Annotated in this window: 128 protein-coding genes and 12 pseudogenes (2 of these 140 cut by a window edge); 31 read left to right on the top strand and 109 right to left on the bottom strand. The window is 43.6% G+C overall.

What is annotated here, in order from left to right; translation table 11 throughout:
• The 3 genes from ACW5MY_RS07145 to ACW5MY_RS07135 form a co-directional block, all read left to right on the top strand.
• On the top strand, positions 1–320 hold the 3' end of the coding sequence (locus ACW5MY_RS07145) for a type II toxin-antitoxin system SpoIISA family toxin (protein WP_013351967.1). It extends 427 nt beyond the left edge of the window; 320 of the gene's 747 nt are visible here — the last part of the coding sequence; its start codon lies beyond the left edge, outside the window; the stop codon is at positions 318–320.
• Positions 320–490 (top strand): type II toxin-antitoxin system SpoIISB family antitoxin, encoded by a 171-nt coding sequence (locus ACW5MY_RS07140; protein WP_003154807.1) that lies wholly within the window; start codon positions 320–322, stop codon positions 488–490. The genes ACW5MY_RS07145 and ACW5MY_RS07140 overlap by 1 nt, the downstream gene beginning before the upstream one ends.
• Before the next feature lie 96 nt (positions 491–586).
• Entirely contained in the window at positions 587–712 is a 126-nt protein-coding gene (locus tag ACW5MY_RS07135) for a hypothetical protein (RefSeq protein WP_003154809.1), read from the top strand.
• Positions 713–745: 33 nt separating this feature from the next.
• Here the strand turns inward: ACW5MY_RS07135 and ACW5MY_RS07130 are convergent, their stop codons facing one another.
• From ACW5MY_RS07130 to ACW5MY_RS06955, 36 genes are all read right to left on the bottom strand, one after another.
• A complete protein-coding gene (locus ACW5MY_RS07130; RefSeq protein WP_014470491.1) occupies positions 746–1,624 on the bottom strand; it encodes an N-acetylmuramoyl-L-alanine amidase in 879 nt (292 codons plus the stop codon).
• Positions 1,625–1,637: 13 nt separating this feature from the next.
• Entirely contained in the window at positions 1,638–1,901 is a 264-nt protein-coding gene (locus ACW5MY_RS07125; protein ID WP_014470492.1) for a phage holin, read from the bottom strand.
• A 13-nt stretch (positions 1,902–1,914) separates the two neighbouring features.
• Positions 1,915–2,178, bottom strand: coding sequence for a hemolysin XhlA family protein (locus tag ACW5MY_RS07120; protein WP_013351964.1), 264 nt, complete (start codon positions 2,176–2,178; stop codon positions 1,915–1,917).
• A 53-nt stretch (positions 2,179–2,231) separates the two neighbouring features.
• The gene (gene xepA / locus ACW5MY_RS07115; RefSeq protein WP_289394458.1) at positions 2,232–3,032 is read right to left on the bottom strand and encodes a phage-like element PBSX protein XepA; all 801 of its coding nucleotides are present in this window, start codon (positions 3,030–3,032) and stop codon (positions 2,232–2,234) included.
• A 51-nt stretch (positions 3,033–3,083) separates the two neighbouring features.
• A complete protein-coding gene (locus tag ACW5MY_RS07110; protein ID WP_014470494.1) occupies positions 3,084–3,248 on the bottom strand; it encodes an XkdX family protein in 165 nt (54 codons plus the stop codon).
• On the bottom strand, positions 3,248–3,574 hold the full coding sequence (locus tag ACW5MY_RS07105) for an XkdW family protein (protein ID WP_014470495.1): 327 nt from the start codon (positions 3,572–3,574) through the stop codon (positions 3,248–3,250). Before ACW5MY_RS07105 ends, ACW5MY_RS07110 begins: the two co-directional genes overlap by 1 nt.
• Positions 3,575–3,585: 11 nt before the next feature.
• A complete protein-coding gene (locus ACW5MY_RS07100; protein ID WP_014470496.1) occupies positions 3,586–5,349 on the bottom strand; it encodes a hypothetical protein in 1,764 nt (587 codons plus the stop codon).
• 2 nt (positions 5,350–5,351) lie between these two features.
• Positions 5,352–5,624, bottom strand: a complete 273-nt coding sequence (locus tag ACW5MY_RS07095; RefSeq protein ID WP_013351959.1) for a hypothetical protein — start codon at positions 5,622–5,624, stop codon at positions 5,352–5,354.
• Positions 5,621–6,199 carry a YmfQ family protein gene (locus ACW5MY_RS07090; protein ID WP_014470497.1) on the bottom strand — a complete coding sequence of 193 codons (579 nt, stop codon included), beginning with the start codon at positions 6,197–6,199 and terminating at the stop codon, positions 5,621–5,623. The genes ACW5MY_RS07095 and ACW5MY_RS07090 overlap by 4 nt, the downstream gene beginning before the upstream one ends.
• Complete coding sequence (locus ACW5MY_RS07085) at positions 6,183–7,229, bottom strand: baseplate J/gp47 family protein (protein WP_014471720.1); 1,047 nt, start codon at positions 7,227–7,229, stop codon at positions 6,183–6,185. Before ACW5MY_RS07085 ends, ACW5MY_RS07090 begins: the two co-directional genes overlap by 17 nt.
• On the bottom strand, positions 7,222–7,647 hold the full coding sequence (locus ACW5MY_RS07080) for a DUF2634 domain-containing protein (protein WP_014470499.1): 426 nt from the start codon (positions 7,645–7,647) through the stop codon (positions 7,222–7,224). Before ACW5MY_RS07080 ends, ACW5MY_RS07085 begins: the two co-directional genes overlap by 8 nt.
• Positions 7,648–7,796: 149 nt before the next feature.
• Positions 7,797–8,063 (bottom strand): DUF2577 family protein, encoded by a 267-nt coding sequence (locus ACW5MY_RS07075; RefSeq protein ID WP_013351955.1) that lies wholly within the window; start codon positions 8,061–8,063, stop codon positions 7,797–7,799.
• On the bottom strand, positions 8,063–9,040 hold the full coding sequence (locus ACW5MY_RS07070) for an XkdQ/YqbQ family protein (RefSeq protein ID WP_013351954.1): 978 nt from the start codon (positions 9,038–9,040) through the stop codon (positions 8,063–8,065). Before ACW5MY_RS07070 ends, ACW5MY_RS07075 begins: the two co-directional genes overlap by 1 nt.
• A 13-nt stretch (positions 9,041–9,053) precedes the next feature.
• The gene (locus ACW5MY_RS07065; RefSeq protein WP_013351953.1) at positions 9,054–9,713 is read right to left on the bottom strand and encodes a LysM peptidoglycan-binding domain-containing protein; all 660 of its coding nucleotides are present in this window, start codon (positions 9,711–9,713) and stop codon (positions 9,054–9,056) included.
• Positions 9,706–14,910, bottom strand: coding sequence for a transglycosylase SLT domain-containing protein (locus ACW5MY_RS07060; protein WP_088030498.1), 5,205 nt, complete (start codon positions 14,908–14,910; stop codon positions 9,706–9,708). The genes ACW5MY_RS07065 and ACW5MY_RS07060 overlap by 8 nt, the downstream gene beginning before the upstream one ends.
• Complete coding sequence (locus ACW5MY_RS07055) at positions 14,898–15,050, bottom strand: hypothetical protein (protein ID WP_015239684.1); 153 nt, start codon at positions 15,048–15,050, stop codon at positions 14,898–14,900. Before ACW5MY_RS07055 ends, ACW5MY_RS07060 begins: the two co-directional genes overlap by 13 nt.
• A gap of 41 nt (positions 15,051–15,091) precedes the next feature.
• A complete protein-coding gene (locus ACW5MY_RS07050) occupies positions 15,092–15,538 on the bottom strand; it encodes a phage tail assembly chaperone (protein ID WP_003154836.1) in 447 nt (148 codons plus the stop codon).
• Between the two features lie 74 nt (positions 15,539–15,612).
• A complete protein-coding gene (locus tag ACW5MY_RS07045; RefSeq protein ID WP_003154837.1) occupies positions 15,613–16,056 on the bottom strand; it encodes a phage tail tube protein in 444 nt (147 codons plus the stop codon).
• 1 nt (position 16,057) lies between these two features.
• Complete coding sequence (locus tag ACW5MY_RS07040) at positions 16,058–17,455, bottom strand: phage tail sheath family protein (protein ID WP_013351950.1); 1,398 nt, start codon at positions 17,453–17,455, stop codon at positions 16,058–16,060.
• Entirely contained in the window at positions 17,455–17,664 is a 210-nt protein-coding gene (locus tag ACW5MY_RS07035; protein WP_013351949.1) for a hypothetical protein, read from the bottom strand. The genes ACW5MY_RS07040 and ACW5MY_RS07035 overlap by 1 nt, the downstream gene beginning before the upstream one ends.
• Positions 17,661–18,107, bottom strand: a complete 447-nt coding sequence (locus tag ACW5MY_RS07030; protein ID WP_462061786.1) for a phage portal protein — start codon at positions 18,105–18,107, stop codon at positions 17,661–17,663. The genes ACW5MY_RS07035 and ACW5MY_RS07030 overlap by 4 nt, the downstream gene beginning before the upstream one ends.
• Positions 18,104–18,607 carry an HK97 gp10 family phage protein gene (locus ACW5MY_RS07025; protein ID WP_013351947.1) on the bottom strand — a complete coding sequence of 168 codons (504 nt, stop codon included), beginning with the start codon at positions 18,605–18,607 and terminating at the stop codon, positions 18,104–18,106. Before ACW5MY_RS07025 ends, ACW5MY_RS07030 begins: the two co-directional genes overlap by 4 nt.
• Positions 18,604–18,960, bottom strand: a complete 357-nt coding sequence (locus ACW5MY_RS07020) for a DUF3599 family protein (protein WP_289394298.1) — start codon at positions 18,958–18,960, stop codon at positions 18,604–18,606. Before ACW5MY_RS07020 ends, ACW5MY_RS07025 begins: the two co-directional genes overlap by 4 nt.
• Positions 18,957–19,340, bottom strand: coding sequence for a protein YqbG (gene yqbG / locus ACW5MY_RS07015; RefSeq protein ID WP_014470501.1), 384 nt, complete (start codon positions 19,338–19,340; stop codon positions 18,957–18,959). The genes ACW5MY_RS07020 and yqbG overlap by 4 nt, the downstream gene beginning before the upstream one ends.
• Positions 19,341–19,356: 16 nt before the next feature.
• Positions 19,357–20,292 carry a phage major capsid protein gene (locus ACW5MY_RS07010; RefSeq protein ID WP_013351945.1) on the bottom strand — a complete coding sequence of 312 codons (936 nt, stop codon included), beginning with the start codon at positions 20,290–20,292 and terminating at the stop codon, positions 19,357–19,359.
• 26 nt (positions 20,293–20,318) lie between these two features.
• Entirely contained in the window at positions 20,319–21,161 is an 843-nt protein-coding gene (locus tag ACW5MY_RS07005) for an XkdF-like putative serine protease domain-containing protein (RefSeq protein WP_013351944.1), read from the bottom strand.
• Positions 21,162–21,180: 19 nt separating this feature from the next.
• Positions 21,181–22,572, bottom strand: a complete 1,392-nt coding sequence (locus tag ACW5MY_RS07000; RefSeq protein ID WP_044051899.1) for a phage portal protein — start codon at positions 22,570–22,572, stop codon at positions 21,181–21,183.
• Between the two features lie 48 nt (positions 22,573–22,620).
• A complete protein-coding gene (locus tag ACW5MY_RS06995) occupies positions 22,621–23,919 on the bottom strand; it encodes a PBSX family phage terminase large subunit (protein ID WP_013351942.1) in 1,299 nt (432 codons plus the stop codon).
• Entirely contained in the window at positions 23,916–24,713 is a 798-nt protein-coding gene (locus ACW5MY_RS06990) for a terminase small subunit (RefSeq protein ID WP_013351941.1), read from the bottom strand. Before ACW5MY_RS06990 ends, ACW5MY_RS06995 begins: the two co-directional genes overlap by 4 nt.
• 114 nt (positions 24,714–24,827) lie before the next feature.
• Positions 24,828–25,337 (bottom strand): sigma-70 family RNA polymerase sigma factor, encoded by a 510-nt coding sequence (locus ACW5MY_RS06985; protein ID WP_013351940.1) that lies wholly within the window; start codon positions 25,335–25,337, stop codon positions 24,828–24,830.
• A gap of 112 nt (positions 25,338–25,449) precedes the next feature.
• Positions 25,450–25,653 carry an XtrA/YqaO family protein gene (locus tag ACW5MY_RS06980; RefSeq protein WP_013351939.1) on the bottom strand — a complete coding sequence of 68 codons (204 nt, stop codon included), beginning with the start codon at positions 25,651–25,653 and terminating at the stop codon, positions 25,450–25,452.
• Complete coding sequence (locus ACW5MY_RS06975; RefSeq protein ID WP_013351938.1) at positions 25,643–25,984, bottom strand: hypothetical protein; 342 nt, start codon at positions 25,982–25,984, stop codon at positions 25,643–25,645. Before ACW5MY_RS06975 ends, ACW5MY_RS06980 begins: the two co-directional genes overlap by 11 nt.
• A gap of 97 nt (positions 25,985–26,081) precedes the next feature.
• Complete coding sequence (locus tag ACW5MY_RS06970; protein WP_003154863.1) at positions 26,082–26,249, bottom strand: hypothetical protein; 168 nt, start codon at positions 26,247–26,249, stop codon at positions 26,082–26,084.
• The gene (locus ACW5MY_RS06965; protein ID WP_013351937.1) at positions 26,249–27,049 is read right to left on the bottom strand and encodes an ATP-binding protein; all 801 of its coding nucleotides are present in this window, start codon (positions 27,047–27,049) and stop codon (positions 26,249–26,251) included. The genes ACW5MY_RS06970 and ACW5MY_RS06965 overlap by 1 nt, the downstream gene beginning before the upstream one ends.
• A complete protein-coding gene (locus tag ACW5MY_RS06960; RefSeq protein WP_014470504.1) occupies positions 26,949–27,776 on the bottom strand; it encodes a hypothetical protein in 828 nt (275 codons plus the stop codon). Before ACW5MY_RS06960 ends, ACW5MY_RS06965 begins: the two co-directional genes overlap by 101 nt.
• The gene (locus tag ACW5MY_RS06955; RefSeq protein ID WP_013351935.1) at positions 27,766–27,945 is read right to left on the bottom strand and encodes a hypothetical protein; all 180 of its coding nucleotides are present in this window, start codon (positions 27,943–27,945) and stop codon (positions 27,766–27,768) included. Before ACW5MY_RS06955 ends, ACW5MY_RS06960 begins: the two co-directional genes overlap by 11 nt.
• 190 nt (positions 27,946–28,135) lie before the next feature.
• Here ACW5MY_RS06955 and xre point away from each other — a divergent pair, with 190 nt between their 5' ends.
• Both xre and ACW5MY_RS06945 read left to right on the top strand, forming a co-directional pair.
• On the top strand, positions 28,136–28,474 hold the full coding sequence (gene xre, locus ACW5MY_RS06950) for an HTH-type transcriptional regulator Xre (RefSeq protein ID WP_013351934.1): 339 nt from the start codon (positions 28,136–28,138) through the stop codon (positions 28,472–28,474).
• Positions 28,475–28,621: 147 nt separating this feature from the next.
• Complete coding sequence (locus ACW5MY_RS06945; RefSeq protein WP_013351933.1) at positions 28,622–29,212, top strand: ImmA/IrrE family metallo-endopeptidase; 591 nt, start codon at positions 28,622–28,624, stop codon at positions 29,210–29,212.
• A 142-nt stretch (positions 29,213–29,354) separates the two neighbouring features.
• Here the strand turns inward: ACW5MY_RS06945 and ACW5MY_RS06940 are convergent, their stop codons facing one another.
• On the bottom strand, positions 29,355–29,957 hold the full coding sequence (locus ACW5MY_RS06940) for a poly-gamma-glutamate hydrolase family protein (RefSeq protein WP_013351932.1): 603 nt from the start codon (positions 29,955–29,957) through the stop codon (positions 29,355–29,357).
• Positions 29,958–30,066: 109 nt separating this feature from the next.
• Here ACW5MY_RS06940 and ACW5MY_RS06935 point away from each other — a divergent pair, with 109 nt between their 5' ends.
• The gene (locus ACW5MY_RS06935; protein ID WP_013351931.1) at positions 30,067–30,444 is read left to right on the top strand and encodes a PH domain-containing protein; all 378 of its coding nucleotides are present in this window, start codon (positions 30,067–30,069) and stop codon (positions 30,442–30,444) included.
• Between the two features lie 37 nt (positions 30,445–30,481).
• Here ACW5MY_RS06935 and ACW5MY_RS06930 read toward each other — a convergent pair whose 3' ends face one another.
• The 3 genes from ACW5MY_RS06930 to ACW5MY_RS06920 all read right to left on the bottom strand — a co-directional run bounded on the left by ACW5MY_RS06930 (position 30,482) and on the right by ACW5MY_RS06920 (position 32,839).
• Positions 30,482–31,435 carry an N-acetylmuramoyl-L-alanine amidase gene (locus ACW5MY_RS06930; RefSeq protein WP_013351930.1) on the bottom strand — a complete coding sequence of 318 codons (954 nt, stop codon included), beginning with the start codon at positions 31,433–31,435 and terminating at the stop codon, positions 30,482–30,484.
• Between the two features lie 143 nt (positions 31,436–31,578).
• Entirely contained in the window at positions 31,579–31,713 is a 135-nt protein-coding gene (locus ACW5MY_RS06925) for a PhrA family phosphatase inhibitor (protein WP_003154881.1), read from the bottom strand.
• Positions 31,703–32,839, bottom strand: a complete 1,137-nt coding sequence (locus ACW5MY_RS06920) for a response regulator aspartate phosphatase (protein ID WP_088030497.1) — start codon at positions 32,837–32,839, stop codon at positions 31,703–31,705. Before ACW5MY_RS06920 ends, ACW5MY_RS06925 begins: the two co-directional genes overlap by 11 nt.
• A gap of 204 nt (positions 32,840–33,043) precedes the next feature.
• Between ACW5MY_RS06920 and ACW5MY_RS06915 the strand changes: the two genes are divergently transcribed.
• Positions 33,044–33,511: a DinB family protein gene (locus tag ACW5MY_RS06915; protein WP_013351928.1), complete on the top strand. Its 468-nt coding sequence runs from the start codon at positions 33,044–33,046 to the stop codon at positions 33,509–33,511.
• 143 nt (positions 33,512–33,654) lie between these two features.
• A complete protein-coding gene (locus ACW5MY_RS06910) occupies positions 33,655–34,419 on the top strand; it encodes a sulfite exporter TauE/SafE family protein (protein ID WP_013351927.1) in 765 nt (254 codons plus the stop codon).
• A gap of 167 nt (positions 34,420–34,586) precedes the next feature.
• Here ACW5MY_RS06910 and ACW5MY_RS06905 read toward each other — a convergent pair whose 3' ends face one another.
• From ACW5MY_RS06905 to ACW5MY_RS06855, 11 genes and pseudogenes are all read right to left on the bottom strand, one after another.
• The gene (locus ACW5MY_RS06905; protein ID WP_014470507.1) at positions 34,587–34,778 is read right to left on the bottom strand and encodes a hypothetical protein; all 192 of its coding nucleotides are present in this window, start codon (positions 34,776–34,778) and stop codon (positions 34,587–34,589) included.
• Between the two features lie 138 nt (positions 34,779–34,916).
• On the bottom strand, positions 34,917–34,976 hold the full coding sequence (locus tag ACW5MY_RS06900; protein WP_232469732.1) for a hypothetical protein: 60 nt from the start codon (positions 34,974–34,976) through the stop codon (positions 34,917–34,919).
• 228 nt (positions 34,977–35,204) lie between these two features.
• Entirely contained in the window at positions 35,205–36,557 is a 1,353-nt protein-coding gene (locus tag ACW5MY_RS06895) for a sensor histidine kinase (RefSeq protein WP_061573665.1), read from the bottom strand.
• Positions 36,554–37,225, bottom strand: a complete 672-nt coding sequence (locus tag ACW5MY_RS06890; protein ID WP_013351925.1) for a response regulator transcription factor — start codon at positions 37,223–37,225, stop codon at positions 36,554–36,556. Before ACW5MY_RS06890 ends, ACW5MY_RS06895 begins: the two co-directional genes overlap by 4 nt.
• A 150-nt stretch (positions 37,226–37,375) precedes the next feature.
• Positions 37,376–38,386, bottom strand: a pseudogene (locus ACW5MY_RS06885) (UxaA family hydrolase); the annotation flags it as partial.
• Positions 38,326–38,460 carry a hypothetical protein gene (locus tag ACW5MY_RS06880; protein WP_264372521.1) on the bottom strand — a complete coding sequence of 45 codons (135 nt, stop codon included), beginning with the start codon at positions 38,458–38,460 and terminating at the stop codon, positions 38,326–38,328. The gene ACW5MY_RS06880 and the pseudogene ACW5MY_RS06885, both read right to left, overlap by 61 nt.
• A gap of 74 nt (positions 38,461–38,534) precedes the next feature.
• The gene (locus ACW5MY_RS06875; protein ID WP_289394297.1) at positions 38,535–39,533 is read right to left on the bottom strand and encodes a LacI family DNA-binding transcriptional regulator; all 999 of its coding nucleotides are present in this window, start codon (positions 39,531–39,533) and stop codon (positions 38,535–38,537) included.
• A 125-nt stretch (positions 39,534–39,658) separates the two neighbouring features.
• A pseudogene (locus ACW5MY_RS06870) lies at positions 39,659–40,087 on the bottom strand (glucuronate isomerase); the annotation flags it as partial.
• Between the two features lie 180 nt (positions 40,088–40,267).
• On the bottom strand, positions 40,268–41,446 hold the full coding sequence (locus ACW5MY_RS06865; protein WP_013351920.1) for an NAD(P)/FAD-dependent oxidoreductase: 1,179 nt from the start codon (positions 41,444–41,446) through the stop codon (positions 40,268–40,270).
• A 39-nt stretch (positions 41,447–41,485) separates the two neighbouring features.
• Positions 41,486–41,902 carry a DUF1641 domain-containing protein gene (locus ACW5MY_RS06860; protein WP_003154908.1) on the bottom strand — a complete coding sequence of 139 codons (417 nt, stop codon included), beginning with the start codon at positions 41,900–41,902 and terminating at the stop codon, positions 41,486–41,488.
• A 387-nt stretch (positions 41,903–42,289) separates the two neighbouring features.
• A complete protein-coding gene (locus tag ACW5MY_RS06855; protein ID WP_013351919.1) occupies positions 42,290–42,787 on the bottom strand; it encodes a cupin domain-containing protein in 498 nt (165 codons plus the stop codon).
• A 129-nt stretch (positions 42,788–42,916) separates the two neighbouring features.
• Here ACW5MY_RS06855 and ACW5MY_RS06850 point away from each other — a divergent pair, with 129 nt between their 5' ends.
• Genes ACW5MY_RS06850 through ACW5MY_RS06840 form a run of 3 tightly spaced genes read left to right on the top strand, consistent with a single transcriptional unit; the run spans position 42,917 to position 45,427 of the window.
• Entirely contained in the window at positions 42,917–43,900 is a 984-nt protein-coding gene (locus ACW5MY_RS06850) for a DMT family transporter (protein WP_013351918.1), read from the top strand.
• A 26-nt stretch (positions 43,901–43,926) separates the two neighbouring features.
• On the top strand, positions 43,927–44,664 hold the full coding sequence (locus tag ACW5MY_RS06845) for an ABC transporter ATP-binding protein (RefSeq protein WP_014470512.1): 738 nt from the start codon (positions 43,927–43,929) through the stop codon (positions 44,662–44,664).
• A gap of 1 nt (position 44,665) precedes the next feature.
• Positions 44,666–45,427 carry an ABC transporter permease gene (locus ACW5MY_RS06840; RefSeq protein WP_013351910.1) on the top strand — a complete coding sequence of 254 codons (762 nt, stop codon included), beginning with the start codon at positions 44,666–44,668 and terminating at the stop codon, positions 45,425–45,427.
• Between the two features lie 24 nt (positions 45,428–45,451).
• Here ACW5MY_RS06840 and ACW5MY_RS06835 read toward each other — a convergent pair whose 3' ends face one another.
• Positions 45,452–46,270 carry a uroporphyrinogen-III synthase gene (locus tag ACW5MY_RS06835; RefSeq protein ID WP_038463212.1) on the bottom strand — a complete coding sequence of 273 codons (819 nt, stop codon included), beginning with the start codon at positions 46,268–46,270 and terminating at the stop codon, positions 45,452–45,454.
• Positions 46,271–46,444: 174 nt separating this feature from the next.
• Here ACW5MY_RS06835 and ACW5MY_RS06830 point away from each other — a divergent pair, with 174 nt between their 5' ends.
• Positions 46,445–46,630: a hypothetical protein gene (locus ACW5MY_RS06830; RefSeq protein WP_003154919.1), complete on the top strand. Its 186-nt coding sequence runs from the start codon at positions 46,445–46,447 to the stop codon at positions 46,628–46,630.
• Between the two features lie 39 nt (positions 46,631–46,669).
• On the opposite strand, the gene ACW5MY_RS06825 is transcribed toward ACW5MY_RS06830, so the two are convergent.
• The 4 genes from ACW5MY_RS06825 to fdhF all read right to left on the bottom strand — a co-directional run bounded on the left by ACW5MY_RS06825 (position 46,670) and on the right by fdhF (position 52,771).
• The gene (locus tag ACW5MY_RS06825; protein ID WP_013351912.1) at positions 46,670–47,854 is read right to left on the bottom strand and encodes a macrolide family glycosyltransferase; all 1,185 of its coding nucleotides are present in this window, start codon (positions 47,852–47,854) and stop codon (positions 46,670–46,672) included.
• Positions 47,851–49,071, bottom strand: a complete 1,221-nt coding sequence (locus ACW5MY_RS06820; RefSeq protein ID WP_013351913.1) for a cytochrome P450 — start codon at positions 49,069–49,071, stop codon at positions 47,851–47,853. The genes ACW5MY_RS06825 and ACW5MY_RS06820 overlap by 4 nt, the downstream gene beginning before the upstream one ends.
• 207 nt (positions 49,072–49,278) lie before the next feature.
• Positions 49,279–49,821 (bottom strand): helical membrane plugin domain-containing protein, encoded by a 543-nt coding sequence (locus ACW5MY_RS06815; protein WP_013351914.1) that lies wholly within the window; start codon positions 49,819–49,821, stop codon positions 49,279–49,281.
• Positions 49,814–52,771 carry a formate dehydrogenase subunit alpha gene (gene fdhF, locus ACW5MY_RS06810; RefSeq protein WP_462061777.1) on the bottom strand — a complete coding sequence of 986 codons (2,958 nt, stop codon included), beginning with the start codon at positions 52,769–52,771 and terminating at the stop codon, positions 49,814–49,816. The genes ACW5MY_RS06815 and fdhF overlap by 8 nt, the downstream gene beginning before the upstream one ends.
• Before the next feature lie 124 nt (positions 52,772–52,895).
• On the opposite strand from fdhF, the gene ACW5MY_RS06805 reads away from it, so the two are divergent.
• The 3 genes from ACW5MY_RS06805 (at position 52,896) to ACW5MY_RS06795 (ending at position 54,185) form a co-directional block, all read left to right on the top strand.
• A complete protein-coding gene (locus ACW5MY_RS06805; protein WP_013351908.1) occupies positions 52,896–53,465 on the top strand; it encodes a YjgB family protein in 570 nt (189 codons plus the stop codon).
• Positions 53,466–53,562: 97 nt separating this feature from the next.
• Positions 53,563–53,964 (top strand): ribosomal maturation YjgA family protein, encoded by a 402-nt coding sequence (locus ACW5MY_RS06800; RefSeq protein ID WP_013351907.1) that lies wholly within the window; start codon positions 53,563–53,565, stop codon positions 53,962–53,964.
• A 47-nt stretch (positions 53,965–54,011) separates the two neighbouring features.
• Positions 54,012–54,185, top strand: coding sequence for a YjfB family protein (locus tag ACW5MY_RS06795; protein ID WP_013351906.1), 174 nt, complete (start codon positions 54,012–54,014; stop codon positions 54,183–54,185).
• Between the two features lie 566 nt (positions 54,186–54,751).
• On the opposite strand, the pseudogene ACW5MY_RS06790 reads toward ACW5MY_RS06795, so the two are convergent.
• Positions 54,752–55,148 (bottom strand): annotated as a pseudogene (locus ACW5MY_RS06790) (MgtC/SapB family protein); the annotation flags it as partial.
• A 292-nt stretch (positions 55,149–55,440) separates the two neighbouring features.
• Between ACW5MY_RS06790 and ACW5MY_RS06785 the strand changes: the two are divergent.
• Positions 55,441–55,866 carry a MarR family winged helix-turn-helix transcriptional regulator gene (locus ACW5MY_RS06785; protein ID WP_013351904.1) on the top strand — a complete coding sequence of 142 codons (426 nt, stop codon included), beginning with the start codon at positions 55,441–55,443 and terminating at the stop codon, positions 55,864–55,866.
• Entirely contained in the window at positions 55,850–56,194 is a 345-nt protein-coding gene (locus ACW5MY_RS06780; RefSeq protein WP_013351903.1) for a DUF3147 family protein, read from the top strand. Before ACW5MY_RS06785 ends, ACW5MY_RS06780 begins: the two co-directional genes overlap by 17 nt.
• 197 nt (positions 56,195–56,391) lie before the next feature.
• Here ACW5MY_RS06780 and ACW5MY_RS06775 read toward each other — a convergent pair.
• Together ACW5MY_RS06775 and ACW5MY_RS06770 are read right to left on the bottom strand one after the other, a co-directional pair.
• Positions 56,392–57,065: pseudogene (locus ACW5MY_RS06775) on the bottom strand (HAD family hydrolase).
• A 15-nt stretch (positions 57,066–57,080) separates the two neighbouring features.
• Positions 57,081–57,842, bottom strand: a complete 762-nt coding sequence (locus ACW5MY_RS06770) for a DeoR/GlpR family DNA-binding transcription regulator (RefSeq protein ID WP_013351901.1) — start codon at positions 57,840–57,842, stop codon at positions 57,081–57,083.
• Between the two features lie 252 nt (positions 57,843–58,094).
• Between ACW5MY_RS06770 and lacG the strand changes: the two genes are divergently transcribed.
• The 6 genes and pseudogenes from lacG to ACW5MY_RS06740 all read left to right on the top strand — a co-directional run bounded on the left by lacG (position 58,095) and on the right by ACW5MY_RS06740 (position 65,501).
• Positions 58,095–59,495 carry a 6-phospho-beta-galactosidase gene (gene lacG, locus ACW5MY_RS06765; RefSeq protein WP_013351900.1) on the top strand — a complete coding sequence of 467 codons (1,401 nt, stop codon included), beginning with the start codon at positions 58,095–58,097 and terminating at the stop codon, positions 59,493–59,495.
• A gap of 57 nt (positions 59,496–59,552) precedes the next feature.
• Positions 59,553–59,867: a PTS lactose/cellobiose transporter subunit IIA gene (locus tag ACW5MY_RS06760; protein WP_013351899.1), complete on the top strand. Its 315-nt coding sequence runs from the start codon at positions 59,553–59,555 to the stop codon at positions 59,865–59,867.
• 11 nt (positions 59,868–59,878) lie between these two features.
• Positions 59,879–61,585: pseudogene (locus tag ACW5MY_RS06755) on the top strand (PTS lactose transporter subunit IIBC).
• A 394-nt stretch (positions 61,586–61,979) separates the two neighbouring features.
• A pseudogene (locus tag ACW5MY_RS06750) lies at positions 61,980–63,099 on the top strand (glycoside hydrolase family 53 protein).
• A gap of 375 nt (positions 63,100–63,474) precedes the next feature.
• Positions 63,475–63,948: a MarR family transcriptional regulator gene (locus ACW5MY_RS06745; protein ID WP_013351895.1), complete on the top strand. Its 474-nt coding sequence runs from the start codon at positions 63,475–63,477 to the stop codon at positions 63,946–63,948.
• 140 nt (positions 63,949–64,088) lie between these two features.
• Positions 64,089–65,501 carry an MDR family MFS transporter gene (locus ACW5MY_RS06740; protein WP_013351894.1) on the top strand — a complete coding sequence of 471 codons (1,413 nt, stop codon included), beginning with the start codon at positions 64,089–64,091 and terminating at the stop codon, positions 65,499–65,501.
• Between the two features lie 133 nt (positions 65,502–65,634).
• Here ACW5MY_RS06740 and ACW5MY_RS06735 read toward each other — a convergent pair whose 3' ends face one another.
• From ACW5MY_RS06735 to ACW5MY_RS06720, 4 genes and pseudogenes are all read right to left on the bottom strand, one after another.
• Positions 65,635–65,955 carry a putative quinol monooxygenase gene (locus ACW5MY_RS06735; protein WP_088030677.1) on the bottom strand — a complete coding sequence of 107 codons (321 nt, stop codon included), beginning with the start codon at positions 65,953–65,955 and terminating at the stop codon, positions 65,635–65,637.
• A gap of 80 nt (positions 65,956–66,035) precedes the next feature.
• A complete protein-coding gene (gene bla, locus ACW5MY_RS06730; protein ID WP_064504604.1) occupies positions 66,036–66,956 on the bottom strand; it encodes a class A beta-lactamase in 921 nt (306 codons plus the stop codon).
• A 693-nt stretch (positions 66,957–67,649) separates the two neighbouring features.
• Positions 67,650–68,012 carry a hypothetical protein gene (locus ACW5MY_RS06725; protein WP_013351891.1) on the bottom strand — a complete coding sequence of 121 codons (363 nt, stop codon included), beginning with the start codon at positions 68,010–68,012 and terminating at the stop codon, positions 67,650–67,652.
• Positions 68,013–68,209: 197 nt separating this feature from the next.
• Positions 68,210–68,457, bottom strand: a pseudogene (locus ACW5MY_RS06720) (hypothetical protein); the annotation flags it as partial.
• A 183-nt stretch (positions 68,458–68,640) separates the two neighbouring features.
• Between ACW5MY_RS06720 and ACW5MY_RS06715 the strand changes: the two are divergent.
• Complete coding sequence (locus ACW5MY_RS06715) at positions 68,641–68,931, top strand: contact-dependent growth inhibition system immunity protein (protein ID WP_038462758.1); 291 nt, start codon at positions 68,641–68,643, stop codon at positions 68,929–68,931.
• Between the two features lie 79 nt (positions 68,932–69,010).
• On the opposite strand, the gene ACW5MY_RS06710 is transcribed toward ACW5MY_RS06715, so the two are convergent.
• Positions 69,011–70,339: a Kelch repeat-containing protein gene (locus ACW5MY_RS06710; protein ID WP_250539902.1), complete on the bottom strand. Its 1,329-nt coding sequence runs from the start codon at positions 70,337–70,339 to the stop codon at positions 69,011–69,013.
• Positions 70,340–71,333: 994 nt separating this feature from the next.
• Here ACW5MY_RS06710 and ACW5MY_RS06705 point away from each other — a divergent pair.
• Both ACW5MY_RS06705 and ACW5MY_RS06700 read left to right on the top strand, forming a co-directional pair.
• Positions 71,334–71,570, top strand: a complete 237-nt coding sequence (locus ACW5MY_RS06705; protein WP_014470520.1) for a hypothetical protein — start codon at positions 71,334–71,336, stop codon at positions 71,568–71,570.
• A gap of 326 nt (positions 71,571–71,896) precedes the next feature.
• Positions 71,897–72,271, top strand: coding sequence for a YoqO family protein (locus ACW5MY_RS06700; protein WP_013351886.1), 375 nt, complete (start codon positions 71,897–71,899; stop codon positions 72,269–72,271).
• Between the two features lie 13 nt (positions 72,272–72,284).
• Here ACW5MY_RS06700 and ACW5MY_RS06695 read toward each other — a convergent pair whose 3' ends face one another.
• Positions 72,285–72,494, bottom strand: a complete 210-nt coding sequence (locus ACW5MY_RS06695) for a hypothetical protein (RefSeq protein ID WP_014470521.1) — start codon at positions 72,492–72,494, stop codon at positions 72,285–72,287.
• A 450-nt stretch (positions 72,495–72,944) separates the two neighbouring features.
• On the opposite strand from ACW5MY_RS06695, the gene ACW5MY_RS06690 reads away from it, so the two are divergent.
• A complete protein-coding gene (locus tag ACW5MY_RS06690) occupies positions 72,945–73,220 on the top strand; it encodes an LCI fold-containing protein (RefSeq protein ID WP_013351885.1) in 276 nt (91 codons plus the stop codon).
• Between the two features lie 754 nt (positions 73,221–73,974).
• Here ACW5MY_RS06690 and ACW5MY_RS06685 read toward each other — a convergent pair.
• Positions 73,975–74,262, bottom strand: a pseudogene (locus ACW5MY_RS06685) (Y-family DNA polymerase); the annotation flags it as partial.
• A complete protein-coding gene (locus ACW5MY_RS06680; protein ID WP_013351883.1) occupies positions 74,255–74,584 on the bottom strand; it encodes a YolD-like family protein in 330 nt (109 codons plus the stop codon). The gene ACW5MY_RS06680 and the pseudogene ACW5MY_RS06685, both read right to left, overlap by 8 nt.
• Before the next feature lie 168 nt (positions 74,585–74,752).
• On the opposite strand from ACW5MY_RS06680, the pseudogene ACW5MY_RS06675 reads away from it, so the two are divergent.
• A pseudogene (locus ACW5MY_RS06675) lies at positions 74,753–74,902 on the top strand (phage coat protein); the annotation flags it as partial.
• A 135-nt stretch (positions 74,903–75,037) separates the two neighbouring features.
• Here ACW5MY_RS06675 and ACW5MY_RS06670 read toward each other — a convergent pair.
• Positions 75,038–78,635: pseudogene (locus tag ACW5MY_RS06670) on the bottom strand (YobI family P-loop NTPase).
• A gap of 433 nt (positions 78,636–79,068) precedes the next feature.
• Between ACW5MY_RS06670 and ACW5MY_RS06665 the strand changes: the two are divergent.
• Positions 79,069–79,149, top strand: a complete 81-nt coding sequence (locus ACW5MY_RS06665; protein WP_127721184.1) for a putative holin-like toxin — start codon at positions 79,069–79,071, stop codon at positions 79,147–79,149.
• A 283-nt stretch (positions 79,150–79,432) separates the two neighbouring features.
• Here the strand turns inward: ACW5MY_RS06665 and ACW5MY_RS06660 are convergent, their stop codons facing one another.
• From ACW5MY_RS06660 to ACW5MY_RS06630, 7 genes and pseudogenes are all read right to left on the bottom strand, one after another.
• On the bottom strand, positions 79,433–79,768 hold the full coding sequence (locus tag ACW5MY_RS06660) for a hypothetical protein (RefSeq protein ID WP_013351878.1): 336 nt from the start codon (positions 79,766–79,768) through the stop codon (positions 79,433–79,435).
• Positions 79,769–79,971: 203 nt separating this feature from the next.
• Positions 79,972–80,433, bottom strand: coding sequence for a GNAT family N-acetyltransferase (locus ACW5MY_RS06655; RefSeq protein ID WP_013351877.1), 462 nt, complete (start codon positions 80,431–80,433; stop codon positions 79,972–79,974).
• A 124-nt stretch (positions 80,434–80,557) separates the two neighbouring features.
• Entirely contained in the window at positions 80,558–80,779 is a 222-nt protein-coding gene (locus ACW5MY_RS06650) for an SMI1/KNR4 family protein (protein ID WP_014470524.1), read from the bottom strand.
• Positions 80,780–81,088: 309 nt separating this feature from the next.
• Positions 81,089–82,033 (bottom strand): ketopantoate reductase family protein, encoded by a 945-nt coding sequence (locus ACW5MY_RS06645; protein ID WP_014470525.1) that lies wholly within the window; start codon positions 82,031–82,033, stop codon positions 81,089–81,091.
• A 72-nt stretch (positions 82,034–82,105) separates the two neighbouring features.
• Positions 82,106–82,663: an SMI1/KNR4 family protein gene (locus ACW5MY_RS06640; RefSeq protein ID WP_014470526.1), complete on the bottom strand. Its 558-nt coding sequence runs from the start codon at positions 82,661–82,663 to the stop codon at positions 82,106–82,108.
• Between the two features lie 49 nt (positions 82,664–82,712).
• The gene (locus ACW5MY_RS06635) at positions 82,713–82,967 is read right to left on the bottom strand and encodes a SunI/YnzG family protein (protein WP_014470527.1); all 255 of its coding nucleotides are present in this window, start codon (positions 82,965–82,967) and stop codon (positions 82,713–82,715) included.
• A 215-nt stretch (positions 82,968–83,182) separates the two neighbouring features.
• Positions 83,183–83,301 (bottom strand): annotated as a pseudogene (locus ACW5MY_RS06630) (lipase family protein); the annotation flags it as partial.
• 97 nt (positions 83,302–83,398) lie between these two features.
• Here ACW5MY_RS06630 and ACW5MY_RS06625 point away from each other — a divergent pair.
• Positions 83,399–83,929: pseudogene (locus tag ACW5MY_RS06625) on the top strand (EndoU domain-containing protein); the annotation flags it as partial.
• A gap of 21 nt (positions 83,930–83,950) precedes the next feature.
• Positions 83,951–84,286 carry a hypothetical protein gene (locus tag ACW5MY_RS06620; RefSeq protein ID WP_013351872.1) on the top strand — a complete coding sequence of 112 codons (336 nt, stop codon included), beginning with the start codon at positions 83,951–83,953 and terminating at the stop codon, positions 84,284–84,286.
• Between the two features lie 564 nt (positions 84,287–84,850).
• Here the strand turns inward: ACW5MY_RS06620 and ACW5MY_RS06615 are convergent.
• From ACW5MY_RS06615 to ACW5MY_RS06450, 34 genes are all read right to left on the bottom strand, one after another.
• On the bottom strand, positions 84,851–85,408 hold the full coding sequence (locus tag ACW5MY_RS06615; protein ID WP_326070219.1) for a hypothetical protein: 558 nt from the start codon (positions 85,406–85,408) through the stop codon (positions 84,851–84,853).
• A gap of 118 nt (positions 85,409–85,526) precedes the next feature.
• Positions 85,527–85,784: a holin gene (locus tag ACW5MY_RS06610; protein WP_017695214.1), complete on the bottom strand. Its 258-nt coding sequence runs from the start codon at positions 85,782–85,784 to the stop codon at positions 85,527–85,529.
• Between the two features lie 18 nt (positions 85,785–85,802).
• Positions 85,803–86,744: an N-acetylmuramoyl-L-alanine amidase gene (locus tag ACW5MY_RS06605; protein WP_462061774.1), complete on the bottom strand. Its 942-nt coding sequence runs from the start codon at positions 86,742–86,744 to the stop codon at positions 85,803–85,805.
• 72 nt (positions 86,745–86,816) lie between these two features.
• The gene (locus ACW5MY_RS06600; RefSeq protein WP_017695216.1) at positions 86,817–87,080 is read right to left on the bottom strand and encodes a hemolysin XhlA family protein; all 264 of its coding nucleotides are present in this window, start codon (positions 87,078–87,080) and stop codon (positions 86,817–86,819) included.
• Between the two features lie 18 nt (positions 87,081–87,098).
• Positions 87,099–87,242 carry an XkdX family protein gene (locus tag ACW5MY_RS06595; RefSeq protein WP_326285096.1) on the bottom strand — a complete coding sequence of 48 codons (144 nt, stop codon included), beginning with the start codon at positions 87,240–87,242 and terminating at the stop codon, positions 87,099–87,101.
• Entirely contained in the window at positions 87,243–87,398 is a 156-nt protein-coding gene (locus tag ACW5MY_RS06590) for a hypothetical protein (protein ID WP_326285097.1), read from the bottom strand.
• A 13-nt stretch (positions 87,399–87,411) separates the two neighbouring features.
• The gene (locus ACW5MY_RS06585) at positions 87,412–88,680 is read right to left on the bottom strand and encodes a phage baseplate upper protein (RefSeq protein ID WP_462061771.1); all 1,269 of its coding nucleotides are present in this window, start codon (positions 88,678–88,680) and stop codon (positions 87,412–87,414) included.
• Between the two features lie 11 nt (positions 88,681–88,691).
• Positions 88,692–91,253 carry a peptidase G2 autoproteolytic cleavage domain-containing protein gene (locus ACW5MY_RS06580; protein ID WP_462061769.1) on the bottom strand — a complete coding sequence of 854 codons (2,562 nt, stop codon included), beginning with the start codon at positions 91,251–91,253 and terminating at the stop codon, positions 88,692–88,694.
• A gap of 17 nt (positions 91,254–91,270) precedes the next feature.
• Entirely contained in the window at positions 91,271–93,145 is a 1,875-nt protein-coding gene (locus tag ACW5MY_RS06575) for a prophage endopeptidase tail family protein (protein ID WP_326969704.1), read from the bottom strand.
• 23 nt (positions 93,146–93,168) lie between these two features.
• On the bottom strand, positions 93,169–93,996 hold the full coding sequence (locus ACW5MY_RS06570) for a phage tail domain-containing protein (protein ID WP_326969654.1): 828 nt from the start codon (positions 93,994–93,996) through the stop codon (positions 93,169–93,171).
• On the bottom strand, positions 93,996–98,267 hold the full coding sequence (locus tag ACW5MY_RS06565; RefSeq protein ID WP_326969655.1) for a phage tail tape measure protein: 4,272 nt from the start codon (positions 98,265–98,267) through the stop codon (positions 93,996–93,998). Before ACW5MY_RS06565 ends, ACW5MY_RS06570 begins: the two co-directional genes overlap by 1 nt.
• Before the next feature lie 200 nt (positions 98,268–98,467).
• A complete protein-coding gene (gene gpG / locus ACW5MY_RS06560) occupies positions 98,468–98,830 on the bottom strand; it encodes a phage tail assembly chaperone G (protein WP_161621219.1) in 363 nt (120 codons plus the stop codon).
• Entirely contained in the window at positions 98,830–99,435 is a 606-nt protein-coding gene (locus ACW5MY_RS06555) for a major tail protein (RefSeq protein ID WP_166848030.1), read from the bottom strand. The genes gpG and ACW5MY_RS06555 overlap by 1 nt, the downstream gene beginning before the upstream one ends.
• The gene (gp17, locus tag ACW5MY_RS06550) at positions 99,436–99,816 is read right to left on the bottom strand and encodes a tail completion protein gp17 (protein WP_161621217.1); all 381 of its coding nucleotides are present in this window, start codon (positions 99,814–99,816) and stop codon (positions 99,436–99,438) included.
• Entirely contained in the window at positions 99,813–100,226 is a 414-nt protein-coding gene (locus ACW5MY_RS06545; protein ID WP_166848027.1) for an HK97-gp10 family putative phage morphogenesis protein, read from the bottom strand. Before ACW5MY_RS06545 ends, gp17 begins: the two co-directional genes overlap by 4 nt.
• On the bottom strand, positions 100,210–100,563 hold the full coding sequence (locus tag ACW5MY_RS06540) for a phage head closure protein (RefSeq protein WP_462061903.1): 354 nt from the start codon (positions 100,561–100,563) through the stop codon (positions 100,210–100,212). The genes ACW5MY_RS06545 and ACW5MY_RS06540 overlap by 17 nt, the downstream gene beginning before the upstream one ends.
• Positions 100,517–100,804: a head-tail connector protein gene (locus ACW5MY_RS06535; protein ID WP_161621214.1), complete on the bottom strand. Its 288-nt coding sequence runs from the start codon at positions 100,802–100,804 to the stop codon at positions 100,517–100,519. The genes ACW5MY_RS06540 and ACW5MY_RS06535 overlap by 47 nt, the downstream gene beginning before the upstream one ends.
• Positions 100,788–102,059 carry a phage major capsid protein gene (locus ACW5MY_RS06530; protein ID WP_166848021.1) on the bottom strand — a complete coding sequence of 424 codons (1,272 nt, stop codon included), beginning with the start codon at positions 102,057–102,059 and terminating at the stop codon, positions 100,788–100,790. Before ACW5MY_RS06530 ends, ACW5MY_RS06535 begins: the two co-directional genes overlap by 17 nt.
• Positions 102,056–102,640, bottom strand: a complete 585-nt coding sequence (locus ACW5MY_RS06525) for an HK97 family phage prohead protease (protein WP_326969705.1) — start codon at positions 102,638–102,640, stop codon at positions 102,056–102,058. The genes ACW5MY_RS06530 and ACW5MY_RS06525 overlap by 4 nt, the downstream gene beginning before the upstream one ends.
• Entirely contained in the window at positions 102,621–103,808 is a 1,188-nt protein-coding gene (locus ACW5MY_RS06520) for a phage portal protein (RefSeq protein ID WP_161621212.1), read from the bottom strand. The genes ACW5MY_RS06525 and ACW5MY_RS06520 overlap by 20 nt, the downstream gene beginning before the upstream one ends.
• A 4-nt stretch (positions 103,809–103,812) precedes the next feature.
• Positions 103,813–105,549 carry a terminase large subunit gene (locus ACW5MY_RS06515; protein WP_462061766.1) on the bottom strand — a complete coding sequence of 579 codons (1,737 nt, stop codon included), beginning with the start codon at positions 105,547–105,549 and terminating at the stop codon, positions 103,813–103,815.
• Complete coding sequence (locus tag ACW5MY_RS06510) at positions 105,546–105,959, bottom strand: P27 family phage terminase small subunit (RefSeq protein ID WP_326969658.1); 414 nt, start codon at positions 105,957–105,959, stop codon at positions 105,546–105,548. Before ACW5MY_RS06510 ends, ACW5MY_RS06515 begins: the two co-directional genes overlap by 4 nt.
• A 27-nt stretch (positions 105,960–105,986) precedes the next feature.
• A complete protein-coding gene (locus tag ACW5MY_RS06505) occupies positions 105,987–106,403 on the bottom strand; it encodes an HNH endonuclease (protein ID WP_326969659.1) in 417 nt (138 codons plus the stop codon).
• Positions 106,400–106,543, bottom strand: coding sequence for a hypothetical protein (locus ACW5MY_RS06500; protein WP_161621208.1), 144 nt, complete (start codon positions 106,541–106,543; stop codon positions 106,400–106,402). Before ACW5MY_RS06500 ends, ACW5MY_RS06505 begins: the two co-directional genes overlap by 4 nt.
• 20 nt (positions 106,544–106,563) lie before the next feature.
• Complete coding sequence (locus ACW5MY_RS06495; protein ID WP_326969660.1) at positions 106,564–107,160, bottom strand: hypothetical protein; 597 nt, start codon at positions 107,158–107,160, stop codon at positions 106,564–106,566.
• Positions 107,161–107,929: 769 nt separating this feature from the next.
• Complete coding sequence (locus tag ACW5MY_RS06490; protein WP_462061762.1) at positions 107,930–108,721, bottom strand: hypothetical protein; 792 nt, start codon at positions 108,719–108,721, stop codon at positions 107,930–107,932.
• 207 nt (positions 108,722–108,928) lie between these two features.
• The gene (locus ACW5MY_RS06485) at positions 108,929–109,426 is read right to left on the bottom strand and encodes a hypothetical protein (protein WP_146260870.1); all 498 of its coding nucleotides are present in this window, start codon (positions 109,424–109,426) and stop codon (positions 108,929–108,931) included.
• Between the two features lie 13 nt (positions 109,427–109,439).
• A complete protein-coding gene (locus ACW5MY_RS06480; RefSeq protein ID WP_462061760.1) occupies positions 109,440–110,216 on the bottom strand; it encodes a hypothetical protein in 777 nt (258 codons plus the stop codon).
• A 142-nt stretch (positions 110,217–110,358) separates the two neighbouring features.
• Positions 110,359–110,583, bottom strand: a complete 225-nt coding sequence (locus ACW5MY_RS06475; RefSeq protein WP_418921855.1) for a helix-turn-helix domain-containing protein — start codon at positions 110,581–110,583, stop codon at positions 110,359–110,361.
• 455 nt (positions 110,584–111,038) lie between these two features.
• Positions 111,039–111,251, bottom strand: a complete 213-nt coding sequence (locus ACW5MY_RS06470) for a hypothetical protein (RefSeq protein ID WP_462061758.1) — start codon at positions 111,249–111,251, stop codon at positions 111,039–111,041.
• Positions 111,244–111,570, bottom strand: a complete 327-nt coding sequence (locus ACW5MY_RS06465; RefSeq protein ID WP_462061757.1) for a hypothetical protein — start codon at positions 111,568–111,570, stop codon at positions 111,244–111,246. Before ACW5MY_RS06465 ends, ACW5MY_RS06470 begins: the two co-directional genes overlap by 8 nt.
• A gap of 37 nt (positions 111,571–111,607) precedes the next feature.
• Positions 111,608–112,150: a hypothetical protein gene (locus tag ACW5MY_RS06460; protein ID WP_462061755.1), complete on the bottom strand. Its 543-nt coding sequence runs from the start codon at positions 112,148–112,150 to the stop codon at positions 111,608–111,610.
• Complete coding sequence (locus tag ACW5MY_RS06455; protein ID WP_210216013.1) at positions 112,143–112,283, bottom strand: hypothetical protein; 141 nt, start codon at positions 112,281–112,283, stop codon at positions 112,143–112,145. The genes ACW5MY_RS06460 and ACW5MY_RS06455 overlap by 8 nt, the downstream gene beginning before the upstream one ends.
• A gap of 402 nt (positions 112,284–112,685) precedes the next feature.
• Positions 112,686–112,984, bottom strand: partial view of an AimR family lysis-lysogeny pheromone receptor gene (locus tag ACW5MY_RS06450; protein ID WP_462061753.1) — the 3' portion only. Its footprint extends 877 nt past the window's final position; 299 of the gene's 1,176 nt are visible here — the last part of the coding sequence; its start codon lies beyond the right edge, outside the window; its stop codon occupies positions 112,686–112,688.

Raw genomic sequence — 112,984 nt, 5'->3', positions numbered from 1 at the left:
TCAGCAGACTGCTGGCCGCTTATGCAGAAAAAATGAATGTCACGGCTTCATTGTGCGACTATTCCGCACAATCGGATAAGGACCGCTTGACAGAGCATATGCCTGATGCGGCAGACGTTCAGTCCCGCCTTAACCGGAAAGACGTCTACTATGATCAAAAAGGAAGGCTTGTGCTTATTCCGTTTACAGTCCAGAACCGCCAGTATGTGATCAAACTCACGTCAGAAAACCTGTTGACGGAATTCGATTATTTGCTTTTCACATCGCTAACGAGCATTTATGATTTAATGCTGCCAATAGAAGAGGAAGGTGACGGATAATGGAGCAGGCGTTTCAAAACGGGCAGCCGGAACAAAGAGCGAAACCGTTCAAAATGTTTAAAAAACGCTCAATGACAAGTATCGCAAGTTACCAGGTCAGCCCTCACACCGCCAGAATTTTCAAAGAAAATGAGCGGCTGATTGACAAGTATAAACAAAAAAAAGCTTGATTACACTAAGGACAGGAGACACGGCTCTTGTCCTTATTCCTTTTTCCCTTATATTTCATATAATAATACCAACAAAGAGATGCGACAGGTGATGATGTGAAGAAAATTGTAAGGCGCGTAAAGTTTGTGGATTACGGACGGTTCGGGCTTTCCGCTTATTCGCTGAGGATGCGGGCGAGGAATCTCGGGCTATTAAACCGATTAAAAAAGAAGAAAGGCTGAATCCCGGGATGTTCGGGACTCAGCCTTTTTTTCTTAAAGCTGCTGCAAAATTTTCGCTTTTACTGCGGGGCCGTAGATGCCGTCTGACGGCAGTCCGTTTACAGATTGAAAGCGGGCAACGGCATTTGCGGTTTTCGGTCCGTAGATGCCGTCAATGCCGTTATTGGCAGCTCCTTTTTCAGGATAAAAATAAAGCGCGGCGAGCGCGTTTTGCACCTGGTATACCTTTTCACCGGATGTGTACGGCTCTGTCAGCTGAATCACCTCATCCGGAAGAGGATACAATCCCTCAACAGGCGGGCTGACAATCAGCACTTGTCCGACTTTAATCAAGTTCGGATCAGCGATGTTATTCCATTTTTGCAGATCGGCCACACTGACGCCGAATTTTCGTGCGATTGCCGACAGCGTATCTCCTTTTTGGACAGTATACGTCTGTCTATTTTCAGAACCGATTCCCGCTTTAAACTCATCCCATGTATCCAACAGTCTTCTCGGGCAAAGCTTTCCTGACCAATGCTTGTGCTCGACGACATTCGCAAGCGGGATGCCGTGCGACGTCATTAATGTGCGGATGAGCCATTGGGCGTTTGCCACAGCCTGTGAAAAGTTTCCGTCTGAATTTTCACAAATTTCAATACCGATGGATTTACGGTTGCCGTCCCCGTTTCCGTCTCCGGCATGCCAGCCGTTTTCGTTCAGCGGAAGATGCTGATAAATTTCCGTATCATCGACTGTGAAATGCCAGCTTGTCGGCGTATCGGGATTTTTCACATAGCTCGCGTGACTTTTGGCGTTTGCGCCGGCTGCGGTATTGGCCGTATTATGCACCGTAATGTAAATCGGTGTCATTGCATAGCCTGGGCGGTTATTGTTTCCCTCTGGAATGAAATCCTGTGTGATTTTCACCATGTTTTCATCTCTCCTATTTCGATAAATTGTTTATTTTTAATAAAGCCTGCTGTTTCTTCCCTTTTGCTGTAACGTAATTGTTTTTAAACCAGGCGGCCGCAGTCGTTGCGATCGTAAAAATAGCCGACCCGGCGGCATACAGTGTATCCGCAAGCTGATTGACCTGATCCTCCTGAATATCCAGCGGCGATTTGCCGAACATCAGCAGTGTTTGGTTCAATAAAGCAAGCAAAAGAAGCACCGTCCTGACGACCGTGCCTTTGTCCGCGAATTTCATATTTGTTTCCCCCTTACTTTTGCAGCAGATTGTACATGATGGCGATGGCTCCGCCAATGACGCCCGTGCAGATTGCTGTCACGATGGCTCCTGTAATGGTCCGCTTAATCCATGTTGTATTCTCTTCAATTTTGTTCAGCTTTTCATTCAGCGTCATGATTTGCTGATCCTGCCGGTCTGATACCCGCTCTAAAGCGGCTACCCGCTGTTCAAGCACCTTTTGTTCACCTTTGATGCCTGCGAATTCTTTTTGCACCGTTTGTTCATCCAGAAGCACTTCAGCTCCCTCCTCTTACATTGTTCTCACCTCCCTTCGGAAGCTTGATTCTTTTAAGAAAATGCCGTGCCTTTGACAGAAAGGCTTCCGCCGGAAATGCTCTTGATTTCCATGACGATTTCTTTAAAGCCAGCAATATCAAAAGTCCACACTTCTTCTGTGCCTGACGTGCCGGCTGCTGATGTCCCGTCGTCAGATCTGATTCCTCTGATCGGCACATTTTTCCCCGAGATGGATCTCCCCCAAAACGCGACTTCGCTTGACTCGGCGGTGCCGGTGATTTCGACGAGAAGTTTTTTCTCTTTAGTTACAGAAAAAACAGATCCTTCGGCGGCGCTTTCGGTCTGATGATGAAAAACAAAGTCGCTCTGACTTTGAATAAAGTCTACCGGTAAAGGGTTCGTCTTTTGCAGGTGAATATCGATTTCTCCCGCCCCAAGTGATTGATAAAGGACAAATTCAGATTGCTGCAAATTCCCATTCACATATCGGAAACGATAATACCTTTTAGTAAGATACACCCATTCAGACGCAGAAAACTCACCAGGGGCAACATTAACTGCGACAGTGGTTGACCATGAAAAATTATTGTCACTTTCTTCAATAAACAGCGTGCCTCCCCGGTCAGCATAGGCAAATCCTTTCACTTTGGAAATAAGCACTGCACCAAGACGGTCCTGTCCGTACTGATTGTAGACCTCTGTCGCTTTCAAAGCCGAGTTGGTTAAGAGCTCAGCCACTCCCGATAAATGGGATACAGGTGTTACAAAATCTGTTTTTTCTCCTCTGTACGGCTTTACCGCACCTGCTTTTCCGCTCCGATCTGCGGGAAACTCATATTGATATTTCACGATAATCCTCCTCCTTTTTCTGCTTATTTCAAAAAAGACCAAAATAAAAAAGCCTTACATGGCTTTACCTGTAATCTCCTCGTATTGATCGGACGATATGAGCGACTGACGAACCCCTTCTTGCAGATCTTCTATCGAACAGTCTTTATAATGCAGAGCTTGTTTCACCATATCTGCCGTCGCCCACTGATAATGAAGGGCAATCACCCAAAAATTCATTATGCATTTTCTCCTTTCAATGACAAAAGTGTAAGCTTAACGTCTGACAGCTCATTTCCGAGCATAGCGTTCAGCTCTTCCAGCTGCTTGCGCGCAAGTTTTTCTCTTGACAGCTCCTGTGCAAGCAATTCTATGTGATCAGGCGGATCATATGGCGGATTTTTTTGCAGCTCCTCCCACCACGCCTCAAGCTGTTCCTTTGTAGGTATGGGAGCGTTGAGGTTCCATTTTTCAATATAAGATTCATTCCCGTCATTTCTTAAAACAAAGTCTTTTAACGGAACTGCATCAGGATACTTATACAAGATTACATCAAATAAAACCATATAAATTCCCCCTATACTGTCGGGTAATTCTTCCCGCCAATTTCCAAAATATCAAAATAATTTTTCCGTCCATCGGCATCTTTTACATAACGTGTGACGGTGCCGTTATAACCGATATAAGCATATATTTCAGCATAATCACCAGCATCAAGCGGCACTGTCACTGTTCCGGTCAGTGTAGCATTGAATTCATTTGAATCTGTACTGTCTTTCGGAGGAGGCATTCTAAAATGATCCATTAATTTGTATTGTTCTCCATTCACATATACGTATAATTCAAAGTTAGAATATTGCTGTGTGTTTTCTATATAAATACTGCCGCCGACCAGGTACATACCGGAATGCTTTGCGATAAATCTACTATTTTTCACGTCAAATAAGTTATCACTATCTTTTATTTTACGGTTGAAAAGGATCTTATTAACCTCACCTTTTTTCAACTCTTGCCGACCTGTTGTACCGATATTAGCGTGAGCAAATCCCGATATTTTTTCCCATGTTGTCCAGCCGGTAGTATCCCACCATTGACGAATCCAAGTACCTGTTTGATTATTCTTTCCGTTTCTCTCATCACCATTGCCGTAAAAGTATTGAACGAAACGCCATTTATTCAGATTTTCATTTTTCACAAAGCCATATCCAAGAGGGTATCCTGTGCTGTTTCCCTCATAAATCCCCATAAAAGTGATTCCCTCTGGATAATCAGTCCCAGGTGTTCTGGCATCAACAATTGTTTTTTCGTCCCCATCACGGTAACAAGTCAATCTTTCAATTGAAAAATTAGTATCCGCGTAAGTTTTGGCATTTTGCAGGGCCTGATCAGCTTTATTTTGAGCATCACTTTCTGTTCCGAGCTTTTGCCAGCCAAGCCAATTATTATTTAAATAATTAGTATAGATATTATTCTCGTAGTCAGTTGCGTAAATCCAGCCAAAAACAGCTTTACCGGATGAATCTTGGTTAGTCATTTGCCATAATCCGCGTATAGATTTTCCTCCATCAGGTGCTCCCGAATTCGTGCCATGAGCATAAAAAGTTCCAATGGAAGTGCCTTTACTTTGAATGGCATCCAGCAAATTTATATCGCTTTCGCTGCCCAAAGAAATAGTTGGTGCTCCATTATCAGCCGTCAATTTCATCAACTGCCCTGCATTCCATTTGTCTTTGTCAGACTTGGTTACATGAATGTCTGTTTTTTTGGCATGCTCGTTTACTTTTGCTTGTGCTCCGGCAGCTGTTTCATACGGTATCCATTCAGTCCAAATGCCGTTTTCCAGTGTTTTTCTCCAAAATCCTCCATCGTTTGAAAAAGCGGCCGCCTCCCCGTTATTCTTTGAAGAATATAGGTAAATACCGTCTGTCTGCTGAGGCGGAGTATTTATTCCCGTTGTTGCTGTCGAGAAAGTAAAGGTTTTATTTTGGCTGGCAGCAATCTGATGAAAATCCTGTCCCTCAGAGATATTAATAAAAGCGGAGCCATTATCGTTTGTCATTTTAGACAGCTGCCCGTTATCCCACTTCTGGCGCTCTTCTTTCGTCAAGTGCCGGTCCTGATCTTGATTGTGCTGATCGAAATCTTTTTTTGCTGCCTGCTGGACGTTGTCCACGTTTCCGAGGCCGATTTGCGCCTTTGTCGTTTTGTGCGGGTTGTTCATGTCGTTTTTATGGGCCGCCAGATCCTTGTGGGCGTCTTTTATGCCTTTTTCCCAGCGGTTGACGTCGTCTTCATTGATCGGATCGTCCGGAAGCCAGTCTGTTTTTTCTTCGTAAGCCATCGTTACACCACCTCAAAGGTAAATCTTAAATCCAGCGTTCTGTTATTGCTGAGATCCAAATTTGTTTTTCGTTCTGTGATGACGCTTCCTGTTTCGTCAAGCATCTGCACGGTTTCAATATGTTTGATGCCTTCTTCCCTGCGTGTGAGAACAGTGACTGCGGCTTCTTTTACAGAAATGTCCGCAATCGGTGTTTCTTTGCCGTTTAACAGCACTTTTGTGATCCTGTTTTTCAGATCGGCTGCGGCACGCTGTCTGTATGCGGCTGATATCATGGTAAGACCACCTCGTTATTATTGAGTGTGACGGAATAACCGACCTTCAGTTCACTGACTTTTCGGTATCTCCGATCGTTGAGAATGACCCGGTCTTTGATTTCCAGTGTTTCGTTTAATGCGGCTCTCAGTATATACGCCAAATGAGCGGGTTTAATCTTTTCAAGTGTTTCAATCAGCTCGTTCATGTGCTGCAGGTCGTCAAGCTCTATATCGGCATAAAAACGATATTCCCCCGGGAACATCCGAACGTAAGCCGACGGATGTTTTAAAAAACGGTTTAACGCCTGTTCGATCGCTTGATGCGTGATGGGCGGAATATTCGACATCTTCGAGATCAGCCTGAGCCGTCTCATGTCCTCCGTATCACCTGATTCACGCGGTATTTTCAATATTTTTTCCCAGCGGTCAAGCCCCCACGTCGCCGTCGTAATAAAGAGCTGATCTGTCAAATCGAAAATATCGTGATTCTGCCGCTCAAACTCAGGAGCTTCCGCCTGAAGCACTTCCGCCATCTCTTTTAGCCGGGTTAAAAAAGGCGGGAGGTACGCCGTCATCTCATCGAGTCTGCTCAAGAATGATCACCTCTTTGAGGGTAGGAATTTCCACGTCACTGAGCACAAGATTTTCCGCCGCACCGTTCATTTTGATATCGGCGTAGTCACTGACGGATGCCGAGTTATAAACAATATTGTTAATTTGTGATAAACGGACGGTGTTTTCTTCGAAGGCTATTTTCTTAAATAAATTCAGGACGCCTTTTTCAATCTCCGCTTTTACATCATCGATCGAGCTGTTCAGCTCAGGCAGCACGGAAGCGGAAATTTCGATCTCTTTCCATACCGCGCTTTCCACCGTTACTGCGGCTCCGATCGGCGCCTGGCCTTCTCCCTGTCCTTCATCCGGATCAATATAATCCTTTACTTTCTTGATCAGAATATCTGATGCCGGTTCCAAATTCGCGTTTGTGATAACGACCTTCACCGTTCCGTCTCCGTTCCATAGCGGGAAGATTTTCGCCCTGCCGACACCGTCAACTTCTTCGGCCCACTGTTTATAATGCAGTTTATTCGCGCTGACTGCCTCCCGGCGGACACGGGTAAAATAACGCGCTCTTAAACTGTTGTCGTCTTCTTCCTCACGGCCGGGAATTAAAATATCGCGCATGACAGCCTTCTCAAGCCCGGGAATCGTATCAAGCGGCAGCAGGTTTTGACCTGTAATGCCGGCATTGCCCGCATCACCGGCCGTTTCACATTCAAGCGTTCCATCCTCCGTATATTGAAAATACAGGTTATCGACGAAGAATCGGGAGCCTGGCGGAATGGTGATTCCCGGTGTGAATTCTCCGGCTCTGACCGCTTTTGTGGCAGCCGTTCGTTCAATTCCTGCTTCAGCAGCCCGCCTGTCCAGAAATTCGCCCTGAGCCGTATCGGAAAAAACAAGCTCCAGCACGGTATCAAGCCAAATATAAGACTTTGCGAGCTCAGCGGCCGCAGGCGCGAGCGCATTGTAAATGACGCTGCCTTCTCTCGTATCAACATCTGCCGTGATTTTCTCCAGCATTCTGTCCATAATGTTGTCAAATGTCTGAGCTTCAAACATCCTCACCCAGCACCTCCTCAATCTCAAGCATGCCCTCATCGGCTTCAACGGTAAAAGAGACGATGAAGGCATCATCTTTTTTCTCAATCTCAAAATTGGTTACGGCCAAAATACGGTCATCATACAGCAAGGCTTCTTCTATCAATCTTGGAATCTCCATTTTTTTGTAAGCATCCGTCGTGTTCTGATCTGAAAGCACTTCCTGCAGTTCATTTCCGATATCATGACTGAAAACCGAGTATGAATACCGTTCTGTGTGAAGAGCGATATAGACAAATTGTCTGATTGCGTCCAGTCCGTTTATCAGTTCATTGGTAATCCTGTTGTTTTCAAAATCAATTCGGTAGGTTTGTGACGTTTCAATGGCATCACTCGCATCCTCCAAATCTTCAAATTCGATTTCCGGTGTCAGGGCCATTGCACCCGCTCCTTTTTGATTGTTCATTAAAAAAAGCCCTCTTCAGCGACTGAAGCGGCTTCCTCTCTCTCTATTCCATTTCCATCCGGATCTCTCATGCGGAACGGATAACATTTCACGTTCCCGACATTCATCATACAGGAATGCGGTTAAATTTTGTCCAGCACAAAGAAGGACTGTCCGCCTGTTAATGCAGCGGTCATCACCCGGTCTCCTGCCTGGAGCTGATCATCTCCCCCGGACTTCAGCCGCTTCGGCACAATGAGGGCATCAGACGGAATCAACAATTTATCGTGATCTTTCAGCTTCAGCTCAAGCGGCGAAACGGAGGTCACTTCAGCCGGCATCAGCTCCACCGGCGCTTCGGCGTCAACCGCCCCGACGGCTAAATGTTTAATGGCATCGCTTAATCTCATCAGGATGTTCCCTCCGGAAGTGAGTTTTTCTCTGTGACATCAATCGTCATGGTATGTTTTGTTCCTTGGAATTCATGGCGGTCCGTATCCACGTAATAGGTTTTCTTCAATCCGATTTCCGGAATTGAGATATACACCGGCAATCCGCTTTCCAACCCCGGAATACCGATCGCCTGTATATTTTTCAGCTCTTTCTTAACGCCTTTTTTCTCAGCCTGCTTCACTTTTGCGCGCTGTTTCAGCTGGGCTTCGTTAATATCATCAGAAACCGTTTCCGTATACTGCAAAACGCCGAATGTTTTCATGCCTGCGCTGTCTGCGGCGGTAGCCTTCACCGTTTTATTGTCTTTTTGCAGCCGCATGACGACGCGGGTTGCGGTATCATCGATCGAGGTGCTGTACTGATACCCCGTAATATTAACGCCTGTTTCCAGCACCCATATGTCAGACGGCTCCGGCCATTCACGCAAGCCGAGCCTGCCTTTTTCTGAATAGAGCTGATAATTGCGGCCCGTCTGGCTTTTTGTCTGCTTTAACGCTTTTAACATCATATCGTAAAGGCTTGTATCATTTTTAAAAACGAGTGATTTAATGGTATGGCCTGTATTGGCAATGGATGTGACGGGAATTTGAAAATCGCTGGCAATCCTTTTTAATATTTGATCGGCGCGCTGGTTGGAAAACACGTATACATCCTGGTTTTTCACAAGATATTGGAGCATATCATATGCGGTGAAGGCGACGGTATGTTCATCCGGCGTTCTTGCAAAGACAATGCCGCGGAACAGTTCTTTTCCATCCCATTTGAACAAAACCGTATCCCCCTCTGACACGCTGTAATACGTCTGGCTGCCCTGCTTTACGACAATCGTCGCTTCGATGGAGCGGGGCGCCTGATATCTGTGGCCTTCCAGCGATACGCTTTCTGTTACAAGCTCGAGCCACTCCGTTTCTTTTATGACAAATAGTTCAATCATCTTTTCACCCGTTTCATTGCGGTATCTTCAGCTTCTGCCCCGGGAAGATCCAATGTCCCGGCTGCCGGATATTCCGTTTGCTGCGCTTTATCATGGCCGTTTTATTCGCATTCCAGATTTTCCGCCACTCTGTATGGTTTCCGTAAAACCTGCCGGCGATGTCCCAAAGCGTGTCCCCCTTTTTCACGGTATACGTTTTGGGCGAGGCTTTGGACGGGCGCTTCGCTTTCGTTTTTTTCTTTTGTTTGATTTTTCTTGGCGAAGCGGTTTTATATTCTTTCAGTACGATGTCAAAATTCCGGTCGCCGATTTCATTGTCACCTTCGCTGTAATTGAAGCTTTCAATGCTGCATGTGACATTGATTGTTGTTCCTGTAATCAAAAACTGAACGGGTTTTTTCGCTTTCATCCATGTTTCAATTTCTGAAATGGCTTTTTCCGGCGAAGGAATACTTTGATATTCGGCAATCGGGCTGTATCGCTTCGGAAAAAAAGAAGAGAACGAAATTTCTTTCGCCCCCGGTTCTTCGATAAACGTCACCTCTCCAAGTCCGGTGACTTTCACGGAATCATTCTGCACGCTGTTTGCGATATCAATCGCTTCAGGGAGAACGGGAAGCCGGAGCTTGTCCTTCCCCTGAGACAGCCAAAATTCATAAACAGATTTAGTCAAAAGCAACGGCCCCCTTTGCTCCGGTATAAATATCTTTTTGCAGTTCATCAATCAGCGCCTGCTTGATTTTGGCGGTGAGAGTGTCAGCGTCCTGTCCGTTATGAAAATGCTGATCACCGCTGAATTCGATTTTGATTTCTTTTGTTCCCGTTTTTTGAATGGTTTGGCCGCCGCCTTTAACGGCTGCGGAAACCGTGCCGGCTGAAAGTGCCGCGGGTTCCGTCTGTGTCGGGTCGGACACTTCCATGCCGAGCGCTTGAGCCGCTTGTTGAAGCAGGTAACGGCCGCGGATGCCCCGCTCTTCAGGGATGATCCATTCCCGTTTGTTCCCTTCGCCGACACGGGCGATCTGCTCTTTGGTAATGAGACCGCCATTGGCATAACCGACGTAAGGGCCGCCGCGGGCCATACTCTTTATCCCGGGCACATTGTTGATCGAGCCGTATCTGCTTTTAATATAGCCGATAGCGGCAGCGGCGTTGTGGATTGGGTTTTTGATATTATTCATTCCCGGCGCTTTAAATGATTCAAAGGTGCTCGGGATCGTCTGCATGAGCCCCTGTGACGGGTGGCCGGCTTTTGCATTGCTGTCCCATAAGTTAATGGCGTTCGGATTGCCGCCGGATTCATTTTGAGCGATGGTCATTAATCCCGGAAGCCAGCTTAATGGCGTATGTGTAGCGCTCATTGCAGCCAAAAGCCACTCCTTGACGTTTCCACCGGCAGCGCCCATGCCTGAAAAAGCGGCCGCAAGCGAGCCTGCTTGTTTTTCGGCGTATTTTTTCACATCAACAGAACCAAGTCCCTTTACGACACCGACTGAAGCAAAGCGGCCGAGACTCATCATGACGCGGGAAGGAGAATGGATATCAAGTTCTTCCCGGAAAGCCTCCTCAACCTTTTTGGCCATATCTTTCGCTGCCTGTTTGACTTCGCTTCCTTTAGAATTCATGCCGGATACGAAGCTGCCGACTAAGCCTGACCCCCATCCGTTTGCAGAATCTCTCGATTGCAGAAACGGCTTATCTACATGTGTGCTCACATATTGCGCCGTTCCTGTATCTTTCGCATTTTGTCCGGCCGAAAATCCTTTGACCGTTCCGATGCCCCAAGAGGATGATTGATTGACCGCAGATTGATAAGGCGTTTTGACTTTCGATTGTAAAAACGCATCGGTTCCCGTCTGCGCCGCATTTTGTCCTTTAGCATATCCTGTAACGACTTGCTTTCCGTAATCGGGTGAAGAAGAAATCAGAGCATTGAACGGCGTTCCGATATTCTTCTCTTTCCAGCCGTCCATATCCACCGCATTTTTGCTGATCCCGCTGTCAAAGCCTGCTGTAAACTGTTTTCCGAGTGATGAAGCCGTCCCGCCAAGTCCGGAAGCATCCACAGACGCGGCGGCCGATACAGACGCCGAAGATGAAACTCCGCCAGCTCCTGCGGGCGCAGCGGAAGACTGAGCCGAAGCCGCGCCCATATCATCGACAACACGCATGCCGAGCTTAGACGCAGCCTGTGAAAGCAGCATCTTCCCGCGGCCTCGGTTGTTGTCAACGGGAATGACAAATTCTTTACCGGCTTCACCGATCCAGGAAATGGTCGGTTTTGTAATGTAGCCGCCTGTAGCGTGTTTGTCCGGTTTTTTCTTTTTATCTCCGCCGCCTGTGATAAAGTTCATTACGCCTGAGATCATGCCGCCGCCGGTTTTATCCCAAATCTTTTTCACCCAGTCAAATGCTGCGGAAAAAGCATCTGATATGGCTGTACCTACCTTTACGAGAGGTTCCTTTATGTTTTTCTCAAACCAGCCGCTTAACCCTTTCCATATATCCTTTACCGTATCTAAAGCAGTCTGGAAAGCGTCTGATATTCCTTTGCCGACATTTTTCACCATGTCCTTCACCGGGTTCCAGACAGTATCTATGAACCAGCCGGAAACCGTACTGAAAACAGACTTAATTTTATCCCAGGCTCCCGTGATATTTCCCCAGATAGAAGAGGCCACGCCGACTACAGCCGATTTTACAGGCTCCCAGACGGTGCTCATAAACCAGGATGAAACTGTGCTGAAGACACCTTGAATCGTTGTCCACGCATTCACGATATTTGACCAGATGCTTGTCGCCACGCCGACTACAGCCGTCGAAACCGGAGTCCATACATTTTCCATAAACCAGGATGAAACTATGCTGAAGACACCTTGAATCGTCGTCCACGCATTCACGATATTTGACCAGATGCTTGTCGCCGCTCCGACTACAGCCGTTGATACCGGAGTCCATACATTTTCCATAAACCAGGATGAAACGCTTCCCCAAGTATCTTGTATCGTTGTCCAAGCACTTTGTGCTGCTTTGGATATATCATTCCACGTGTCTTTCAAAGCCCCTGAATCAAAGGCCTCTCCTAAGCTGGAACCGCCTAAACTTCCGGCGATGCCGCCTACCGCGCCGCCAATCAATGTCCCCACTCCGGGAACAACACTGCCGATTGCCGCTCCGGCCGCGGCCCCGGCAAGACCGCCTCCGGCTGAGCCGACCTTCTCTCCTGCATTATCTTTATTAATGCCGACTAAATCAGTAAGTGATAACAATTCACCTATGCCGGGAATTCCTTTAGCTGCACCTTTTAACCCTTTCATACCGCCTTTAAGCGCCTTAGAACCTCCTAAGTCTTTCAAAAGGGCGCCGATTCCTTTACCTGCCCCTTTTGCTTTCGGCGTGTTTACAGATGCGTGTTTGCTTTCATTTACGGATGAGCCTTTTTTTGAAGATTTATTCCGCTCTTCGACTTTACTGCTTTTGCCCCTCGTCACTCCAGTACAACAGCAGCATCCCCCAAAAGCCCCGCCGGTTTTTTTGGCTGACTTTCCTGAAGATCTAGGTGCTGTTGCCGTGCGCTGGGAACCCTTTGTCAGATCAGGACGCTTCGGGCCGTTGGAGCCGCCGGCAGAAATGCTTCCCTTACTCTTTTCTTTTTTCGTGCCGCCTCCTAATAATCCGCCGATATTGAGTTTTCCTAATTTTTCAGCAATACCTGATATTATTTTTTCGATCAATTCGCCGGCTTTTTCGATGATTTTATCCGGGCTGAATTTTTCAAATTTCTTTGCAATTTTCCCGACTATTTTATCAACAAATGCCTCAGCTTTTTCGATGATCGCATCAGGACTGAACTTGCCGAACTTTTTATCAATGCCTCCAAACAGTGAGGATGTAAACTGATCTACTTTTTCCAGAATCTTATCCGGATTGAGAAAATCGAATTTCTCAGAAATTCGGTCGATCGTGTCATTTACAAATTGTTCGGCGCGGTCGATTAGCTTATCAGGACTGAATTTACCGACAACGTCGTCGACTTTCTTCATAAACGAATCAGTAAAATGATCAAGCTCTTTCAATATCGCTTCAGGACTGAATTTGCTGACAAGGTCATCTACCTTTTTCATAAACGAATCAGTGAATTTGTCCAGTTCTTTCAATATTGTTTCGGGACTGAATTTACTCACGATCCCGTCTATCTTTTTCATAAATGAATCAGCGAATTTATCCAGCTCTTTCAATATCGCTTCGGGACTGAATTTACTAACAATCCCGTCTATCTTTTTCATAAATGAATCAGCGAATTTGTCCAACTCTGTTAATATCGTTTCCGGACTGAACTTGCTTGCGATTTCATCCACTTTCCCCATGAATGAGGTTGTGAACTTGTCCAGTTCGCCTAATATCGCTTCGGGACTGAATTTACTTGCGATTTCATCTACTTTTCCCATGAATGAGGTTGTGAACTTGTCCAGTTCGGTTAATATCGTTTCTGGGCTGAATTTGCTTGCGATTTCGTCCACTTTCCCCATGAATGAGGTTGTGAACTTATCCAGTTCTGCTAATATCGTTTCCGGGCTGAATTTGCTTGCGATTTCGTCCACTTTCCCCATGAATGAGGTTGTGAACTTATCCAGTTCTGCTAATATCGTTTCCGGGCTGAATTTGCTCGCGATCTCATCCACTTTCCCCATGAAAGAGGTCGTGAATTTATCCAGTTCTGTTAATATCGTTTCTGGGCTGAATTTGCTTGCGATCTCGTCCACTTTCCCCATGAATGAGGTTGTGAACTTATCGAGTTCTGTTAATATCGTTTCCGGGCTGAATTTGCTTGCGATCTCGTCCACTTTCCCCATGAATGAGGTTGTAAACTTATCCAGTTCTGCTAATATCGTTTCCGGGCTGAATTTGCTCGCGATTTCATCCACTTTCCCCATGAATGAGGTCGTGAATTTATCCAGCTCTGTTAATATCGTTTCCGGGCTGAATTTGCTTGCGATCTCGTCCACTTTCCCCATGAATGAGGTCGTGAATTTATCCAGCTCTGTTAAAATTGTTTCCGGACTGAATTTGCTTGCGATTTCGTCCGCTTTTTTCATAAAGTTTGCGGCGAATTTGTCCAATTCCGCTATAATCGTTTCCGGATAGAACTTGGATGCGATGTCATTGACTTTTTTCATGAAGGTGTCTGCAATGGAATCAAGCATTGAAAAATCGTTTTTCGGCGAAGCAGGAGCAGCAGATGCAGGTGCTTTTCCGAAGTCCGGCATATTCTTTTGCAATGCAGCCAGCTGTGCTGCCACCTTTTCATTTAACGATAATTGAATGACATTGTTTTTTCCCGTCAGTGAATCAATGCCCGCTGAGATTCGGCCGACTGTTTTCATGACGTGATCTATGACGCGTATAGTGACAGAGTACCCGTTCTTTAACGCAGACTGCATATAGCGTTTGATACGTTCCATGGCAGGTGTTACTTCGTCTGACGCATACAGTGAAACGGAAAATCCTTTGAAACCGGCGGCCAGATTCCGCAATCTCTCAAATGCCGCTGTCGCGCTATCTTTTGCTTCTATTTTAATGGTTAAAGACGCAGGCAGACCCGCTGATCGGACTTGCACTTTTTTAATGACGGCACTGGCTCCGTCTTCAGCTGAAATAGAGATCATTTGTGCGCCCAGCTTTCTTTTCATAGAGCGCTGAATGCGGTCAATTGTTCTTAAAACAGATTTACTCTCTTTGCGTATATCAATTTCACTTTGGCGTTTTGTCATTTTCCTGTATTTCTCAAGCGCTCTGAAGCCATTTTGGATTTTCCTTATTTTCTTCGACACCCGGTCTTCCAATTCAAAACGGGCGGTCAGCTTTGCCATGATGTCGCTCCCCCTTTCTTCGCTTGTTTTTCAAGAATGTCCAGCTTGTAACCGATTAAACCGTACAGCAGCGCCTTAAAATGTCTCGGTGCTTCATATAACTCTTTCAGTTCTGATGGAGAATAATGAAGCTCGTGCATCGCGTAATAAAGATACACGGCTTCCTTATTCCCATCTTTTATCAGTTTTTTGCTTCTTGCTCCAGGTCTTCTAATTCATCTTCAAATCCGTTGATCTCAATCGCTTTATTCAGCCAATTTGCATATTCACCGCCGACTGAAAGAACGCGTTTTGCCACCTCGACCGGATCTGCCGTTTTGTAGGCATCGCGGAGCTCCTTAGACCGGAAATCAGGGTAAATTGTAGATTCAACTGCGATCCGTGCATAGAAGCGCTGGCTGTCTAAGTCTTTGACCCGGCCTCTGCCTTTCACATTTTTATAGGTCGTGCTTTCCTTCTCCAGTTCATCAATGCGCTCCGTCGTAATTGCTTTAAAAATAAAAGGCACGATGTTTCCTTTTTTATCGACAAAACGCTTTGAAAGCGGAACCCGAATCTCCTCAGCCTCGACTGTTTTTCCCGGCATAAAGAATGACAGATCATATACTTGTTCGTTTTTTTCGCTCATGATGAAAACTCCCTTACTCTTTTTTTATTAAAAACAGGCCTGTAAAAGGCCTGTGTCACTCATAACGATCTTGATTAAAACGTTTCAGAAAGCTTTTCCGGCACATCGAAATCTTCAAAGGTAAACGGCACTTCTTCTTCGAGCGCCTCTGAGTCTACGTCCAGTCCGGCGATTTTAGCGGAATCAAAGTTGACGTCATACAGGGTGACGCGTTCTGTTCCGCGGCCTGATGATTTGTCGTCAAGAACGGCTTGAAGCGTAAAATACGGGTCGCTGCCTTTTTTGACGTAATCCATCATAAGCACGGCAAATTTGGATGTGACTTTATAGAACGTTGCCGTGCCCGTTCCGTTGGCGCCTGTCGTTTTATGTCCCGTCATGCGGCGGCCCATGATGTTTACTTCCGATTTGTTTTTTTCCACGTTTGCTTCAAAGGTTTTAATATGCGCCATCTCTTCCCCATCGAGAAATAAACGGCCTTCTTTTCCTGAAATGGTGTTTTGCGCTTTTAATGCCATCTTAGTTTACCTCCACGTTAAAGTAGAATTTTTCCGCTGCATCCACAGGCTGTACGGCGAGATCAATTAAAAAACCGTCGCGGTCTTCATTCAGGCCGATTGTGATATCAGTATCTGAATCAAAGTTTGCAATGCCGCCCGCATCCTGAAGTGTTGTCAAATATTGAATGATCATCGTTTTGACGAATTGAAGGCCATCGTTTGTCGCAGGCAGATCGCTGCCCGTGCCTTTTTTCGATTTAATTAAGGCTTTCAGTTCACGTGTCAAATCGTTATTCACCGCATCAAGCACGCGGACGATTTTGTTTTTCGCGAACTTTTTGTTTTTCTCTGCCGTAAATGTCACCAATGAGTTGATATCTTTTTCAACGCTGACTGATTTATCACGGGCGTCATAGGAGAAAAGGAATTCACCTTTGGCAAGACGTTCGATCACTTCATCATGAGTCAGGCGATGCAGCACGTCGACTGCGCCTTCGTATTCAACAAATGTGAGGGACTGATTAAATGCAGCGGCGGCACTAGCACCTGCCACCCAAGCGGTCGCTTCTTCAGCTTTAATCTCGGTTCCGTCTTCCAGCAGGACGCCCTCAGTAACATTGATAATGCCTTCATAATCCCCGCTGTAATGGGCGGTCACCCCTTGCACTTTTTGTCCCTGCGCATCGCGAAGGCGTTTAATGAATGCGGCAAATGTCGCTTTCAGCTGCTCGTTATCCGCGACAGGAAGAGCGATCACATCGAAATTCTCCGTTTCAGCCGCAGCTAAAAAATCAATATAGTCTGAGTTGGCTGGCGCTTTATCGGTTCCGCCTGCAAGTCGGATGCCCGCCTGCGGGTTTAATGTTACCCCGGACTCTTCCTCAGTGCCTGTCAGCGGGATGGAAACCGACAGCTCGCCTGTTCCCGTGAATGTGACATAGCCGTTTGCTTTTAATTCTTCGGCTTTTTTCACCGTTTGTTTGTCAACTTCCGCTTCATCCATGTATGTGGTCACATCGAAAGCGGTCTGATCAAGGACGTTTTCACTGATGCGGATGATGATGTCATTTCCTTTTGAACCGCCGTACAGAGCGGTTGCTTTTACACCTTGCGAAAGATCGGCGCTCGCTCTGAGTCCCTCTGTCAGACGGTACATCAAAACGGTTTTTGCTTTCTTCTTCGCCTCGCGCAGCAGAATCAGTGACGGGTCTTCAATACTGAGCCCCACTTTTTTATTCAAATCTTCAATGCTTGAAATGGAGACGAATGTTTTCGCTTCACCCCAGTTGGATGCGACGGGAAGGGCGACAATCCCCCGCTCACCGATCGATACCCGCTCCTGAGCGGTTGTTTTAAAGTTAAAATAGATCCCGGCACGTTCTTTTTCTTTTCCTTGCGTAAATGTTCCGCCGTTCATTATTGCATGACCTCCTTGGTTAAAAATGCTTGAATGTATGTCTGGGCTTGCGCTTTTGTCATTTGTTTCTGCTTCACGCCGAATAAAGCACCCTGGAGAATTTCAGGTTTTACGCCGAAAAGCTCCTTTGCGTGCTTTGTTAAATCCGCCGTGTCATAAAGAACCGCTCTTTCTGCCGTGGCGGCGTTCTTCTTTTTATGTTGTTTCACTTTTGTTTCACCCCGCTGTTAATGTCCACACCCCGAAGTGCGGGAAATGTTTGTTTCTTATAATAGTAGCGGCTCGTCCAGCGGATTGTAATCACTGCCTCGCCTTTGTCTCCGACTCTCGTTTCGATACGGCTGATGCGGATGAGATCACCGGTATCCTCCCCTGATTCAGTAAGCAGCGGAATCATCTGTCTAGATTCTCTCACCGCATCAGCAATCCGGTCTGCTTCATCGAGCGCCTGCACCGAGTCGGCATGGAACAGCTTCACATTCAGACTGTATGTTTTCTTAAAGGTAGTGACTGTGTCATTCTCGTCAAAAACAAAAGGGGGCGGGATGTAAAGTGACGGCACCTGAAATTGTTCAGGCAGTTCATTTTCATATACGGGCACGCCGCACTGATGATATAAAAATGCGGCGATTGAACCGGTTTCGCGATTCATCCGATATCTCCCCCCAACGTGTTAAGCCACTTGCTGAAGCGCTTGTCCAGCGACCTTGCGAAGATTGTTTCATATAAAAGAAGGGCTTTGTCCCAAAACCCATTCCCGCTGATCCACTGTTTTTTGAGCGCCATTCCGGTTGAAGCTGACGGATCATATATGAACCGGGAGCCTTGAAAATACCCCGGCACCCATCTGACATTTTCTTCTGAGACGGTCCAATGTCCGTCATTTATGAATGAGGCATACTCTACATTGGTGCCGATTTCAAGAGTCAGTCCCCCGTTTTCAATGATCCACACATGATCCCGCGCTCCTTTTCGGAAAGAAGACAGCAGGTTTTCTGTATCGATCCCTCCCGAATGAATAAGCTCCTCCCGTACCAGATCGAGAAAATCCTCTCCTGATTGTTCCAGCCATCCGCTGGCCTGACGGGTAAACTCGCCGGATGATGCCTTCAGCAGCGACCGATTCCATTTTTCAAGGCTTTTTATGCTCATAGTCTGTCATCTCTCACAGCGATGGCCTCCCAATGGTGCTGTCTTGCTTTCTTCGGCATTTCCAGAATATACGCCTGATCTTCCCAAACGATTTTGGCATTGACGCGCAAAACTGTCTCTTTCGGAAAATGAACGAGATACCGCTGATATACCTTATGATCAGGCTCAAGCTGAATAAGCTGCTGCTGTTTTTCAACAAACAGGCACGGCACTCTTTCAGCATCGGGAACTTCCGGATAAGAAAAGTCAGGCCGGAGCTTTTCAGCGGGAATGCCGAAACGTCCGGCCTTCGGAGCTGACACCCTCTCATGATAAATATCGCATCTGTCAGTAAGCAGCCGTTCGTAGCTCATAACGGCCTCACCTTTGCGCTTGCAGAAGCCGGGGTACAGCCCGGCGCGATATATTCACAAAGCAGGTGGTACACCGCCGGTTTTCGGATTCCGCCTTCACCGGCCACCGTATAGGAGTAGTCGCCTATCTTTTCAGATTGATAGGCTGAAGCGGCTGCTTCGTTCTGGTTGATCAGCGCAAAATATTGAGAAAGCTTTAATAACGCAAGCTTAATCTTTTCGGGAAGCGGTGAGTATACAGGATCAGTGAACGGATGCCCCGCCAGCCTGGCCGCTTCCGCCTCCGCCTCCAGAATGTCTTGGATAAGAAGCTGCTCCGGCCTGTTTTTGACTTGATCATAAACTGAATATGAAACAACGTCAGACGGCTGAATTAACATAACTGCCACCCCCGTCTTATTCTTTAACGTTTACGATTTTGGCGCTTGCATCTTCTTCTTCAAATTTGCTGTCAAGCTTAGCCGTCAGTACGATAATAAATTTGCGGCTGCGAATATCTTTATCTACTTCGATTCTGATATTCCGTGAAAAACCGAGAATGATATTTTTCGGGTGAGTCAAAATAATGTCTGATGCCTCGTACTGAGAATCACCTTCTCCGACTGAGTACGGCTGCAGGTTGGAAACCCCTTTAACCGGAACGCCGAATGCTGAAGACAAACCGCCCTGCACCGCAAGATCCCCCAGATTGGTCTGACGGTCAGCCACACGGTCCTTCCATTCAATCTCCATGCCTTGAGATGTGTAAAATCTGAATTCTTGAGGCAGACGCAAATATTTTGCCGGAATTGCTTTTAAGCCTTTTTTAAATGTGGCTCTGGACAGCTCTTCCCCGTTTCCGTCAATGACGTGAGAGACGGTCTGCTTACGTATTCCGTCAAGCTGCGCCAAATACGGATCAGATGAAGATGTATCGCCGTTTACGACAAGCTCTTCAATATCGACTGCCGCCCGCTCCGCTAAAATCTGCATGATCGTCTGCTGCAGACCGTCTTTTTCAATGTTGTTTTCAAGCGTGTCATAGGTAATGTTAATTTCCGCAATGACTTCTTTCGTATTCAGCTGCACCGTGCTTGTTGCCGGGACGGTCAGCTGATCGTCCGTTAAGGCTTTTCCTTCCTCAGCGGCACGCAGAATACGCTGGCCGAAACCGATTTTTTCAAATTTCTGCGAGTCGTTTTCCATTTGAATCACTCGCGATTCGCTGAAAATAGTCGGCGTGTTCTGCACCATGCGGATAAATGCTGAAGCTTGTGCGGGATTCATTAAACCGCCGCTTTTTAAAGCGGAAAGTGACATTTCCGCCTTTCTGATGATATCTTGATTTCTCACTCTACAGTTCCTCCTTCTGACTGGGCTTAAAGCAGTCCGCTCCAAATGGATTTTTTAACAGGCTCTTGGCCGCTCGTCTCTTCTTCCGGCTGCTTTGATGCGCCTCTTACTTTTTCAAGCGCTTCGATGCGTTTAATAATCGGCGCGAGCATGTCCTCGACAAGCGTTTTCAGCTTTTCTTCATCGGACGGCGCAGCCGCCCCGTCTTTGTCATCCGTATTTTGGTCCAAACTGTCAAGCCGCTTTAAGAGCGGGTGCAGCGCGTGTTCAATCGATTCTCTTACGTCTTCTTTTCTCATCTTGTTCAAGTCCTCTCCCTTGCGGTATCTTGATTTGCGGTCACGGTCGAGAAATTGCTTGACCGCGCCGAATAAGCCTGCTTGCTTTTCCTCCGGCTCTTCGTAAACGTCAGCGGTTCCCGCCATGCTGTAGCCAGTAATGACACCGGCTTTAATCTGATCCCATACTTCATCGGAGGCTTTGGTGACAAGCACCCAAGAGCCTTTCCGGATCACAGCATTCCCGATTTCAAAGTCATCCGGGGCGACGTACGACTCCACCACCTCGCCGGTTCCGCCTTCAAAATTATGATTTGTATCAATGTTGCGGGCGTCCGCCAAAAAACCGTGAGCGGCCTTTTCAATCTCTTCGGCCGTCATATAATCGCCATGGGCATCCGGGACATCCGGCTCGTATACAATGCCGTAAACAAGCTTCTGCTCATCCGGTTCGCTTTTTGTAAACACCTGCACCTTTTTTTCAAATGACGGAATGCCGGCCGCTTTTGTGAAAAAGAATTCCGTTTGGTTCGCCGCCTTATCGACATAGCTTACAAAACTGATGACGGCATTTCTTAATTCTCTCGGCACGAGATGTTTTCACCCCCTTTCAGGATTGCTCCTTTTTCCGTTGCAGCACCGGCCGGCTGTAGTACTCTTCAGGCCATTCTTCAAGCGTTTTGCCGAGCACTCTTCCGGCCAGATCACGGAGATCATTAGGAGAGACGGCGCCGGCGGAGATAAATGGCGTAAGCACCTTCGCAATTTCAAGCGGATCGCGAAAATCAGGCCCTTTTAGTGCGAGCTGTACATCGTGAAGCCCCAGTTCAGGCAAAAATAACGTATTGAGCTTATTAATCAGCGTTTTCCGCTCCGGCTGGAACACCTGCTCCTCCGTTATTTTCCGTGCCGTATCGGCTGTAGCTTTGTTGTATTCCTGCGCCTCGCCCGTATAAAGCGGCGGGAGACGAAAAGCGGAGCGGAGTTTATTTCTGCTTTTGTCGTCATATTCAAGAAACAGCGCATCATCCTGCAGAATTTCCGCAAGTGATTTAATTTCCACAGACACAGGCGTAATGTCTTCGCCTCCGTGAAGGTCCTTTTCCTTCGCAATGCCTTCCGCCTCAATCAGCAGAAATTTGTGGGCGTTTTCCACCCCTTCCAGGTCATTCATATAATCCTGGAGCTCTTTGTACGAGGTTTCTGACAGCATGCCGTTTTCAACCGTAATGGCGGCCGGCACGTGACGGCCCTGCTTGAAATACATAAAATTCAGTTCTTCCGCTTTCCGGGCGCCGTACAGATTGACGATATTGCCGACCCAGCGCGGGATACCGTAAGTGCCGCTGCCGATTTTTAAGTGAATGGCTTCATTTGCCCGGTATTCTTCAGGCAAGGTCTTTACGTATTCGCCGGTTCTCATGTCCATCATCCGGGGGTCGCCGTATTCCTTGAAAAATACTTTATGCCCGTTCAGCATCTGAACATATTTACGGAACCGTTTTTGCCTTTTAATCGTTTTGGATGAGCCGTTTTCTTCATATGAAAACGTGACTTCAACGGGATCAGTCACACCGCACACCCGCATATGTTTCACATCCAGATATTCAATCCCAGCCGGTTTTCCCGCTCCGTCACGAAGCACCTCGAGAAAACCGTTGCCCGTTTTTTCGCGGTCTTCTATCGCATAACCGAGGATCGTCTCAGCCGATTCATCAAAATGAAGGCATTTGTAAAAGCTCTCCAGCTTCATCCAGTTCTTTTCAGCCCGCGCTTTTTTATCCGGGGAGCAGTCTGAGCTATTTACGTCAAAGGTATATTCGACATCGAAACCGAAGCCCGTAATATTGACCCGATACGCGTCAATGCACTGCTGAAGAATGGTCGAATATTCGGCGATCGTTTTCAGCTCAATGAGATTATAGGGCGGAGAGATGATGTCTTCGCCGTACAAATCGGCAAATTGATCTTCTTGCATCTGTCTTGCCTGCGGCGCGGCCATCTTTGATTTAATGACGGTGGCTCTGACGTTTTGGTTTTTCGCCAACGGTTACCTCCCCCTTTCCCGATTTGGACGTGTCCGTTTTTGTGATGAATCTTTCAGATCCGCCGCGTCATAATCATCCAGCGCGTACCAAATCGCTGAAAGTGTGTGGGGATCAATTGAAAACTCATCTTCCGACAGAACGCCGTTTTTGTTTTTCGCGTATGTTAAGTTTTGCAATTCGCGGATTGTATTTTGACAGCTGTCTGAGCAATAGATGTGTTTGAACCGTTTCAGTTTTTTCGTATACTGAAGCCTTGAGCCGGGAAACTTTTTGGCCGCGACCATGCAAAAGCCCTGCCTGCGGAAATATTGGATGCTTTTCGGCTCGGCTGAATCCGCCTTGATCAGCTCTTTTTTATCCGCCAATTCCTGAAGCTCCTCAGCTGTCTGATCATCGGTCATTTTGTTTTTGTAATACTCCCAGAAAATATAAAGCTCTTTTTTATCCGGATCGACGGCAAGCCGGATGACCGCATTATATGACTCTTCAAAACCGAAATCCATGCCCGTCCGAAACAGCGGGCGTCTGATAGCGGCAATCCGCTCTGTTACTTCGGTGTGCTCCATGACCTGAAACTGCGGAAATACGCGGATGCCGTTGACGCCGAACTGTCCTTTGCGGGCGATCCGGTACAAATCGGGATCGTATTGCCGTAAGCTGTCAAGCTGCTTAATATAGCTTTTTAGCAAAAACAGATTGTCGCACGCGGTGGAATGGTGGTAATACGTATCCCCCTTAACGACGGTGCCTTTTTCATACAGCGTATGATCATCCAATACGAACCGTTTTTTTTGCTCATCACGAAAAAAATGCCGGTACGTCCAATTGGAGGTGCCGACGGGATTTGTGGTGCATATCATGTGAAGCGAAAGCTCGGGATGGCGCAGACGGCCGATCAGCTCCTTAAAGCCTTCATACTTCACTTCTGAGCATTCCTCAATCCAAATCAAAGAAATATGGTGAATGGATTTCAATTTGGCCGGGTTGTCCATTCCTTTAAACATAATCCGGCTTCCGTTTGCGAATCTCAGCTGCATCGGTGAAGAAACGGCCTTTACAGCATGTCCCAGCTCAAGCTCCTCGATAATGTCCTCAAACAGTGCAAAGGTAGAATCCCTGTGCGTATCGAATACTTCCCGAACGACAAGCGCCGTCCGTTTTTCACAAAGCAGCTTCAGGATGATTTTCAGCGCGGTATGATAGCTTTTTGACGAGCCGTAGCCTCCGACGAGAAATTGGTACGTTTCATTCCAATTGAACAAATAATCTTCAAAGCGCGGGTTGACCGCTTTTTCAATCATGGCCGTTCCTCTTTCCGCGTAATGACTATGTCAATCGGCTTTTGGCTCTCTTCTGTTTTTTCCAGCTTCTGCTGCGCCAGCTTTAATTTTTCTCGTTCAATTTTTTTCTTAAATTGATCAGGGAAAAGGTCAAAGTACAAGGACAGCTTTTCCAGTGCTTTCATCTTATCGGCAAGCTTTATTGCAATGCCTTCTTTCCCGAGTTTCGCTTCGGTGACGATGGTTCCGTCCAGAAGATTCGAATCTTTAACATCAACGTAGCTGATCTCCTGCATAATCGGATTATCATTTTCGTCAAAGAGCGGTCCTGATTTTCCGAAGGCCTGAACCTCCCTTTTTCCGAAGGTTACATAATCGGTAATGTCGGCGAAAGCGATTTTCACATAGACTTGCAGAACGTCCATTGCTTCGACAAACACTTTATTGACCATTTCCTTTTTCATGCGGCTGATTTCTTTTGCGACTTTTTCATTTTTTAACAGCCTGCTTCCCGTCACATGCGCGCTTTCCGGTGAATACCCGGCTTTTATCGCGGATTGGGTGGCGTTAAAGCTTTTCACATAATAAAGACAAAACAGCCGCTGTCGTTCGTTTAATTCATCATTTTCGGCCGGGGCGTTTTTTCCGCCGCTTTTTACATTTTGATTGAGCGCTTCGTCCCAGCGCCCTTCTTTTTTCCATCTGCCGATCGTTCTTGCGGATACGCCTGATTTTCCGGCAAGGGCGCGGTTTGTGATGCGGCCCTGATGAGACTGATAGATTGTAAATGCCTGTTCTTTTTTGGCGTTTTTCATGCTACGGCATCACCGCCACCTCCGACATGGATGTCTATAATAAAAAGCGGCTTCTTTCGGGCCGCTTTTTGGGATCGTCTGTTCACTTCTAGGTGGCAAACGTATGACAACTTATTAAGCAGGCGATTGATTTCTTTGTTCCTGCTGTTTTTGAATTTTTAGAAGCGCCCGTTTGACCGTCGTCTGTACGGTTGATTTCTTTACGTTCAGCAATGCGGCGATCCGTTCATACGAAAAGCATTCCGCTTTGTGGAGGAGAAGCATTTCTTTTTCTCTATCCGTTAAGACGGCTAATGCGTCCCGCAGTCTGATTCTGTCTTCTTCAGTCACATTTCCGGAAGGTACGAACATCAGCGCCTGTGAATAGGTTTCTATGATTCTCGGATCTTTAATCAGCATTCTCTGATAAGCGTCTCTGCGGTCTATCGCTCTTCTTATGCCGGGCTGCCGGCCTTTTTCAAGCCATTCAGTGACATATTCCAAATCTGTAATGATCGTTCTGATGATTTTTTTATCTTTCAGTTCTTCTGAAGTCAGCGCCGTTTCATCAGCTTCCTCAAGATGCTTGTACCATTTTTTCGTCTGTTTCAGCGTGCGTTTATATTCAAATAGTAAGTCTTCCATAATAAATCCTCCTCTTTTTCGGAACAAAAAAAGACACCAACCAATGCGCAAAATGTGCGCGATTGATCAGTGTCCGCAGGCTTTCCGTCTTGGACGTATTCTTTTTTAAAAATCAATTCAATTTAAAGCCGATTTCGTATTCAACCCGGGCGAGATCCCCTTTTCTCGTTTCGATAAGCGTTTTGCCGTGCTCCGGCGCTTCGGCGAGCCATACTTCCTTCTTCAGCCCGTCTACAATGATGACCCGCACCTTTCCTTCTTCCAGCTGGCTTTTTAATGTTGTATGTTCAATGTCTGACAGTTTTTTAGGATTCATGTTTTATGTCCTCCGTCTTTTTCAGGATGTTTACTTCATGTATGAGGCTTCCGAGTTCATTAATGAACGCTTCTTTATCTTCAGCGCTTTCTCCCCGAAGCAGGCGGAGAGCCGTTTCGGCCGCTTCAAAAAGTTCCGGGGCTTTAGCCATCAATGCCGCGTTGACTTGCTGCGAGTATGAACTTAAGTTGAAAACGGCTGCGATGAGCCTTCCGTTTGAATAAGGAAATTTCTCTTTATCCGATTCGCTGTATGCTGAATAAATGTAAATGGGTTTTTCTTCGCCGCTGTGTACGGCCCGCCACGGGGCGGGGCTGTTTTTTACTTGCAATGTTTATCCTCACTTTCCATCAGCCTCATGCCATGCTTCAATTTGCTTTTCTATCCGTTTCGCCCTGAACAGCAGGCAAAAAAGCCATTTGATATATTTATACACGTGCATCAAGCCTCGCTTTTGCGTCTTGAACCATTCGCTCAAGACGTTTAATGACCGGCGTTAAATCGGTCCCTGTTTTGCAGTTCGGGCAAGGGTGAAAGACAGCGCCGAAACCTGTTTCCGTCACAATAACCTTCTTCGGCCCGCACAGTTTACACATTATCTCGCCCCCTCTAATCTGTGGTTGACTTCATATGGGTTTCCATGAATGATGACTAAATAATCGCTGCACATCTCATATAATCTTGTGCCCAAGGCTTCATCAACCTGAACCAGTTCGTCACAGGCCAGCTCGCTCGACAGAAGAACCGGCTTATGATTTAAATAGCGGTAATTCACGACGGCGTACATTTGTTCAATCTGCCAGTCGGTCGCCCGGGGTTTTCCGTTCAGCGGTTTAAACAAATCGTCAATAAAGAGCACATCCGCCTGCTTCATACGGGCAAGCTTTGCGTCGAGCAGATCAAAATCATTTTTTAAATCCGTAAAGCCCTCCACAAAAGGAAAATACAGCACCGGTGTCTGCTTCTGCCTCATGACATAATTGCTGAGAGCGGTCAAAAGATGGGTTTTTCCCGATCCCGGACGCCCTAAAAGGGCAATGCTGTTTTTCCGGCAGTTTTTAATCGTGTCGAAGTTTTCAACAAATTCAAGGGCGCACTCATATGCGTCGATGACTGCCTGAGGCTTGCCCCGCGTAATAAATCCTTTGAAATCCAGCTTCCGAAAGGCGCCTGTAATCTCACTTGCGCCGAGGATACGCTCTACTTTTCGTTCAGCTGCGCAGCGGCACTTGACCCACACATCCATTCCCAGCTGTTTTTTGAGATAACCGCCCTGATCTTTACAAAGCGGACAGTCAAAGCGGCTTTCGTCTGATTCTTCCGGTCTGGCCGCCAGTAATGGACGTTTTCCGTTTTTCAGGTCGGCAAGAATCTGCTCGATCGTTCGTGTTGTCATGTATCGTATTCCTCTCTTTTTTTGTTGTGATTGTCCTTCCCGCAATTCGTGCATTCAAGCGGTCTTCGATAAACTTGGCGCAATAGCTGAAGGCCTTGATCGTTTCAGCTGATGAAGTGCGCCGCTGTTCAAAAGCGGCAAAGCATTCGCCAAGCCATTTGATTGCTTCTTGTACTGATGCACCTAGCGAAACAATACGGGCGATGGCCTGGTAATCTCTTGGCGATGGGTATACGCTCCGCCCCTCCTGTGCAGACCTTAACCTGATAAAATGGGCGGCAATTTCGTTAATCGCTTCTTCAGCAGTATGATTTTTTGTTATATCTATTTCTCTCTGGACATTTTTGTCCCGGTGATCTGCCGTTATTGTCCGGTCAGTGACTTCCGGGCGGGTCAATGTCCCTTTCGGCGTGAATCTTTTCGAGTGTTTTACGGAGATGATAAGTCCGTAAGGTGCGCGGACGGTTTTGATATATTCGTGCTGTTCCAAGATCTCAAGCCACCGTCTGACGGTTTTTTCGCTGACTGTAAATACATCGGCCATTTCTCTTGCTTTAACGGGCTTATGCCCGAGAACGAGCCCCCACTTGATGCCGTCTTTTATTTGTTCCTTTGTCGTTGAGCTGACGAACCATAAAAACAGCCATATGGCGGAACCCATTTTGTCATAATGTTCTGAATTCAATAATCCGGAATAGGTGAAAAACGGGTAGCTTTTACGATTCATCATGAACATCTCCGTTTTTCTTCAACCTTATATAACGTTCATACTGCAATCGGTTATCAAATCGGAACACCGGAAGTCCGCAAGCGGTAAAAGAAATCGAACCGCCTGCTTTTCCTAAACATTTCTGGTCAGCCGGATTGCTGCTGAAACAGATGATTATCGGCTGCATCTCTCACCCTCCTGATCAATTTCTTATCGTTATTTGATACATTTTGTATCTCTATGATGTTGATTATATACGATACATTTCGTATCATCAAGACCTTTTTGATACTTTTTTTATCATCCCTTTATTTTGATACATTTTGTATCTATAATCATAAGTAACTTAGGGTGTTGAAAAAAGAGAGGTCATTCGGATGATAGGCGGAAGATTAAAAAGTCTCAGAGGAAAGAAAACGCAGGAAGAAGTCGCTAATCATATCGGTGTCTCGCGCGCCAGATATTCTCATTATGAAAACGGCCGATCTGAACCCGATTATGAAACGCTGCAAAAGCTTGCGGATTATTTCAATGTGTCAACGGATTATTTGTTAACCGGAAAAGAACCTTCAGATGAAGATCTGTTTGCTGATCCCGACCTGCAGATCGCGTATCGGGACATGCAGGACTTTTCGCCGGAAAGCAAACAGCAGGCCATTGAATTCATTAATTATTTAAAAGAAAAAGAGAAAAACCGCAGGCCAAAACATAAATAATCCGCTCTTTTCCTTTAAATCGATTAAAGTTCAGCCGATATAAAAGCTGAATGTTTATTTTTAAAAGAAAAGGGAATTGATTCAAAGTCCGATCAGGGCTTTTCTTTCTCACTTAAAAAGAACATATGTTCGAAAGGGTGTTTTCAATTGGGCGATTTTTTAACACATCTGGAGGAATACGTCAAAAACTTATATTGCCGCATGGGAATGACCGCCCCTCTCCATATTGATATGCAAACAATTGCCAAGGAGCTTGATATTTGGATTCATTTTGAAGATACGCACAGCATGATGCTGAAGCGGGACGGCATGTACAGCATCGTCCTGAATCAAAAAAAGTCACCTGAGGAGCAATGGGAGGATTTTGCACACGAACTGTGCCATGTGCTGAAGCATACCGGTAATCATTTTCACATGAACAAGCTGTTCAGGGAACTGCAGGAATTCCAAGCCAACCATTTTATGTACCACTTCTGTGTACCGACCTTTATGCTGTTAAACATGGAGCTTCCCCAGCGGAGAAGCCATGCCGTCATTTTAATCGCAGCCGCTTTCCGGGTGACGGCATCATTTGCGGAAAAAAGGCTTGAGCTGTTTGAACGGCGTAAAGCAGGTATTCAATTTCAGAAGCGGCTCGCTTGTCTTCTATCCGACAAGCGTCCAAATGTGTATTACGAAGGCAGGCAAAAACACTTGCATGCCGCTGAAGAAAAAGCGCCGTATTTTATTGAAAGCTGACATCAGAAGAAAGGTATTGTGAAGCCTGTATCAGACGCTGTTCCCACCGTACTGCCCGCCAAGCGCTTCCTGCGTGATATTTAAGCTCTTTCACACAGCCCCGGTGCAGAAAGAATGGGCAGGCGGTGCGAATCCGGTTCATTTACTCATAAAAACCGAGCTTTACGGCTTCTACATACCGAAAAAACAGATCGGTCGGCGTGTACGTTTCTCTCCGGCAGCCGAAATTGCTGAACAGCGCGCTTCTCTGTGCCGTGCTTACTTCCAATTGCAGCCCCATTTTCCTTTTTGTCCGATTGACAATATTCCCGGGATTCACACCTGCCAGCCGATCGTTCATATCCGTTAGTTCGGCGCAAAACCCCGCTTCACGCAGCAGATCACAAATACGTCTGGCTTTTTCCAGATCCGCGCCCCCGACGAGTGTATTTGCCGTTTTCAGATCATGATACCCATGAAAAGCCAGTGCATAATGGTGAGCAGTTACTTTTTCTACAGCCAGCGGTTCGTCAAAACGTGTGCTTGTCAAGTGGAGAAAACGGTTGTTGCACTGCTTCGTGCCTTCAAATAAGTAAATTGAACTTTGGTCAGAAAATGCCCGCACCAGCTCACTGACACCGGGTTCAATTCTGCCGCCGTGGGGAGCGAGGACGATACATTCACTTCCCTTTTTTTCTTCATAAATAATCCGGTATTCCGATTCAGCAGCAGAAAGAGCTGCGAAGCTGTCATATCGATCTTTCATGTTTAACATGCTCTCCTTTACCAGTCAGCACCAGTTTACTCTACTCATCTAGGAATGAAAACCTTTTTATAGTATGATTTGATAGAATACGTATCAGGGGGGATATATCATGGGGTTCATCAATGGATTGCTTGGTAACGCGTCGACAATATCAACGGCTGAAGCAAGAGAAGAACTGGCCCGTATTTTGCTGGAAGGTGAAAATGTCAATGCCGCGTTTAAGCTCGTCCGCGATATCATTGTGTTTACGGATAAGCGTCTTATTCTTGTTGATAAACAGGGACTTACGGGTAAGAAAACGGAGGTTCAATCCATTCCGTACAAAAGCATTTCCAGATTCAGTGTAGAAACCGCCGGCCGCTTTGACTTGGATTCAGAGCTGAAAATTTGGATTTCCGGCGCGGAGGTTCCCGCTGTCTCAAAGCAATTTAAAAAAGATGAAAGCATTTATGATATTCAAAAGGCCCTTGCCGCAGTTTGTATGTAAGAAGAAACGGAAGCCCGGGGTGCTTCCGTTTTATTGATTACAGTTTTTCTTCGATTTTCGCCTTCGTTTTCGGGCCGTAAATTCCGTCTGCCGTTAATCCGCTGACAGATTGAAAACGTTTTACGGCATTTGCCGTTTTCGGGCCGTAAACACCGTCCGCCCCGTGATTTTTTGCTCCTTTATCAGGATAAAAATAAAGGGCGGATAAAGCGGTCTGCACTTGTTTCACGTTTGTCCCTTTCGTCAGCGGTTTCGTCACTTTGATCACCCCGGATGGGAGCGGATAGGATGACGCAGCCTGACTTTTTGAAGAAGAACCCGTCTGAGGGAGCTTGATCACCTGTCCGACTGTAATGCGGTTCGGATCAGTGATATGATTCATGCTTTGCAGCGATTTTATACTGACACCGTGCGATGCGGCGATTTCCGATAAGGTGTCGCCTTTTTTTACATGGTATTCAGACACGGAAGAAGAAACGGACGCCTTTTTCAGCGGCATACTTCCGTTTAATTGCTTCTCAATATCCGCCTTCACTTCATCCCAGCGTCCTTCAGACAAAATGCGGTGCGGGCAGTACTTTCCGTTCCAGTCCTGGTGCTTTCTGATTCTGTCAATCCCCCAGCCCCGCTCCTTCAAAAGCTGCGCCGCAAATTCAATCGCCAATTTCTCTGCGGCTCTGTACCGTTCGCCGCCTGACTTACTGTAACAGATTTCAATAGCAATCGACTTCCGGTTTCCGGTACCGTTCGTGCCGTCCCCCGAATGCCAGGCATTCCGGTCCAACGGAATTCCCTGGATCACTTCTTTGTCATCAACTGCAAAATGATAGCTCGTTGATTCGCTGTTCCCCGTCATATAGCTGATCTCATTAGCGGCGGATGCGTCATTTGCCGTGTTATGGATGGTAATATACTCCGGCGTCATCGGGTTCGGACATTTTAACGCATATTTATCAGCCGATACGAGCCGCTTTTTCACTTCAATCCCCACTCTTCATCTCTCCTTATGCCTTTTTCATAAATAGGTGGCATTCGTAGGACAGATATCTTGAGTACATAGACCCTTCAATCGGATAAAAATGGAATGGTTACGCACAGCAAAAAACAAGACCCTTCCAAAGAAGGGTCTTTATGTTATGTTTGGTTTCGCGCGGCAATATGGAATGTGCCGTCCGCTTGGTTTTCCAAATGGCTTTCATGGCCGATCACCTGTGTAAAGCTGAACCCGACAGCAACAAGCAGCAATCCTGACAACAGTTTAGATTTCATATAGACAATCTCCTCTCTGGATTTGTTTTTGGGCGTGCACCATTTTTTCATAAAACGTAAGTGCTTTTTCAGGCTGTCCGTGTTTCATGTAAAATTTGGCAGCATCATGCGCCAATTCTTCCACATACGGATACAGCATGTGTTCCTCCAGAAAATCAAACGTGTGCCTGACGGATGCGTTATCCATTTTCTTGCCGTATAACGCATGTAAAAATTGAAAGAGATTTACAAACAATTCATCATTGTATTCGCGGGCGATACTCAGCCCGAGGCGGTATTGCTTCTCTGCTTCGGCGGTGGTGTTCTGTTTATAAAGAACCTGTGTTAATGAGTAAATAGAATGCGGAAGATTATCGAACTTTTCTGACTTGCAAATGGAAACGGATGTCTCAAAATATTCAGCTGCTTTAGAGAGGTCTCCCATTTTTTCGTAACAGTTTCCGAGATTATATAAGGCTGAACTGATAAGACGTGGATTGCCTTCTTGTTTTGCAAGATCTAAAGCAAGTTCTAAGTGGGGCAATGCTCTTTCTGGATACTGCATGTCATCATAATTCCCTGCAATAACGAATTCACATTGGATTCTGCGGACGTTGTACGTCTCATACGATTGGTACGTTTCAAGGGCTTGTACCGCATAGCTCATGGAGACGTAGGTTTGTTTCAAGTTGTAAAAAATCTCGGCCATTTTAAAAGCAAACTCAGCTTTCTCGATGTCATCAGAAACGAGTGCGAGGTTTTTTTCAGCCCGTTTGTAATACATCATGGCGTTTAGGAACATTTTCTGTTTAAATTCATACATTCCTCGAAAAAAATTAAAATAGTAATCAAGCAGTCCTGTCAGTTTATACTGGTTGCCTTCAATGTCTTCCAATAATTCTGAAAACTCAGGCTGAGAAGGGTCCTCCTTTAAGGGCTTAATGTAATCCAGCATGACACGGTGTCTGAATTCCATTAATGAATAATACAAGAGCAGATCCTGATCTTCTTCCATATCCTCGATCTCTCTCTCTACTTCACGTTTGACGCGCTCCGCCTCAAGGACGTGAAACTGCCGGATATGGGTGTACCATTCATTAATTTTGAGCCCGACAAAAGAGGACGGAATAGTCTGCTTCATCCTCAATAAATCCCCCCTTTTGGAATGACCGAGATATGTCATATTTTATCATAATTGCTAGAAAAAGAAGAACGCAAAAAGACCGCAATTGTCGAATTTCGGATATCCGCAACGAAATATCACCATCAAGAGCTTATTGCTTGTTTCTTCCGCGCCGTTGATATAGCATATCTTTGCATCTTTATATTCTTGATAAATGGGGGTTTTCACATGACAGCACAAAATCAATTGGTCAGCCACTTTCTGTCACATCGAAACGTGACGATTGAGCTGGCGCAAAAAATCGGCCGCGAGCATTACGATTACAAACCGGCAGAGACTTCAATGTCCGCTCAGGAACTTGTAAAACACATGGTTTATTCTTTTCTCATGTTTGCAAACGTCATTAACGACGGAAACGGATCAGCCATCCAGAACAAACCGAATGAAGAATCAGAAACAGACCTCGTCAAACTGGCTGAAACGTGTACTGAAAAAACGGCAATCATCCTGTCACAGCTGACTGAAGAGCAGCTGAACCGCGAAATTGACCTGACCGCCTCTTTCGGCAGAAAAATTACCGGCGCCGCTCTCCTTCAGCTTGCCATGGAACATGAAATTCATCATAAGGGCAATCTTTTCGTTTATGTAAGAGAAATGGGCCACACGGAACTTCCGTTTTATCAGCAAAAATCATAAACCGATGATCCGCCGGTCTGCGATATAAAGCAGACTGGCGGATTTTTTGTTCCATATAAAATTTTCCGAAAATTCGATTGATTACTGCCCCTTAATCATATATAATCTGATAAAAATAGTAGGATTATTCAGGAGGCACACAGATGACTGTAAGCATTGTGTTCATGGGTTTCATCGTCGGGACGCTGGTCGGATTGACGGGTGTGGGAGGAGCGGCGCTTTTGACTCCTTTGCTGATCGTTTTAGGAATCAACCCGTCTATCGCCGTCGGCACTGACCTTTTATATAATTCCATCACGAAACTGTTCGGTGTCGTTTCTCATTGGAAGCAGCGTACCGTTCATTTTAAACTTGTCGGCTACTTGGCGCTCGGAAGCATTCCCAGCGCATCAGCCGCCATCGGCGTTCTTCACTTGTTCCCCGCTTTTCACCAGCATCAGGAGCAGATTATCAAACATGCGCTAGGCTACGTGCTGACACTTGTCGCCATTTCCATTATCGCCCGTCTTTTTTTCGATAAAAAACTGCGGCCGAACCGCTGGCAGCAAAAAACGCTTGAAGAAAAGCGGGGACTCATGATACTGATCGGCGTCATTTTCGGCTTCATCGTCGGCCTGACATCAATTGGGTCCGGCTCATTATTTGCGATCGCCATGCTGTACCTATTCAGAATGAAAACGGCAGAAGTGGTGGGAACAGATATCGCACATGCCTTTTTACTTGTAACGGCTGCCGGTCTCTTAAACGCAAGCTTCGGCAGCGTCGATTACCTGCTCGTATTGAATCTGTTGATCGGCTCTGTGCCGGGTGTCCTCCTCGGCAGTTTCTTTTCGCCGAAATTCTCACCGCGCCCGCTGCAGTTTGTGATGGCGGCGATTATTTTGATCAGCGGAATAAAATTAATATAAAAAAAGCGTCCTTTACAGGATCGCTTTTTTTATTTAGGATAAATCCCCCTAATCCAAAGCCAATGAGGTGGGCATCTCTTTATCAACTAATCTCAGGGAGTTCAAACTAATTGTCCGGTATTTCCTAATTCACATCCGCGTCAGATTTCCAATATCGAAGTTAAATATTACTTTACACTTATTAAAATATAAACAGCAAACGCAATAATGTATATCAAAAATGATCCAGTCATAAATTTTACAGGTTTTCTTGAGAAGTTTAATACTCCTTTTAATCCGTTATTCAAAATCATTCCGAAAAATATAACCAGCGTAACTCCTAAAGCGAGCATTGAAACTACGAAAATAACCTGCTCCATGTCATATCATCCTCCATTTACATTCTGTTATTTTCAAATATACGTACAAACATGAGAACAACCGAAATCGTTAGAAGGCTCATAGTAGAAAAAAATGCCGCTGCTAATCTTAATAAGCTGCAGCGGAAGGAAATATCCCTAAAAGCACTTTAAGCAATGTGCTTTTCCTGCCCCATTAGGACCTAATAAACCGTATATTTTCCCTTTTTCCAGTGTTAAATTTATATCATGTAAAATTTCTTTCTTTTTTATAGAAACATTGATATTCTTGGATATTAAAGCTGGATCAGCCTTTCCCGCTTCTCATCATCCCTTTCCGTCTTGTTCTGTTTATAATATAAACTTACGAGGTTAAAAAGAAGATATAATCAAGGTTAATTTAAGTTTAAATTTCTCAACATAAAAATACGTGAAACCGCTATGGCTTCACGTTTCTTCACTGCTGTTTTGGTTAATAATAAAAACCGTTCCATTTTGATTGCTCTTTATTTTATGTTCAAGCCTCATCTGGCTGAGCATCATATTAATGATAGATAATCCAATTCCAGCGCCTTTTCTTTCGGATTTATAATTCATTCCCGGGCCCATATCCTCAATTATGATAACGGGTTTGTTTTCAATTAACTTTGTCTGTACTGAGACGTATTTTCCTGAATTTGCATGGCGCAAAACATTCTGAAAAATGTTATCAAGAATTCTTTTCAGCCAAGTCTCGTCTATTTCCCACACAATGTTTTCTTGCAGGTCAATATCTATTGTAAAGTGCTCTTTCTCAAAAATCGGATACCAAGCTGTTAACGAGGAACGTATAATCTTTAAGATGTCACAGCTCTTTTTATGAAGAGGCAATTTACCTGCGGCAAGAAGAGAAAATGATGACAAATTGTCAATCAGTTCGCCCATAAAAGTTATTTTATCATTTATAATGCCTAGTGAACGCTTTCCCTTTTCGCTGTTTATTTCATTCTTTAACGTAAATGTATGTCCTCTGATACCCGTAAGAGGTGTCCTTAAGTCATGAGATAAATCAGCAATTAAGTTTTTTCGGATTTCTCCTTCTTCACGCTCTTTTAGTCTGCTGTTCCTCAGTTCTTCAACCATCTGATTGAATGAATATTCCACTTGTCCCAATTCATCATTCTGTTTAACTGTTACAAATTCCGGTATGCCGTCATTATCTTGTTTTTTCATATGATTCCCCAGAGAAATTAACCTTTTTTGTATTTTTGCAAAAAACATCCACGAATTGAACACAAACAGTGAACAGACAAAAATCAAAGCGATAAACCATATATAGGAATACTTAGCCCTCATAACTTCCCATTGAGATCCTATAATTGATCGCGGAGTTTCTAAAAATGCATACCCGCTGTCTTCATCTCCACTTAAATAAGCACTCAGCAATAAATATTTCGGTTGGTTTTGTTCCATGAATTTGGTCAATTCGCTTACATGAATCAGCTCACCTTTTTTGGCGAACCGATCTGATGTCGAAAAAATCACCTTTCCCTTATCATTTATCCAAATGATATCAGAGTGTTTATATTGCTTCATGTGCTGGAAAGCAGCCGTAATTTCCCGATTAGACTTTCCTGATAAGTTTTCGACATCGGATTTCCAATCACTTTCAAGTTTATTTGGTTCATAATGTACTTGTCCCTGATGATCAATAATATATGTTAACGTAACATAATATAGAAAATTAACGCCTAAAAACGCTATCGGAAAAAACAAAATTGAGGCAATGATATTAATAAGGTACTTTGTCGATAATTTCATTGTTTAATCCTGTATCCAATTCCTCTGATTGTTTCAAGAATCTCCGGCTCGTTTGGGTTTATCTCGATTTTTTGCCGTAAATGCCGAATATGTACCATTAACGTTTTATCCCCTTCGATATAAGGCTGTCCCCAAATATTTTCATAAATTTGTTCCTTTGTTAATATTTGATTGGGATGTCTAAGCAAAAGCAAAAAAATCCTTAACTGCTTGTCAGTTAAAAATATTTCCTCATGACTTTGATTATTTAAAATCCTTTTTTCTTTCAAGTAAATACTTAAGTGTTTTAACTTCAATTCATGAATAGCAGTCTTATCAAACCTTCTTAACAATACTTCAACTCGTGCGGCCAGTTCATCGGGATGAAAGGGCTTAGTCACATAATCATCCGAAAATTCTAAGCCTTTCAGTTTATCTTCTAAACCTGTTCTTGCTGTTAACAGCAAGATAGGGATCTGCGGATGTGTTTTTTTCATCCTTTGGCCGATTGTAAATCCATCTAAACCAGGCATCATAATATCAAGTACGATAAGGTCTGCCTTTTCTATGTATTTTTCGTAATTATAGGAAGAAGTGAGCCAGATAATCATATAACCCCGTTCTTCTAAATCATCCTTTACAAATTGTCCAATTTCTTGGTCATCTTCAATATATAAAATAGTATTCATTTGGATCTCCTCTGAAATTTCGTGATCTGAAAATCAATCTTCCATAATAATTATATATATTATAAAAATCTCCTTTAATTTAAGGCGCCATTCCGTTCCGTGCACCCATGCAATGCAAAAAGACGACCCTATCACGGATCGCCTTTTCCCTTATAACGTCACACCGGACTTAAAAATCGCAAGCTCCCGAAAATCATTTTTTTCGTTATTGACGAATTCTCCGCTTGCAACTTTGATGTTGTATTGAATGAATTCTCTTACAATGTGATCTTCTGTTGTTTGTTCTTCCGCCAATCTGCCAGCGTTATAATCAATCCAATGAGGCTTTGATTGAAATAAATCGGTGTTTGTTGATACTTTCACAGTCGGGACAACTGTGCCGAACGGCGTGCCTCTTCCGGTTGTAAACAGAACGATGTGGCATCCGGCTGCGGCGAGCGCTGAAGAAGCGATTAAATCATTTCCGGGTGCACTGAGCAGTGTCAGTCCCTTTGTTTTCAATGTGTCGCCGTATGCCAGAACATCCGAAACAGGTGCCGCTCCGGCCTTTTGTGTGCAGCCGAGCGACTTGTCTTCGAGCGTTGAAATGCCGCCCTCCTTATTCCCGGGTGACGGATTTTCATAAATCGGCTGCTCGTGCTTTTTAAAATATTGCTTGAAATCATTGATCAATCGGACTGTTTTATAAAACACTTCCTCGCTTGCCGCGCGCTGCATGAGAATCGTCTCAGCCCCGAACATCTCAGGAACTTCCGTTAAGACCGTACTCCCGCCTTGTGCAATCAAGTAATCTGAAAATCTCCCTAAAAAAGGGTTTGCAGTAATGCCGGAAAAACCGTCAGAGCCGCCGCATTTCAATCCGATGTTCAATTCTGACAGCGGAATTTCTTCACGTTTATCTCCCTTTGCCGCAAAGTGTATGTCTTTAAGAAGCGCAGTCCCTGCTTCAATTTCATCTGTGACAGCCTGTGATTCGAGAAATTTCACCCGATCCCCGTTCACTTCAGAGAGCGTTTCCTTTATGACTGCCAGCTCATTATTTTCACAGCCGAGCCCTAACACAAGCACACCGCCCGCATTCGGATGGCGGATGGCATTTATCAGTATTTGTTTCGTATTCTCATGATCATCGCCCAGCTGCGAGCATCCGTATTGATGCTGCCTTCGCCGAACTGAAGGATTTTTTCAGGGTATTGAATGTATTCGCCGCACATTTTTTTATTCAGCTGCCGCAAGCTGTCCGCCTCCTTCTGCATTTTGCACACGTTAACATTTTTTCGCGCGAAAACCCGGTTATTCAGACGGGCCGTTATGTGAGTTTTTTGATTGAATCTCTTATCATCACCTCGGTGTTTTCATACATTTTTTCCGCCGCCGTATTCGGGTCGGCGATAAGCGCCAAAATCTTCTCTGCGCCGAGTATGCTGATTTTTTCAACCGGGCGCTTTACTGTTGAAAGCCTTGGGGTCATATATTGGGAAATGCCGATGTCATCAAACCCGATAACGGATATGTCTTCCGGAACGTTCAGGCCTTTGGCGAAAATGGCATTCATCGCACCGATCGCCATATCATCATTTGAACAGAAAACAGCCGTGGGCGGTGATTGAAGCGCCAATAGTTTTTCCATCGCCTGACTGCCGCTTTCCATATCATAGCGGCCTTTTACACTGTATTCATGCTTAATCGGAATAGAATGATCAATTAAAGCCGTCAAATAGCCTTCTTTCCGCTGTGCGGCTGACCTGAATCCTTCCTTCCCCTTAATAATCGCGATCTCTCTGTGTCCGTTTGCAATCAGGCAGTCGACCGCTTGTCTGGAGCCTTCTTTATCGTTTGATAAAATATTGGTGATGCTCCGGTCGTCAATGTCCCGGTTTAGCACAACGAGCGGGATGTTTTTCTCGCGGATATGATAAATAAAGGAGTTATCGCTGTCGCTTTGGCTCATTAAGATGATTCCGTCATACCTCATGGGCGTAATGGTTTCAAAGCTTTTCAGATCGTCAATCGCGCGCACGAACAAATTGTATTCCACACTGATTGTGCGGTTTACACCTTTGATGGTATCGGAAAAAAAGCTGTGTGAGGTTCCGTTTGTGATGCTTGTAAAAAACAGTCCGATCGTATGGGACTTTTGCATGGCAAGACTTTTCGCATTTACATTCGGTGTGTAATTCAGCTGGGAAGCGAGCTCTAATATTTTCTGTTTTGTATGCTCTTTAATGTAGGGGCTGCCGTTAAGTGCCCGGGATACGGTTGTGTGGGATACGTTGGCGAGTTTTGCGATATCTTTTATGGTTACCATTCGGTTTTCCTTTCTTTCTGTATACTGTCATTTATTTCTATTGTACCATTAACGGGCAGTCCATAAAATCACTAAAGTTGAGGTTTTGTATGATGTAAGTCCTGAACGAGCTCGGCATGCTGCCGATCCCTCGCGCCAAACCCTTCTCCCTGCAAGAGGTCATTCGTTTTTTCCCAAATTTCAGCGGCGTTTTTTTCATTCAATACGTCATAAATACCGAACCAGCGCTGCAGCTCTAAATGCGTCCAGCTGTACAGCGGGTTGCCTATCGCCATCGGCACTGTTTTAGCCCAGGCGAAAAACTTCTCTTCATCTGATGCGTTTCCGGTAATGCAGCGCTCTTCGATGCCGTTGGCTCTCATGATCCGCCACTTATAGTGATCACCGTAAAGCCATGCCTCCGTAATGGTCGCGAAGGTTTTATTTTCATAGATTTCCTTCGGGCTCAAGTGACAGTGATAATCAATAATCGGCATTTTTTCAGCGTATTCCCGATACAGCTTTACGGCAGTTTTACTATCAAGTAAAAAATCATCGCCCATAAAAGCTTTCACACTCTCATCCTCCCTTATAAAATGTTAACGTTAACAATTTTCGTTCTTTTTTATTTTAGCTTCCTCTTTCTCACATATCAATCATTTTTATTTTATTTTTCAAAATATTGTATTAACTGATACACAAAAAAAAGACATTGCCGAGAAAGTCCGGCAATGTCTTCATTGTCATCTGAAGGATTAGTAAGCGAGGCTGAATAATCCTTTGATATGTGTTAAATAACGTACGTTACTTGCTTCTTTCATTAATGATGCAGGAAGACCTTTCAGCGGAGTAGAGTTCGCTCCGATGATGGCAACCGCGTCTTTACGTCCGAGGCTTGCAAGCGTACCAGAGTTTACAGGCTTGAATGTTTCAAGCGTTTTTCCTTCTAAGTAAGCGAACAGGTTGTAACCGACAAGTTCACCCATCTGCCAAGCGATTTGAGCTGTCGGCGGGTACGGACGGCCGTCCGGCGCAAAGTATACAGCGCTGTCTCCGACAACAAATACATCTTCATGAGAAGTAGATTGTAAGAAATCGTTCACAGTCGCGCGGCCGCGGTTCACTTCAAGGCCAGATTCACCGACTAACGGGTTGCCTTGTACGCCGCCTGTCCATACAAATGTGTTGGCAACGACTTTTGAACCGTCTTTCAGATCAATGACGTTTCCTTCCACGTTTGTAACAGGAAGACCTGTTAAGAACTCAACACCGCGTTTTTCAAGACTTTTTGTCGCGCGTTCGATAAGATCATCAGGAAGAACAGGAAGAATTTTCGGACCTGCTTCAACTAATTTCAGTTTGATTTCTGTCGGATCTACGCCGTATTTTTTCGTAAGGTTCGGCATGATGTCAGCAAGTTCACCGACAAGCTCAACACCTGTTAAGCCGCCGCCGCCGATAAGAATCGTTGCATCAGCTTCGTTTTTCGTTTTAGAGTATTCACGCACACGGTCTTCCACGTGTTTGTATACTTTGTTGGCATCAGCAGCAGATTTCAGCACCATGCTGTTTTCTTCGAGTCCAGGAATGCCGAAATAAGCAGTAACTGAACCAAGACCGACAACAAGCGCGTCATAAGTCAGCTTAGAACCGTCAGAAAGGGCAACTTCTTTCTTATCAACTGAGAAAGAATTGACTTCTGCGATTTTAATGTCAACGTCTTTTCCTTTCAGGAGTTTTTCAAGCGGCATAGCAACAGCCTGTTCAGACACGTTGCCGGCTGCAAGGCGGTGCAGTTCCGTAATAATTTGGTGAGTCGGGAATTTGTTCACAACGGTTACGCGTGCTTCATCTTTACTGTAATGTTTGCGAACGGTTAAAGCAGAAAGAATTCCGCCGTAACCAGCGCCTAAAATGACAATATGTTTTGACATCGTATATCCTCCGTCCTTTATATCAATTTGAATCTGAGATTATTTTTGTTTTTCGTTCATGATTTCAAGATAGCTGTTAGCAAAACGGAACAGCTTTTGAGCTTGAGGATCTTTCAGCATGCGCAGCAGGCCGAAAAGTCCGATTGTCTCATTGCTTGCATCCGCGCGGTCTTTTGCTTCGATCGCAGTAGCTGCGACTTCTTTCGCTGTTTCTTTCACCGGCTCAAGAATTTCTGTAAGCGCACCCACTGTATCGCTCTTCAATACTTCGTCTGTCGCTACAGACTGTGCAAAATCATAAGACTTCGTTAAAATATTTACTAACTCAGTCAGTTTTGGAAGCTGATCCACTAAAACAGTCAGTGATTCTTGAACTTCAGGTTTTAGCAGCTGATCGATAAGATCGCGTTGGCCTTGGCTGACAGATGCATTTGTTTGATCGATTGTTTCTGGCATATCCGATTCTCCTTTACTATAAGCAGTATGCTGATTTTTTTGGAAAGGGTAGCCTTTCCCCTTTCATGCAGAAAAGCATGAAAAAGCAAGATTGTGAATTCATGCACAATCATTTACAAAAATAAATGTTTACTACCCAGTTTTTCACTTTGCCATATTCAGTATTATTTTTATATCAACAAAAACAATTGAATAAGTCAAAATTTCTTTTTTCCTCTCTGAAAATAGCAAACATAAAAAACCCCAATTTGATTTACTCTTATATAATAACACTTTTTGAACAAAATTTGAACGTGAATTGTTTCGTTTATGAAATTATTTATATGGCGGGGGTGTAATAACGTTTCTTTCAGACTATTTTTTTACAGACCATCCGCTTATCCCCTGTCATTTTCCCCACATTTTTAAAAGCGGTCCCGTTTTTCCCGTAAAGGGGTCATATTCCGGGAGCGGGACACGGCTGATTTCTTTTAAAGTTCTATCATTTTTCTCCGTTTTTGTATCGTACTGCCGGCCGCCCGGATAAGCGCCGATCACGGTAAAATCAGAACTGCCTGACAGTTTTTTATGTCCGGTGCCGGCCGGAATGACCGCTGCGTCTCCCGTTTCAAGAACGGCGTCCGCCCCTTGTTCTCCGCCGAACCTCAATACCGCCTTTCCTTTTACCGCGACAAGAACTTCGTGCGTGGTGCTGTGAAAATGGTGATACGGAAACACCCCGCCCGTCCAGCTGTTCGACCAATCATGCCGGCGGAGAACCGTCTCTGCTTTCCGCACCGTTTCTTCATTAAATACCGCTTTATAAATGACAAGCGGAAGATTCGGGTTATTCGGAATGCAGCCGTCATCTTCAAAATAAAGAACTTGAATATCCTCTTTCTGCATTGTGTTCACCTCCGTATATGTCTGTTTCCCATTCATCATTTATTAAAACGCTATTTTCTCATATTCCATTGCGGAGCCTGCCGGTGAATAGTATAGTATAAAAAAATATGTGTCAAAATGAGGGATTTAATGAAAGCCATCTTAATCGGAATATTGGCGTCTCTGTTTTTTGCAGTCACATTTATTTTAAACAGGGCGATGGAGCTCTCTGGCGGAAGCTGGATATGGAGCTCTTCCCTGCGTTTTCTTTTTATGGTTCCGTTTTTATTTGTGATCGTTTATGCGAAAGGAAAGTGGGGGCCGCTCTGGCATGAAATCCGGAAAAAACCGTTTTTTTGGCTGAAATGGAGTTTTACCGGCTTCGTGCTTTTTTATGCTCCGATTACCTTTGCGGCGGCATACGGGCCGGGCTGGCTGATCGCCGGCACATGGCAGATTACAATTGTCGCGGGCGTGCTTCTGTCGCCGTTTTTCTGCGAAACAAAAGATTCCCCGGCGGGTCCGGTTCTCGTCAGACAAAAGATTCCGCTTATTTCGCTGGTTACTTCCGTCATCATCCTGATAGGAGCCGGCCTGATACAGCTTCAGCATGCAGGCTCCCTGTCCGGCCGCACGATAATACTCAGTGTTGTGCCGGTGGTCATCGCCGCTTTTGCCTATCCGCTCGGCAACCGTAAAATGCTGGAACAATACGGCGGAAAACTCGATACGTTTCAGCGCGTGCTCGGCATGACGCTCGCCAGCTTACCGTTTTGGCTTTTGATTGCCGCTTTCGGCTGGCACAGAGACGGTCTTCCGTCAATGGGACAGACATTCCAATCCTTTATCGTTGCACTCAGCTCAGGCGTTATAGCAACAGTATTATTTTTCCGCGCCACCGATATGGTGAGGAATGAGCCGCAGAAGCTCGCTGCTGTAGAAGCGACACAATCCGGAGAGGTTCTTTTTGCACTGATCGGCGAGATCGTCTTTTTATCCGCAGCGTTTCCGTCACTTCTTTCGTTTGCCGGACTGTTCATTATTATTGCGGGAATGGTCATGCATACATTCGCTTCCCGGCAGGCTGACCCGAAAACGGCGGATCAAACATCAGCCGATCTCACCGGTTCCTGATTTTTTTACGAAAGGTGTTATTCTGTATGAAAGAAAAAATTCCGGCAATATCTTTTCTGTCAGCCGGCAAACGCTTTGAACAAAACAATACAGCCTTTGATGTCCTCAGCGGAGTAACCGGACATATACAAAAAGGCTCTATTACGGCGTTGATAGGGCCTTCCGGCGCGGGAAAGAGCACACTGCTGTCACTGTGCAATCTGATGAATACCCCTGATGAAGGCGAAGTGCTTGTATTCGGAAAAGACATAAGGCACTGGGACATCAGAGAGCTCAGAAAAACCGCGGGACTTGCATTTCAATCAGCTCCCGTTATTGAGGGCACGGTGCGGGACAACCTTCTGCTCGGAGAAAAACTCCACGGGACACAGCACTATACGCCCGAAGAGCTCGCAGATTTTACAGATCTGCCGCAGGAGCTTCTGGATCGGAATGCAAAAGAATTATCCGGCGGGCAGCGGCAGAAGCTCTCATTAGCGAGAACCCTCGCCAACCTGCCGTCCATCCTGCTGCTCGATGAAATCACATCTGCTCTGGACCCCTCATCTGTGCTCATCATTGAGAAACTGATTATGAAACTCCATCGGCAAAAGCAGCTGACGGTTCTGTGGATCACCCATAATCTTGAACAAGCGGAACGGATATCCGATACGATATGGTTTATGGCTGAGGGTCGGCTGTTAGAGACCGCGGAAACGAAAACGTTCTTTAAAGAACCGAAACACGAAAAGGCCCGGGCGCTTTTACAAAGGAGCGGGTGCTGATATGGATTATCTTTCTCTGTTATTGACAAGTGTATTTGTCATTATCGCTTTATTCCTATCTAAATCTTTTAAAGCCGGCGTAGAAAAAGATATGATCGTGGCAACTGTCAGAGCCGTCATTCAGCTTCTCATCATCGGCTATGTGCTGTCGCTGATTTTTCACGGTGATCATCCGGTGTTTATCATATTAATGGTGCTTCTCATGCTCACGGCCGCTTCGCACAATGTCGCCAAACGGAAAAAAATGCGCATCGGCTCATTTTGGCGCGTTTTTTTGACACTGGCTATTGTGGAAATCGTGACGCAGGGAATTTTACTGACCCTTCACATCATTCCGTTTACTTCAAGATATATGATTCCGATAAGCGGCATGGTCATCGGAAACTCCATGGTGCTCTCAAGCCTGTTTTTAAACCGGCTCAGTTCGGAAGCGGAGCTGCGGAAAGAAGAAATTCAGCTGATTCTCTCTCTCGGCGGAACGCCAAAGCAGGCGGTCAGGCATATGTTAACGTCGAGTATGAAGCTCAGTATGATACCGACGCTTGAAAGCCAGAAAACATTAGGTCTCGTTCAGCTTCCCGGCATGATGACTGGGCAGATTTTAGCTGGAGCTGATCCGATACAGGCGGTGCGCTTTCAGCTGTTGATTGTTTTTACAACGATGGCCTCCGCTCTTCTTACATGTATCATACTCAGCGCCTTGACATATCCATCCCTTTTCACGGAACATTGGCAATTAAAAAAATTCAGCAGGGAAGCGTAGGCTTTCTCCCTGCTGAATGATTGTTTATGATAAGGTCAGAGATTCATAGTAACGGGATAACTCGATAATCATCGCTCCCATCCGCTCGATGTCCGGAGCAAGGACTCTATTCACCCCTTCATCCCGGATCGCTTCAGCCGTCACTTTGCCGACTGCGGCGGCAAGTACATGTGTTTCGAATGCTTGCTGCAATTCTTTTGCAGACCCTTTTTCTTTTGCATAATCAAAGAGAGAACGCACTTGAATGGCAGTCGTAAAACATACGGCGTCGACCTCGCCGTTTAACAGCTCTCCCAGCATTTTATCGACCGTCTCCCTTTCAGGCGGAATATGCTGATAAGGCAGAACAGGGAATACCTCCGCTCCGTTTTTCTCAAGGAATTCCGTTAAGACGGGCGCTTTTTCCCCGTGAAGCTGGATCATGACTTTTTTGTCTTTCAATTCAAACCGTTCCAAGGAGCGGATCAGGCCTCTTGTCGTACCGTCTTCATCTGAAGCATGCGGCGTGACGCCGAGCTTTTTTAAGGCCGCATATGTTTTATAGCCCCTGCAGCCGATATTCGCTTCATGAACGGCCGCTAAAAATTCTTCTTTCAGACCGATTTTTTCCGATACTGACAATAACGTTTCCGTACCGATGCCGGTGGTGAATATCACCCAGTCGGCTTTTTGCTCAGCAAATGTTCTTACGTCGGGTTCAATCTGTTCCTCCGCCAGGTATACGGTTCCTTGGAGGGAACGGACAACTGCCGTTCCGCCCTGCTTTTCTATTAATCTCGTGATCTCTTCTGTTTTCCGCGAACCGCCGATCGCAATCCGTTTTCCGTTCAATCCTTTTCCCATCGCTGTTTTTTTCTTCCCTTCAGATGCCGGGCGCCCCATGGCAGGCCGTCATTTATTTCTATTATTGTTACGCAATCAGACCGGAAAATCAAGATAGGCTCCGTTGAATCCCCCGTGCAGTTGCTGTATCATTAACCGGGAAAACCGATTTGATTCGCGGAGGGACTTTCAATCATGGAAACAAAAAAAGAGTTCGAGACAAAAGGCTACGATACTTCAGTCATTTATGAGTTCAATGAATATCCTGATGTTCACAGCGGCCGATGTGATAATTGCGACTATACGCTGTTTAAAAGTTCGGTAAAGGGCGGAAAATTTTTGCGGGAATGCCGGAGATGCGGCATGAAGAAAAACATATAACAAAACAGGCAGCCGTCCGGCACGCTGCCTGTTTCTCAATCAATGTTCGACGGCCGCCTCTTTCAAAAATTCTTCAATGGCACAAACAGCCTGTTTGGCGCCGCCTGTTTCTTCTATTTTCTGCTGCATGCTTTTCACGCGGCTGAGGATGTTTTTATCGCCGTATACTTTCTGAACGTCTTTTTGCAGACGCGCCGCAGTGACTTCCTTCGGCGGCAGATGCACGCCAAGCCCCAATTCATCGACACGTTTTGCGGTGACCTCTTGTTCGTGCATTTGCGGAACGACAACGAGCGGGACACCCGCATTCATCGCCTCCATTGTACTGTTCATCCCGCCGTGAGATATGAACAGCTTTGCTTTCTCCAGCACATCAAGCTGCGGAACGTGCTGGCGGATGATAAAGTGATCAGGCACATCCGAAAAACTTTCCGGATCAATTGTTGTGCCGACTGACATAATGACCCGCCAATCTGAGTCCCGAAACGCATCGATACACATCTGGTAAAATTCGGGCCAGGCGTTAAACGCCGTTCCCAGTGAGATGAGCATAAGCGGACGGTCATCGGCTGCATCAATTTCCAGACTTCCCGTATTTGTGCGTTCCCCCAGGGACGGACCGGCAAAACAGAACCGTTCATCAAAGGTTTCCTGTTTCGGCTGAAAGGCCCTTGGCATAAAGACAATATTCAGTTTTTCAGGCATGAAAAATTCTTCCATTGTCATCCGTTTGAGCTGTTCATTTTCAATTTGCTCCTGGTATTCTTCTATCGCCTGTTTTGCCGCTTCCAGTGTTTCTTCGTCTCTTCCTAATTGAAAATACTCATTCATTGCATAGCTCGGGCAGAACTTCACGGCCGGGATGCCGCAACTGTCCGCAAACAATTTCCCGGCAAGAGCTAAAAAATCAAACAGGACGATATCAGGAAGGTCGTCTTTGTACAGCTCTTCCAGCTGCGGAAGCACTTCTGCCGCTTCTTCCAGAAACATCACAAACGCGTCATTTTTATTCACCCGTTCTTTTATCGTCTCCGGATCTGCCTTAAAGCTTGTGCGGTATAAAACGGGAATGGCACCCGTTTTGGCAACGGAGGCCTCGAAGTCCTCAGTTGTAGCGAATGTCACTCTGTGCCCGCGATTGACAAGTTCTTCGGCGACGGGCAGCGTGGGATTGACATGGCCGTGAGCGGCTACATTAATAATGGCGATATGTGTTTGTTTCATCTTTTTTCTTCTCCCCTGTTTTCGTTTATCTCCGCTTCTAAAGAGTCCAGCCCGTACATGACACTGTTTTGGATCGGCTCAACCCGGACGGGCTCCAAGTGTGAAAAGGCCTTTACAATGCCTCTCAGCGCGACTTCCGCTTCAAGTCTGGCAAGCGGAGCGCCTAAGCAGAAGTGTACGCCGAACCCGAAGGAAAGGTGCGGATTTGATTGGCGATGAATATCAAATACGTCTGCCTGCTCAAATTTGTTTTCATCACGGTTGGCAGACGCAATGTAGCAGAGAACGATATCTCCGCTTTTTAAACGGCGTCCGCACAATTCAGTGTCGTGCCGGACCGTCCTTCTGACAAATGGAGCGGGAGCCCGAAAACGAAGCGTTTCCTCCACCGTTTGCGCAATGAGAGAAGGATCATGCCTCAGTTCTTCATAAAGGCCCGGCGTCTCCAATATGCTGTAAACCGCATTTGAAATGAGATTAGTCGTTGTTTCATTTCCCGCCACTAAAAGCAGGTTGCAAAACGGGATCAGGTCTTCGGCCGAGAGCTTCTCTCCCTCTTCTTCCTCTTTTATCAAAATTGAAATAATGTCTTGGCCGGGCTGTTTTCGTTTGCTGTCTATTATTTCCGCAAAAAATGCCGCCAGCTCTGTCTCACATTGATCACGTTCCTTCTGATTTTTCTCCGCCTCTTCAGGACTCGCATCTTTCGGCATGCTGACGAGTATGTCCGACCATTTTTTAAACTGATCCATATGTTCGGACGGAACACCTAACAATTCAGAAATCACAATGACCGGCAAAGGATAGGAGAGATCTTTCACAATATCAATCCGCCCTTTGTTTTTTGCCTGTTTCAGCAGATTATCGGTAATCTCTTCAATTCTCGGCTCCCATTCCTTCAGTACGCGGGGAGTAAAAGCGCGATTGACGGCAGATCTGATTTGGGTATGCTTCGGCGGGTCCATATTCAGCATGGACTTTGCAATTGAGCTTTTCATGTCAGACATAAGGCTTGAGAAAGTCTCTTTATCACTGATGACTTTTTTGGCATCATCGTATAAAAACACACTCCAAACCTTCGTTTCTTCATCAAATTGAATGGGACTTTCGCGTCTCATTTTTTCGTACCAAGGAAAAGGGTTGTATACGTCCAGGCCGTCTTTTCCTTTCATCAGGGTTCTTTGGATGGCTTGTCTCGGGCTCCTCAGGTTACTCACAGTTATCACTCCTGATTACTTCATATTTGAATAGTTGATGTATCTTGAATTTTATCCTAGCACATATTTTCAATTTATTTCTATTCATAACCTTAACTATTAACATAACACAACAATAGTCATGAATCCGGAAGTGAAATTTTTCCCAAGAAAGCAGCGGGAGCGCACAAAAAACCCGAGCCATAGGACAGGCTCGGGAGATGATGTTCACTCATCAGTCTGCGGTTTTTGATGATGCTTTTGGTCTTCAGGAGGCTGCGTATTTCTCTCCATACCGCCCGTATCAGCACCCATGCCCTTAAGGAAAGAAAACAGCAGAGTGACGGCTTTGTTGATTTCCGGGTCTTTTAAAGCGCGGACGATATCAAAATAACCCGTCTTTTTGCCGCTGTCTTTCTCCTCGACAGCCTTTGTGACCCCCGCATTGAGTTTGACGATAAACGGTTCAAGCTGTTTTACATCAAGCATGCCGAGGACTCCGGTCAGCAGCAGGAGATTTTTCAGCATATTGGCCGTTTCCGGAGTATTCGCTTTTTTCACCAGGATATCCATTACTTTGTCGCCCTGGCCGAAGAGTCCGCGCAGCAGCGCCAAAACACCGCGCTCGTTCATGTGCTCAAGAATATGGAGTGACTCCAAAATCGCGTCCTTATTTTTTAAAAGAGCCGTCTCGATCTCTTCTAAGTCCTTTCTTCGTTTGTCTTCTTCTGTGACGGTCTGTTTTCGGATGTTGCTGATTGCTTTAGCCATTTTGCTGTTTCCCCCTTTTTACGGCGTCTCCCGGAAATACATAATCTTTACGCGCCCATTTCCGCTCAACCCGGACACCGATCTGCGGCTGCGGGTTTCCGTATCGGAAATTGATTTTCGGAAGCGGGTTAATGCCTTCTTTTTTCAATATCTCCATCTTCACTGAAGTTTCTTTATAGGCCGGTGTATCGGTATCCTTATCCGCATAGCTGCTCGTTAAAAGGTTAATAGCGGCGTCTTTTGAATCGTTCATCGGCAGATATACCTGCTTGCCTTTTACCCGGTCTGTGATAACGCATTTGACTTTCACATTCCCGTATGGCGATGTCAGACGGACAAGCGTTCCGTCTTCAAGCCCTCTTTCTTCAGCGAGTTCGGGTGAGACCTCCAGAAATACACTCGGTGTTTTTTCGGATATCCCTTTTGATCGGTAAGTCAGATTTCCTTCATGAAAATGCTCAAGCAGCCGCCCGTTATTCACATGAAGATCATATTCTTCATCAAATTCCTTCGGCTCCGTCCACTGAACGGGATAGAGAACCGCTTTGCCGTCTGAAAACGGAAACTTGTCCCTAAATAAAAGCGGTGAATCGGTTCCGTCCGCTGCAACCGGCCATTGCAGTGAATTGTAGCCTTCGAGCCGTTCATAAGTGACGCCTGCGTAGAGCGGCGAAAGCATCGCAGCTTCTTCCATAATGTCTGCCGGGTGTTCATAGCGCCAATCAGCCCCGAGCCGGTTGGCGATGTCCGTAATGACCTGCCAATCGGGCTTTGAATCGCCCAGCGGTTCAAACGCTTTGTAAAGACGCTGCACCCTCCGTTCCGTATTCGTAAACGTTCCTTCTTTTTCCAGACTCGGGCTTGCCGGAAGCACCACATCGGCGAACTCAGCCGTACGCGAAAGAAAGATATCCTGCACCACGAAGAAATCAAGCTTTTCAAAGGCGGCATGAACATGGTTGATATTGGAGTCGACAAGTCCCATTTCTTCTCCTTTTAAGTACATAGACTTCAGTTTTCCTGAGTGGATGCCCTCGATCATTTCATGATTTGTCATTCCGATTTCTTGCGGCAGGTCTGTTCCCCAGCCCTGTTCATACTTTTTGCGGGCTTTTTCATCCGTTACTTTTTCATAGCCGGGGAAGCTGTCAGGCATACTGCCGAAATCACTGGCACCCTGCACGTTATTATGGCCCCGAAGCGGATATGAGCCTGCCCCGGGCTTGCCGTAATTTCCGGTCACAAGAAGCAGGTTGGAAATGGCCGTGCTCGTATCACTTCCTCCGATATGCTGGGTGACCCCCATTGCCCACAGTGCGCACACACTGCCGGCTTCATGAATCATCCGGGCTACTTTGATTAAGGTGTCCTTGTCCACACCGGTATGTTTTTCAGCATATTCCATCGTGTAAGGTTCAAGGCTTTTCACGAATTCATCCAGTCCGTTCACTCTCTCATTCAGAAATGCAGTATCCGCCAAATCGTGATCAAGCAAATATTTCGATACGGCATTCAGCCAGACAATATCTGATCCCGCACGCGGCTGGAAAAACACATCAGAGCGCTCGGCCATTTCATGTTTTCGCAAGTCAGCCACGACGAGCTTCTGTCCGTGCAGCTTATGAGAACGTTTAATGCGTGTAGACAGAACGGGGTGAGACTCAGACGTATTCGAGCCGATAATCAGCACGAGTTCTGCTTTTTCTATATCTGTAATTGATCCTGAGTCGCCGCCGTAGCCGACAGTCCTGAACAATCCGGCCGTGGCGGGAGACTGACAGTAGCGTGAGCAGTTGTCGACATTATTCGTGCCGATCACGGCTCTTGCAAGTTTCTGCATCACGTATGATTCTTCATTCGTGCATTTGGAAGATGTGATGAAAGCAAGCGCGTCCGGCCCGAAATGTTCTTTTATATCCGTAAATTTATCGGCGATCAGCTGCAGTGCTTCATCCCATTCCGCTTCCCGAAACGAGTCTCCTTCCCGGATAAGCGGTTTGGTAAGACGCTTTTCACTATTGACGAAATCCCAGCCGAATTTCCCTTTCACACACGTCGAAATTCCGTTTGCCGGCGCCTCAGCCTGAGGTTCCACCTTTAAAATGTCTCTTCCTTTCGTCCATATATCAAAACTGCAGCCGACACCGCAGTAGGTGCATACGGTTTTTGTCTTTTTGATTCTTTCATCGCGCATCGCCGATTCCATATCCGAAATGGCTAAAATCGACCCGTATCCGGTTTCGACGCCTTTTGTGATGTCAATCATCGGCCGAAGCGTCTCTTGGCTGATGCCTGTTAAATACCCCGCTTCGCCTTCCATGCCTTTTTCCATCATGGCATTGCACGGACATACCGTCGAACAATGTCCGCAGGAGACGCATGATGATTCATTGATCGGCACATCCTGATCCCAAATGACCCGCGGGTGTTTCCGATCCCAATCGATGCTTAAGGTTTCGGTTACCTGTACGTCCTGACAGGCTTCGACACAGCGCCCGCATAAAATGCACTGATCGGGATCATACCGGTAAAACGGGTTTGATTCATCTTTAGGATACGGTTTTTGATCAAACGGAATGCTTTGATGATTGATTTTCATTTCCTTTACGGTATTATGTACTTCGCAGCTTCCATTGTTGTAATCACAAACCGTGCAGTACAATTCATGGTTATGCAAAATGTTGTCCATGCCGATAATCTGCGCTTTTTTTACATCGGACGACAGCGTATCAATGATATCTCCGTCCTTTATTTGCGCGGAACACGAACGCACCAGTTCCCCGTTTACATCAACGATACAGGTATCGCATGTTTCAATCGGCCCGAGACTCGGATGATAGCACACGTGCGGTACGTCGATTGAACTATTGTTCAAAAGCTGCAAAACGGTTTGACCGTCTGCCGCTTCCATTTCAACCCCATTGATTGTAACCTTCTTTGTATCAGCCATTTTCCTTTCCCCTTTCTATACCCCTCTCTACATCCTCTATGATTCCCAGCCGGCCTTTCAGTAAAACATCTCGTTTAGCTGCGGAAACATACGGGTATGAGCGGTAGAAAGGAGGCATTCACATATGTTGAAGAAAAAAACACTCATCACGGGATTGTCGGCAGTGATGCTTACGGGAGGCGCGTTCGGGGCGGAAGCATTTTCAGATACACAGTCCGTCCATGCCGCAGCCGCTTCAAAATCGGAAAATCAAAGTGCAAAAAAACTGGTGAACAGCCTTTATCAATCGGCGTTCAATGGTGAAATGCCCCAAAATGTGAAGGGCCTGAAAATCAATGAAAGCACAAGACAGGACGTTTACGATAAAATCGGAGAGCCGGAACAAAAAGCAGACAGCCGCAATCCTTTTGATTTATACAGCTGGAACATGGGAAACCCCGGTTATGGATTTTCCTATCATAAAAACGGAAAAATCTCAGAAATCCGCTATTTCGGAACAGGGGTTGAACGGCGCTTAAACCTCGGCAGCGTCACCCCTGACATCTTAAGCAAACAAATCGGCAGCGCTGACAAAATTCTGACGGTGCCGAAAACGGGCGAAACAGATTACGTCTATCATACGGGGCAATATGAGCTCCACTTCGTCATCGGCAGTGATCAAAAAGCAGACCACGTCAATTTAAAAGCAAGATAACGCGAAAAAAGCGGCCTTCCGGGCCGTTTTTTTCATAGACAGCTTCTCCGACATTCCTTACAATACATGGGAGTACAAAAAAAGGGGAACATGTGAAGTGAATAGACATCCATTGACATACGGGGCATTGACCGTTTTTATCGTCGCCCTCGGTTTACTATCCAGAACGGCATACATAACCGCCCTGCTGCCCGGCATCATAAACGCTTATTTAGGGGATGCCCTGTGGGCGGCCATGATTTTTACCGGATTCGGATTTTTATTTCGAAACATCCGGACAGAAACATCCGCCATCCTCAGCCTCTCGTTCTGCTATCTGATTGAATGCAGCCAGTTATATCACGCGCCGTGGATTGACGCGATCAGAAGCAGCACGCTCGGCGGGCTGATCCTTGGCTGGCAATTTGTGTGGAGTGACATTTTCGCCTATACCGTCGGAGTATGCGCGGCCGCACTTTTAGAATGGGCCGTGAAAAGAAACCGCCGGCTCTCTTCATAATCGGAGCAAGCCGCCGATATGAAGGAATATAAGGAGGTGTGGAAGCTATGGATATCCCTGCGTTATCAATCGCAATGCACCAAGCATCTCTTGTGCAGAATGTAAATATCGCGTTAACAAAAACGGTCATGCAGAATGCCCAGGCCGCTGCGGAAGAAACAGTAAAAATGCTGCCGTCCCAGCACCCGACTGCCGGCCATGTAATTGACGTGAAGGTGTAAAAAAGATGCCGGATGATAACCGGCATCTTTTTTTGCCTGATGTACGTACACTATACCGGGCATACAGGAATATGGTAAACGGAATCAATATTACTCAAGGGAGGTTTTCCTCTTGTACGATCCTTTCTATCATGAATACACAGCCGAGAGCCAAGAACGGGTGCCATATCATTATCCGCGACCGCCTTTTTATTTCCCCAGACCATTTCCGTACTATCCGCGGCCATATCCTTATGTTCCGCGGCCGTATATCCCATTCTATCCTTGGTATTAATGTTTGAACTCGAGAAAGAAAAAGACCCGCAGACAGGGGAGCCCCCCTTTCTGCTATTCCACTTTGACCGACAGGATATACGGGAGGGATTGAACTTTCTCCATTACTGCCGCTTTTCCGCTTTTGCTTTTCACCCTTCCTTTCACTTCAAGCACCGCTTTATTCAATTCATAGGACGTAATGAGAATTCCCTTTGCTTCAAGTGAAGTTAAAAGTTCATGCATGACCGCTTTCTCCTCAATTTGGAAACTGACAGACAAAGAGTGCGCCGCAGGTTTAAACAGAAAATTTAAAAGTTCTAGCCCGATTAACGCCAAAACCGTGCCGCTGATGCCGATGACATACATCCCTGCCCCGATCGTCAGCCCGATTCCTGACGTAGCCCAAATCCCCGCGGCCGTCGTAAGCCCCCGCACGACATGACGCTGCAAAATAATCGTGCCGGCTCCTAAAAATCCGACGCCGCTTACGACCTGCGCCGCCACCCGGCTCGGATCAAAAGACGTATGGCTGTTGGATAACAAATCAAAAAATCCGTACTTGGAAACAATCATCATTAAGGCGCTGCCCACGGCCACCAGAAAGTGTGTCCTCAAACCCGCTTCCTTCGCCCTGAATTCTCTCTCCAACCCAATCAGGGCACCAAGCAGACCCGCAACCGCCAGACGAATCACAAAATCAAGTTCCATCGTCTCTCCCCTTTCCTTATCTTTTTACCCGCTTTTTATTCCATGTATCTTTTTCAATCAGCACATCTGCTCGGCTGAAGGAGACTGTATTTTAATATATTCTTTAGTTCTTCAACTTATTGTCAGCACCGTTTTTATATGCTAAAAAGCTTTGTAGCCTGTGGCTCCTTTCTCTTCCATCTCCCAAAACAAAACGCAGTTCAATTTACTCGTGTTTAAAAACTTCTTTCAATCCGTTAAATTATATCGTATTATAAGATATAATCTTAATAAACGACAAGGATTGATGACTATGGCAAACGAAATACTGCAATTAAATGGCCTCTGGACAGATATTTATTATCGGCTCCGTTATCAGCATCATGAAAAAATCACTCACCAAGGTGTACGGATTCTGCAAGTCATTCAAAAAGAGAAGGCAGTCGGAATAAAAGACATTGCCGAAGCGATTCAAGTATCACATAATACCGCTTCGGAACATATAAAGCGTTTACTCAAGAAAAAGTACGTTTATAAAACCAGAAGTGTTGAGGATGAGCGGAAAGTCATTTTAAAACTTACCAGTTTGGGGGCGGATGTCCTTTACCGTCATTCCGGTCTTGATGAAGAAAAGCTTAAACAGCTTCTTTTTGACAACATGAACAATGAAGAAAGGACACTTGTCTTAAAAGCATTTAGTTTGATGAAGGAGCGGGCTGAAGATGTTTACGATCATTAAAATCATTGTCTCTGCTGCTATTATTGGGATTATCACTGAAATATCAAGAAGAAGCCCGAGTTATGGAGGCATTATAGCCGCTTTGCCAATTGTCAGTATGCTGAGCATGGTTTGGCTGTACATCCAAGGAGAAACGAAGGAGACATTAAGTCATTTTGCATTCAGTGTGGCTTCCGGCCTCCCCTCCACAGTCATTATGCTGGTCATTATCGGCATCGCCCTTCGTCATTCACTGTCTTTCATTGCCGCATCAGGACTTGGACTAACAGGATGGCTGCTATTCTTATATGCTCAGGATTTTATCGTAAAACATATCAACAGTCAGTAATAGGACCCGAATACACGCAAGCGCTTGATTGAACATACGAGTAATAAAAAGAAGACAGGGATTCCCCCTGTCTGAAGACCGATTCAGATTACACAGCCTCAACAGAAAAAGACACCGCCCGTACACAAAAACATCTTGTGTTATGAACGGTGTCCGTATCTGTATGGCCATACCGGCATGAAAAACCGTCTGATCCCTCAAACAGAATGTCCGGCAATCACCTCAAAAAACGAGGTGAAATCTGTCAGTATCCCGCCATCCGCCAGCTGTTTTTCTTCAAATAACGCGCGGTTTTTTCCGAACGGGTCAATGGCAATAATCTTGCCTGCACCTGCTTTTTTCGCCGCTGTGAGCCCCGAAAAGGCATCTTCAATGACTACACATTCTTCAGGTCTAAGGCCTAATTTCTCTGATGCGATGATAAAAATATCCGGCGCCGGCTTTCCGGGGAAGCTTCCGTCATCAAACGTGACTTTGTCAAAATCAAACCACTGCCCCAAATGAAAGACATCAAAGTAAAACTCGACATTTTCCTTTACCGTAGCCGTGGCGATGGTCATCGGCATTTCTGACTTTTTCAGATGGCGATGAGCCCCTTCGTCAGCTTTAGCTCATCTTTGTTTTCAAGGCATAATTCCCTGTAATAGGCTTCTTTTTCAAAAGACATTCTCTTGATTTCTTCATTTGTTAAATCGCCAGAAATAAAATACGTCAGGATTTCACTGTTTGTTCGGCCGTGAATGTGAACGAAAATGTCTTCATCAGAAATCGCTTTTGGAGAGTATTTTTTCACCATGTAAAACCATGCTTTTTCGTGGAGATGCGAATCTTGAAACATAGTGCCGTTGAAATCAAAAATAACCCCTTTCATCGAACCGCCCCCCTTTTATTTTTTTGCGATTTTGACATCCACATATTGCTCATAATGAATCTGAACATCTTTCATCACTTTATCATCCGTAATCAGATAATCCATATCGTGTAAGTTGTAGAACACGTAAAAATCTTCCCGGTTAAACTTTTTATTGTCCGCCAGCAAAAATTTCGTCCGCGAATTATTCAGCGCGATTTGGTGGGCTTCTCCTTCTTCAATGCTGTAAGAAGAAATTTCATCATTATGTATGCCGTTTGCGCTGATGAAGGCTTTCGTAAAATTGAATTTTTGCAGATTACCGTTCACAATGGGCCCGACGAATGCACCGGTATTTTTTCGGAAGTCACCGCCAATCAGGATGGTATCCGCCGTGTCGCCATGCTTTAAAATATCAAACACGGGATAGTTGTTGGTGATAATCCGGATCCGCTTATGCAGCAGATGTTGGGCTAAAAGTTCAATTGTCGTGCCCGGCCCTAAAAAAACGGTATCGCCGTCATTTACATATGAAGCTGCGAGTTCCGCGATTTTCCCCTTCTCCTCCATTTGAACACCCAGTTTTTCATTATGCGATAATTCGTGATCAATGGAATAAGATATGCTCTGTGCGCCTCCGTGAATGCGCACGATTTTTCCGGCCTTATCCAGCTCATCCAGATCTCTTCTCACCGTCATATCAGAAACTTCCAATTCATCGATAATATCACTCACCGTAATAAATCCCCGCGCGTTTACAAAATCGATGATTTTTAAAAGACGCTCCTTTTTTAACATGTTCAATCATCCCCTCAACTTTACACACAATCTAACACACCGCAGCAACCCGGTCAACAAAAACAAACAATTACAAACAACGCTATCAAAATATAAAACATTGAAAAACTCATTATATCCTTGTAAATACAGATATTGTTTCCTTAAGAAGCTATTGACAGCAAAAATGTATGCGTTTACTATTAAACAAAAGATAACAATTACAAACATTAAAAAACTCCAATTCACACATTGGCGAAGGAGGATTCAGTAATGCTCAAATTACCTCATGGCTTTATTTTCGGCGGGGCGACTGCGGCATATCAAGCGGAAGGCGCCACAAAAGAAGGCGGCAAAGGGACTGTAGCCTGGGATGAATTTCTTGAAAAACAGGGGAGATTCAGCCCTGATCCGGCAAGTGATTTTTACCGGCAGTTTCCGGAAGATATAAAACTATGTGAAAAATTCGGCATAAACGGCATCCGCCTTTCTATAGCCTGGACGAGAATTTTCCCTGACGGCACGGGCGAAATCAATCAGGAAGGCGTTGATTACTATCATCGTATTTTCTCAGAGTGCCAAAAACGCAACGTCACCCCTTTTGTCACGCTTCATCATTTCGATACGCCGAAAGGATTATTTGATCAGGGAGATTTTCTCAACCGCGCCTCAATAGATGCGTTCGTCAGCTATGCGGAATTTTGCTTTAAAGAGTTCAGCGAAATCCGATATTGGAGCACGTTTAATGAAATTTATCCCACAGCCACCAACCAGTATTTACTGGGGGTTTTTCCGCCATCTATTAAAAGCGATATCACAAAAGTCATTCAGTGTCTTCATCACATGATGGTGGCGCATGCGATGACAGTCAACCTCTTTAAAGACAGCGGCTATCCGGGAGAAATCGGTGTCGTCCACTCACTGGAAACAAAATACCCCGCCAGTGACTCGGAAGAAGACCGCCACGCCTGCTTTCTGGATGACGCATTATCAGTGAGATTCCTCCTGGATGCCACCTACCTCGGCTATTATTCTGAGGAAACTATGCGTGCTCTGGATGAAATCTGTGAGGCAAACGGCGCTTCATACGAGTTTGCAGACAGCGATTTTGACGTGATGAAAAAAGCGTCAACGCGCAATGATTATCTCGGCATCAATCATTATCAATGCCATTTCGTCAAAGCGTACGACGGAGAAACCGTTATACACCATAACGGAACAGGCGATAAGGGCACTTCGGTCTATAAAGTAAAAGGAATCGGCGAGAGAATTTACAAAGAAGGCCTGAAACGGACCGATTGGGACTGGCTCATTTACCCTGAAGGCATGTATGACATGCTGATGCGCATCAAACGGGACTATCCGCAATATAACAAAATGTACATTACCGAAAACGGCATGGGCTATAAAGATGAGTTTGAAGACGGCATCATTATGGATAAAGCAAGAATTGACTATTTAAAGGTATATCTGGAAGCCATCAGTAAAGCGATTAGCGACGGAGTCAACGTAAAGGGATATTTCTTATGGTCCTTAATGGATTTATTTTCATGGACCAACGGCTACAACAAACGTTACGGTCTTTTTTACGTCGATTTCGACACCCAAAAACGGTATCCGAAAGAATCGGCCTACTGGTACAAACTTGTAAGTGAAACAAAAACAATCATTTAACGATCACACATGGTGAAATAGTGTCTTTTCATCGTGTACGTCTCAGGAGGTTTTTTCATGACAAAGGAAGAATTGCAGATGCTCGGCTTTGAAATTGTCGCCTATGCCGGCGACGCCAGAAGCACTTTATTGAAAGTCCTGAAAGAAGTCCGTGCCGGAAACTTCGAAAACACGGAAGCAGCATTAAAAAGCGCCGATGAAAATTTAACCCTCGCCCACAATGCGCAAACGAAAATGTTAGCTGAAGAAGCTGACGGCAAGGACATGGAATTAGGGTTTATTTTCGTTCACGGTCAGGACCATTTAATGACAACCCTTTTGCTCCGTGATCTTATTCAGGATTTTATAGCACTTTACCGAAGCCGCCGATAAGGAGTGGAAAAATGAACGGTATCATCAAGCAAATCGAAAAGGGAAAACCGTTTTTTGAAAAAATCTCAAGAAACATTTATTTAGGCGCGATCCGCGACGGCTTCTTAACTGCAATGCCTGTTATTTTATTCGCCAGCATTTTCATCCTCACCGCCGCTGTGCCGGAAGTGTTGGGTTTCACTTGGCCCAAAAGTGTTTCTGAATGGCTTTGGAAAGTGTATAACTATTCAATGGGCGCCCTTGGTCTGATTGTTGGGGCAACAAGTGCGAAATGCCTGAGTGAATCAATGAACCGAAAGATGCCGAAAAACAAAGGGATCAATCCCGTTTCAGCGATGCTTGCTTCAGTCGTCGGGTTTCTTATTTTAAGCGTCACACAAATCGACGGCGGGTTCTCGACGGAATACCTCGGCACGAAAGGTCTTTTAGCCGCTTTTGTATCCGCTTTCATAACGGTGAACGTTTACAGATTCTGCGTGCTGAAAAATATTACGATTCAAATGCCTAAAGAAGTACCGGGAACCATTTCACAAACATTCAAAGATGTTTTTCCGTTCGCCTTTTCCGTTTTGGCAATGGTAATCATTGATTTATTGATCAGGAACATGCTGAACGTATCCTTCGCGGAGGCTCTCTCCTCTCTCTTATCGCCGCTGTTCACCGCAGCAGACGGGTACCTGGGGATCTGTGTCATTTGGGGAATGATGGCGCTGTTCTGGTTTGTCGGCGTTCACGGGCCTTCTATTGTGGAGCCGGCCATCGCAGCTATTATTTACGCAAATGTGGAGGCGAACCTTCAGCTTCATAATGCCGGTGAGCAGGCGTCCAACGTGCTGACCGTCGGACTCGGGAATTTCGTCGGCACAATGGGAGGAACCGGGGCAACCCTTGTTGTTCCGTTCATCTTTCTTCTTTTCGCGAAATCCAAGCAATTGAAAGCAGTCGGAAAAGCATCCGCAGTGCCGGTGTCTTTCGCTGTAAACGAACCTCTTCTCTTTGCTGCGCCGATGATTTTAAATCCTTATTTTTTCATTCCGTTTATTTTAACGCCGATGATTAATGTCTGTCTGTTTAAATTTTTCGTTGATGTCATCGGAATGAACAGTTTTATGTATGTTCTTCCGTGGGCTACACCGGCTCCTGTCGGGCTGATTCTGGGAACCGGCATGAGTCTCTCGGCTGTTGTTCTCACAGCTGTGTTAATCATTGTCGATTTCCTGATATACCTGCCATTCTGTAAAGCTTATGACAATGTATTAGCGGCGAAAGAAGCCAAAAACACCGAATCTGAAACCGCGCTGCAAAAATCCCGGGAGATACAGCCCGCAATAGCCGGCGCCTCAGAAGACGCGGCCTCCGTCATCAGCACAAACCTTCAGGAATCCTCATCCGCCTTGGAACACAGCACCAATGTATTAGTGCTGTGCGCCGGAGCGGGAACGAGCGCCATGCTTGCGAACGCACTGACAGAGGGCGCCGAGGAATATAACGTGCCGATTACCGCTTCAGCAGGCGCCTACGGATCCCATTACGACATCATGAAAGATTTCGATATGATCATTTTGGCGCCGTAAGTCGGCTCTTATTATGATGACATTAAAGAAGATGCAGACCGCCTTCATGTGAAACTCATTGCAACGAAAGGAGCGGAATATATCAGCCTCACCAGAAATTCACAAAAAGCCATTCAGTTCATATTGGAACATACCTCAAAATAAAAGGGGCACAGATTTCGAAATGGATCTCGCCCTCAGAAACCGCACCTCTGAAGAATATCCGGATGGCATTTTTCACCCGCAAAGACGTCCATCATTGAGTTTTATCCCCCCGCCTTAAAGATGAGCTGACAGAAGTCAAAAGGTATTTGCTGATGAACCTCATGACATCGAAGCGGATAATGACGTGACACCGGAAAATACAGCCGCTGTTTTACAAAGAAAAACCGCAAATGTATGTTTACGCGCGCTGACCGATGCAGGTGTTTTTAAAATGACAGCCGAAGGAATGCAGGCGTCTCAGCGTTTTAAGAAGGTACTAGAGAATGGCAGCTGAAATTATTCAGCGAAGCCGGATGGGTGAAATCAATAGATGAAAAACCAGGAGGTATTGTTGATGTTCAAAAACCGGGTGAAACGTGTATTTGTAAACGCAATCTGTCTTTCTCTCATTTTCACCGCTTTTACATTCATTGAGAAGTCTCCTAAAGCAAAAGCGGACGCCCCGTTTGCCTATGGCGCTGATATAGGATGGCTGAAACAATTAGAGGACGAAGGTGTGCGCTGGCTGGATGACGGCGGGAAACAGAAGGATGCTTTGCAGATTCTTAAAGATCACGGGATAAATGCAGTGAGACTGAGAGTCTTTGTGAATCCGCCCAGCAGCTATTATTGGCAGAAAGACGGCACAACATGGACCATGCTCGGCTATAGTGACAAAGCAGGCGTACTTGCTGCGGCCAAAAGGGCAAAAGCGTTAGGGATGAAAGTAATGGTTGACTTCCATTACAGTGATGTGTTCGCCGATCCCGGCCATCAGATCAAGCCGAACCAATGGACCGGCTACTCCACCGGCCAGCTGCAAGCAGCCGTGTATAACCATACGTACGACGTTATGAAAGAACTTAAAAATCACGGCATCTCACCTGATTGGGTGCAAGTAGGAAATGAAATGAATTCAGGAATTTTACTGCCCGACGGCAGCACGAACGATTTCAGCAAATTGACCGGATTACTGAACAAAGGCTATGACGCCGTGAAATCCGTCAGCCCGGCCACCAAAGTAATCAGCCATTTGGCGCACGGCACGGACAACAGTCTATTCAGATGGTGGTTTGATCAATTCTTTAAAAATGGCGGCAAAACCGACATCATCGGCGTTTCGTTCTACCCCTATTGGGAGGGTAAAGCCATATTGGGAGCTCACCGGCCATTTATCCTCTAATTTAAATGACATCGCCTCACGCTACAACAAGGAAGTCATGGTGGTTGAACTGGGCGGAGATGAAAATAACCCGAAAGATTCCTACTGGACTATAAAAGACACCATAAAACTGGTGAAAGCCGTTCCGAACGGCAAAGGAATCGGCGTGTTTTACTGGGAGCCCGAAGCTCACTCCAGCGTTCTGTCAGACGCGTATCCATTAGGCGCAACCGCCAAAGTGTCTAAAAACGTCTTAAAATACACAACCGCAATCGACGCTTTTCGTGACGCCGCAACAGGAAAACATAATTGATGCGAATCTTGTTTTACCAATTCGAGTTATTTAAACTTTCATAGCAAGACAAAAAAAGCAGGCTCTTTGTCCAGCCTGCTTTTTAGTAAGGACTCATACGCTATTCAAAGTAAAACAGCAAGCGGACATTGCGCTGTAGAGGCAGCCTGTTATAATTTTTGAAACAGAGCAAGTGACGAATACGGAAGACGTTTCTGTTAAAAAGCCGCTTTTATAACAGAATCCTTCTTAATGACAGCGCCTCCCTCCTTACCGATTGCAGTCAATATCTCTGCGGCCTATCGCTCAGCCCCCAAATAATAACTTTACGATTGTTGTAATAGAAACAAAAATTTTATAATATTGTGTAAGCACCACTGAGCAGGAGGACAGGCCATGGACAAAAAAGAACAGCTCCTCACGAATTTCAGGGACTTTTTTAACAAGATGGTGTGGCTTAATAGGCTGAAGATGGAAGAAAGCCTTAAGGAGTATAAGCCTTCTGAAGTGCATTGCATCGAATTCATCGAAAAAATTGAAGACGCCAATGTCACTAAACTTGCGGAATCCCTTTATATGACAAAAGGCGCCATAAGTAAGTTAACTAAGAAGCTTATAAATAAAGGCCTTATCGAAAGCTATCAGAAGCCGGTTAACAAGAAAGAAATCTATTTTAGGCTTACTGAGCAAGGGAAAGTCATTTATAAAATTCATGAGGAATTGCACACAGAGTTTCGAGAACGGGACAAAATCGTGTTTGAACAAGTAACTGATGAACAATTTGACACGATGCTGAGCTTCGTGGAAACTTACAGCAGGCATTTGGATTCAGAAATAAAGAAACTTGGTGCAGACATTAAGACAGAATAAATTTAAATGAAACCATAGGCAGCCCCTTTTTGAGAACGGGCTGCCTTTTCATCCTCCTCTTATTGTTGACAAAGAAACAAAATAACTCTATTATTTTGTTGACAAGGAAACAAAGTTAGCGATTTTGAGAGGAGAATAATATGTCAAAACATAAAAGAAAGGAACCCCGGCTGCCAAAAGAAGTTCTCACAGCCGCCTGGGCTATTGCACTGGGAGCAATCGCTCCAATGCTTGACTCAACGATGGTGAACATCGCCATCGACAAATTGACTAAAGATTTCAACACGACATTGGCTACCGTTCAATGGTCCGTTACAGGCTATGTGTTAGCACTTGCGATTGCAGTACCCGTATCCGGCTGGCTTATGAATCAATATAACGGTAAGAAAATCTTCGTCGGCTCAGTCATCGCCTTTGGTGTCATTTCTGTATTTGCGGGAATGAGCCGTGACGTTTCCAGCTTCATCTTCTTCCGTTTGCTTCAAGGATTCAGCGCTGGCATTATTACTCCGCTAATGTCAACACTCCTGGTTAAAACAGCAGGTCCGGAAAACCTGGGAAAAGTGATGGCAATCGTCAGCACCCCTATGATCTTCGGCCCGATTTTAGGACCTGTCATCGGAGGCTTCATCGTTCAAGGCGCTTCGTGGCATTGGATTTTCTTCATCAACGTGTTCATCGTTTTGATTGCTGCACCGCTTATGATGAAAACCATTCCAGACTTTGAACCATTCAACAAAGATCGTAAACTCGATATTTTCGGGATTATCAATTTGTCCTTAATGAGCGCGGCATTGATTTACGGTATTACGAAAGCAGCGGATCATGCATCATTTAATAATATCGATACAATTTTATGGGCGGGCATTGGTCTTGTATCAGCAGCCATTTACCTCGTATATAATCAGATCAGAAAAAATCAAACCGTGCTGCCGATGAATTTGTTTGCACACAAGAGCTTCACAGCATCTGCGATCGGTTTGTTTTTAGCGAATATTGCCATCATGGGACCGATGTTAATTCTTCCGCTGTTCTTTCAAAACTTTCGTCATTTCACGGCAATCGAAGCAGCGCTTGCCTTAATTCCCCAAGGAGTCGGGATGCTCGTCACCAGGCCGCTGATCGGAAAAATGATTGATAAGATCGGTGCGAAATACGTGGTTATGGTCAGTCTTGTTCTTTCTCTTATCGGGTCTGTCCCGCTGATCTATATCACCGATAAAACAAGTTTGATTTGGATTTCCGTCGTATTGTTCATCCGGGGCGCCAGTTTTGGAGGAATTATGCTTCCGTTAACGAGCGACGCTTATACAGGACTTGACGGCAAACAGCTTCCGGAAGCGGGTGTCGGTATTAATATGATTGAAAATCTTGGGTCCAGCTTTGGATCAGCTGTGATCGCCACCGTTACCGCAACTGTCATACAAGGATTGCAGCCAACGATTGAAAACAGTTTAAAAGGCTACCATGCCGGATTTTTAGTCTCCGTCATCATCCTTGCGGTCATCTTCATTCCAAGTCTGTTCCTTACCCATAAAAAGACTGCGATATAAAGAACTTTTTATGGTCTCTCTGAGAGCTAAGAGAAATGAACTTTAAAGTAAGAAAACCCTTGCCGCAGCAAGGGTTTTAGTGAATGATACAGATGATTGTTGTTGACAGAGTCGGCCACAATATAAAAGCCTTTTACTCACTCACATTGCTTTTCAGTATCCATTCCACTTCCGTTAATTCTTGTTTTTGAACGTCTTTTGTGTGTTTTTTCGTGAAATGGACTTTAACAGCTTCTTCGTTTTCCCAAATCTCCCAAAGCATGATTTTGCGTTCTGATGGTTCGAGCGGATAAGCATGGAATTGAATACAGCCTTCTTCTTTGTTCGTTTCTTCCTCAAGTTTTTTGAATTCCTTCATTATTTCATTAAGGTCTTTATCACTGATGATTTTTAAACATGCCGTTATGTAAAGCATTGAAATTCCCCCTCTTCCCATCATTTTATGGTTTTTCATTATAACATCGAAACCGGCATACCGCATTCTCAACATATAAAAAACCGTTCATAAAAAATGAACGGCCGTGTGTAAAAAGTTTATTTGAGGTCATCAAGGGCGACTTTTGCAGCCTCGGCGATAAGAGCATTATCATACTCGGCATCTTTCGTAAACCGTTTTGTCAGGATGGCCAAAACAATAGGAGCTCTGTCAGGCGGCCAAACAATAGCAATGTCGTTTCGTGTTCCGTAACTTCCGGCTCCGGATTTATCGCCGACTTCCCATCCCGCGGGAGCGCCTGCCCGAATCAGTTCGTCTCCGGTAGCGTTGCCCCGCATCCAATCAGTTAAGATCGTCCGCTTGTCAGTCGTGAGAGTGTTACCCAAAGTGAAAGCTTTAAGGTCGGTTGCCAGCGCTTTTGCGGTGCTTGTGTCACGAATATCCCCAGGGATTGCAGAGTTCAGATCCGTCTCGAATCGATCAGCTTTCGTTACATGATCCCCGATCTGTTTCAGTGATTTTTCGAAACCTTTAGGACCGCCAAGCTGCTGCAGCAATATGTTCCCGGCGGTATTATCGCTGTAACGGATAGCGGCTTCTGAGATTTCTTTCAGGCTCATGCCTGTATCCAGGTGTTTTTCTGTGATCGGAGAATATGTAACAAGATCTTCTTTGGTGTATCGGATGACGTCATTAAGTTTTTCAATCGGTTTTTGCTTCAGGACAGCCGCTGCGGCCAGGACTTTATAGGTTGATGCGTAAGCGAATCGTTCATTTGGCCGGTAGGCGATTGTCTTGTTTGACCCCGTATCAATCGCATAAACTCCAAGCCTGGCATCAAATTTTTTCTCAAGCTGAACAAATTTTTGATTCGTTATACAGCTTGTCATTTTTGTGTTTTCTATGGATTTTGCTTCAGCATGCGTTGAGCCGAATAAAGAATTGAAACCGGTAAAACTGACACATAAAAGCCCAATACATATTCCAAATTTTAATGTCGCTTTCCTTTTCACATTCATCAGACCTCCTACTTCAATGATTTTGTATACCCCTTCTAATTAACATCACAAACAGGAAAACAGTCAATATATTTCCTGGAGAATGTTTTCCGTGACAGTTAGGAAATCAGCTGAAAAGGTTAATTTAAAACGTCCTCACGTTAAAACAATCAGAGTCAATCAATCGAGTAGAAATGCGTCCTGCCCCTACGAAGGTGGTCAAGGTCCGCACTTTAAAAATAGATCATTGATAATACTCTGATAGGAAAGCCCAGATAATAATGAAGCTGTAAATTTGAAAGAGTTTATAGACGAAATTAAAACCCCTATTACTGACTCAAACCAACTAACTGTATCTGCAGCCTCTGGTAAGGGGTACAGTGGTTATGCTGCGATGAAGTGTTTCAACAGGCGATGCTTTTGCAGTGACTACTAATAAAATACAGTTGAAGTCAATCTAACGGCTGAACAGATAAACAATAAAAAGTTTATCCAGTAGCATGATAGTGATATTGAATTCACTCTTGGATGGGTGCAGAACAGAAGAATAATTTTTTCATGAATGTCCCTTTTCTTTTCAACGTATATCGATGTGTGTATGGCATGAAAGCAGTTCTTGGACCCTATCCTCCTTCAAATGCATCCACAACAGCTACAATTACAGATTTACCATAATCCAATAATAGGGAAAGGAAAGAAAGCTGTGTCCTTTCCCTATTGCTCCTCCTGCTTTTTGTATTCTGCGATTTCCTTAGGGGTAGCCTTCCGGACTCCGTCTGCGTCTGTCCTGTTTGCCACTTGAGCGCCTTCCATGTTTTTTATCTCACCGACTACTCCCAAATGCTCTAAATACACATAATCACCAATCTTGAAACGATTCAGCTTGGCCTGCTCCTCCGTCATGCTCCTGTATTCAGTTGCGGCTTTCATTTTTAATTCAGCCAGACACATTTGACAAAGGGTTACTGTTACAGAATTGCCGTTAAAATCAGTAAACGAAACTGATCTGACAGATTCCTTTTCCGGATGCATCGCGCATGTTTTCTTCATAGGTGATGGCCGTGTAAATTCAATCATGCCGCTTCCTCCTTAAAAAATGTCTTTTTGTCCCTCTGACATAACTCCGGATGAATGGGAAGTTCCATACTCCCGCATTCGAACCGTCACACTGCGTTTTGTCATTTTTCCGTATTGGATATACGGAACTGCTTCGCCCATTCATCAAAGCTGTATGCGTAATCAACGCTTTCAATGAAACTGATTTCCTCCTTCTAACGGATTTTCATACATCCTTCATAGCTGTTTCTTTATAATCCCTCAGCTCGCCGCATTCCCTGTTATGATGAAGTTTCTAAAGCTGTTGACCAGTTTCCACATGTTACCTCCATGCGAAAAGCCGCTAATTCATATGGGTAAACGTAAGCCCTCGTGAATCATCAACGAAGAACAGTTTTCTTAAATCATAAAGACGCTATGCGATCCTTTGACTTCGGTAGAATGTCCGGTGATCAATGCTTGCGATAAGCTATTAACCCACCCTCCCTTTGGGATATAAAGGGAAGGGAGAAATTCTCGGAAGAAACGTAGAACAAGGGTCAAATGTTGCTGAGGATGTCACCAACGCAAAAATAGTGTTGAAAAAAAGTATAAATGGGGAGTTTATTTTAACTGGTTATCCTATAAAATAAAGGAGTTCTAATTCACTATTTACGATAATTATGATAGTTTGGAAGAATTAAGTGATTTCCCAGACGGAACATTTCACCAGGACATGGGTTCACCAAAACAAGCCCTTGAAAACTTCATAACTGAATCCAGCAAAGAATGCCTAGTTTTCACAATAAAATTTTGTGAAGCATTTTTAAATAGTGACATATCTGAACAAGAAAAAGAAAGCTTTATAAAATCAAACTCGGAGATTTATTTTCCAGCGATTGAATTAACCCCCATACAATGGTTAGAAAAAGTAATAACTCAAATAAAAGAAACTCTCTAGGTAAAAGAAAGCCCCTCTCATAAGAGAAGGGCTTTATCTATACGTGGACTGGAATCATTTAACCGAAATCTGTTTTTTGTTAAGAGGTTTTGTCACTTTGATTACTGCTTTTATTTGTTGAGTACTCATTTATTTCAAAAGTAAGGATATTCTTAAAGATAACATGATCTTTTCTGCTCTCAAACGGTCCAATGTTATTACCGTGCTTGTCAATCTCGTATCTCGAAGGGCCTGTTCCTGAATCTTTTTGATCGTACCAGTTAATGAAATCATTTACCTCTTTCATCGAAAGATCAAATTCTTTTTCAAGTCCTGTTGTCATTGTTATAGTAAGGATAGCTCGATCATCGTGCCCTTCCTCAGGAATATTGCCACCAGAACTCGGATCTCCCAAGTTATCATCTGGGTTTTTCTCTGAATACACCTGTACTGTTTTCATCATACCTGAAGTATCTACACCAATAGAGCCACCTTTATTAGTTCCCCCGATAATAAAAATATTATTATTAATAGTTGCCGCACCTGCAGCTATTCGAGAACTGGTTAGATTTTGAAAATTGTTAACTGTATTTGCAATCGGGTCATAAATTACTGAACCATTTGATGCTTTTTTACTTGAATCTGATCCTCCCATTAAATATATTTTATTATTGTATACCGTAGAAGCTATATAGCTTAATTTATTCATCAAAGAGTATTTAAAGGTCCAATTATCAGTTTTGGGATCATACTCAAAAATGCTATTACTCAAACCACTTTTATTTTCGCCACCAATGGCATAGATTTTTTCTTTTACTGTTGCTGTGCTTAAAGCTCTTAATGGAATCGGCAGGGAACTTTTTTCAGACCAGGTTTTAGTCTCAGTATTGTAAATATAAGTATTGGAAGTTGGACCTTCACTAGGATTAAATCCACCTATTAAATAAATATCCTTCCCTATAACTGTTGCAGATGATCCCGTTAGAGGTTTAGGTATTTCTACACCTTTTGTCCATGAATCTGTGTTAATGTCATATATTTCAACAGTTTTTAAATAGGTCTTCGAACCAGAATTATCCTCGCCATAACCTCCGATTACATAGATTTTATGTTCAATAACTGCAATAGCAGCACCTTCTCTCCCTTCATTCATAGAAACTTTTTCAATCCATTTATTTTGTTTAGGATCATATACATAAATTTGGTTTTGAACTTTGCCGTTATTATTACCACCAATTACATAGATTTTACCGTCAATAACCGCTGTACTAAAAAGAGATAGTCCTTTCGGTAAATCTTCTTTATCCTCCCAAGTTTTCACTCCAGTTTGATCTGCATCTTGAGCTTTCACTGGTACAGTAGTAGTGAGTAACAGGCTTGAAAAAATGAGAAATAAAACTATAATTAGGTTTTTATTCAAAGAAATCACTCTCCAAAAAGTTAATCTAGAAAAGAACAATACTATTATCGGTTAATTTTTAAACTTGTTTATAAATAATGTTCTTCACTTTGTAAAGTATTAGTTCTGCTACCAACCTATTTATAAACCTGAAACTTTCCAAACGGAATTTTCCGTTTTTATGGGACATTTCCACCTTCTGATTTCATTGAAGACATTGTAGCCAATGAATACTTGAAATTGATTTAAGAAGTATTGGATGGTTCTATTGAAGAATATAAGATTCAATTAAACACCACCCCATAGCATATATAAAAGAAGATCAAACAGTCATAGAACACCTTTATTCAGAAAGTGAAAACGATAAAAGCTCCATGGAAACAGAAAAATTCAAAGAACTTATGCTCGTCTGGAGAGACAAGATCCCACAAAGGTATAAGAGTGATGATTGAAACTTTAGGTTCCTTGAAATTTAAGGGATCTTTTTATTACTTCAATACCGCTTCAAGTTTCGCTTTGTTTTCGATCCATAAATATAATCTGAAGAACTAATTAGGAACCGTCTGACACAAGGCACGTATCTTCTTGTTTTATCTGTACCCTCTGTAATAACTCTTCATCAGTCTTACCGATATGTCTATCAATTAGATGCCCGTCTTTTGCTTCATGAGCAGCTAATCCACCGCCGGGTGCCAGAGGCGTACTATCACCTTGTTTGACATTACCTATGCCCATGTTGTTAGAAGTTTCAGATCTTCTGAGAACAATAAAACCTTAACTTTAACACCAAATCATTATGTAGACGGACCGATTATTGATGTTGCATGATGGAAAAGTAATCTGAGTGTTCAAAAAAATGCAAACGGTGAGCAGGTATACATCAAAATATATTCAATTTGTTTTTAAAATACCGGATTGCCTCATCTTGCTCTTTATTTAAAATGTTAATCATTAAATCATGCTCCCTTAAGTATAATGTTTAAGTGTTTTTATATGGGGGAATACGTGTTAGGAGGTGGTTTATTTGGAAAATAATCAGAAAATAACGCTAAACTCTTCTTTCGCGTTATCCACTCTTATTGTCTTACTTATAGCATTGTTCCCGGCCTATTCCTCTTGGTTTGTCACGATATTCTTTTTAGGATTTGCACTAATATACACATTTGAAAAAAATAAGAGTAAATCCTCAAAATTAATTGCCATTATCTCTTATCCATTGTTTGTTGTTGCATTGGTTTACAGCATAATAAACAGTATGTAATAATCCTCCCATCTATAGGGAGTTAGAAAACTTTCCAGTTCATACGATTCTCAATCTTCAGGAATGTAAACAGAATAACGTTCCGCATCATCCTCTGAAATCCGGATCCATTTATAATCCCCTACAAACCAAAACCGCGGTGCAGCTTAAGAGTCAGTATTTTGTGTTTTCAACTCTTGCTGAAGTTCTTTTAAAAACTGAATATCTTAATTCATTCGTTCCTCCTATTCATCTATTTAAAATCACGATTTTAATTTAATTTTAATGTGTTTCATCTTGAGAAAATCCCCTTTAATTGGTAAACTTACATACGAGTGGGTGTTGCCTTGAATAAAACAATCGGAATTACTGGATTAATCATTAGCCTAGCAGTGCAATCATTTTCGGCTGATGAATCGCTATCCCACAAGATTGCTACGGCTTTGTTATTTGTATCAATAATGATTTATAACTTTGAACATGCTAAAGATTATTCTAAAAAGTCACTTGTAATTTTAGGAGTTACCTTTATTCTTTTTATGCTAGGAATTTATCAACTTCTCTCTTTTACCAGCGATTACTTTGAAAAGCTTAATGTGAATTTTAGATATATCCTCTTATTTGAAATAGCATTAATTATTGCATTGGTAACGATTGCAGTAAACGTAATGAAGTACATTGCGAATCGGTTAAGGAAATCACCTAATGGTAAAGGGTTATAACTCTTTGGCTTTTTTATGCTAAATGCTTCTTTCTATGCGATCTTTTATGTTCAAATGCGATATCAACTTTTACCGGTTCCTGCTCTTTTGCTACTCGTTCCGTAACAACAATCAGTTGTCCATTTGCCTGGCGGTCAACGCTATGAACTGAATATCCTTTGGCAGCGTAATATTCACCAATAACCTCATCAACGTGGTTGCTAAGTAGATTTGTCTTAATCATCTAAATAACCTCCATTTATTGTATTTTTATTCTCTATTTGTTTATATTTATTCCATCTTCAGCCACACTCTAATCCATCTCTAGTACAGTTTCCGGGTCTATCACAACCTTTTTGATTTCGCCTTCTTTCAATTCTCAATAAATTCACTATAATTGCTCAGCTGAAATAAGAAGATTGTCTTTAAGGCAAAGCATTTCCTCTATCTGTTTACCATGTGATCTAAAGTGAAAATCAAAAATTTCTATAGATTCTTATTATATATTGCAACTACCATAACTCCCCTTACAAATTTCAAAAGTAATAATTCTTAAAACATCTTAATATTCGCATTCAAATGACATTAGTTGACACAAAAATTCCATATATATGGTAATAACTTCGCTATTTCTCTAATAACTTAAACCATATAAAGGAATTGCAAGAAAAAATATATGAAATGGGGGATTTACATGAGTTACAAAAAAGTATTAACAGGTGTTGCATTATCGGTTGGTTTACTTGTTTCAGGATCTCCTGCGTTCGCTGCAAGCGCAAGCACGGATCAAGAAATAGCAAATGTTGCAAGTGATGATTTTAAAGCTCAAGCTATCACTTGGGATCTACCTAGCACTACAGGTATTTTTGCCAACACATTTGATCGAGACGGAATCCGCTGGTATTTAAAAGGTATTACAAAAGTCTCGGAAGGCCATTGGATTGGTCATTACGAAGGTGTACGATTATAAAGATTGCAATTGGGGGCTTCTAGCTCCCTTTTTTAACTTCAAAAACCACTTCTTCGAGTAATATTAAAATATGAACTTACTATAGCGTTTTATTATTGATTATTTTGCCCAGTCCTCTCTGAATAAAAAAATCCTTTTATTGTGATTCTGTTGCCTTAATTAAAAATCTCATTCTTTCCTTCTTTGTTTTGGTGAAATCGTTGCATTTTTTCAAAATGTCCTGAAACAAGTGAAATGGAATTGGATTTAAACCAAGGATTCTGACCTTATTACAATAGCCCCCGTAATAGGCTTACTCGTATTCCTTCTGCTCTGATCTTGAAGTAAATGGATTCACTTGTCTTCTCCCTTCTGACTAACTAAATATCTTAATAACATTCTTTAATTCAACATTTAAATTCTGCGCCAAACAATGAAATGGCTTATCATGTTGGTTCAAATGTTTATTCTCAAAGTGCGCTACGAAATCTTAGCTCGTATTCGAATAACTGTACTATCGGGATTGAAATGGGCCAAAACGATATGACAGGTAAGCCTCAGGCGCAACATATGAAAAAACATTAGAGCTAGCTTGCTCCCTCTTGAAAAAATACGGCCTGACACACGAAAACCTTTGGACTCACCATCAGGTTGTTGGGTGGAAAGATTGTCATAGATACTTCACTAACAATCCATCAGATTGGGTTCGATTTGTGCAAGACGCTTCTAAAATTCTAACTGGACATCTGTCACGATTCCTACCCCTACTCCAACCAACATCAGTTGAAACTCTGATGAAAAGTTTCATTTGCGGATTTACTATGTGAATTCTTGGATCATCTGGAATCTCAAATAACCGGGAGCCAGTCTTGATTCCATAATCTTTTTTAAGTGCAGGAGACGCTGCTAAGACAACACTTCCCTGTCTATCCGTGTTTCCGACTACAGCGAGATAACATGTCATTGGATTCAATCCCATTGTTACAGCTGAAACCGAAGCATAAAAGGATTTCATATCTACACAAAGTATATTTTTACGTGGAAACTGTGAGTAATCAATCATTGTAAGCAACTCCTATGATGTCATTCATGGTGATGTATACGATTTGATCGTGATGATCTTTTATGTGTAATTTGTGTTGTTCGTAATTGAGATATTGAACTGTACCGATTAAATCCTCAGCAACCCCTTCTTTAAAGAGCTTAAACTTTAGTTCTTTATTCAGTGCCATTGCTTCAGAAACCAAGATGTCAATCTCCTCAATTTGTTGTTCATCTAAAGATGGCTCCATTTTCGAAACATCCAACAAGTCATGTTTTAGTTGCGTTAAATATTCTGGAAGCATCATGGAAGTCCAATTGATTGTTCCTCGATCTCTAAGCATTTTGAATCACTCCTTTATCGATCTAACATTAACAGAACAAACGTTCTTTATTCAATATAAATAAGAACAATAGTTCGATGTAGTTGTTGGAAATAAAGTATAAAGTTCAATGATATATGTAATATTACATAGGAGAATTTCTTTTCGTACAAAGAGAATATGAAGGTGAATGAAGCAAAGCTCCATGAATATTTAAAAGAAAATCTGTCTAGAGAAGCAAAGGAAAAATATAAGATTTATATATTCACAGATGAGGAGGATCATTTGTTCAGAGAAGATCATCGAAAATATTTTCAAAAAAACAAATTTGATAAGTGAAAACGCCCAGCAATTAAACTGGACGTTAATTCGCTCCTATTTCAAAGCTACCCTATAATGTATTAAATTATAGGGTAATTTTTAAAAATGCTTCGATGGATATATAGATTACTCCTAATGAACATTAATTATTCTTTATTTTTTTTTAGTATTCACGCGTAATTTCTTTCCGCTTTCTTCTTTAACAGAGGATACATAGTTTTTCGACTTTAATGCAGTTGCCAACGCTTTATTAGTTCTATTATTTAAGATCTTTATTCGCCTACCTTTTTCAACTATTTCGGAGTAAGGTTTCCCCATTTTAGTTAAATATTCAGTAATTAAATCATTATCGATATACTTTATTTGTCCCGTTAGCAATGATAACCTAGTATCCATTGTTGCGGGTGATTCAAGTAAAAAGTCAAGTAGATCATTGGTTATTTTCAGGTTATGCTCATTAATGAAATAAATTGTATCTTCAAGGATGTCTTTATTTCCATCTGTCATAAAGTTAGATTTTAACTGCTGTACAAAGTATTCTTTGTTAAATTGAGAAAAGTCTTTGCTATCTATGAGTTGCTTTACATCATTTGCATCAAGCGGAAAATCTCCTTGTTTTTTAATAAACTCATCAGAATTTCTTACAACAAGTCGAGTATGAAGTGCATCGAAATTTAATTTTAACTCTTTAAAATTTTCGAATGTTAGAGATAACAAATCATTCTCAATCATTAATTTTGCTCTTGTTTCAGTGACATTTCCGAACGGAAAGTGATCCCAAGAGTGGATGCTAGGAATCAACATCTCGAATGTTTTGTCTGTTATATCTCTACTATTAACGATTTCTTCTGAAATATCTTCTAAAATCACTTCGTCAAATCTATCATTAAGTGCCTCTATATTACTCTCAGAAAGCACACGCCAATTATCTGGATCATTTAGGAAATCTGTCAGGAAGTTCGGAATTGTTTTGTTGTACTCGATATAAGATGTAATAACATTTGACCAGTCTGCAATCATTTTATTTTCTTGAATCACTATAGGCCACAATTCTTTAGGTAATTCACCGATATTCGAGATGGTAAAACTTTTTTTCATGATAATTGAATGTTTAACTTCCACATCTAGCCCTTCCCAATTTAATAGTTCCAGTACACTTTCCTCTGGTTCCTCTGGTTCCTCAGTTTCCTCAGTAAGTAGAACTTTTTTAACAAATACTGCAATATTTTCATTTACGTAATCAATGACAGCCTGTTGACCAGAATTTTTAACTGCAGCATACGTTACACTGGGAGTATTATTTAAAATAACCGATAAATTATTGGTATTGATTTCGTACAGATTATGTTGAACAACAAAGTCGTATATTGTTTCTGAGTTTAGTATATGCTCCAAACGTTTAAATTTAACTGAAAGTTTTATAAGTAGTTCTTTCGTTTTCCTTTCTTCAGGTACTAGCGCAAGAAAATCGGAGTGCTTTGATAATTTACAAGATATAGCTGACTCTTTATCCATTCGGATAATATCATCAGTATCAACATATGCGAGTATATCTGCCAAGTATTCATTTTTTTTCTGTTCTGTATAATCGGATTTATGTTCAATATAATTCCAAAAATCATCCCACTTATTAGATATCGATTGAATAAATGTAGCTTTTATTGTCGCTCTTTCTTTAAAACCATCTATGAAGGTAAGAGATGCTCCTCTTCCATTTACCAATTGTTCAATTATATGGTCATAACAACTTTGATAATCAGGATGTTCCATTATATAATTCAAAAGATCATAGTTGAGTACCTCTACTTGCTTAAATTCATCACCAGCAAGCTTCTTCATAATTTTAGTTTTATTCTCTAATGGATATTCAAAAGGTAGTGATTCATGGTTTTTAATACTAAATACAAATTGAATATCGGATAGGCTCAAATTTTCCGGATAAAAATAAGTAATATAATGGTTATACAATTCATCAATATATCCATGGCGCAACAAGTAAACAAGTAACTTTTTCTCGTAGATTTCATCCGAAAAAACGGTTTTCGATTCGCTTTTAGCAATTAGTGTTTGTAAAGATTGTACACTTATTTCTTGTTTTTCTTTTTTTAATTGTGATAGTTCTTTTTTTAGCTCTTGGATTTTATTTTGCTCTATAACTCTAACGGCTTCTTCTCTTTCAAAATAGTTTGGTTTCCTATTGAAAACGGTTGCAATATCTTTAATTGTCGCTGTACCATTCTTGTCTCTTAAATAACAATGGACAGTATCGGCATTTTTCAACTTTTCAAAAAATTGATCTGTATTAGCTGTGTTGCTTCTAAATCGCTCGCCATCTATCTGAATATAATAACTATTAGGTGAATTCAAATTTGATATCCCTAATTCGCCCAGTATATAAAATTTAATTCAGCAATTGATTTTAATGGTTCAACTTCTGCACTCGCTATTGTCATCTCTATTTGTTGTATTTTTGCATCAATTAAGTTAATTTGTTCCTTAATTATGCGTTGTTTTTTTGAAAGAGTTCATATACCAACCCTTTATTATATTGTAATTTAGAAAAATCCACGGGATAAATATTCTTGTAGATTATCATTGCCAACAATTTGTTAGCATCAAGATCAATAGCACTTAATTTTTGTTGGTATATTACAAATTCATTAAAAATATTCTTTAATACTCTCATGTCATCAATGTAAATTGTTACATCTTCTAGAAAATAATCGTTTACCAATTCCGAGTAAGGTGAATATTTTATTTTCTTTTTAAGCAAATCTCCTGAATTAGATGCATTAATAATAGGTATTACTGGGATTATAAAATCAAAAAATTTCGTACGGTCTTTAGTTAACTTATCTGAATCTACATCTCCAAAAATATCATCTTTTATCGCATATATAAAAACCACACGTCTATCTATTTGTTCTGAATTATTTATAAGTTCATTCAATTCCCTCAGTTTTTCAAAAATATCGATAATATCAAAGCGATCTAAATCTTCAAAAATTACAACATTATATTTGGAGGCTTCAAAAAAATACAATATTTCATCTAAATATTTATCAAATATTGAGGAGCTCTCTTCTCCTGAATTCTTTTCTAACGTTGCGTTAGCAATTGTCACCTTATTTAGTTTTAAGTTAGCGTGAACAAAATGATAAATTCTTTTACATACAAATAAAGGATATATTATAAAAAAAAGTGTTAATAATGTAGTTAGTATTATTTGTTGCCGATCTCCACCACCAAGACTCCTTGAAATTAATGTCTCAGCATATATGTCTTTAAGTACATCAGGATTAATAAGGTATGTACCAACTATAATGAATGTAAAAAAGGAAATCAATTTTAGGATTATACTCTTCGTTCTTATATGCTTAATTCTTTTAAACCTTGAGAAAGGAAGGGTTCGGTCTTGTACCCGGTATATCATTTGTTGCAGGATGCTTTTCTCTAATTTATTTTCCACATCATTGTTATCTGTGTGGAATGTAGCTAAGGATATATTTAAGAAACTATATTCCTTACTATGTTGTTCCTGATAGGTATTTAATATGCTACTTTTTCCAGATCCATAAGGGCCAGTCAGTGCGATATTTTTCACTTTTTTATTTTTTAACCCCCAACTTAGTGCTTCTGAATATTTCCCATCAGTATCAACATCATTGCTAGGAGTAAGATCTTCAAAGAGACTCTCTGCCTTAACATTGGATTCATCTAATTTAATCTGAAGTTTCTGTAACCAGTTCATAATTTTTTGTTTGAATTTCCCCAAAAAAATATTTCCTTTCTATGCAATTTTTAGATTATTAAATTAGCAAGTTGCAAATGCCAGTCGAGATGAAAATTAATTACATGGTATCTTTAACTGACCTTAGTTCTATCTCTACAATTGACTTTCATATTTTAAATTGTAACATGAGAGGCAAAATATGTGTTTAATTAAGTATGTAATTAAATCTCTCTTTGAGTTTAAACCATCTTAAAAATTAAGTCTCTTAAAATGACCATTAACATAAAAAAAGAACTTGCAAAATGCAGGTTCTTTTTTTATTGTCAATTTATTGTGAATTTTTAACGACAAGGGCATTTTATGTATAGTATAATATTTCCTGTACATTAAAGCATGCTCACTCAAGGGAGTCTTGCTCACCTCCATGTCTCAAACAGAGGAGGTGAGGCCAATGTCAACTTTTCAAGTATTAGTACTCATGCTTGGATTTGGGTCATTTATAATTGCATTGTTGACCTATATAAAAAAATAGACCTCCCTTGAGCCCTGGAAAAGTTTAAGGGATGGTCTATTCGGTAGATCTGAGCAAGCCCTTTTGTGGGCAGCTTTAGTACAAACAATGACCTGTGGGTGTTGGCGCACCCCTGGTCTTCTTTTATTTTATGCATTTTTTAAGAAAGAAATACGCAACCAATCAAATGTCTTACAGTTCTGATTATAACACATTAAGCGAAACCATTGAAATAATTTGCAAAACTTTTGTTTTATGGATAAAACTATTATTTTATTTGGACTCGATAAGTATCTTTAATGTATCAATGTGCTTTATTACTTTCCAAATACTTTTCATGTTGTCTTTCTAAAACATTAATATCCTCTTTAATAATCTTAACTTCATATTTTTCTTTATCTTCATCGGATAAGTTGTCGTTTAAATAGCGCCGTAATTCTTCTTCACTTTTTGTTTTATCCATCCCAATTGATATGACTGGGTCTGTTTCTCCAATTCCAAAGCTAAATAAGCCAAATTCATCCCATGCACTTTCTAATACTTCCTCAGTGGATCTTTGATTTTTAAGAGGATGTGAAACTATGCTATACATGATCACAGAACAAACAATAACCAAGACTCCAATTAATTTCTTTTTCATTGTCTCCTCCTTTTCATTTCAAGATTACCACAAAATACAATAAATGGAAAAATAATTCCTTACCAACAGTATCTTATTCATTACGGGTTGGTTTTGAGAGGATAAATGCTAATCCGTATCTTAAAAACGATCTAAATAGATTAGCATAAGTTTACCGTCAATCACCGTTTGCGAGAGTAACCTCTCATACATTCACGGGAATTCTATTTTAATTTTTTTAGGAGTTTTACATATTCACCATATTCGTCTTCGCCAAGAAATAAAACGGTTGTAAAGCCCTTCTTTTCATATAGATGTCTTGCGTTTAAGTTATCTGTATCTACACCGAGTGTTATTTCCTCATATCCAAGGTGTTTTGCATAATCAATCAAATAATCAACAATAATACCGCCTATCCCACGATTTCGATATCCTTCTTTAACAATCATACGAGATAGATAAATGCGTTTATCTGGAATAGTATAATCTGGGTCATTTTTTTGAAAAACTAATGATCCTTCTCCTATAAACTCGTCATTCACTGAATAAATAAAAGTAATTCTGTTTCCGCTTACTAATTCGTCGTAAAACATCTTAGCCATTTTCTTTTTCTTTTCCACATCCCAAATATTGCCACACTTATTGTAGTCTTCGGGTTTTAATTTCTTTATTTGGTACGAATCCATAGCCTCTCTCCCTTTTTAAAATTATTTAAGAAAAAAGCTCTCTTTCTGAGAGCTTACCTTTGCAATACTTTTGTTTAACTGTTTAGTAATCATCATCTAAATATCCCATCATCTTCTTCAATAATCAAACCATGAAGTCAGAAAAAGAATTAGCGACCAAAAATGTGTCTTTCACTCCATCTGTCATTTCATGATCCAAAAAATAAACCTTTCCTGTTGCTTCTTCTTTCACACCCAGACAAATTTGATCTCCTCCGTCAGCATCAGCAATCGGAATAATCCAGTCTGGCATTTGTTCTTCATAAGCTACTGTCATTGATTTAACATCAAAGTCTTTATCATCCACGCCAAATCCGTAAAACAACCCCAGTCTTAAAAGATTATTGCTGGCTAAAGGATTTTAAGAGTGGGAATAACACATTGTCAGCTTGTATCGTGCTTCCACCATATCTTATTACAAAATCTTTGTACACCTCATCAAGGTTTATGTTTAATTCGTTTTCAAATGCTTAAATTTTTCTTTTGCTTTCTGATTCATTGCTTGAAGCGTTGCCCATCCAAAACAGGACGGGGGTTTACGTTTTATTTCACAATCGTGATATTATATTGAATTTATAAGAGTAATTTGGTAGATATACATTTTATAAGAGAATTACTAACGATTGACCTCATCTCTATACTTAGAAGTTGATCGTTTTTGAAGGTCGTCCAAATTTGGAGTTGATATATTCGCTTCCTTTTTCAATTCATCAAATGTTTCATATAAGGCTATAATCTCGCTAAAGGAGCACTCAAAAAATTTAGCCATCTGAAGTTTGTGAAATATTCTCAAACCGTGGTAGACAAAATTTCGATGGTTACGAACCATATTCAGTTGAAATGCTGGGTCAATTCGATATCCCAGTTTTTCTAAAACCATAAACCCCTCATCCATTACAGAAATCATCTGCATTAATGCATTCTTATCCTTCGCTATTTTTTTAAAGTCAAAGTTATTGATATAATGGATTGAGTTCATAGCAATAATCGGTATGAAGTGACTTTTAAGCCAACCATCAATATTTTCATTAAAACTTAGTTTATGTTTCGCTTCCTTAAAAGCCTTCTCTAATATAGATTTAAATGATAAGTCACCGTCTAAGCTACCGATTACCATTTGTCCTCCCCCCCGAATAAAAATAACACGACCATTTTCTTCCCTCCTCCCCCCACTAATTTGAAAACCAAACGCAATATTTTTTTTAACTTTGCTATTTTTATTTAGGAATGTTTGCATATTTGCAGCATCAGCGTTATTCCCAACAATCACAATATTGTTACTTATATTTTCAGCTAGAATCGGGAGAACCGATGAAAATTGATTGTATTTCATCACCACAAATATGAGATCGTAGTGTTCTTCAGGTTGTAGTTTATCAATTACATTTACTGCATCGACAGTATTTTTTCGTTGGAAACGATGTCGAATAACAATTCCATCTTCTTTCAATTGTTCATACCGCCTCCCTCTAGCTAAAATGGAAACATTGTTTCCTCCTCGTAATAATGAGTGGGCAAGATAACTTCCCAAAACACCAGCACCATAAACCAATACTTTCATCTCCGTCCCCTTTCCACTTATTCTCATCTAAATTTCACCATAGCCTTATTAACTGATTAACAGAAAATGGTTTTATCTCGTTCTGTAATAATTTTTAGCTGTATAGTATTTCCAGTCCCAAAAAGCATCCCCGTTCGACATAATATATCGGTCTAAAAATATTTCAAAGTTTAAATTTAATGGATTATATTCTGAACCACTTTCAAATATAAATAGATAGTTAGGGTCACCATGATTCACTCTATCCTTGTCGATCATTAAATGACATTCTTCCAACAAATAGCCAATAGGTATTCCATTGATACCTTCAAACAAATCCTCATACTTTAGTTCTTCTTCTATATCTTCAAGGCTGAATAGATGAAGTCCTCCACCAATATTCTCACCCTCTGCAAGAATTTCGAAAATTTTCGCACCATTATGCTGAGAAATAAACTTCAGATAATCCTCAGGAAGTGTGAATTTATGATTCGACTGAAAGTTTTGGATTTCATTAAGAGAGGCTTTGGTCGGAGAAAAAGTCACAAGGCCCTCTATAATATATCCTTCAGAACAAAACAATTTAATGGCTCCTTTTTCATCTAAAAGACTTTTCAAACCGTTTATAGTCTTATGGACAAAGTTAGTCAATAAAATCGCCCCCATATTTTCAGAATAAAACACCGAGAATACGAATTTGTTAATCAGTAACAATTTTATTCATAATTGAAGCAGCATTAGAAGTAAACAAAATATAAGTGTTTTTTGCTGTTTTAATTACTATCCTATCCGTAGAGCCATAAGGAAACCCTATCCTTACTGCACTTTTCTCTTGTCCTCCATAGTTCGGATCCAGAAATACACCGTTGATTTCTTTGATTGGAATTTCAATTTTAGATAGTTGCCAATTGATAATTAACTTTCCATCAGATTTTTTAACTTTAATCCCAAGCAAAATTGCATTCTCCTTTCAACTATACGGTCAGTTAAATTTTAACATATTAGACTTTTCCTTGATATTAACATGTTGAGCAAACTTCAATTTATAATATTTGGTTTTTTTTTTATAATTAGGAAGGTTTGTCCGATATAGAGACAGAACAAACAATTTGGAGGAATTACATTGAAGAAATGGTTATTAGGTATTGGCCACTCATACTCTAAAAATCACCCTGAATCCACCATATCATCAGGATTAATAATCGCCTTATGATATGCATAAAAGATGGATTATTAAAAGCGACACTGTATATATTATTGTTTACGCCGGCATATTCCGCAACCGCTCCTCTGAATTTTGGTTAGCGATTTCTTTCGGGCTTAGACAAGGTGAAATTTTAGGTATACGTTTCAAGGATATAGACTTCAATACTGGGGTTTTAAGATTCGAAAAATAAGTATGAACCCGCACTTGCCGGAATAGCGCAGGATATTGAAAATACTCACAATGTGAAGAATACTCCTTTATTGAAAAATATTATTGAAGGTCAAAAAGAGAGTGTGCTCAGCAAGTCTGTGACTTCAAATTTTAGTACAGGAAATAGCAAGTATACCACAGGTACAATGAAACATATTTATCATGGAGAAATTAATAAACGCGGTAAAGCAGTTGGCTACCACCATGAAAGTATGATGGGCGGAAAGATTATACCAGGTACAGAAAAGAAGCCTGACAAAAATGGAGTATATATGGCGAAAGTTGAAGTCGAGTCTGTAAAAAAAATAGCGGATTCAAGTTTCTTTCCAAGAGAATGGAACCGCGCTGACGTATTAAAAGCAATTGACGAAGCTTATCATACCAGAAAACAAGTACGTTCAAATAAGTATAGAGGAATCACTTCAACAGGAATTAAAATTGAAATGTATTTAAATAATGACGGAACAATAGCAACAGCATATCCGTTATATAAAAAATAATCTTAAAGGTGACCAGAGCACATGAAATATTTATACAAGTTTGATAAAGATCCATTTGGTGATATAAAAATAGTTTTACCAGAAGAAATCAGTCTTTTCTCTGACTTCATTGAAAATATTACAACAATAGAACAAACTGATGAGTATATAGAATACATTCAGAATGTTTTAAATGGGATACATGAGGATTTTGAAATTGATTTAAATGGGATAAGTGTATTGATAAAAAAAGATGTTACCGATGTTGAAAACCCTTTTTTGATCGACGACCCTTATAAAAACTCAATAGAAACAGACCAATTTAAAGAGCTATTATTAATATGGAGAAACAAAATTCCTGAGATATTTAAAGGTTAAGTACATTCATTATTCTACGCGGTGAAATTTGGTTCTTAACCTTTATTGAGCCGGTATTTAAATTTCCCAGAGACCAAGATATTAAGGCCTTTCTCATAAGAGATGGACTTTATCTATGTTTTCAATAGGATAGACTGTCTTCAGTCCGAGATCCCATCAACATCAGGCTGGCGACAAAGAACCTTGCATTATACAGCGAATTATTCAAATTCAGCTCAAAAAAATAATTTCGTCCCCAATTCGATGAATGATGACAAAATCAATAAATAAACAAAGTAAAAAACCCTTGCTACGCAAGGGTTTCGGCTATGATTCCGACTGGGCTCGAACCAGCGACCTCTACCCTGTCAAGGTATCCGCAAGTGATCCGATAAGTCAATCGGTAAGTCAAACGTTGGTATATCAGCGTTAAGTCATCGTTAAGTCATGCGACTCACATTGAACGTCCTTATTCTGTTAATTCCGATTATAGACTATAGTGCTACTACCCGCAAGTACATTTAATATTTACCGTCAACATATCGAAAAAAATCGCCCCATCCGCGAAGGATAGGACGTGGATTGTTACTTTTTAAACGCTTGATGTTCGAAATAACTGTCGGCAACTATTTCGAAATTCTTGTATTTGAATTCTTTCCAGTTTATTTCATCGGCGGTTTTTCGCTCTAGCTGAATCGATAGGACTTTTTCAAAAGATGAGTTGCCTTTTGCGTCCTCCAAAGGAAATTCCCACGTTATTAAAACCCTACCGACGGAAGTATCTTCAAAAATCTTAGGAAAAAGTTTTTCGCCCTCTTTAAGCATTCCCTTTTTCACCATATTGTTAGTTAAATTACTACTTCCGTTTAAAGTAACGTTAACGGTTTTAATTCCTCGATTATTCTCGTCTACGTCATCAAAGATATCAAGCTTCTTCAATTTTTCCGTATCTTCTGTTCCTTTTTCCTTAAGCTCATCCGCTATAAGCATCTTTACGTTTTTATCCGTTACTTTAAAAGGCTCGGCTTTCTTGCTTTCTGCGCTGTCCTCTTTTTGCACCGCACCAGTATTAACGCTATCTTCACTACATGCCGACAATAATAAAAGTGGTACCGAAAGTAACAATAAAAGCATCTTCCGCATAGGAATACCTCCGTTATGTATTACCAGGATTATACTACGGCGCCAAACTTATCCGCAATGAGTTTTTATGTACGCGAGCACCTACGTTATCATACGTAAGCGCTCGCTAAAAGTTTCGTTATTTCGTTGTACCTTCGCGTTTGGCTCCGAGTTCAAAAAGACCTGTCGCAGCTAATCCCGCAAAGCCGCCGGCCCATAATCGCAGCACCAAGTCGAGGTCAGTAAACGGATAAGCAACCGCGCCTAGTCCGATGCCAATCACGAAGCTTAACGCCGGGATTACATTGGTCGGAAGCTTAACCGTTTTCTTAACGAGTTGAACGAGCGCCGTTAGGATTGGCGCCAGTACAGTTGCGAAAATTAAAACGTCTTGCATGTTATCGACTCCCTTTCGTTATTTTACTGTTGCGCCGGTTGATTTCGCAGCGTAGATATTTACTTTTCCGAACTGATCCGTCTTGATCGTATAGACGTCCGTTTGCGGGTTCGCAAGGATTTCGTACTTCAGACCGCCGAATTTCTTAGGACGCAAGTAGCCGCATTCATTTCCTTTAATCGGCGCTTTGTTAGTCGGATAGATTCGCCAAGAATCGGCCGAAGCCGGAAGGTAAACGTATTTCTTACCGCCGGACGACGGCTTAGACGCGCCCGCCGTTAGTTTAAGCACTTGACCGACCGTAATTTTATTCGCGTTCTTGATGCCGTTGTACGATTGAAGCTTCGCTATACTTACGCCTGTTTTCTCCGCGATTTCGGAAAGTGTGTCGCCTTTCTTGACGGTATAAGTAGACCCGGAAGCTTTTGGCGCTGAAGCAGCAGGTTTAGACGCCGACTTGGCGCCGAGCGCTTTAAGTTCCGCCGCAATATCCGCTTTTACTTCTTCCCAACGATCCTCGGCGAGAACACGGTGCGGACAATATTTACCGGACCAGTCTTGGTGCTTACGAACGCGATCAACGCCCCAGCCACGCTCTTTCAATAATTGCGCGATAAATTTAATCGCCAGCTTTTCGGCCGCTTTGTACTTAGCGCCGCCTGACTTCGAATAGCAAACCTCGACGCCGATAGATGTCCGGTTTCCGGAATTCACGCCGTTTCCATCTCCGGTATGCCATGCGTTGCGATCCGTTGGAATGCCTTGTACGACCTCCTTATCGTCCACCGCGAAATGATAGGACACTTCGTTGTTGTTTCCGATCATGTACCGAATCTCTGCGTCCGCTGAAGCGTCGTTAGCCGTATTATGGAACGTAATATACTTCGCATCCATTGAATACGGACACTTAACGGGATACTTACTTGATGCGACGAGATTCTTACGTACTGAAATCACCATTTTATCGTCTCCTTTCGAAATTAAAAAAGCCCGCCGGGACTCTCACCTGACGGGCGTATTGCGTATATTCGGTTATAAAAATAGCGCAACTCCCGATATCGCTAATCCAGCGACGCCGATCATTACGCCCCAAATCCATTTCGTATTTGCTTTCATATCCGCAATATCTGCGCGGTTTTCTTTCGCCAACGACAATGCTTCGTCGGCTTTTTCGTCAGCTCTCTCGGCCGTCGTTTTTACATCGTTAAAGTAATCGACCTTGGTGTCTATACGAACAAGCCATTCGCGAACTTCCGCTAACTTATCGTTAAATTCGTGTATGTTCGGCTCCGGCATAGGGACGCCTCCTTTCCGTTATTTAGGAGTCGGGTAATCTTCTCCGGTAATTTCCTTGTACTGCTCCGGCGTAATCTTGCGGTATCGCACAGCCATCGCAACCATCTCTTTCGTCCAAAATCCTTGCGCATACCAACCTTTGATGCTGTTATACCAATCCATTTAAGCGCCTCCCGTTGTTTTAGTCATCATTTCGTAAGCTAACTGCGCATTTTCTTTTTGGAGTTCTTCGTATTTTGTTTGCGCAAGTAATAGTTCGTAAGCAAGCCGCGAATCCTGAACTAGAAGGTCTTTCAGAAAAATAGTGGTGTCTTCCATGCGTTGCCCTCCTTTACGTTAACGGAATAGTTACATTCACAGAGATTTTAGTTATTCCGGTCTCACTGTTTACGGTTCCGCCGGCCAAATACAGATCGCCGTTAACTCGATAGTCCATCCTCAAGTACCCGTAGGTCCCAACCGTTGCCACAAGAAATTCCGTTGGATATTTAACTTTCGGTAGCCCCGTCGCGATGATCGTGCTGAAGGCCGACTTGAAGCCGCCGTTAATTTGGAGTTCGTCGCCACCGTTTTTAGTTCGATAACGCAATGGAACTGTGGTGTCTGTAACCGCACCGTTTATCAACGGAATAGTCGTCCATGTGCTCGTAAGCTGACCGACCTTTGTATCCGTGTAAGCCTTTGCGTCTGTGAGCGCCTTATTCGCCTTAGCTTGCGCCCCGTCAGTCGTTTCTTTCGCGTTCCATGCCGTACGTTCATCAGCCGTTATGTGTTTGACGGTATCGGACACGTGCGTATCAAAATCGGTCTTTGCCGCCTGTGCTACGTTCGAAACGTTTGCCAAACCGATCTGCGCTTTCGTTACTCCATGCGGATTATCCGTTCGGTTAGCGTGCGTATCAGTGTAGGCTTTCGCGTCTCCTAACGCTTTATCAGCTTTACTTTGCGACCCCGAAGTCGTTTCCTTTGCGTTCCAGGTCGTTCGTTCGTCAGCCGTAATGTGGATCGTTTTATTATTCGCGTGCACGTCCGTATAGGCTTTAGCGTTCGCTTCGGCCTTGTCCGCTTTCTCTTGGGCTCCGGTTTTTGTTTCGATATTTTCAAGGTCCGAAAACTTCTGCCGTAGTTCTTCCATCGTCGCAATAGCTTCGTCATATAGTTCGTTGACCTTTGCGACTAAAGCCTCGAAATCATCGATATAATACTCGGCGACTGGGACGATGTCGGTATCGACTAGCGCGCGGTCAATCACGAAAGAGAACTTATGGACGGATAGTGCCTGCTTATTCGCGTAGTACAAATTAAGCTCTGCGTTGACCGTTCCGTAATGCTTAATTTCGTCCGAAGTTAATACGTATTGCGCTACGCCACCTACCGGATCTACAATTTCTACATTTTTGATAAACCGGCTTCCGTCCGCCATGAACATAACGAGCTTTCCGCTAACTGCCGACAGGGGCAAAGGCTCCCCGTCTTTCGTTAACGTAAATATGAGTCGCGCCGTGTCAATGTCTTGCGTGCTGAATTGGATTCCGGTAGTTATTTTTCGTTTGGTTGAGGCGGTAATTTCAAACGACTGTTTTGCATCGTTATAAATCATTATCGAACCTCCTAGTGCTGCGGCGTAACGATCATTTGCGCTACACCGTATCCTTTTTCTGCGTTATAAGGCGTTTTAATTTTCATGACCGTTCCATAGCCGTCCGATTCCGCTTTAGTTGCAATGCCTCCGACTGCGGCCACGCTATCTCCTACCGCGACGGTTTGGTCGATACGAACGAGCACCTGACCGATAAGGCCGATAACGTGCCACTCGTCTCTTTCCTCTCGCGGTGTATACTCTACGGTCGGATCGTAGTCTGGATTCTCCGCAGGAACTGTAACGAGTCGTCCATCTTCTTCAATGTCGTGGTAGATAAGTCCGCCAAATTCATCGCGCAAATAACGATCATTCCAGTAAAACGCAGCCCCACCGAGTACCAGACCGGCCGTTTTTGATACGACGCCGAGAATCTTATCGCCTTTATCAGCTTTCCGAATCTTGTCGCCTTCTAGCGTTACTAGATACGAAGCATCGATTTTTTGTCCGTCGATTGATTCGAAATATTCTCCGAAGTCTTGTAGACTCGAAGCACTTTCAATTGCGCCCGTAGCTCGAACTCTTCCGTTCCGGGCATCAAGCTCGATTTTCTTATTCGCTTCCGACGGATCACCGTCGCCGTGCCCTAAACCAACGGTATATTCTTTCGTGTTTATTACGTTTTTTGACGCAATTACTACGGAAGAACCGCTCTCGCCTTTCGTATGCGAATTCCACGAATACAAAACACCATTCCGCGAGCCTTCCGTTGTCGCGCCGCCCGCTACGCCAGCAATGAAGTTCCGTTCACCTTTCGCGATAATCGTCCCCGAGCCGGCTATGATTGCACTTGTATCCGTTAAAGGTGCACCGGAAGAAGCTGCCGCTCTAAATCCTCCTTTCAAGTTGTTCGGTATCGATGAGTACTTTTGGCCAGCAATAACCGCCGCATCCGTAAATCCAACAGCACGAACCGCGATAATGTTCGCTTGGTTATTCGGCGAAGTAATTCCGGCTGTACCGCCTCTCGTGTGAATCAGACCGTTAAGCAACGTCACATAGTACACGCCGCCACCGAGTGCGATACCAACAGGCGCTGAATCGTGAATCGTAAAGTTCGAAATATGAACGTCATCTGTACGCTGTCCGCCTCCGTAAATATGAATGTCGGAGCCCGCTTTGGCGAATCCGGTCATTTGAAGACCATTGACGTTAATCTTGCGACTTTTGTATTGGAGCGCGATAATGTCCGTACCTTTATAATCGTAGGTAGGATCGCCAATAGCTCGGAAATCTGAAACGAGGACCCGTTGGTACGCCGAAATAACGAGCGCCTTTGGAGCAAGACCGGCATATAGATCGTTATAAATCGGCTCTCGCGCTGTACAGTCGATCAAAGTAACGTCACGCGCCGTTTTACTCCACGGTTCTGACGCTAAGTGGTGACCGATGTGCCGCAGGTCATACGCCCGAATGTCACGGTAAGATTCGTGTCCGCGAATATGGACGTTTTGGGGAGCCGGCCAAGCCGCGTGCGCTTTTACTTCTATGCCTCTTACGTTCCCTTCGGTATAGCAATCGATAACCCATACGTTTTTAGATCCGTCATCCACTTCAATACCGTTCGAGTTAGCTCTTCCGTCTTCGTGCGCAGTTCCTCTCGGGTTCGTCATAATACAGTTCGTAATAAAAATATACTCGCTATAGTGCGTAGAGATCCCGTCATCCCCGTAACCTGATCCGACGCAACGATCGAACCAAATATATCGGCAACCTTGTTGCGTATAATCAGTAGCGCTGACATCGTAAGTAGGCGCTGAAGCATCGAAACTATGAAGCCCCGGGTTAACGCTTTCCACTTCGCGAGCAATACCGAACTTAACTTGCGCGAATGTCAGGCCGCTCGAATGCAAGCCACCCGTTGCTCCAAGGCCGCCTTGACGTTCCGGATTCCAATCTAGCGTCATGCCTTCGACTGTAATATTTCGGTTACCGTTTGCGTGATCCGCATTCGTGATTACCCATTCGCTTGCTGGCGTGTCTTCGTGGAGCTTTAGCGTTGTGACGCCCATGCCTTCGCCGATCAGATACGTCCACGACGGAAGCTTAACGCCCTTTACGATGTAAGTACCAGCCGACAATTTTACTCGTACTTTACCCGCGCCAATCGCCTTTTGGAACGCTTCTGTACTATCGGTAGTGCCAGTCGGATCGGCTCCGAAGTCATCGACGTTAACGGTCCGCTCGATCTTTCGAAGAAGTTTAACATATTCGCGATCGAGCCGTTCTTTTAATAAAGGTTGAATATTACCGTCTGTATCAACACGTGCGTCTATGACTTCTTTTACGTTTGTTCCATCCGCATTTAAAATTAGATTTCTTATGCGGGTATACAACCCGTCTATATAATTGCGCAAAGAAAAGCCGCCATGATCGATTTGATCTGACGTGTGTGCCCCCCTTTCAGTTTTGTGCTTTGTTAAATCGCTTTTATTTTGATTAATCGCGTTTTCCGTCAAACTTGCGTTATCATCTAACTGCGAGAGTAATTTCGCGTTAGGATACGGTTGATGTCGCTTGTTTAATTGAACCAAAAATACTCACCCCTTTTTTATTTGAACGCAACGATAGCAACGTAAATTTTCGAGCCGATAGGAACTGTTATTGGGTCGACACTTACGCCGTTTTTCATAAGGGTAAGCGTAAACCTATTAGTCTCGGTGCCTGTGTACTCAATAGTCGCGATATAACCACTTTGCTTCATAGTGGCGGTAACATCTATGGAAGCGTACACTACTTGCAGATCGTCATCTGTGTTTAAAATCAGGCTGGAACCAATCGGCGTTACTTCACCGTTAGCGCTAGTAACCGTCCACGTTGTTCCGTTAAACTCTAACGTGTAAGTCAGCGTACTAGGAAACGAACTTGTTCTCCGCTCAACCTCTGCCAGCATTTCTTGTTTGGCAGCCTCTATTTGCTGAGTAATCGTATCCTTTTGTGTTTGTAAATATCGCTGTTGCTCCTTTATTCGTCTTCTGTTATCCGTATTAATGTCGTAAATGTCTTTTCGAAAATTTGTGAACGTAATTTCCGGCTTATCGAAGTCATTTAACGGATTGTACGTCATGCTGACGACGCGTACATCATCCTCGAAAGTAGTGCCGTTCCTTTCTGTGTCCGCAATAATATGAAGCGTGTCGCCTTTTGTTATTTCGTCTTCTATTCCTGCGAGCTTCGGATCGTTGAACTCTTCGAAATCCACGTCTAATGCTACTTCCGGAAACGGGTTAACTTTTTTCTTCAGTAAAGCCGTCATAGCTGAAGCTGTCGTAATAGTGTCATCACGAACTGTCTCGGCCCAAGTCGGCTGTCCGTCAATTAAAAAATCCTTCTCGTTTGGGTGAACGAAAAGGACCGGTGGAAATACATATTTTTCATCATCGTTAGCAAATTCGCGATAAACCTCGATTATATCCCCGCGAAGTAGATACATAACTGGATCGTTTTTAGACGAGCTTTTTGTGTTCGGGTTGTTCGAATCGCGTCCCGAAAACGTAGCTACGACTTTGTACTCTTTCTTAGCTAATCCGCGAATGACATCGAAGGTCTTTGTTTCGTGGTCTACATCCTTATACATCGATAGTTTTTTGCTAGTGTCACCGATCTTAAAGGTCCAGTACCCGCCGAATTTCGAGACTATCGTTTTAAACCTAAAACCTGTACCGGTAAAAGTAAACGTGAAGGTAGCACCGATTTTCTTCGTATAGTCTGCGCTTAAGGACGAATCGTACGACCATTCTCCGGTCTTTGACGCGTACGGCAATGTGGTATTACTGAGTATATCTTTGTCTTCCTTTTGTTTACCGTAACCGCGCGCCCTAGTCGTCGTATTATCTTCGGATATATCAATCTGTATTCCCTGGACATTAGCGCGAACATCTAACGTTTTGTTTATCTTCTTTCCCATCTTCTTATATACGTAGATGTTCGTATTATTTACGTCCAACTCGACTTCGTAATAGCTTATAATTTCGTCCATGAGTTCGAGAGACGACTTATCACCAAAACTATCAAGCTTAACGCTGCCAATTCCTTTCGCATCGGACTTTATTTCGTAAGTAAAACCCGACCCCTTTAATGCGTGCTTAATTGCGTTCTCTAACGACTGCGTTCCGGTGATTATCTCGTCTACTCGATTTCCTTGTAGTCGCATTACATATATATGACTTGCGGTAATCGTCTTCGAGAGCATCTCGCCGTCCTGTATTACTTGAACGCCTCTTATAAAATACTTCTGCTTCTTGTGAACTCGTTCGTCTAAGTATAAAAAATTACGGCCAGTTAGTGCGTTGTAAGCTAATTTATTATCATCATCGAGAGTGTAAGAAAACGTTAACTCTTTCTTGCCAGTAGTATCATCAGTTAGACTCGGTTCTACGTCAGTTACTTCGTACTTCTGCTTTGTGTATCGATCTTCGACATACATCTGATTCACGCGCTTACACCCCCTTATTTATAGTAAAAATGCGTAATAAATTGAATATCGCTGTACGTCGCGTTGTATATATGAAACTCGTTTTTTCCTGGCGCGAGTGACGGGAATCTTCCAGTCGTTGAAACTACCGAAGAATCCTTTACTACGTACTGCTTAACCAACGTTAAAAGGTCTTCTTTCTTAAGTGTTCCAGAAAATTTAATCTTTTCGCCTGTTGTGCTATTTTCGATAGTAATATCCGTACCGGCGAGGTACATTTGCACATTGTAGTTATGGTCAATTGGAGAAATTTTCGCATCGCCAACGTTATAGACAGTGAATTTGCTCTTATTTATGAAATGGTATTGAGGATCGTTGTACAACCCGATATTCATACCAATTCCGTAGTGTTCGCCGCTTAAATCAAAAGAAGTAAGACTATCATAAATCGATTCGGCCAGCCCTTGAATTGCCGTCAAACTTAGAGAAATCGTATTCCAAGTCTGATGTGAGTTCTGAGGTGCGGAAAAGCCGTCATCGCACGTAACAAGCCATCTTTTATGCGGCTCGTAGGTACATGTCACGTAGTACGGGTCCTCTTTTACGAATAAATTGTATATATCATGTCGATACGCATAGAACTGCTGCGAGTTAGCAGCGTCTAACGCGAGTTCGATCGATATTTTACGCTCCGTATATCTGCCTCTGTTGCCTTTCTGTGGCATAATCACGCCGTTTCTATACGGTAACGTACTTGTTTTACGCTCAAATACCGGCGCATCCGGCGTAAATGACAATAGACTAACGCCCGGAAGGGACTCGCTAACCGGTACGCCGTCTACTATTAAGTCTAAATCCTTCATCAGTTCGTCCCTCCCGCTGCAAATAGTCTACTATTCTGTATTTGTGTGCTTCGCGAATCCAATACTTTACCGACTTTCTTTACGTCAAGGTAAACATCCGGATTCTTACTAGCGATTTCCGCTAAATAAGCGTTCTGCTCTTCGAGTAGAGTGATCTGACGGTCTTGTCGCGATGTAATCGGCTCGATCGATTGAACTTGCGGAACACTCTGCGCTGGGATTCCGAGCTCTTGACCCGCTCGCGCCCATATACCGATACTTCTTTCGCGATATTTTGGATCAGTCGTAATAATGTGCTCGTCGTATCCACGCTCGTTCAGAGCCGCAAACTTGGTACCACCCGCCCCAGGCGAAACTCCGCCCGCGGCGTAACCAACATACGGTCCGCCATTTGCCATCGAAACGAGACCCGGATGCCTAAGGATGCCACCGTAACGTCTGTTTAGGTAGTTAATAGCCGCTAAAACTTGGTGAACTGGGTTTTTGATGTTTCCGTACCCCGGCTCCATATTCGCAGCAAACGTACTCGGAATGAATTGCATTAAACCTTGCGATGGATGGCCGGCTCTTGCGTTGGAATCCCAGTTATTCACTACGTTAGGATTTCCGCCCGACTCTTTCATCGCGATAGTTTCAAGCGCTGAAGCGAATTGAGATCCGAGTCCTTTAATTGATAACGCCTGAGCTACCCACTTCTTAACCGCAGCTGTACCGCCCTCGCCGAAGAATGATCCGACCGATCCCATGAGGTTATCTATGCCTTTGATCGCAAGCTTTCCAACAGCTTTCAACGGGCTGCCACTGTTTTTGGTGAACCAACTCGGTATTAGCTTATCCGCAATACCGAACATACCGGCCGCCTTATCCCATAGGAAATCGGCACCTTTCATAATCCAGTCGAAATACTGACCGACACCGCCCTCATAACCAGGGAATCCGTGGCTTTTTAGTAACCTCTCCGTCTGCTTGTTAGGCAAAACCGAAGTGCCCGGACGTAAATTACGAAGTTCCGGACCGTTGTTACCGGATAAATAAGTACCGACGCCTGGTTCGTGGATCAGCTCGCGACCCTTTTCACTTGTAATAGCTAAACCGCCAGGGTGTCCGCTAGATGGTGTCCCTTTTGCGTAGGCTCCAATTTGCGCGCCTCCGAGAGATCTTCCTGCTGTTTTTGGCGCTGACTTCTTAGGCTTAGATTTTTTATCTTCGCCTGAAAATAGCCCCTTAATCCAGTCCCACGCTGCGCCAACACTATCCATCATCTTATCCCACCCGGTTTTTATCGAACCTGTTTCTTCGTCTATCTCGTCAGCGTGCTCGCCTGCTTGCGCTTTGGCCTCTTTTACGACCTTCTTATGCATGTCTTCGGCTGCCGTAACAGAATCGTCACGCTGTTTCTTGGCTTCCTTAATCATCTTGTCGGCCTGTTCTTTACTAATAGAACCTGTTTCGTCGCGTTCACGAATAATAGCAGCGACCGTCTTGTCGTACTTCTTATTCGCTTCTTTAACGGCACCGTCACGCGCTTTTATACTGTTCTTGATCGTATCAGCAGCTTGGCGCGCCGTAATATTCTTAGATTCTGTCTGAAGCTTACTCATGATAGCCTTTTGCTCGACTTCGCTCTTACTCATGGTTTTAACCGCGGTTGTCATCATGCCTTTTTGTATGTTATTTATTGTGGTCTTTTCCTTTTGAGTGAGCTGTCGTTTTTCAGAACTTGCTTTATTGAGAATCTGCTTAATTTGCGCCTGCCCTTTATCGACTGCGTTCTTCTGTTCGTCTTGTTTCTTTTTCACGTTATCAAGAATTGCCTGTTGCTCTTTCTTGCTAAGCGTTTTACTTGTCGCAAGAAATGAACTTAGGGACTTATAACTCTGATCGCCTTTTGTTTTAATACTCGTTTTAATCTGATCGCCCATTTTATCAAAGTTTTTAACAATCCCGTCGGCAGCCTCTTTCGTGACCTTTTGGCCGGACCAATTCAACTGATTCAGCTGTGCGGTTGCCTTATCGTTTAAATTCTTATATCCGAGAACAGCCTTGGTCGTAGAATCTGAAACTTTCTTTCCGAAACTATCAAGCGTAGGAATTTGTTCTTTTTTCAGATGGTTATAAAGTTTAACCCCACCTTCAGCAAGTAAGCTGACGCCAGTGATCGCCAATCCTACAGGACCGCCTAACGCGCTAAAACCAAGCCGAGCAACGCCCGCAATTCTCGCCACACTTCCGAAACTCTTAACGAGTCCGAGAGCTTTTCCGCCGAGTCCAGCGAAACGGCCCGCTGTCTGTGCAATTCCGCCACCTAAAGATGACGCCGCAGTTCCGGCAGTCTTAGACTTTCCGCCGAGTTCAACCAGGCCGCCCGCAGCCGATGACGCATTCTTACCGAAGCCGAGTAGCCCTTTTCCGCCTTTCAGAATCTCCGGAAGAAACATAGTGGCAATACTTAATACGCCGCCCCATTTCCCGCCGAATGTAGCCATAGCACCGCCGGCCGCAACCGACGCTCCTCGCATACCCCGCATTCCTTTAGTAGTTCGGGTAAGAGCCGCGTTTCCAGCGTTCATACTTGCCGATGCCGCAACGTTTGCCGCCGCTAATTGTGTCGTAGATGTTCGAGCTAAAGCAGCTTCAGCACGATAACGCCCGAAGGCTGTCGCGCCTCTACTTAACGCACCGACTACCGTACTTACACCTGAAACAACCGCGCCCAATGCGATGACCAAAGGCGGTAAGGCTGCCGCAGCAAGTCCGATTACAACAACCGCATTCCGTATAGAAGGCGAAAGGTTTTGGAACCATTCGGTAAAGTCTCCGATAACTTCGCCGGTCTTTTTAAGAGCTGGTTCAAGCTGATCTAGCAGGACTTCACCTAACGGAACTAGGTTAGTCTGTAGTTCACGAAAAGCCTTCGCTGCTCTATCGCTAAAATTATCTCGTAAAGATTCGCCAGCCTTCTTGGTAGCGCCTTCTACATCTGAGAAGCTATTCTTTACGTTTGCGAGCGCAGATACGCCTTTTTGACCTAAATCTTCGAACTGCGTACCCATGATCTGCTGACCTATTTTGTAAGCGTCGCTTTTGTTTTTCATGCTGTCGATATCTTTCATGACCGCAGTAAAAACCTCATCGCCGCCTTCACCGGTCTTTTTAAACTGTGCGTACAGGTCTTGGGTGTTCTTAGACAACGACTTCATAGCATCGTCCGCAGTACCATCCGACAACCGGATATTCATTTCTTTAATCAGGTCGCCGACCTTATCTAACTGGAAGGCACCCGATTCAGCTCCGGCTTGGAAAATAGAAAACATCTGTTCACCCGAAAATCCTGCCGCAGCAAATTGATTCGAATATTCGTTGATTGAATCTAGGAACTCGCCCGAATAATCAAGACCCTTCTGGAAACCTGACGTAATCATATCCATCGACTGATCGACCGAAAGATTATCGAATGAGTTTTGCATCGCGTTGATGGACTTCGTAATGTCGTTGCCTTCCTGGTCAAAGGATTCTGCAATGGTCATAGTATCTTTCGTTACTCTTTCAAGCGTCTCGTTTGATGCGTCGCCTAACGATTTGATATTACGTCGCACGTTGCTTATAACGCTTGTAACATCGCCTACATTCTCACCGAACCCTTCTTTCCAAATGTTCGTCGCTGCTTTCGTTGCTTCTTCGGCCTCTTGCTTCGTCAGACCCATCTGCGCCTGTATAGACCCTTGCGCTTTCTTAACGTCAGCCGCCGATTTAATCGCCATCGCGCCGAGTGCTGCCATCGGAGCCGTTATTCCCGCGATACCAACCTGCCCGATCGCCTTCATCCGGGCGCCTTGCTTTTCTAGGTTCTCGCCGTACTCCTTAAGGCTGTCTCCCGCGCGTGTCCATGCGGAATTTTGCGTATTTATTTCGAGGGTTGTTCGCTCTAATTGTCGTCCGAGATAGTTATACGCAGCGACTTCGTTATTAATCTGTTGGGCCAGCTGCAAAGCGACTTTAGAATTTTCGCCTTTTTCTCGCGCAAGTTGTTGATATTTATTGCGCATCTGCTCGATCTTAGCCGACTGTAATTGATATAGCTTCGATAGCCCTTCCTGGCGTTCCCGCAACTTGTCGGACGCATCACCAAGGCGGCCAAACTGCGAATCCGAGGCTTTCATTTCACTACGTACTAACGCCATTTTGTCTTTAATGTTGTCTACGCCTTGTGAAAATCCGTTATCGTCGAATGCGAGGCGCATTACCATATTGCCTAGAACTTCATTTGACACATTCTCACCTCCCGCCTAAAACACATGATCTATAGGTACCGTTTTAAGGTTCGCTCGCTCTCGCTTCTTCTTCTCGACTGGATCGTTTAACTTCTCTTGCCTTTCCAGTAAACGAATATAAAAAAGGTAGTCGCTTTCATCGATTTGATGTAGCGACCACCCTTGTTGCATAAGTGAGAGGTAAGCGTCCTGGATGTTATCTATTGCTTCGTCGATTGTGATTCGGCGATCAGCTTTTCTAGCAACTTTCCCATATCGGCCTCTTCCGCGCGCTTTTCTAATTCCTCGCGAGTAGGATAGCCTAAGATATTTACGCCGATAATGTCATAAAGCACGTCTCTGTGCCCGATTGTGTTTAAACCGTTATTTAAATCCGAAATTGTAAATTGTTTGTCGAAAGCTTCTACGATCAATTTGAATTGTCGGTCTAGTAACTCGATTGGATCGTGGTCGGGATCTTGTGCGTACTTCTCAACCTCTAAAGCCTCGCGCTTGATTTTAAATTTCACGAAGCTTTGCGTAAAAGTCTTTTCTTCTCCCTTAATATTAAGAGTGATTTCCATTAAGCAGCGCCTCCCTCAGTTGGGGCAGTAGTGCCAGTGTCCGCTAGTTTAGTAACGTCGAATACTTGATCGAAGAATGTGCTTTCGAATTCCTCGAAACCTGGGATTCCACTATCACCAACGATTTTAAAGATCTTATCGCTACGCTGAATGAACGTACCTTCGATTTCATCAGTTTGGAAATCGATCTTATCTTCCGCTGTCTTGCGATCCTCTGTCGGAAGGCCGAATCGTCCTTTTGTAAGCCAAACCATACGTTTAGTTCCGTCCTCTTTTGTGCCTGTAAAGCCTAGCGCAACATAAGGAGGTACGGCATCTTGTTTAAACGCGATAACACCTTTTACTAACTGCTGACCTGTGATGTCGGCTAGAACGTCCATAGGAATTTCCGAAACTCCTAAACTAACTTTTGTTTCACCGATCTGTGTTTTAGCGATGATCGGTCCGTTATTTGCATATAAAGTTCCGTTCTCACTGCTCGTATCTACTTTCGCAGAAATAACCGGCGCGAAATCCTTAACTTCACCGTATTGAATATCGCCTTTTTCGTCTTTAACCAATTTTGCATATACTAAGTTCTCAAGCCCAACTGATACACTACCCATCTATATTTCCTCCTTTAATTTTACAGTTGTTCTATAAAGCAACGCCTTGCGGAAAGCGCCGCGCTCGTTTTCATCAAAAGACGAGGACGTGACTCTCCGGCATCTTAGCGCCTTCATTTTCCTATCAATGGCCGTTTGAATCGGGCCTATATTGTCATCTGCTTTGATCCATACATTTACTTGTAAGTCGATATCGGATGCGACTGCTTTGTTTCCCCAGTATTCCGTATCGATATTGTCCGTCTCGATAACGAGGATGTGCGGATACTCTGCCGCGAACTCTTGCGGTAAATTGCCGGCATATATTCGACCGCCTGTCATTTCGTTAATGGTAGGATCGTTAAAAAGCTCTCGCGCAATGACCGGTTCATAATTAATCATGTCCCTATCCCCTTACGCAGATTTTCAGCGACGGCCTTCTGAATCGCGTCCCTTTTAACGCGGTAGGCTCTTGTAATAAACGGATTTCCTCTTATGAACTTTCCGGTACTAGTCGTAAACCCGTCGTGAGTGAATCGGGCACGCCACGCAGTCTTTTCGGAAGGTCCTATATCAAAACTGATAGAATCCGGGATTGGTCTATCTTTTTTCGGTGTCTGTCTAATCCGGATATCATCGCGAATGTGTTGGTGGTTAATGTCCGAAACGGGAACTTCCTGACGAATACCTTCAGCGAGGACTTGAGCCCCTGCCCGAAGTGCTTTTGTCTCCGTCTTTTTAACGTCTTTTCCCATCCGCATAAGTCTGCGTTCGATATCGTCAAGACCGTCTATATTAGCTGATATCCTCACGGTCCCACCCCTCACACTGCAACGTCATTAGTTCTTGGTTCTGTAAGTCCGGAATGACTTCGGCTATCTTGTACGGCTGCCCCTTGAATATCACGCGCATACTACCGGCCTCGATGCCGTTTCGTTGCCGTATCCGAAACCATATTGTGTTTTGTTGATGCTCTGCGGCTGCCTGAATGATCCATCTATCGCGTGGCTGCATGATTTGGGCCCAAGGCTTAGCGAAAGGTACCCAAGTATGTCTCGGCTTCATAGTGACCGGATCTTGCCCCGGCTCGCGTTTTTCAATGCTAATTCGATTCCGTAGCTCCCCCGGATTTATCCCCAACGTCCTCACCACACATTCCCGCCTGTACAAACAACGGCGTTAAGGAGTTCAACGCGTTCCCCATGCTCTTTTCCGTCACTCGATACTCGTAGAAAATACCGGCGACTAGCAAAATAAGATGATCGTCCGCGTATCCTGTCCCGCGTTTCACATAACGTTCGGCTGACTGTAAGTAAAAAGACAGCAAGGAATTTTCCTCACTGTCTTCTAACTTCAGATGTTCGATTAGTTGATTAAGCAGACGGTGCATCCGTACCTAGCTCCAATTTGAATACTGAAGGTTCGAACGGTGAATAGATAAGCTGACCGTCGTTTAGGTGCCAGATTTTAAAGCCGACTTGGTTTGTATCGCTATATCTTTCAAGAAGCTTACTTACTTCCATTGAGCCGATTACATCTTGAATGTGGAATGAGCTGAAGTCACCGAAATACAAGCGTGGTACATCCGGTGTGCTGCCATCTACGTAATCAGATACGTCTACCGGATAGCCTAGAATTTTTTGACCGAACGCGCCTTCAATGAATGATTCACGAAGAAGTGGCTGTCCGTTCGCATCTTTAAGAGTTTCAATGATATTCAATGCAGCTCTGTTCATGATCCAGCGTGCGTTTTTGAGTTTTGCTGTAGGCACTGTGTTTTTCAAACGAACTAGTTTGTTATAAATATCAGTTTCAGTAGTCGTAAAGGCTACGGATTTTTGATATAAAGATCCTGGGTTATCAGTAGAGTTAAAGAAGTAATCAGCTTCTTTAGCCACGTACGCTTTTTTCAGCTCTTCGATGATCGCTTGCTCGATAGGCATGTCAGTCATGTGTAAGAGCTTCTTAGTGATTAAGACTAGTGCGTCAGTTTCAGAAGGCTTTAAGAACACTTCGCTGAAATCAAGATCAGTCGGTGTAATTGGGTTGTCTAGCGTTCTCTCTGTGCTTAAGCGATTCGCAGTTGCTTTCTTAGTTAGTACAGGGTAACCTTCCTGTCCTTTCGTAACTACGCGAGTACCATAGCGACGAAGTAAGTTTTCTTCTTGTGCGTAAGTGATGATTTCTTTTGACAGTGTTTCAGGTACCAAGACTTTTCCGTTTGATGTGTCAACTCCCATAGAACGAGCTTCGGAATCGCCAATTCTACCTACGAGATAGTTAGCAAAAGCTTTACGCTGCTGGCCTTCTTTGGCTTTAGTACGTGATTCTGAAGCGAGCGAACTCATAATGCTACGAGTAAGTGCGTCGCGTTTCTCCTGTTCTAGCGTGTGAGAACGATTTTCTTCAGCTGGCACTTCTTTTTCGCCTTCTGCCGGCGCATCTTCTTCGCCTTCTGCTTTTTCTTTTAGTTTATCGATCTCTTCTTTGACTGCCGAAAGCTCAGCCGCAAGTTTATCGATTTCTTCTTGTACACTATCGACTGTCGCAGAATCTACTTTTCCAGCCTCGACATCTTCGCGAAGCTCTCCTAATCGCGCTTCGATTGTTTGTTTACGATTTTCTAAGATTTCATTAAGGTTCATTTTAAAGCCTCCTGTATTTTGGTCATTAGTTTTTGAGTTTTCATTCTGAGCTCATGATCTTCTTTGGCTCGCGTATAGATATCTTTGGTTCTAACTACTGCGGCCTCCGTTTCTTCGTACGCTGGAAGTGAAACGACACTGATCTCGTACAACTGAACTTCTTGAATCGTTCGGGTTGCCGGAACAGTGTCGTAATTCCAATCTTCTTTTGTAACGTTAAAGCCGAAACTACATTGAGTGATGTCGCCGCGAAGCATACTGCTCCGTAAATCGTCGGCCCATTGTGTAGCTGGCGGTGTAACTGTAAATCTAAGACCTTTAGCGTCTTCTTCTAGCGTTAAAGTACCGCTACGAGTGCGTCCGAGTACGTAGTCCCAATTGTGATTAAATAGCGCCCGCACATCGGATTGACTAGAAAGTGCCTTCGCAAAAGCCCCAGGCGCAATAATTTCGGTGAACATACCGCCAATATCTGCCGGAGTATTAAAAACTGCGCCATAACCGGTGATTTTAGGCGCTTCGCTATCGTTTGAAGCATCGCGAACATCCATGCCGCTGATATCAAACGTCCGTTGCTCCATTTTCCCCACTTGCATCACCACCTTTCGAGGCCTCGTCGAGCTTATCGATCCCGACAAGATCCTTACTGACGTACAATTTGCTAGATTCCGGTGTTTCTAATCGCGGAAACCCTAACATTTCGCGTGCGTCGTCCGGTGTAGCGATCATAGTGCGCACCAGGTTATAACCGATATCTGTTTTCGTCTTAAAACTCACGTAATCTAAAACGTTGTAACGGAAACGGATACGCAGATTACTGTCGGTAGGGAAGAATAGCTGACTAAGGTGCTCTTCAAAGTTTTTAAAGATAGGTTTTAAGCAGTTTGTGAAAAGCATCATCATCGCCTGTTCCATGTCTTTCTTTTCAATCTCTTCTAATAGTTCAGCGTCGAGGCCGAAGTATTTACCGAGATCCTTTTTATAGACATTCAAGTATTTCAAGATCTTCTCATCGTCGATAGGAGACTCTAGAGCCTTTATGTCATACCCCTTTCCGAGAGGAATCATTTTTGTTTTGTGGGTGGTGTTAATGTCTTCTAACTGATCCAAAATCTCTTCGACCTGCTGCAAATTATTGTTTGCCGCGGCGTATAAATGCGTATCAAGCTTCAAAAGGAACGCGATAAGGCCTCCCTTTTTGTACTTTTCAGTTATTGCCTTTTCAGCGTTCATAACACCTTCTAGCGTTTCTCTCGCTAGTTCTAACAGACCGACACCATCCGCATGATTGAGCCCCATGTTTTTAATGTGCCGCACCATATAAGGCGGTATGTCACTGCCGTAGCATGTAATTCGCTCGGTTCCCGCCGCTGTTAATTCGCTAACTGCACCGCTTAGCACATGAATTTGTTTTCCGTCATAGAAAGGGTAAACATCGCCTTCTAGTAGATAAGTGTTAGTCAGTAGTTTCTTGAATTCGAACCCGGTTAAATAATCATTTGGACGATTTAAAACCCGCAAGGCGTGAAGTGCCTGCGGGCTGCTGGATACTTTTCCTGTCGTAGTATCCTCAACAACGAAATCTGACAAAGCTACTTGATCGCTTATCAATTTCATTAGACTGTAGGTATCGCTTGATCTTAAAATACTTTCATCATTTACAAACGCTGTATAGTTAAACATAGCTGTATCTCGTAAATTGAAGCTTCGTTTAGTTACGCGATCCTTGATCCATCCGTAGACTCCCAATTTCTCACCTCCGATAAAGTCGTTTTAGTATCGCGCTGAACTCTTCTGCGTCGTACTTAGTCATCATCATCATTGTCTCCTTATGCGCGTTAAGGAAGGCGACAAAGCCATCGATTTTCGCTTTACTCTGTCGTTTACTCGGTCGTTTCAATCCTTGGAAGTTCTTATCTGCGACAACGTTCTCTGTGCAGTAAACAAATAGAGGATTGTCCGTTTTAATTTTCCCTTCATACATCAACACCTCAACGTCATCAAACGGTGCGTTTAGAAGCGTAGATATTTGTCGGACTTCTACACACGTCAAACCTTCGTACTCTAGCGCCTCTATAAGCTTCTGAGACAGGGCCGGATCATAGTTAACTTGCAATACGTCGTACATCTGGGCGCAGTCAATGATAAAGTCTTTGACCATATCGTGATCGATTGTTCTTCCAGGACACAACGTCAAAAAGCCCTTTTCGCACATTTGTCGATAAGGGATGCCTTCTAACTTTTCTCTCGCTTCCAAGTCATGTTCCGGCAAGAAGTACATTTGCCGAACCTTAAGAAGTGGATTTCCTTCGTTGTCTTGTGAAGGTATGTTTATTGAGACGCAAGTTAAGTCTGTCGTTTTCGATAAATCTAATCCGAGGACTACTTGCTCGCCGTTATATTCGCCGAGGTCAGTAATGATATGACCCTCGTTGTCTTGTATCATTTTTTGAACGATGTCTTTTTCGAAGTAAGTACCGGTGCTCCGAACAAACACGTTTAAATGCTTTGCCATAAATTCGTCTTTTCGCTCGGCCGACATTAGCGCCTCTCTGTATCGCTCTTCTAAGTAGTCACCATCAATCGATACGTTATAGTTAACGTTGACCTTGCGCCAAACTGCCGGGTCGTCCCACGCGTCGCCCTTATCTGGCTCGGTTATATAAACCCACCACGAATCATCGTCATGACTACCGTTTAGAACTTTCTTCGCGTAGTCATAAATCTGCAAGCCGACGGACGTAGTTCCTTTTCCTGCGGTAGATATGATGAACATTAACGGCTGAGTTCGCGATCCCATACCGGACTTTAATACGTCATAGATATCAGCGTTTCCATTCGCGTGTACTTCGTCAAGTAGTACGAAATGTGGGTTCGAACCGTCTAGTCCGGTTGTGTTTTTAGATAACGGCCGGAATGTATTCTCGAATGTCTTACCGTCCCTGGTGTATGAATAAATAACCTTATTCAGATTTCGGAGTATCCGGGATCGACCTCTAAGGTCCGGGCTGTTCTCGATGGACGCAATCATTTTCGAAGCCGCGATATCCGCCTGCGCTCTTTCCGTCGCAGCACAGAAGCACTCGGCTCCGAGCTCGTTATCACCAAAAAGCATATAGTTCCCTACGCCGGCCCCTAGCGTTGTTTTATCATTCTTACGCGGAATCTGAATATAGGACGTTCGAAAAAGTCGGACCTCTTTGTTATATCTGTTTCGCTTAACAAAACCGAAAATACACGACAGGTTAAATTTTTCCCAATCGGTAAGCATTATGTTTTGTCCGGCAACTGGCCCTTCGCGATAATAGCAAAACGTTTCTATGAAGTGCATTGTGTAATTTGCTCGATCAACATCAAAACGAATATCTTTACGCTCCATTAATGATAGGTAGCGTTTAACTGTCTGTATTTCCGATCTACAGTGCAGCTCAAGCTCGCTCATAACCTTGTCAGCGTATATTTGAGCGTAGTTCACACCCTTTTCAATCACGACCCACCGCCCCACTTTTCGGTAAATTCTTGGAGCTTATCGGTAGCGCCGTTCGGCTTTCCGCCGACTATCTTTTGCAGCTTCGGAGTTAAGCCTAATTGTTCGATAAGTTTGCTTTTCTTCGCGTTCCAATCGGCCACTTGCTGCGCTAAAGGATGCTTAATTTCGTTCTCATGACCGCTCTTGTTTACGTGCATCTTAGTCGCTGGAAAGCCTTCATCGCGCCATTCTTCGTACATTTGTTTATATATGACATGCGCGTCAAGATACGTATCAATAAGGGGCGCGAGTGATTCTGAGTATGTCCCGGCTGCTTGCAATAAATCCACGATTCGCGACTCTTCCTCTTCTCGAAGCGCTCGTAATCGTTTTGTCTGCGCGCCGCGTCTTTGCGGTGTCATTTCTGCCATTTTTCATCGTACCCCCCTTTCAAAATTTCACTTTGGCGTATGCGTGCCTCCCCCACTCCTATCCCCCGAATGCTTAAAATATTTTTGAAAGACCTGGGGGGTTTGTTTTTTATTTTCATTTTCAATTTTCGCGTGACACTTCGGACAAAGAAGGATCAAATTACTTTCTTCTAGTTTGAGCGTCGGGTCCTCTGCGATCGCGATAACGTGGTGAACATGCGCGTTCTTCCCGAAAACAAATTGACCACATTCACGACACTTTGCTCCATCTCTTTCGAACACATATTGACGCATACTTTGCCAGTCATCTGAACGATAAAAGGGTTTGTTCTTTGATTGGAATGTATCTCGACCCTTGCCCTTTGCCTTCGGCTTATGTTCCTCGCAATAGTAGCTACCTGTTACGGCCAATCCTGCGCAACCGTTAAAGATGCAGTACCTCATTCTGTTTTGCCTTTCGGCTTACGCTTGGCGCTCGGCTTCTTAGCAGGCTGCGCGTTCTCTACATACACACTCTTCTTTTCTTTCTCGTCCCATACTAGTTTTCCGTGAGCCAATTCGAGTGCTGTTTCTTCTTTAGCCATATCGTATCTTCTCCTTTCGTTTATGCTGCGGTACTTGCTGTTAGCTTTGCGTTAATGCCAGCGAATAGTCTGCGGTAATGTTCCTGTCTATGCTTCGGTAGTTGCTTAACGAAACGGTTAACGTGGATGATTCGTGTCTTACCGTACAATCTATCGCAGTCAATACCGTTCATATAAACGATGGTAAGCAAACGACAAAGAGGACCATAGTTACGCATAGTCGGACACTGTGCGTTTATAACGCGATAGTCACTAAGCTTTGCGTCCATCCAAACGCCATTGTTCAACGTAAAGTCCGGTACGAATCGGCCATGTCTTACCGTCTTATATCCGATACCAAGTTCACGCAACAAATGACTGAATACTAATTCGAACTCGTTACCACATCGCGCAGCGACGTTAGCATCGAACTTTATAGATTCGTAGTTGATACCGGCTGCCTTAACTGCATTCGGATATCCACCGAATAAAGTAACGCATCTACGTCTTAATGCGTCATCTTCTGCACGCATTCTCGTATAATTAAGCGTCAGTCCTTCGGCCTGCCTACGTTGGATCTCTGCAATAATCGATTCCTTAGTCGGGTACTTCTTAGCGCCTCTGTTCTTCTTTGTCATATGCGTTCTCCTACCTTTCGCGTATTTTTCCTACCGGTTAAGGTGCGATGCGGCTCGCACGTGGTAGGCCGTTCTGCTGACGGTAGCTAATCGCCAGTGAGCCGCAAACACAAAAAAGCGATCGACATGTGCGCCGATCACTTCGTTCTGTTTGCGGAAATACAAACAAACTTAATAAAATTCAAAATAGGGGAAGAGGAAGAAAAAACGACTTATATTATCTCAATGGGGTTGTCGATTTTCCCCTCACTATAAACATAGATAATCCACTTGAAACAGGTGTTTTTAAGTTTAGTAAGTAAAAATCTTCATAACGTAAGACAGCATATTAGGCATTAATGCAAGTATTTTTCAACTCGAAATTCGCTTCATAACGTATAGACAACAAAAGAGCTATTTTACAAGTGTTTTTCAAACAAAAAACCAAATTATTTTCATCCAGTAAAAATCACCGGACAAGACAATAATCCTTTAAAACATAGCGCCCCTACGTCGCTTTGCTCCTACGGGCCGCAGTTATTATTTATTAAGTACCTTTATCGCGATTAAATAAATAAGAACTTAATATCTCCGCCGTATGAGCGATAGCGAATGAAAGGCGGAAGGTTTAAACGGTTTTTTATTTAGTATAGATATAGAACGTTTTGCGTAAATTTCACGTCAAAAACAGCGTTCACTCTTAGAGCCGCAAGGGATTCAGCGTTTGTAAGCACGGTGCAAAAAAGGGGGTGTATCTCGGCTTTTTGGTGCAAAAAAGGGGGTGTATTTTTCACCCCACGTAAGACTTCGAAGTAAATAACGCATCCAATGTTCCGTCCGGCTGGCCTGACTTGCGATAGAAAATGTACGGATTTAGCACCGTTAACTTTTCGCGACTGTCCTTCGCTCGATGCCATACGCCAACGACTCCGGCCTTCCTTAATCTAGTCAGCGTTTCACGCGCTTTCTTTTCCGACATACCAACGAGCTCTCCGATCTGCTTTTCGTTGAGAAACCGGATCTCTCCCGTTGTACAAAACGGATCATTGCATATCATATTCGTTTCTAAATGGACGTTAGGAAGCAACTTATATACGAAGCCAAGGTCCGCCGCCTTTACGTCGAGGCATTTAACGGTAGAAAAGAACGTTTTAATCATGTTCTGCGACTCGCCGCCGGCCTTACCTCGTAGGTGATAGCGAGGGTTTACCGTAAAGCGTCCGTCTTCTTCATATATGATCTCTTTATCCTTCAGCTCGGTAACGACCGCCTTAACTGTGCGCGGGCTCACCTTTAGTATTTTCGCTAATGCTGCGCGTTTGGCCGGCTCTTTCTTTCCGTCTAGGATTACGTTTGTTTCGTACTCGATATACGGCTGCAGCATAACGACGTAGCCGCAATACGTATTCGATAGTTCGCTTGTTACCTCGCGTATATGCTTCATATGTGTAAGCGAAAAGTGCCGCGTATCCTTTCCGCGCTTCTGCATCTTCTTATAGGCTTCGTCTTGCTTGCGGTGCCTTATCGTATAATCCGTTAAAACCTCGCCCGTAGATTGATCGACAACTAATTTAGCTCCCATTTTATAGCCTCCCGTATTTGATCGTCACATTTTGTGACGAACGATTTGATCTCGTCACAATTTGTGACGAGTGATTTAATTAGCGCAAATTGCGCTGAACAAGTCGATTCAGTCGTCGCAAATTGCGACAACACTGCCGACCTCTTCGCAAATTGCGAAGAGCGAGTTGATTGTCTCATCGTGCGACGAACAAGCCGACGGGCCCGCCTATGAAGCGAAGCCGCCGCCCTTGAATGCGATATAACCTACCGGACCCTGCCGACCACGTTTCCGCCATGCTCGGTACTTCTCGGAGCACATAGATTTCACTTTGCCGCGGTAATCGACATTGTCGTAGTATTCGCGTGTCTGTAGGTTGAAGCGTAAGTATTCGTCGAGGTAGCACGTCACAGACCGGCCGTTCGTGTAATCGAGGTATATGCGGCCACATACCGGACACTGTTTCCACCGATTGGCCCGTATCCACTTAAAGTCGCGCCAAGTTAGCCCGTAGCCTGGCGCATTGTTTTCGAGAATCTGATCTAACGTGTCGCGATAGTCTTTAAGATCCTCGCGCAGCTCGTCGAAAGCCGCGCGGAAATCTTCGATACTATCAAAACGGTCGCCTAAAATAACGCTGAATTCATACGATATATTTGAGTAAAAACAACGCTTCCACTCCGGGTCTTTGCTTTCAATCGCAGGAACAACGGGTGATTTCGGCATGTCTTTTCCTCCCCTATTTGTATAATTTCGTCCATCCTTCGCGGAAAGTACCGTTCTTTTCATCTTGGGATACGGACCTCTTTCGTCCGGTGACGGTTCCTTGACGAACTTGATTCCATCCCGGCGCTGCGTGGTTGTCTTTACCTTCATCAACGAGGCTTAGACCGCCTAAGCGTCGATCCATCTGCTCGAGCTGCGTTTCGGTATAAAACGGATATCGCTCGACGTAATCCGGAAAGTCTCTCGGAAACACTGGCGGTCCTTCTTCCTGCTGTCGCACCGATTCAGACGCAAGGGAATCGCGCTGGGCCTTATCACTCAACCAACGCAGTAATGCGTTTTGAACCTCGCGAGTAAACGAATATACCGGCGCTTCTCCGGCGCCTACGGCGTTTAACCACTCGCCAAGTACGTCAGGCCCTTTAGCTTTAAACGGCTTATATGGCGGCAATTTCTTCGCTTTATAACCGAGCATCACAGCGGCAACACTTTCCGGAGCTGACATACGTATTTCGCGCGCCTCGCTTGTCTTGATCCCGAGTAGCTTATTTACGTCCCTGTCCGGCAGTTCTAAAAAGTAATGAAGCGCAATAACTTTCCGTTCTAATCCATCGAGTACGTCCGTATCTAACGCGGTTCTTAAGTCGATTAGCATTGTGACCGTCGCTTCGTCCGTTTGATCCTCGATCTGGTTGTAAATTGAGAGCAGACGAATAATGCCGTCCTCGTCGTAAAGGTATTCATCCTCTTTTTGCGTTACTTTCGTGTGATAGCTCGACCCTTTCCCCATTCGTATGTCCCCCTATTTTTTTAAATTTAGTTTGCAAAACCGAACAGTTTGTGTTATAATTTATAGTGGATAATACTATGGATATTTAAATATAAAATCAAAACAGATACTTAGAAATTTCCTTAACATAGGCAACCGACCCTCACCCCAATTCCCTTAGATTTTCATACCTTCTTACAAACTCCAAAAACTCAGCGCTTGTCGCGTCAAAATTCAAAGCTATAAAACACTCGATCTTTTCAGATACAGAACGCGCTCCGGATTCGATCATATTTACATAAGCCGGCGTAATTCCTAGCCATCGCGCGTACTCACTTTGTCTCATTCCTTTAAATTTCCTTATCAAGATAAAAACTTCTCTACTCATACAGATACACACCCTTCATTTATTAACTGAAATTAACAAACTAATCAAAAATAAGTGACACGGCAGTATGCCGCATTAACAAATCTTCACTATATAATGATTAAGTCCACATGAAACATAAGTTTTTAGGCCTTACAAGAAAAAATTTTCATAACGTAAGACAGCATATCGGGAGCTTTAACAAGTATCTTTCAATCCCAAATTCGATTCATAACGTATAGACAACAAAAGGACAAAAATATGTACTGTGCTCATTTAAAGTTTTTCTTGACATAATCATTATTTTTGGTATAATTCAATTAAGATAGGAAATTCTATATTCACTGAAATACATAATTCAATATAAATAGATTCGAAGACACTTTTTTAATTATGTCCGTCGAACCTATCTTTTTAACGCCTATTTTATATAATATCGGCGCTTTTTTGCGTTTGTTTAGCTTTTTCTTCGTTTTTTATGCCGGAAGCAAGCCACCGCTCCCTTCACAACCTCTCTCAATCAATCTTTCCGGAACGTCCTGGACGGTTCCCGACTGCCCCTCGATCTTATAACTCTGTTTTTCGCGCTGCCAGTCGATTACTTTACCGATCATCGCTTCGGATGAGAGCCAAGTCAGTCCGCCAGTTTTAACGCCCCAATATCGCACGGTTTCGCCTGTTTTATACACAACTTTCGCCTCCCGTGAAAAACAATCGCATGAACTGCGAGACACTCATATTCGCTAATTCCCGACCGTCGAGCTTCTTCAGGGCCGCCGTCGTCTTTGCGAAATCAAACGCAAATGATGCCGGATGCGCATCGTCGTATAAGTGATAGCCGTCATTTTTACGCGTCAAGCCTTCCGCGTCGTAAAACGCAAACCTGCCGCCGCCCAACGCATCAAAGTCGCATAATGCTACCGTATCTGCTGCGATAAGATAGGCGTCATGTGTCTCCGTATAAGGAAAGGCCACGCCACCATGCCGAATCAAACGTACTTTTTCCATTTCGTTTCCCCCTCGAATTTTGGTTCCGTCCGCAATCTTAGATATAAGGTACAAGAGCACGCTCTAATTCAGTCCGTTCTTTTCTGAGTGCTGATCTATCTTCGTGCAGTCGCTTATTATCTGCGCAAAGCTCCGCTAAACGGCTGTTTAACGCCGCAGCATCTTCGGTACTCGCGTCGATTAATCCGAAGCGCACTTTAGCTATTTCGTAACTATTTTCGTGAAAAGCGAGTTCAGCTTCGCACCATTTGCGGTGGATCTCGTCTCTTTTCGCGATCAAAGTCTCTTTAGTCGACTCCTTAAGCGATTGTCTTACCTTTTCCGATAAGTTGTGCGGTGACTGTAGCGCGTAATCAATGGGGAAAACGTCTAGTACGGTTCCGTTCTCGGCGATTACAAGGCGCACTCTTTCGTTATAGTTGTCGTAAACGGCTTGGCTGCCGCTTGTTGATTCGAGTAACCAAACGAATGCAGAACCTTGCGCATATTTCGGCAATACGTTCTGTGCTTGCGTTTTTGTAAGACCGAGACGAGCTGTCGCATTTTTTACTGCTAATCGAGAAACGCTATATTTATTCATTATCGAACCCTCCGAAGTTGTTGTTTTGAGCGTCAGAATCCTCTTTTTTCCAAACCGCCCATGTCATGCAGCCTAAGATAAACACTACGATTACTGCGGATATTTGAAATATCCATCCGAAATCGACCGGCATATCATTGACCTCCATTCAATTTTCCGAAGGTGTTCGTATACTGTTCGCCTTGTAAAATCCGTTGGCAACGGATAAAATACAAAATAAGTAACTAAACCTTCGGGTTATTTTTTGGTTGCTTGAAAATGCTGTTATGTGAGAGTAACAGCGGACGGCAAATACGATTACTCCGCCAAGAGTGTAGATGTCGTACTTGCATATCTTCTAACTGATTTTGATCGGGTCGTCCTGCGCCAACAGGTCGGCCTTTTGTTTTACTACGTTCGCCAAAACGTTTTTTTTAATAATGAGTACGCCCGCCAATTTTTATCAGCGGGCATTGTTTGTTTCTACGCCCCTGGGCTTATCTCGGCCACTTTAAATTCAGACTTCGCCTCTTGCGTTGATACCTGATCATTTTTGTTAAGATACCCGAGCGATACTAATACGGCTCCAATGGCTAAAACAGCTAACAACTTCTTCTTCAAAATTAAACTCCACCTTTTCATTTAGATTTATCGACTTAAGTGCCTCTACTTGCGCGGAGTCGACTCCAAAATACGCAAGGTCATCGGCTATTAAATTAGCAAACAAGAAATTCTTTCGACTAAAAAAGTATTTATAACCCTCATAAAGTTTTGACAGTGAGTTCTCTAACCGATATTCAAAGTACTTTATGAAATCCGAATCACTTTTAAATTGCATTCTCTCCGCAAAACCTG

The sequence above is a fragment of the Bacillus sp. Bwzl_19 genome (assembly GCF_054900515.1).
Note: the sequence above shows the minus strand (reverse complement) of the source record. Positions and strands in the feature narration are given on the sequence as shown.

Coding starts and splice junctions, on each gene's coding strand:
- ACW5MY_RS07140 (WP_003154807.1), top strand. CDS start 320: ATGGAGCAGGCGTTTCAAAACGGGCAGCCGGAACAAAGAGCGAAACCG.
- ACW5MY_RS07130 (WP_014470491.1), bottom strand. CDS start 1,624: ATGGTGAAAATCACACAGGATTTCATTCCAGAGGGAAACAATAACCGC.
- ACW5MY_RS07125 (WP_014470492.1), bottom strand. CDS start 1,901: ATGAAATTCGCGGACAAAGGCACGGTCGTCAGGACGGTGCTTCTTTTG.
- ACW5MY_RS07110 (WP_014470494.1), bottom strand. CDS start 3,248: ATGAATTTTTGGGTGATTGCCCTTCATTATCAGTGGGCGACGGCAGAT.
- ACW5MY_RS07105 (WP_014470495.1), bottom strand. CDS start 3,574: ATGGTTTTATTTGATGTAATCTTGTATAAGTATCCTGATGCAGTTCCG.
- ACW5MY_RS07100 (WP_014470496.1), bottom strand. CDS start 5,349: ATGGCTTACGAAGAAAAAACAGACTGGCTTCCGGACGATCCGATCAAT.
- ACW5MY_RS07095 (WP_013351959.1), bottom strand. CDS start 5,624: ATGATATCAGCCGCATACAGACAGCGTGCCGCAGCCGATCTGAAAAAC.
- ACW5MY_RS07085 (WP_014471720.1), bottom strand. CDS start 7,229: ATGTTTGAAGCTCAGACATTTGACAACATTATGGACAGAATGCTGGAG.
- ACW5MY_RS07080 (WP_014470499.1), bottom strand. CDS start 7,647: ATGGCCCTGACACCGGAAATCGAATTTGAAGATTTGGAGGATGCGAGT.
- ACW5MY_RS07075 (WP_013351955.1), bottom strand. CDS start 8,063: ATGAGATTAAGCGATGCCATTAAACATTTAGCCGTCGGGGCGGTTGAC.
- ACW5MY_RS07070 (WP_013351954.1), bottom strand. CDS start 9,040: ATGATTGAACTATTTGTCATAAAAGAAACGGAGTGGCTCGAGCTTGTA.
- ACW5MY_RS07060 (WP_088030498.1), bottom strand. CDS start 14,910: ATGGCAAAGCTGACCGCCCGTTTTGAATTGGAAGACCGGGTGTCGAAG.
- ACW5MY_RS07055 (WP_015239684.1), bottom strand. CDS start 15,050: ATGCACGAGCTTCATTATTCTCCATCAGAACTGAAAGAGTTATATGAA.
- ACW5MY_RS07050 (WP_003154836.1), bottom strand. CDS start 15,538: ATGAGCGAAAAAAACGAACAAGTATATGATCTGTCATTCTTTATGCCG.
- ACW5MY_RS07045 (WP_003154837.1), bottom strand. CDS start 16,056: ATGGCATTAAAAGCGCAAAACACCATTTCAGGAAAAGAAGGCCGTTTA.
- ACW5MY_RS07040 (WP_013351950.1), bottom strand. CDS start 17,455: ATGAACGGCGGAACATTTACGCAAGGAAAAGAAAAAGAACGTGCCGGG.
- ACW5MY_RS07030 (WP_462061786.1), bottom strand. CDS start 18,107: ATGAATCGCGAAACCGGTTCAATCGCCGCATTTTTATATCATCAGTGC.
- ACW5MY_RS07025 (WP_013351947.1), bottom strand. CDS start 18,607: ATGAGCATAAAAAGCCTTGAAAAATGGAATCGGTCGCTGCTGAAGGCA.
- ACW5MY_RS07020 (WP_289394298.1), bottom strand. CDS start 18,960: ATGAGCTACGAACGGCTGCTTACTGACAGATGCGATATTTATCATGAG.
- yqbG (WP_014470501.1), bottom strand. CDS start 19,340: ATGTTAATTCAGCCGTCTGACGTTGTTTCATATTCAGTTTATGATCAA.
- ACW5MY_RS07000 (WP_044051899.1), bottom strand. CDS start 22,572: ATGGCCGCGCCGCAGGCAAGACAGATGCAAGAAGATCAATTTGCCGAT.
- ACW5MY_RS06995 (WP_013351942.1), bottom strand. CDS start 23,919: ATGATTGAAAAAGCGGTCAACCCGCGCTTTGAAGATTATTTGTTCAAT.
- ACW5MY_RS06990 (WP_013351941.1), bottom strand. CDS start 24,713: ATGAAAAACGCCAAAAAAGAACAGGCATTTACAATCTATCAGTCTCAT.
- ACW5MY_RS06985 (WP_013351940.1), bottom strand. CDS start 25,337: ATGGAAGACTTACTATTTGAATATAAACGCACGCTGAAACAGACGAAA.
- ACW5MY_RS06980 (WP_013351939.1), bottom strand. CDS start 25,653: ATGAATCCTAAAAAACTGTCAGACATTGAACATACAACATTAAAAAGC.
- ACW5MY_RS06970 (WP_003154863.1), bottom strand. CDS start 26,249: ATGTGTAAACTGTGCGGGCCGAAGAAGGTTATTGTGACGGAAACAGGT.
- ACW5MY_RS06965 (WP_013351937.1), bottom strand. CDS start 27,049: ATGACAACACGAACGATCGAGCAGATTCTTGCCGACCTGAAAAACGGA.
- ACW5MY_RS06960 (WP_014470504.1), bottom strand. CDS start 27,776: ATGAATCGTAAAAGCTACCCGTTTTTCACCTATTCCGGATTATTGAAT.
- ACW5MY_RS06955 (WP_013351935.1), bottom strand. CDS start 27,945: ATGCAGCCGATAATCATCTGTTTCAGCAGCAATCCGGCTGACCAGAAA.
- xre (WP_013351934.1), top strand. CDS start 28,136: ATGATAGGCGGAAGATTAAAAAGTCTCAGAGGAAAGAAAACGCAGGAA.
- ACW5MY_RS06940 (WP_013351932.1), bottom strand. CDS start 29,957: ATGAAAGATCGATATGACAGCTTCGCAGCTCTTTCTGCTGCTGAATCG.
- ACW5MY_RS06935 (WP_013351931.1), top strand. CDS start 30,067: ATGGGGTTCATCAATGGATTGCTTGGTAACGCGTCGACAATATCAACG.
- ACW5MY_RS06925 (WP_003154881.1), bottom strand. CDS start 31,713: ATGAAATCTAAACTGTTGTCAGGATTGCTGCTTGTTGCTGTCGGGTTC.
- ACW5MY_RS06915 (WP_013351928.1), top strand. CDS start 33,044: ATGACAGCACAAAATCAATTGGTCAGCCACTTTCTGTCACATCGAAAC.
- ACW5MY_RS06910 (WP_013351927.1), top strand. CDS start 33,655: ATGACTGTAAGCATTGTGTTCATGGGTTTCATCGTCGGGACGCTGGTC.
- ACW5MY_RS06905 (WP_014470507.1), bottom strand. CDS start 34,778: ATGGAGCAGGTTATTTTCGTAGTTTCAATGCTCGCTTTAGGAGTTACG.
- ACW5MY_RS06895 (WP_061573665.1), bottom strand. CDS start 36,557: ATGAAATTATCGACAAAGTACCTTATTAATATCATTGCCTCAATTTTG.
- ACW5MY_RS06890 (WP_013351925.1), bottom strand. CDS start 37,225: ATGAATACTATTTTATATATTGAAGATGACCAAGAAATTGGACAATTT.
- ACW5MY_RS06875 (WP_289394297.1), bottom strand. CDS start 39,533: ATGGTAACCATAAAAGATATCGCAAAACTCGCCAACGTATCCCACACA.
- ACW5MY_RS06865 (WP_013351920.1), bottom strand. CDS start 41,446: ATGTCAAAACATATTGTCATTTTAGGCGCTGGTTACGGCGGAATTCTT.
- ACW5MY_RS06860 (WP_003154908.1), bottom strand. CDS start 41,902: ATGCCAGAAACAATCGATCAAACAAATGCATCTGTCAGCCAAGGCCAA.
- ACW5MY_RS06855 (WP_013351919.1), bottom strand. CDS start 42,787: ATGCAGAAAGAGGATATTCAAGTTCTTTATTTTGAAGATGACGGCTGC.
- ACW5MY_RS06850 (WP_013351918.1), top strand. CDS start 42,917: ATGAAAGCCATCTTAATCGGAATATTGGCGTCTCTGTTTTTTGCAGTC.
- ACW5MY_RS06845 (WP_014470512.1), top strand. CDS start 43,927: ATGAAAGAAAAAATTCCGGCAATATCTTTTCTGTCAGCCGGCAAACGC.
- ACW5MY_RS06840 (WP_013351910.1), top strand. CDS start 44,666: ATGGATTATCTTTCTCTGTTATTGACAAGTGTATTTGTCATTATCGCT.
- ACW5MY_RS06835 (WP_038463212.1), bottom strand. CDS start 46,270: ATGGGAAAAGGATTGAACGGAAAACGGATTGCGATCGGCGGTTCGCGG.
- ACW5MY_RS06830 (WP_003154919.1), top strand. CDS start 46,445: ATGGAAACAAAAAAAGAGTTCGAGACAAAAGGCTACGATACTTCAGTC.
- ACW5MY_RS06825 (WP_013351912.1), bottom strand. CDS start 47,854: ATGAAACAAACACATATCGCCATTATTAATGTAGCCGCTCACGGCCAT.
- ACW5MY_RS06815 (WP_013351914.1), bottom strand. CDS start 49,821: ATGGCTAAAGCAATCAGCAACATCCGAAAACAGACCGTCACAGAAGAA.
- fdhF (WP_462061777.1), bottom strand. CDS start 52,771: ATGGCTGATACAAAGAAGGTTACAATCAATGGGGTTGAAATGGAAGCG.
- ACW5MY_RS06805 (WP_013351908.1), top strand. CDS start 52,896: ATGTTGAAGAAAAAAACACTCATCACGGGATTGTCGGCAGTGATGCTT.
- ACW5MY_RS06795 (WP_013351906.1), top strand. CDS start 54,012: ATGGATATCCCTGCGTTATCAATCGCAATGCACCAAGCATCTCTTGTG.
- ACW5MY_RS06785 (WP_013351904.1), top strand. CDS start 55,441: ATGGCAAACGAAATACTGCAATTAAATGGCCTCTGGACAGATATTTAT.
- ACW5MY_RS06780 (WP_013351903.1), top strand. CDS start 55,850: ATGTTTACGATCATTAAAATCATTGTCTCTGCTGCTATTATTGGGATT.
- ACW5MY_RS06770 (WP_013351901.1), bottom strand. CDS start 57,842: ATGTTAAAAAAGGAGCGTCTTTTAAAAATCATCGATTTTGTAAACGCG.
- lacG (WP_013351900.1), top strand. CDS start 58,095: ATGCTCAAATTACCTCATGGCTTTATTTTCGGCGGGGCGACTGCGGCA.
- ACW5MY_RS06760 (WP_013351899.1), top strand. CDS start 59,553: ATGACAAAGGAAGAATTGCAGATGCTCGGCTTTGAAATTGTCGCCTAT.
- ACW5MY_RS06745 (WP_013351895.1), top strand. CDS start 63,475: ATGGACAAAAAAGAACAGCTCCTCACGAATTTCAGGGACTTTTTTAAC.
- ACW5MY_RS06740 (WP_013351894.1), top strand. CDS start 64,089: ATGTCAAAACATAAAAGAAAGGAACCCCGGCTGCCAAAAGAAGTTCTC.
- ACW5MY_RS06735 (WP_088030677.1), bottom strand. CDS start 65,955: ATGAAAAACCATAAAATGATGGGAAGAGGGGGAATTTCAATGCTTTAC.
- bla (WP_064504604.1), bottom strand. CDS start 66,956: ATGAATGTGAAAAGGAAAGCGACATTAAAATTTGGAATATGTATTGGG.
- ACW5MY_RS06725 (WP_013351891.1), bottom strand. CDS start 68,012: ATGATTGAATTTACACGGCCATCACCTATGAAGAAAACATGCGCGATG.
- ACW5MY_RS06695 (WP_014470521.1), bottom strand. CDS start 72,494: ATGATTAAGACAAATCTACTTAGCAACCACGTTGATGAGGTTATTGGT.
- ACW5MY_RS06690 (WP_013351885.1), top strand. CDS start 72,945: ATGAGTTACAAAAAAGTATTAACAGGTGTTGCATTATCGGTTGGTTTA.
- ACW5MY_RS06680 (WP_013351883.1), bottom strand. CDS start 74,584: ATGCTTAGAGATCGAGGAACAATCAATTGGACTTCCATGATGCTTCCA.
- ACW5MY_RS06665 (WP_127721184.1), top strand. CDS start 79,069: ATGTCAACTTTTCAAGTATTAGTACTCATGCTTGGATTTGGGTCATTT.
- ACW5MY_RS06660 (WP_013351878.1), bottom strand. CDS start 79,768: ATGAAAAAGAAATTAATTGGAGTCTTGGTTATTGTTTGTTCTGTGATC.
- ACW5MY_RS06655 (WP_013351877.1), bottom strand. CDS start 80,433: ATGGATTCGTACCAAATAAAGAAATTAAAACCCGAAGACTACAATAAG.
- ACW5MY_RS06645 (WP_014470525.1), bottom strand. CDS start 82,033: ATGAAAGTATTGGTTTATGGTGCTGGTGTTTTGGGAAGTTATCTTGCC.
- ACW5MY_RS06620 (WP_013351872.1), top strand. CDS start 83,951: ATGAAATATTTATACAAGTTTGATAAAGATCCATTTGGTGATATAAAA.
- ACW5MY_RS06615 (WP_326070219.1), bottom strand. CDS start 85,408: ATGCGGAAGATGCTTTTATTGTTACTTTCGGTACCACTTTTATTATTG.
- ACW5MY_RS06610 (WP_017695214.1), bottom strand. CDS start 85,784: ATGCAAGACGTTTTAATTTTCGCAACTGTACTGGCGCCAATCCTAACG.
- ACW5MY_RS06605 (WP_462061774.1), bottom strand. CDS start 86,744: ATGGTGATTTCAGTACGTAAGAATCTCGTCGCATCAAGTAAGTATCCC.
- ACW5MY_RS06600 (WP_017695216.1), bottom strand. CDS start 87,080: ATGCCGGAGCCGAACATACACGAATTTAACGATAAGTTAGCGGAAGTT.
- ACW5MY_RS06595 (WP_326285096.1), bottom strand. CDS start 87,242: ATGGATTGGTATAACAGCATCAAAGGTTGGTATGCGCAAGGATTTTGG.
- ACW5MY_RS06590 (WP_326285097.1), bottom strand. CDS start 87,398: ATGGAAGACACCACTATTTTTCTGAAAGACCTTCTAGTTCAGGATTCG.
- ACW5MY_RS06585 (WP_462061771.1), bottom strand. CDS start 88,680: ATGATTTATAACGATGCAAAACAGTCGTTTGAAATTACCGCCTCAACC.
- ACW5MY_RS06575 (WP_326969704.1), bottom strand. CDS start 93,145: ATGTATGTCGAAGATCGATACACAAAGCAGAAGTACGAAGTAACTGAC.
- ACW5MY_RS06570 (WP_326969654.1), bottom strand. CDS start 93,996: ATGAAGGATTTAGACTTAATAGTAGACGGCGTACCGGTTAGCGAGTCC.
- gpG (WP_161621219.1), bottom strand. CDS start 98,830: ATGGAAATCACTCTTAATATTAAGGGAGAAGAAAAGACTTTTACGCAA.
- ACW5MY_RS06555 (WP_166848030.1), bottom strand. CDS start 99,435: ATGGGTAGTGTATCAGTTGGGCTTGAGAACTTAGTATATGCAAAATTG.
- gp17 (WP_161621217.1), bottom strand. CDS start 99,816: ATGATTAATTATGAACCGGTCATTGCGCGAGAGCTTTTTAACGATCCT.
- ACW5MY_RS06535 (WP_161621214.1), bottom strand. CDS start 100,804: ATGCACCGTCTGCTTAATCAACTAATCGAACATCTGAAGTTAGAAGAC.
- ACW5MY_RS06530 (WP_166848021.1), bottom strand. CDS start 102,059: ATGAACCTTAATGAAATCTTAGAAAATCGTAAACAAACAATCGAAGCG.
- ACW5MY_RS06525 (WP_326969705.1), bottom strand. CDS start 102,640: ATGGAGCAACGGACGTTTGATATCAGCGGCATGGATGTTCGCGATGCT.
- ACW5MY_RS06510 (WP_326969658.1), bottom strand. CDS start 105,959: ATGGCAGAAATGACACCGCAAAGACGCGGCGCGCAGACAAAACGATTA.
- ACW5MY_RS06505 (WP_326969659.1), bottom strand. CDS start 106,403: ATGAGGTACTGCATCTTTAACGGTTGCGCAGGATTGGCCGTAACAGGT.
- ACW5MY_RS06500 (WP_161621208.1), bottom strand. CDS start 106,543: ATGGCTAAAGAAGAAACAGCACTCGAATTGGCTCACGGAAAACTAGTA.
- ACW5MY_RS06495 (WP_326969660.1), bottom strand. CDS start 107,160: ATGACAAAGAAGAACAGAGGCGCTAAGAAGTACCCGACTAAGGAATCG.
- ACW5MY_RS06490 (WP_462061762.1), bottom strand. CDS start 108,721: ATGGGAGCTAAATTAGTTGTCGATCAATCTACGGGCGAGGTTTTAACG.
- ACW5MY_RS06485 (WP_146260870.1), bottom strand. CDS start 109,426: ATGCCGAAATCACCCGTTGTTCCTGCGATTGAAAGCAAAGACCCGGAG.
- ACW5MY_RS06480 (WP_462061760.1), bottom strand. CDS start 110,216: ATGGGGAAAGGGTCGAGCTATCACACGAAAGTAACGCAAAAAGAGGAT.
- ACW5MY_RS06475 (WP_418921855.1), bottom strand. CDS start 110,583: ATGAGTAGAGAAGTTTTTATCTTGATAAGGAAATTTAAAGGAATGAGA.
- ACW5MY_RS06465 (WP_462061757.1), bottom strand. CDS start 111,570: ATGGAAAAAGTACGTTTGATTCGGCATGGTGGCGTGGCCTTTCCTTAT.
- ACW5MY_RS06460 (WP_462061755.1), bottom strand. CDS start 112,150: ATGAATAAATATAGCGTTTCTCGATTAGCAGTAAAAAATGCGACAGCT.
- ACW5MY_RS06455 (WP_210216013.1), bottom strand. CDS start 112,283: ATGCCGGTCGATTTCGGATGGATATTTCAAATATCCGCAGTAATCGTA.